This is a genomic window from Candidatus Accumulibacter propinquus (assembly GCF_056856495.1).
This window is the reverse complement of sequence record NZ_JBSEHC010000007.1, coordinates 170865-271344: the sequence shown is the minus strand read 5'-3', so window position 1 is coordinate 271344 and position 100480 is coordinate 170865. Positions and strand designations below refer to the sequence as shown.

Sequence of the window (100480 nt, the reverse complement as noted above, 5' to 3'; positions counted from 1 at the left end):
GGCATCGGCCAGGGTCTGGCCACCTCGTCGACGGAATACAGCACCTCGGCGCTGGGCACGGTCGCCAGCGCCACCGGCGCCGAAGCCTACCGCGCGGGCCTGGGGTCGGGTGTCGGCAAAGCCCTCGACCGACTCGCCCAGTACTACATCAAGCTCGCCGAGAACACCTTCCCGGTCATCGAGGTGGATGCCGGCCGCGAAGTCGACGTGGTGATCACCAAGGGCGTGCGCATCGACGTCCCCATGACGGCGGGCGACCCGTCTTCTGCGCGCCTCGCCCACTCCCCCAACTCCCCCGAAACCCGCTATCTGGAGACCTCCGACGATGGCAACTACTGAATCCCTGTGCGGGCCCCGGCGCGTGCTCGTCGCGGCCTTGAGCGCGACACTGCTCGGTGCGTGCGTCTGCGCCAAGGCCGCCACGCCCGAGGAGAAGCGCCTGCTGAGTGCCCTGCAGAAAGCACATCCGGGCACGTACTTCACCGAAGTCACCCGCTCGCCCATCGGCGGCCTCTATGAAGTCTGGATGAACGGCAACGTGGCCTACGTCTCGGCCAGCAACCCGCGCTACTTCCTCTTCGGCCGCCTGTTCGACACCGAGACCCTGCGCGACCTCACCGGCCCGAAACTGGCCCGGGCCGACAGTGTGAATGGCCCCCGAGGATCGGCCCCGGAACCCGCGCGCACGGCAGCGGCCCCGGTCCGCTTCGATCGACTGCCGCTCAGTGATGCGATCAAGACGGTCCGCGGCGATGGCCAGCGCAAGGTGGCCGTCTTCAGCGATCCCAACTGCCCCTACTGCAAGCAACTCGAGTCCGAGTTGGCCGGCCTCGACAACGTCACCCTCTATACCTTCCTCGTCCCCTTCCAGGGCGAGGCCAAGCCGATCGCCATCTGGTGCGCGGGGGATCGCGCAGAAGCCTGGCAGCGCCTGATGCTCCACGGCGACGACAGTGCGCTCAAGACCGATGCCGCCTGCGACCACCCGATCGCCCGCAACCGGGCACTGGCCCACCAACTCGGCGTCCAGGGCACGCCCACCCTGATCTGGGCGGACGGCAGCCGCACCGAGGGCTTCGTGGGACGTGCGGTGCTGGAAGCACGCCTCGCGCAGATCGCTTCACCAACGACGCCGCAAGCCACCGCGGAGCAGCAGCCATGAAGACGCTCGTGCTGCGCATTGGCGCCCTCTGCCTGCTGCTCCCCTTGGGTGCCTGCATGAACATGTCCGGATTGGGCGGCGACTCGAAGTACGCCTGCAAGGCTCCGGAGGGTGTCGCCTGCGACTCGGTGTCGGGTACCTACGCCAACGCGATCCACAACAACCTGCCCGGCCAACGGGCCAAACGCTCGGCCGCCCTGCGGAAAGAAGCCTCCGAAGCGAATCCGCCCGAATCGCCCCGGCCCGCCCCATCGTCCGTCGCCACCGGCGATGCCGACACGGTTGTCACGCCCAGCCCCTTGCGCTCCCAGGCCCGCCTGCTGCGCTTGTGGATCAAGCCCTGGGAAGACGCCGACGGCGATCTCTATGACCAAGGCTACGTCTATGTCCAGGTGGACAACGGCCAGTGGCTGATCGACCACGTCCAGCGCCAGATCCGCGACGCCTATGCGCCACTCAAGGCGCCACCCAGGTCAGGAACGGAAACCCCGGCCGAGCCGAACGCCGGCGCCAACGCGCCGGCCGCGCCGATGTTGCCGCAACGGCCCCCGTTCCCCGGGCCCAATGCCAACCATCCGCAGTGAGGTCGCCATGAACGCCCCCCACAGCAATCCCCCGATCGGCCCCCATCCCGGCCACCGGCAACCGCAGCGCTTCCCCTTCGCCCAGCCCGTCGATACGCCGGCCGAGCAGTTCGCCAACTGGCTGCCCTACTCCGCTTATCTCGCCCCCGAAAAAATCTTCGTCAACCGCGACAGCATGGGCGTCATGCTCGAGCTCATGCCCCAGTCGGGCGCCGACGAGCGCATGGCGGAAGTCCTGGTCTCGCTCTATGCCAACTGCCCGCCCGGCACCGGCATCCAGTTCCACCTGTTCGGCTCACCCCAGGTGCGCACCCAGTTGCGCCACTACGCCAACCTGCGGGTCGAGGACGAGGATCAGGCGGAGCAGGCCAAGCAGTGGGGCCGCCCGGCCCGCAACGGGAACCTGTTCAGGAAACTCGCCCGCCAGCGCGTCGGCCACCTGCTGCAGGGCGCGCAGAAGTCGCTCACCGCCGGCTTCCACTACACGATCCGGGACTTCCGGCTGATGCTCTCCGTCGCTTTTCCCGGCGACCCCGAGGATCTCAACAAGCGCGACGAGTTGATGGCGCTGCGCGATTCCATGTCGTCCACCCTGCGCTCTGCCTCGCTCCCCAACCGCGTTTGCGATGCCGCCGACCTGATCAACTGGTGCGCCCTCTTCACCAACCCCGACCGCATCTCCCAGACCGATGCGCCGGACCTGCACTACGACGATGGCCGCGAGTTGCGCGACCAGATCGTGGACTTCGACACCATCCAGGACCCGCACCCCAGCGGCCTCACCCTGTGGAAGGAAGCCAGCCCCGAGGTACTGGAAGCGCGCTTCTTCTCGATCAAGAGTTTCCCGGAACGCTTCGCGCTGTGGCAGATGGGCTCCCTCATCGGCGACCTGATGCAGCCGGCCTTGCAGTACAGCGCGCCCTTTCTGCTCACCCTGGGCGTGCAGGTGCTGGACCCCAACGTCACCAAGTCGGTGGTCACCGCCAACCATGTGCGGGCCACCCAGAACGCCAAGTCGAAAATGGCCGACGTGATGCCGGACGTGAATAAAAAGCTCCAGGACTGGACGGCGGCGGCGGATGCCATCGACACCGGCGGCAGCCTGGTGAGCCTGTATCACCAGTTGGCGCTGTTCACTGCCCCGAACAAGGCGGTCGCCGCCCACGAAGCGGCCAATGCCATCTGGCGCGGCCGCGGTTTCCAGTTGAACGCCGATGCCTACATGCATCGCCAGGCCTTGCTCGCCAGCCTCCCCATGATGCTGACCGAGAAGTTCCACCGGGACCTGGTCAAGATGCGGCGCGTCACGCGCAAGACCATGGCCAACGCCATCCACATGGCGCCGCTGATCGCCGAGTGGCGCGGTACCCGCACCCCGGCCCTGGTTTTCGGCGGCCGGCGCGGGCAGCTGATGACCCTGGACATCTTCGACAACGATCTCGGCAACTACAACTTCGCCATCATCGGCGCGCCAGGCTCGGGCAAGTCGGTGCTGATGAACGAGATGGCCTGGTCCTATCGGGCGATCGGCGCCAAGGTCTGGATGCTCGACCTCGGCCGCAGTTTCGAGAAGCTGTGCCGCAAGGCCCAGGGCACCTACATCGAATTCCGTCCCGACGTGGACATCTGCCTCAATCCCTTCACCCACATCGTCGACATCAACGAGGACATCGACATGCTGGTGCCGGGCATCGCCAAGATGTGCTCGATGCAGCACACCCTGGAGGAAGTCCAGTACAAGGCCATCTCGGCCATGGTCCTCAAGCTCTGGCGGGAGTACGGCAACGAGTTGCGCATCACGGGGCTGCGCGACGCCTTCAAAGGCGGAACCATCGAGGAACTGGGCGTAGTCAATGACCAGCGCATCAGGGATCTGGCCATCATGCTCAACCCCTACGCCAAGGGCGGGCAGTACGAGCGCTTCTTCGAGGGCAAGAACAACGTCGATTTTTCCAACGACTTCATCGTCATCGAGAACGAAGAGTTGAAGCGCCGCCCGGACCTGCACGCGGTGGTCAACATCCTGCTGCTGCACCGGATCACCGGCGAGATGTACCTGACGCGCAACCGGCGCAAGGTGCTGTTCGTCGACGAGCTGAAGCAACAACTGGGCGACATCGGCGCCGACGATCCGGTCAAGGCCGCCGTGATCGAGGAAGCCGCCCGGCGCGCCCGCAAGTACGGCGGCGCACTCGGCACCGCGACCCAGAGCGCCGATGACTACTACGGCTCGGCGCAGATGGAAGCGGCCTTCAACTGCTCGGACTGGGTCTTCCTGCTGCGGCAGAAACCGGAATCCATCGAGATGCTCGACCGCAAGGGCCGGCTCACCATGGACGAACCGAAGAAGCGGCTGTTGAACTCGCTACGCACCGAGGCCGGCGTCTTCTCCGAGGTGTACATCTCTTCCCCCGTGGGCGAGGGCGTCGCCCGCAACATCCTCGATCCGGCCACCCATCTGCTCTTCTCCAACAAGTTGGAAGACAACGCGCCGATCGACGAATTGCGCGCCCAGGGCCTGTCCATCGACGAGGCGATCGGCCAGCTGCTGCGCCGCCGGGGGCACGCGGTATGAAGACCTCCGTTCCCCAATGGCTGGCCCAGGGCCTGGTCACCCTGGTCGTGGTCGCCGCCGCGCTCGCGGCCTACGACCGCTCGGTGCTACGGCCGGCTCTGGTCATCGGCGTGGTCGATGTGGCCGAGGTGTACCGCGCCAAGGAAGCCGAGTTCACCCAGATCCTCACCAAGAGCAGTTCGGAGGAAGACCGCCAGAAGGCGCTCGTCATGGCCCGGGCCTTCGCCCAGCGCCTGCCGCTCGCCCTCGATGAGTTGCCGCGGGAATGCAACTGCCTGGTGATTCTCAGGACCGCCGTGGCCGGACCGACGCCGAATACCGTCGACCTGACGGCACAGTTGCGCAGAAAGGTGGCCGCGCCATGAATTCCGAACCGGTCCAACAGGCGAGTCCAAGTAGCGTGCGTGCCGCGTCGAGACCCCGGCAGCGGGCGGCGAGTCGTCAAACATTTTGCGGACTTCCTGCGCCATGTGCGCCGGCGCTGGTATCTCTACCTGCCGATCTTGGCGATCTGGGGCTTGGCCTATGCTCCGGCTCTTCGTCGATGCGACGCCGCGGCTGCCCGTGCTCTTCAACTGGACGCCGAGCCTGCCGTATCGCATCGCCTGGCTGGTGCACGGACCCCACCCCCTGCGGCGCGGCGACTTCATCGTCTTCTCGTTCGACGGTGAGGCGCAGACGCGTTATCCAGGGCTGCGCGGCCAGCCCTTCTTCAAGATCGTGCGGGGCTTGCCGGGCGATGCCGTGACCGTCGCCGGTCGGCACGTGGCGATCAACGGCGAGGAGGTCGGCGTGGCCAAGCTGCAGGCCTACGACCATCGTCCGCTGGTACCTATTACGCCGACCGTCATCCCGCCCGGACACTACTACGTGCAGGGCACCAGCCCCGACTCCTTCGACTCGCGCTACCAGGACAGCGGCCTGGTACGGGCCGAGCAGGTGGTCGGTGTCGTGGTTCCGCTGTATTGAAAGGCGCGCCATGACCAAGGCCCTTCTGCTCCTCGCGCTGCTCGGCCTCTTGACCCAGCCGGCCGCCCGGGGCCAGTCCAGTCCGGCCCGCGGGCCGATCCACGCGACGCCGACGACGCCAGGGATCGATGACATGCCGCTGGCCGACTATCTCGGCCTCCTGCGGCAAATCGCCCCCGCCGCTGAAGCCGGCGCCAAGGACTATCTCGCCGCTTTCGAGCGGCGTTGCGGCCGGGCACTCACCGCGACCGAGTTGCGCCAAGCGATGTCGGACGGTGACGGCGATCCGGTGCTGATGGGACTGATCCGTGCCAGCCACCTGCGCGATACCGCCGCCCGCGAACAACTCGCCGGACAGATCCGTTGCCCGGCCAGGGGGGCGCGATGAAACGCTGCATCGTGTCCGCTCCCCTGGTGCTCGGCCTGATGCTGGGCGCGGCAGGCGGCGCGCGGGCCATGGATCTGGGCGTCATCGGGCCGACCTACGAGATCAGCGAACCCCATCTGCTCCAGATGATCGAGCAGCGCCTGCGCGAGAAGGAACGTAGCGGCGAACTCGGGCGCCTTGAAGCAGCAAGCCCGGGAACGGGGCATCGCGACCGTGAAGAATCCGCCGCCGGTCACCGGCCTGCGTGCGACCGATACGGTGCGGACCTTCTACTTCGATCCGAGCTTCAGTCTGGATCGCAACATCCTCGGCCCCCAGGGCGAATTGCTGTTTGCCGCCGGCACGCGCAAGAACCCGCTGGAAGTGGTGTCGCTGTCCCGGCACCTGCTGTTCTTCGATGCCCGCGACCCGCGTCAGGTCGGCCGCGCCCGGCAGCTGATCGCCCTCTACCAGGGCCGCGTCAAGCCGATCCTGGTCGGCGGCTCCTACCTGGACCTGATGCAGTCCTGGCACGTCCCGGTCTACTACGACCAGCAGGGCCTGCTCACCCGCCGCCTGGGCATCACCCAGGTGCCGGCGCTGGTGTCGCAGGAAGGGCTGCGGCTGCGTATCGACGAATTGGCGGTGTCCCCATGAATGCCCATCGCGGCCTCGTTCCTTTCCTGCTCGCCGCCGTGCTCGCCTTCGCGGCCGGCCCCAGCCTCGCCGCCGGTGCGGCCACCTGCACCGGCAAGTTTCCCAATCCGATCACCGATATCTGCTGGTCCTGCATCCTGCCGATCAGCATCGGCAGTGCGCGCATCGCCAACTTCGGCGACCAGGAGGACACCGGCAACCCCTCGAGCCCGGTCTGCAGTTGTGGCGTCAATCCGGTCATCGGACTCTCCATCGGCTTCTGGGAGCCGGCACGGCATGTCGAGGCGGTGCGCAAACCGTTCTGCCTGGTATCGCTCGGCGGCATCGATCTCGACCCGGGCATTCCGGCGCCGGAAGCGGCGCGCTTCACGCGGCCCGGAAGGCGATGGCGACGGCGGCAGCTTCTACCAGGCGCACTTCTACGTGAACCCGGTGATGTATTGGCTGGACGTGGTGACCGACTTCCCCTGCCTGGAAAAGGGCTCCTTCGATCTCGCCTACCTCACCGAGGTTGATCCCCTGTGGGCCGACGACGAACTCGCCCTGATCCTCAATCCGGACGCCGTGCTCTTCGCCAATCCGGTCGCCATTGCCGCCTGCGCTGCCGACTGCGTCGCCGCCTCGGTGGGCTTCGGCCTCAAGGAGCTCTTCTGGTGCGCCGGATGCCAGGGGGGCATTTACCCCCTCGACGGCCACGTCCCCTACCACCTGGGCGGCGTGCGCACGGCCGCGCTGATGGCCCAGCGCCTGACCGCCAAGATGCACCGCGAACTGATCGCCTGGGGCTGGCACGGCACCCCCGGCCTGTGCGGGCCGTACTTCGAGCCGGTCATGGACAAGACTGCCTACAAGACCCAGCTCACCTATCCGATCCCCAACACCGACAAGGAGGCCGGTCGCTGCTGCCAGCCCTTCGGCCGCACCACGGTGCTCTGGGGCGCCGGCAAGGAATATCCGGTACGCGGCGAGGATTTCGCCTTCATGTTATTTCGCAAGAGGAACTGCTGTGTGGGCTTCTGATCTCCGTCTATCTGCCCGGGCCCTCGGCCTCGTTGCCGCCCTCGCGGCGAGCGCGCCGGCCGTGGCGCAAAACCCGCCGGTCATCACCGACGCGGACATCGAACGGGTCCGCCGCGAAATGCCGACCGTCACCGATCAGGACATCGACGCGGCACGGCGGAAGTACCGCATGCCCAGCGATGCCGAACTGCAGGCCGCGCCGGTGCCGACCCGCCCGAACGTCGAGGCGCTGCCACAGCCCCTCAGCCACACCCCGATCGACCTCGAAGCGCTGGCGCGGGGCTATGCATCGCAATCCGAGGCGATGACTCAGGCGCAGGGGCTAGCGATGGGGCCCGGGCTGTTGGTGTTCGTCAGCCTGTCCATGCCCCGGCCCACGCTGCAACGCCTGGTCGACCAGGCCGCGCGGGCCAAGGCCTCGATCGTCCTCCGGGGTTTCGCCAACGGCTCGTTGCGCGACACCGTCGCCCAGGTGCAGGGCCTGATCGGTTCCCGCCAGGTGGCCGTGCAGATCGATCCCCAGGCGTTCGACCGCTACGCCGTCACCCGGGTACCGACCTTCGTGCTGGTGCGCGACGTCACCCGCCCGGTTGCCTGCGCCAGCGGCAGTTGCGCGCCGGCCGACAGTTTCCTGCGGACCTCCGGCGACGTGAGCCTGGACTACGCGCTGGAACACATGCGGCGCTCGGCACCCGGGTTCGGCCCGCCCGCCGACATCTTCCTGAAACGGATCAAGGGATAGGAGGCCACGATGCGCCGCTGGGTCACCTGGATCACGCTCGTCTGCTTCGTCACGACGCAGACCGCCGCCGTCGCCGGTCCATTCGAGGAAGGCACCGCCGCCGGGCAGGCGGCCAATCCCGTCATCCGGGGGACGGTGAACACGCCGAGTGCATCGAGTGCCGTGCCGGGCTACACCACGACGCCACCGGAAACCACATACTACGGCCAGCCCAGCCTGTCGGGGGCGGCCAACGCCCGCCTGGCCGCCTGCGCCACCAGCACCGACGATCCCGTCTGTCAGGCGCAGCGCGGTGCCGTGACCTCAGCCAATACGCCGCGCCCCCCGGTCTCGGCCTACGACCCCGCCGTCGCCGCCGCCCGCGATATCGCCGGCAATCCGTCGAACGTGCTGGGCAGTCTCGCCGACTATTACTCGGGTTGCACCACCGCCGAGGTCACCACGCCCGCGGGCACGACCAGCAAGGTCTGCAACCGTTACAGCGGCGTCGGCAACTACACCACCCGGCGCGACCTCACGGTCCAGGTGGAATTGCTGCCCAGTTGCGCCGAAGGCACTTGGTTCGCCCACGGCCAGGTCAACCGTAACGGCGCCGACTACATGGTGGCCGAAGCGCAATGCCGCATCCGCGCCGACGGCAAGCAGCGTTTCCGCTTCTACGCCGCCGGTGGCATGGGCGCCTGCATCGGCTGGCAGGCCCTCGACCTGCCGACAGCGCCCGCCACCCAGGCCACCTATGTCACCGACCTGTCGCCGCATTGGCAGGGCTACTGCTGGAGCCCCTTCAAGGTCATCATGATGCCGGGCTCGGGCTGCACCGCCGGGACTTGCAGCTACACCTTCCAGTTCGGCACGCCGGTCTATGCCTGCCCCGCCGGGACGGTGCGCGGCGATACGCTGAGCGGCTACTGGGCCGGCGAATTCCTCTCCGGTGGTGCGGCCGACCAGTGCTACACGCTCACTGCCCCCGACGCCGAGGCCGGTTGCCCGGGCGGCAGCATGACGATCTACGACGACGCCGGAATGCACTGCGCCCTACCGGCGGGGCCCGCGACCCTGGTCGGCGCCTCCGGCTGGAGCCTGCCCTTGTCGTTCGTGCAGCCGACCATGGAGCAGCACGAGACCGACGTCTGGGTCGACAGGAGCGCCGCGCTGACGGAGGGCGGCCGCTGCACCGTGACCACCGCCGACCGTTGCGTCGACGGCCCCGCCACCAAGACCATCGACGGCCGCGCCGTCACGCGCGCCTGCTGGTCCTATGAGCGCACCCTGACCTGCACCGCGGGCGCACCGGTGGATGAGTGCGCCCCACTGGCGAGCAGCGGTTGCACCCCGGCGACCAGCACCTGCAAGCAGATGAATGCGGCGACGGGTTTATGTGAAATCTATCAGGACACCTACATCTGCCCGGTCGCCGCGCAAACCGCCACCACCGCCTCGAACTGCCCCGCCAACGTCTATTGCCTGGGCTCGAACTGCTTCAACACCAGCTACACCAACGACGCCGACTTCGCCCGTTCGATGTCGCTGATGGAAGCCGCACGCGAAGCCGGCGTGTACCTCGACACCGACAACATGCAGGTCTTCAAGGGCGAATCAAACAAATGCCGGGACCGGCTCTTCAAGAACTGCTGCTATTCCGACTCGGCCGGCGCCGGCATGACCAACCAGAGCCTGTTCGGTACGGGCTCGCGACTGGTCTATGACGTACTGATGAACGCCGACAACCGCCAGTTCCTGTACCAGGGCATGCAGGCGCTGCTGATGAGCGGCGGCTTTTCCGGCAGCTTCACGACCTATGGCGTCACCGTCGCCATCAACGGCACCGCGCTGCCGGCCAGTTCGGTCGTTCTCTACTCCGGCGACGGCCTGGTGGTCGCCTTCGATCCCTGGTCGCTCGCCATTGCGGTGGTGATCTACATCGTCATGTCGATGTCGTCCTGCAACGAGGAGGAAGGCAAGGTCGCGATGAAGGAAGGGGCCGGCCTGTGCCATAGCGTCGGGACCTATTGTTCTTCGTGCATCCGCATCCTCGGCGCCTGTGTCGCCTGCATCGAGCACACCACCGGCAAGTGCTGCTTCAACAGCAAGCTCGCGCGCATCGTCAACGAGCAGGGCCGCGTCCAGGTGGGCAAGGGCTGGGGCTCCGGCGAGAACCCCGATTGCTCGGGTTTCAGCATCGCGCAACTGCAGAGCCTGGACTTTGCGGCGATGGACCTCTCCGAGTTCTATGCGTCCATCGTCCCGAAGCTGCCCAGTGTCGGAACGATCCAGGGCAGCAACGCCTCGCGCCTCACCACCTGCTACTACGGACAGGGGAAATGCCAATGAAGCTCACCTATGCCGCAGTGCTGCTGGCCGCATACGCGTTGCCCGTCTTCGCCGACGACGTGCGCCGCACGCCGGTGCCCGACGCGCGCCCGGTGATGCTGGCCGCCCTGCAGGCGACCGATGGGCAAGCCCACGGCGTCCTCACCGGCGAGATGGCCGATGCGATCACGAGGCGCTTCGGTGCCACATCGCCGATCTTCATCGACGTGACGACCGAGAAGCGCTACGCCCAACCGGGTTGCAGCCGGCTGAAGGTCACGTTCCGGCAAGACGGCGTTCTCCTGCCCGGTGCATTGAGCCCCCGCCGGCAGACGATGGACTTCGGCATCAACTACTGCCTCGACGGCCGGCCGCCACAATCCCTGAAGTAGCCCATATGAAGCGCTTCGCATTCCCCATACCCATCCGCTTGGTGCTGGCGCTGGCCTCGATGCTGGCCGCCAGCGCCGCGTCGGCCCAGGATGCTGCTGCGCGCTATTGGTCCGACCGTTGGCGCGGCTGGCATTTCTATGAAGACCCCGCGCCCGGTGAGCGTGAACGCCCGATGCTGCCGGACAAAACCGCACCCACTGCGCCACCCGCTCAGCCATTGCGAGCGCCGGAGCTGGTCGAGTTCGAACGCCTGCAGAAGACCCTGGAGGACACCCGCAACATCGCCATCATGCGGCCGACCGAGGCGAACGTGCGCCGCTACATGGAACTCGAGTCCCAGATCGTCGCCCGTGCCTCCTATTTCGCCGACGTGGCGCAGCGGGTCGCCTGGTCCACGCCAGCGCTCGATCCGACGCTGCAAGGTCGGCCGGTCAACGCCAAAGCGTTGGAGGTGTTCGAGCAGACCGAGTTGGTGGATCGCTCCCATTCCATTGCCGAACTGGGCAAGGACCACGTGCTGTTCTTCTTCTACCGCTCGGACTGCCCGTACTGCCACGCCTTCGCACCGACCCTGGCGGCCTTCCAGGCGCGCCATGGCATCCAGGTGGTGGCCATCAGCGTCGATGGCGGCCCGATGCTGGGTTTCCCCAACGCGCGTGCGGACAACGGCATTGCCACCACCCTCAAGGTCACGCAGGTGCCCGCCGTCTTCCTGGCCCAGCCCTTCACCGGAAAAATCACGCCCATCGGTTTCGGCGTGCTCTCCGAATCCCAGTTGCTGGAACGCATCGCCGTCGTGTCCGGCCCGCAGGCCGAAGCGATGCTGCCCGGAACGACGCAACGTCTTGCCCTGCCGCAGGAGGCACCATGAACCACCCCGACCATCCCCCGTTGCGGCGACCCTCCGCCGCGCTGCTGGCGTTGCTGCTCGTGATCTCGCCGCTGCCGCTGCGTGCCGGCGACCTGAACACGGAGGTGAATGACATGTTTAACAACCTGGGCGCCATCGGCAACTACACGGCCCCTGGGGCCTTCCGCGGCCAGACCTTCAATACCTACACCGGCGGCAACCTGATGATGCGCTCGCCCAACAAGGTCTATCAGCTCGCGGCCATCCAGTTCCCCAGCGCCAAGGCCGGTTGCGGTGGCATCGACGTCTTCGGCGGCAGCTTCAGCCACATCTCTGCGACCGAGTTCAAGAACATGCTGAAGAACATCACGGCCGCCCTACCCGGTATCGCTTTCCAGTTGGCGCTCGAAGCGGTCTCACCCCTATTGGGAGGACTCACCAAGTGGGCCAAGGGGCTGGAGACCTGGATCAACAATGCGCGCATCAACTCGTGCGAGACCGCCAAAGCCATCGTCAGCACGGCCGCCGAATCCGTCGGCTACAGCTCGCAGGAAACCTGCGCCGACCTCGCCGTCGAGATGGGCCTGGAGAGCGACCGGGATGCGGCGCGCCGGCGTTGTGGCTCCGACCGGCCCAGCATCCTGGCATCGGCGCGTTCCTCCACCGATCCGAATGTGAAGAACAAGGCCCCCTTCGTCGGCAACCTGACCTGGAAAGCGCTTCAGTACACGGGTTCCTACCTCGACGATCAGGAGCGCGAGCTGATCATGAGCCTGGTCGGCACCATCATCTACTACCCGGAGGAATCGACGCGTGACCCCGAGCCGATCGCGCCCACGCTCACGTCGATCAGCCAGTTGCTGTATGGCCAGAGCGCGGCGGGCGGCACGGATGTCATCCAGCACATGCTCAAATGCAATGACTACACCAACTGCGACGTCGTGACGCTGAACACCGGTTACACCCACACCCCCTTCACTGCCAAGGTGGAGGCCATGATGCGTTCCATCGCGGACAAGATCGCTACGCGCACCGCCATTCCCAACAACTCGTCCGAGGTCGGCTTCGTGAACCAGACCACCGAGCCGGTCTACAAGATGCTGTCCATCGGCACCAGCATCCCGGGCTCCGGCCTCTCCGACAGCCTGATCGCCCAGTACCGCGACGTCATCGCCGCCGACTACGCCTACGTCTTCCTCGAACGCAACCTGCGTCTGGGCATGGCCGCCCTGGACAAGAACTACACGTTGCAGCAGACGCAACGTGACCAGGCCAACCAGATCCGCCAGCGCGCGCAGGCCATGCTCCTGCAACTGTCGCAGGAAAAGAACCTGCTCTACCAGAAGGTGGGTTCCTTCCGGGCGGTGGCTAGCCACCTGGAACAGCTCGAGCGCCAACTGCGCTCCAGCATGCCGCAGCACGTGATGGACATGCTCGGCCAGCAGGCCGCCTATCTGTCGCAGTAGCGCAAACGCAATCGCGCGAGGAGACGGAGCGCCATGTGGGAAATCTACGCTTACCAGAATGCCGACAGCCTGTTCGGCGTCTTCAATGCAGCGGCGGCCATCCATGCGTCGGGCGACTATGCGGCGGCGGTCGCCGCTGTCGCCTTCTGCGGCTTCGTCGCGGCGCTCATCGCCTACGCCTTCGCCCCCGAGAAATTGCAGGGCTGGAAGTGGTTGGGCACGGTGGTGCTGGTGTTCTCGGTGCTGATCGTACCCAAGGTCACCGTCGGCATCGTCGACAAGACGGGCGGCTCCGCGGTCAAGGTGGTCGACAACGTCCCCTTCGGCGTGGCCGTCCTGGGCAGCCTTACCAGCACCATCGGCAACACGCTGACCGGGCTTTTCGAGACGGCGTTCCAGGTCATTCCGGGGATCGGCGCCCTGCCCACCGAGCTGTCCTACCAGCAGAACGGCCTGATGTTCGGCAACCGCCTGATCCGCGAAACCGGCAACGTGGTATTCCAGGACCCGGCCTTCCGCACCGATCTCATCAACTTCATCCATAACTGCACGACCTACGACCTGATCGACGGCACCCTCGACCCGGCGACGTTTTCCGCCTCGGATGATGTCTGGCCGCTGATGGCCTCGCCCAATCCGGCGCGCTTCAGCACACTGACGGCTGCAGGCGGCAGCGTCGGCGTCGATACCTGCCCGAACGTGTACCAGAGCCTCAATGGGCGAATTCCGGCGCAGATCACCCGCATCCAGGGGCGGCTCGCCTTCCAGCTCAACCCGACGCTGCCTGGAACTGCTGCGGCAGCCGTCATCGCCGGGCAAATCCAGCAGGCCTATCTCAAGAACAGTATCGCTACTGCCGCGGCCACCGCTGCCGACCTCATCCGGCAGAACGCGGTGCTCAACGCGATCGAGGACACCAGCAAGATCGTCGGCCAGAAGGTCAATGACCCAGCGGCCATGGTGCTGGCGGTCGGCCGGGCCCAGGCAGTGGCCCAGCAGAACGCGACCTGGCTCAACTACGGCAAAGTGGCCGAGCAGGCCCTGCCGGTGTTCCGCAACGTGGTTGAGGCGGTGACCTATGCGATGTTCCCGCTGTTCGTCCTGCTGCTCCTGCTCACCAGCGGCCGCGAGACGATGCTGGCCTTCAAGGGCTACGCGGCGGTGCTGATCTGGATCCAGCTCTGGCCGCCGCTTTACGCCATCTTGAACTATATGGCCTCGATCTATGCAGCCTACGACCTGGCAGCCGCCGCGGACCTGGGCACGGGCACCAAGGCGCTCGCCCTGCAGACCGCCTCGACGATCTATTCGCGGGCGATCTCGGGCGAGGCCGTCGTCGGGTACCTTGCGATCAGCATCCCCTTCATCGCCTGGGCGGCCTTGAAGCGCATGGAGAATTTCGGGACGGCCCTGGTCGGTGGCCTGTCGGGCCTGCAGGCGATGATCTCAGGAGGAACGTCCGCCTCTACCGTCGGCAACGTTTCCATGGGGAACGTGGGGATGGACCAGATGCAACTGGCGCCCAACCGCACCTCCGCCTTCATGGGTAGTTGGCAAAACGACCTGAGCGGGAACACCTTCTCGTCGAATGTGCTGACCGGGCGAACCGCCGTCAGCCTGCTGCGCAACCAGGGATTTGCATCCCGAATGGTCTCGATGCGCGTGTCCGAGCAGGACGTGACCCAGGCCAGTCGGCAAGCCGACGCCGCGCGTGGTGAGGCGATTGCTGCGAATACCGAGCGATCAGCGGCGCTCGCCGAGACATTTACGCGAGGCTTGGCAAAGCTACGGTCATCTCGACACAGCAGCGGTACGGCTTCCAGCAGTTTTGAGCAGATGGGCGAGACGCTGAACCGGCTGGATCAGATTTCGAAGAACGTCGCCGACAGCACCGGATTGACGCAGAGCCAAGTCGCCCAGATCGCCTTTGGCGCAGCCGGACGTCTTGGTTTCAATTCACCTGTGGCCGGTCTTGAACTCCAGACCCGCGGCGGGAAGAGTTACTCGACTGGGCTATCTGCGAATGAACAGAAGGTATTGAGCAACCTCACCCAGGATCAGATAGCCGAGTTTAAGCAGTTTGGTGACCGCGTCTCGCGCGACACCAGTGTCATGACGAGCATCTCCAATGACGTGAGGGAGGCGCAGGAGCTGTCGGCGCGGCTCTCCAGTGCTGTCGCCCGATCAGAGCGCGCCGATGCGAGTCTTGCGACCAGAACGGCTTTCGCGGAGCGACTCTCGGTGGCCAAGGACAAGGGTGAGGCGATCTCGATCGACATTGCCCAGGATCCCCATAACATGGACATGTTCCTGCGGTATGCGGAACAGTACGGAGGCGACAGCGCGGCTGCGTTGACCATGTTCGATGCGGAACTGGCCCGGCAAGGCCTCAAGCCGAACCGGGTGTTCTCCGATGGAGCAGCGATGCCAAGCTCGTTCGACGATGTTCGAGATCTGCACCAGCGCCAGTCCAACGATCCTGCACTATCACCGGATCTGGCCTCCAACAACGCCGCGAACCGTGCAAAGGCAGCTCAAGCCCATCGCGCGGCCGCACATCAACCCTCCCCTGCCCCGTCATCGCCCATCCGCGACGAAGTACGAGAGCAAGGCGATAGCATCAAGCAACAGGCCGAGGCGGCTTCGCCGCAATTCGATGCCAAGGCGAGAATCGTCAAGACCGAGGACGGCACCTTGTCCACGGAAAAGTCCCTACTCGGGAGCGCCGCGAATCAAGTGAAGAATGATGCAGCCACGACTGCCACCGCCGTAAAGGATGCGGTCAAAGACCTCCTTCGCAAGGACCGCTAGTCATTCGAGCATGCCGCCTGTCCCCCCATGCGTCTTTATGTCGGGGGACGCTGGCTTCATGAAGGGTGGATGATCTTCATCACGCCAGTAGTTGTCCATTCGATCTTCATCCGCCGTGCCATGTCCGCGCAAGGCGTCGATCTCCGGCGAAGGCTTGCGCTTCGCTCGCCGCCCAATCCCCGATAGGGCGCCACCCACCGCACCTCCTGCAACCGCCCCAAAGAACATGAGCACCAAACGCGTGCCCCAGTCCTCCTTGATGCCAAACAGCAACGCTAGGGCCATCCCGGCGGCAACGAAGCCTATGAAAATCAGTTTTCTCATTTCGACCTCCTGGATTGAATCTACCTCTGATGACAAGAGTTTCAAATCCCAGACGCGAGCGATCGTGCATCACCATTACCAAGGCCCAGAAATTCGGGGCGCTTTAGTTATTCGCTCAAATACTCAATATTCACTGCGCAGCGAACATTACGTTTCAGTTGGCAATACACGTACCACCTGCGGCACCCCCAAACTTCAGCTCTCGTTCCTTCCCCCGACATTCCCTCCCAAGGTTCTGAGCACTATCGGCAGCGGCAAGCATGTGGAAACAGCGAGAGGCATGGAGGGCACCAGCGTATGAGGCCATACTCAGGCCTCAGGAGACAGAGCTCCCGGAAGGGCCCAGCAAGGCCATTTCACCAACCTACTCGATTTCAACGTTCGTTGAAAGTCGCTAATTGAGTGAAATACCACTTGACAATTTCACTGCCGATGATACTTTCAGCAAATGCTGAAAGCGCCAGATTCAATGAAACCTTTGGAAGACCGTGCTGCGGAAGCACTTCGCTTGTTGCTGCAGCAAGTGCCCTTGATCAAACTCGTGGACATCGAACAGGAGTCCCAAGGGCCTGATCGTGGAGTCGACCTCGTGGCGCATATCGAGGTATCCGGCCGGCGCCATGCGTTGGTCTGTGAGGTGAAGGCTAACGGCCAGCCGCGCCATGTTCGGATGGCCCTGCTCCAGTTGCGCCACTACGTGGTTCATCACGCGCAGGATGCCACGCCTGTCTTCATTGCTCCGTATCTTTCGCCCGAAGCCCAAGCACTATGTGGTGAGCAAGCGGTCGGCTTTCTTGACCTCGAAGGCAATGCCCGTTTGCTGTTCGACACGGTCTTCATCGAACGTCAAGTGGCGAGCAGACCGGTTGTCGAGCGGCGCGAACTCAGGTCGCTGTTCAAACCGAAATCCGCCCAGGTGCTGCGGGTGATGCTTCGAGAGCCCAGCCGGGCCTGGCGGGTTACCGAACTGGCGGAGATGGCCGATGTCAGCCTCGGCCACGTCAGCAACGTACGCGCCGGTTTGCTTGACCGGGAATGGGCGCAAGTGTCCGACGATGGCCTGTTTCTGTCTGAGCCTGAGGCATTGCTGGATGCCTGGCGAGATGATTACGAGCCACCAACCGGCAAGCGCATGAATTTCTATACGACGTTGCATGGCAGCGCTTTTGAAGAAGCTGCGCGCCGAGCGCTCCTCTCGGATCGCGAGCCAGCACATGCCGCCTTTGCGTCTTTCTCGGCGGCGCATTGGCTAGCACCGTATGGCCGAACCGGTACGCAATACTTCTATGCGGACGACGCCGGCCTCGAACGGCTCCACACGGCTTTGAAGTTGTCCTCGGTCTCCAAAGGGGAAAATGTGGTGGTCACCCAACTCAAGGATTCCGGTCTATTCCGCGACACTGTCGAGCCGGCGCCAGGCGCAATCTGCACCAGCCCGGTCCAGACCTATCTCGATCTGGCCGCCGCTGGCGAGCGGGGCCGAGAGGCGGCCGACCATCTGCGCCACGAAAGGCTGACATGGCCAAAATGACGCCTACACGAGCCGCAGTCCGCCGCGGACTACGACGATCGCACGACAGCAGCTGTGAAGACGGTGCTGGTCGAGATCGGCCAGATCCTGGGAAGCTTCAAAGGAAAATTCGCCATCGTCGGTGGCGCGGTCCCATGGTTGTTGCTCGGAAACGAGGACATGCCGCACGTCGGCACGCTTGATGTGGATCTCGGGTTGGACGCGGAAGCGTTGGGCGATGGCGAATACGCCACGCTAATCGACGCTCTACGGGGTCATGGTTATCAGCAACGTCGGGAGCTTCGGCGCTTTCAGCTCGTTCGCCAAGTCCCCACTGACGATGGCGGCGCTCCGATCGACATCATTGTCGATTTCCTGATGCCGCGGGATGCCGAGATCGTCAAGAATGTCCCGCCGCTGATCAGCGACTTCGCGGTGCAAAAAGCAGACGGCGCAGACTTGGCCGTTCGCTTCTATCAGTTGGTGGCGATCACCGGCCCGATGCCTGCCGGCGGCACGAACCGCGTCGAGATCGCGGTGTGCTCGATCCCTGCCCTTCTTGCCATGAAGGGGCATGCCATTGAAGGGCGCTACAAGCAGAAAGACGCCTACGACATCTACTACTGCATCCGGAACTATCCCGGAGGTCCCGAGACGCTCGCCGAGGAATGTCGGCCGCTCCTCGATCATGCCAGCGGTGCAGCGGGCTACGGCTTCATCGCTGGCAAGTTCGATACTGCCGATGGCTTTGGGCCGACATGCGTGCGTCGATTCGTGGAAGACACGAACATTCTGGGTGATCGTTCCCCCGATCAATGGCAGCAAGATGCCTTCGGCCAGGTAGATGCCTGGTTGCGCGCACTGGGATTGAGAGGATGAGCGCCATGTCTGCCACGGCGGCTATTCGCAAACTAACAATCCAGCGTTTTCGAGGCATCGAAAAATTCAGTTGGCGGCCCGACCCTGGAATGAATGTCATTCTTGGTGGCGGGGATGTCGGAAAGACGACGGTGCTGGAAGCGATCGCGCTGCTGCTCAGCCCATCCAACGCAAGCGTGTTGTCGGAGTCTGACTACTGGCAGCGTGACAGCACGCAGGAGTTCGTGATCGAGGCCGTCATGATCCTCCCGGAATCCTCGGGCATCAGCACGCAGCACAATTTTTCCTGGCCGTGGGCCTGGGACGGTCAAGACGCTGTAGCGCCGGCTGCGTCAGACGATGGCGATGACATGCCGGCTCCCGTCGATCCGGTCTACCGTGTGCGGGTCCGCGGAACGGCCGAACTGGAAGTGGTTTGGGAGATCGTTCAACCGCATGACGAGGCAGATCATTTTTCGGTCTCGGTGCGCCGGAAGATCGGACTGGTGCGCCTGAGTGCCGATGAACGCAACGACCGCGACCTGCGTCTAGTGTATGGGTCTGCGCTAGACCGCCTGCTTTCCGATAGCGCTTTGCGGGCGCGTATCGGCCAACGCGTATCCGAGTTGGATCTTCACGACTCGCTGAATCAACAGGGCAAGGAGGCTATCAAGAAGCTCGATGAACGCCTGGTCGAGGCTGCGCTGCCGCGCGATCTGAAGCTCGGTTTGACGACCAGTCAGGGGCTTTCGATCGGCGCCTTGATTGGCCTGCTCGCGCAGAAGGATGGCGTCAGCCTGCCGCTGACCAGTTGGGGTGCCGGCACTCGTCGGATGACTGCCTTGGAAATCGCATCGTCCACCGAGAAGGAGGCGAGCGTCACGATCATCGATGAAATTGAACGCGGACTTGAACCGTATCGCCTGCGCAAGCTCATCAACATCCTGCGAACCGGTCACAGTCAGACGTTCGTGACGACCCACAGTCCGGTCGCCATCGCCTGCGCCGAGCAGGCACACCTGTGGTACTTGGACAGAACAGGCGGTATCGGAGCCTTGCCCCACGCGAAAATCGCCCCTCAGCAGCGCCGTGATCCCGAAACGTTTCTGGCGAGAGTGGCAGTGATCGCCGAAGGTCCCACGGAAGTTGGCTTTCTGCGTTTCTTGCTTGAAAAGGCCTTTGCGACGGACCCACTCGATCATGGCGTTCGTGTTTGCGATGGACAGGGCAATGACGCCACACTGAATCTTCTGGAGACGCTGGCCATGGCTGGGCTACTCTTCGCCGGTTTTGTCGATTGCGAAGGGACCGCCCCGGGGCGCTGGAAAACCCTCAAGCAGAAGCTCGGAGATCGATTACATCAATGGCAGGAGGGCTGCACCGAACAGCATGTGATCGGAGTCATCCCGGAAGCAAAGTTGCTGGACCTGCTTAAGAACGGTGACGGTGACTTGAACGGCGAGCGCCTTCGGACACTGGCGGATCGGCTCGGCCTCCAAGACAAGCAACCAGCTGCCATCGAGCAGGCGCTTGCTGCGAAAGGGCAGACATGGCGGGCAGTCATCATCGCGGCGGCGACCGGTGACAAGGCGGGCGCGCCGGCGGGTGCAGAGAAGAAATGGAAGAGCCATTCCCAATACTGGTTCAAGTCCGAAAATGGCGGGCGCGAACTGGCGGAAAAGATGTTCGCTCTGGGCGCCTGGGAGGCCATCGGTCTCCAAGTGTTTCCGCTGATCAACGCGATCCTGGGCGCGGCGGGACGACCGATGCTTGACAAGCTAGACCTATGAGCGATGAGTCAGTCGCCAAGTTGCTGCGATCGAATGAGCCGTTCGTACTCATCGAAGCATCCGCCGGTTGTGGAAAGACTTTTCAAGGCGCGATCTATGCGAGGGACGTTGCCAACTCCATCGGGACAGGCCGCCTCCTGATCCTTACGCACACGCATGCAGCATGCGCGGTATTTGCAGAACGGACCAAAGGCGCTGGAGCCAGGGTTGAAATCAAAACCATCGATGCGCTGATTGCGCAGATCGCGACCGCCTACCACAAGCCTCTTGGGTTGCCACGCAACCTCTCTTCGTGGGCATGGCAAGACAACGGCCGGGGCTTCGACATCATGGCGACCAAGGTCGCCACGTTTCTCCGCTTGCAGCCCATGGTTGCCAAGACCTTAGCCAACAGATATCCCATAATCATTTGCGACGAGCATCAGGATTCCAGTGTCGATCAGCACAGTGTGGTGATGGCGCTGCGAGGTGGCGGTGCGATGCTGCGCATATTCGGCGATCCGCTTCAACGCATCTATGGTGCCAAGACTGACAAAGCCGCACGCATCGACCGCGAGCGCTGGGAAGCACTCAAGCGAGAAGCGGTCTACGGAAAGCTGGATGCCCCTCATCGCTGGAAAGATGGCTGCTTGGCGCTGGGCGAATGGATCCTTGCAGCGAGAGCGTGCTTGGAGAGTGGACAGCAGATTGACCTGACGGGCTCGTTGCCTGCATCGTTGCGCATACTCACGGGCAACAATACGGCGCAGACGCGCACGGGTTATCAACTGTCGAAAGCTCATCGGCCACCGATCGACAGTCTTGTCCGCAACGCCGATCAGCTCATGATCCTCGCGTCGCAGAATGATCTTGTCGCCGCGCTGTGCGCGTTCTGGGGGCGATCGATTCCGATCTGGGAAGGGCATACGCGCGAGGCGCTCGCTGCCTTGGCCGTTGTACTTCGAGATGGGGCGGGCGACGCGGAAGCACTTGCACACGGCCTGGTTGCGTTTGTCGGTAGTGTTGCGGTGGGTTTCAGCAACGCCAGCCATGGTGATCGTCTGCTCCAGGAAGTTCGGGAAGGCGCCACGCGTCCGACGACAGGAAAGCCGGCCAATATTCAGGCCATCGCACGTCGACTGATCGCCGATCCATCGCATACTGGCGTTGCCGTAGCGCTCGACCTGATTCGACTCTTCATTGAAGGAAAAGAAGCCGGCTTCGATACCGTGAAGATTGACCTTCGCACCGAGTTCAAAGATGCGATCCGAATTGGTCAGTTTGAAGGTCCTGATGAAGCCTTTTCTGAAATCGCGCGCAAGCGTTCATATTCGCGGCCTTCACCGCCGAAGCGCGTCTTGAGCAGTATTCACAAGGCAAAAGGCCTCGAGTGCGACAACGTGCTGATCATGTCCTGCGACAAAACGCAGTTCACCTCAACATCCTATGCCAAGTGCAAAATGTATGTAGCACTCAGTCGGGCAAAGAATTCTCTGACCTTGGTCATATCCGATACGAATCCCAGTCCACTATTCAAGATTGCATGAGCCTGAGGCGCGGGATGAACGGAGTTGGAACAACACGCGAGCATCACACTAGCAGGAGTGCTGTATCAGCGCGCATTACAGTAGTAAGTAACGAGACCTGATGGGAAAATATGGGCAACTACTGGAATCACCACCGGTTCGAGGAGACTCACCGCCCCAAATATGGGTAGCTAGATGGGTAGCCAAACTGCAAATAGCGAGAGTAAACATGAATAACACTCTTATAATCAATTGGCTACAAACATCGTGAAAATTGCAACCTGGAACGTCAACTCCCTCAAGGTTCGGCTTCCGCAACTGCTTGCCTGGGTCGCGGCAGAGCAACCGGACATCGTTTGCCTGCAGGAAACGAAGCTCGATGATCCGCATTTTCCGAGGCAGGAAATCGAGGCCGCGGGCTATCATGTCGTATTTTCCGGACAGAAGACCTACAACGGCGTTGCCCTGCTGGCGAAGGAATGCCCAACCGATATCGTCTACGGCAACCCGCTGTACCCGGACCAACAGAGGCGCCTTCTTGCCGCCACAGTCCGCGGCGTCTGCGTCGTCTGCGCGTACGTCCCCAACGGGCAGGCGATCGGCAGCGACAAATATGCTTACAAGCTCGAATGGCTGGATGGACTCACCCGGTGGATCGCGGATGCACGCGCGGTCAATCCGCGGGTGGTCCTGGCCGGCGATTTCAACATCGCACCAGAGGATCGGGACGTCCACGATCCGCTCGCCTGGGCAGGACAAATCCTGTGTTCGGCGCCAGAGCGTGCAGCTTTCCAGCGCTTGCTGGCTCTCGGCCTGAAAGACAGCTTCCGCCTTTTCGAGCAGCCCGCGAAGAGCTTTTCGTGGTGGGACTACCGCATGCTCGGTTTCCAGAAGAACCAGGGGCTGCGGATCGACCACATCCTGCTTTCCGAAGTGCTCGCCGAGCGCTGCACGGCGGCCGGGATCAGCCGCGAATTGCGCAAGCTGGAGCGGCCCTCCGACCACGCGCCGGTGACTGCAGAAATCGCCGATTGATGGACACGCCTCAGGACGAACTCCCGCAAACGCTGCTGGCGCTGTACCCGCCGTTGCACTCCCTGTCCGCTGAGCAACTGGCAGCCGTCTGCCGGGCGACGGCCTTGCTCAAGCTGCCAGCCGGCGCCCAGGTATTCGCCGAGCGGCAGAACTGCTTCGGATTCCCGCTGATTCTCGAAGGCACGATCAAGGTGGTGAAGAGCACGGCCACCGGCCGCGAATTGCTGCTCTACCGCGTTGAGCCTGGCGAGTCGTGCATCATCACGTCGAGTTGCCTGCTCGCACGCAGCCCCTACTCGGCACGAGGGATAGCCGAAACGCCACTCTCGCTATTGCTGCTGCCGACCGCGATGTTCGACAGACTGATCGACGACAATCGTGCCTTTCGCGACTTCGTTTTCCACCTTTTTGGCGAACGTATCGCCGAGTTGATGGAACTGGTCGAGGAGGTCGCTTTTCAGCGTCTCGACCAGCGCCTGGCCAAACTGCTGCTGGCCAAGGCTGGGGTCATCCATGCCACCCACCAGCATCTGGCCGAAGAACTCGGCAGCGTGCGGGAGATTGTCAGCCGCTTGCTCAAGGGCTTCGCAGCGCAGGGACTGGTCATGCTCGCTCGTGAACAGATTACCGTGATCGACCGGACGGGATTGCAGCAAGTGGCGGAAATCAATCGCTGAGGCGACTGGAGTCTGTGTGACCTGAGTTACATACTCGGCGGCGACAGGTGCGTAGTCTGGCACCGTCACTCACAAACTCTAATGGAGCTCATCATGAAAACAAACGTCGGTGGTATCGACAAGATCCTGCGGGTCGTCGTCGGCATTGCGCTCATCGCCATGGCCGCCCTTGGCGTCGTTGGCGCCTGGGGCTGGATCGGTGTGGTGCCACTGCTGACCGGCCTGTTCGGCGTCTGCCCGGCTTACTCGCTGCTCGGCATGAACACCTGCCCGATCAGGAAGGAGGGCTAGGTTCCACGGCGGCCAGCCAACTGCGTGCCGCTGCGGGAAGCCGTTTTTTATTTCAGGCCATTGCATTGACCAGGCGGATATAGTCCTCGACCGACAGGTCCTCGGCACGACAGGTCGGCGAAACGCCGAGCGCTTCCAGACGAGCGTCGTTGAGCAAGCCCCGCAAGCTGTTGCGCAGCATCTTGCGCCGCTGCGCGAAGGCTGCCGAAACCAGCGCAGCGAACTGCTTTTCGTCGTGCGCTGACAATTCCGCTGCTGGCCGGGGAAGCAGGCGAACCACTGCCGAGTGCACCCTGGGGACAGGATTGAACGCCTCCGGTGGCACATCGAGCAGCCGGTCCATGACGAAGCGGTATTGCAGCATCACCGACAGGCGCCCGAACTCGCGGCCCCCTGGTCGCGCAACCATCCGCTCGACGACTTCCTTCTGCAGCATGAAATGCATGTCGCGTACGCAGTGGGCAAAACCTGCCAAGTGAAAAAGCAGCGGCGTCGAGATGTTGTACGGAAGATTGCCGACAACTCGCAGGCCGGATCCGGCGTCTCTGGCCAACTGGCCAAAATCGAAGACCAGGGCATCACCCGCGTGCACGGTCAGTTTCTCTGGCGAAAACCCATGCCGGAGCCGAGCGATGATGTCACGGTCAATCTCGACGACCTGCAGGTGGTCGAGGCGCCTCAACAGCGGAGTGGTCAAGGCGCCCAGACCAGGACCAATTTCGACCAGCAGGTCGTCCCGTCGCACAGCGAGCAAATCGACGATATCGGCAATGATCTTTTGATCGACCAGGAAGTGCTGGCCAAAGCGCTTGCGCGCGAGGTGCGGTGGCATGCGCTCAGCCTTGAAGGCTGCGACCTCGCCCGGCCATGGCGATGGCCTGCTCGATGGCCACGAACAGGCTGCCTGGATCGGCCAGCCCGCTGCCCGCCAGTTCAAGCGCGGTGCCGTGGTCAACCGAGGTACGAATGATCGGCAGGCCCAGCGTGACGTTGATGCCGTGCCCAAAACTAGCGTATTTGAGGGCAGTCAGGCCCTGATCATGGTACATCGCGAGCACACAATCGCCGCGTGCGAGGACTGGCGGCGAGAACATGGTGTCGGCCGGTAGCGGCCCGAGCAGGGTCATCCCCAGTTCACTCCGCAGATGGTCAAGCACCGGGGTAATCACTTCGATTTCCTCTCGCCCCAGGTAGCCGCCCTCACCAGCGTGTGGATTGAGCCCGGCCACCAGGATGCGTGGCCGCGGGATGCCGTATTTTTGCCCCATCTCACGATGCAGGATGCGCAAGGTCTGGTCGACCGCGGTGCGCGTCACCGCAGCCGGCACGTCCTTCAGCGGCAGATGCGTGGTCACCAGGGCCACCCGCAGGCCACCGCCGGCCAGCATCATCACCACCCGACGCGTGCCCGTCCGCTCGGCCAGGTATTCGGTATGGCCGGAGAAGGGAATACCGGCATCGTTGATCACCCCCTTGTGCACCGGCGCAGTGACCATCGCGGCAAATTCTCCACTTTGGCAACCGGCCAGGGCTCGGTCGAGCAGGGCCAGCACGTACGGCGCATTGGCGGGGTCAAGGCAGCCTGGCCGGGCCGCGGCAGACAATGGCAGGTGCAGCACGTCGAGAGTGCCTGGCTGCGCCGGCAACGACGGATTCCAGTCGCGCAGACTGACGGTCAGGTTCAACGCCGCGGACCGTTCCGCAAGTAGCGAACGGTCCGCCAACACCACGATGCGTGCGCCAAAGCGCGGCGCACGCGCGTCATCGAGGAGACGCAGGCAGATATCGGGGCCGATACCGGCTGGATCACCGGTCGTGACGGCAATCGTCGGAGACAAGCCGCTCAACGTTCCTCCAGCCGAAGCTCGACGTAGGCCCGATCGCGGGCCTGGCGCAGCCAGTCCTGGTAGGCCTCGTCGCGTTTGCGTTCACGCAGGGCCTGACGCGCCGCGGCGCGTTGACGCTCGCTCGATACGTCCTGGACACGACGTTCAAGGACCTCGATCAAATGGAAACCGAACGGCGACTGGACCGGTTGACTGAGTTCTCCTGGAGCCAGGAGGTTCATCGCTCGTTCGAACTCCGGAACGGTGTCGCCGGGATAAATCCAGCCGAGATCCCCGCCTTTTGATGCCGAACCGTCCTGCGAGAAAAGTTTGGCCAGTTCGGCGAAGCTTTCACCGTGCTTGACCCGTTCGCGCAGACCCTCCAGTTTGTGCCGGGCCTCGGACTCCGACACCACTTCGTTGACCTTGATGAGGATATGCCGCGCATGCGTTTGCTCGACGGCCTGTGCAGCGGCGCCGCCTCGTTTGGCCAGCAGCTTGATCAGATGGAAACCGTTCGAACTGCGCAGAACCGGTGATACCTCGCCGACCTTCAGCGTCACCCCTACCTCGGCGAACATGGCCGGCAACCGGTCCAGCGAACGCCATCCAAGATTGCCGCCCTTCAGACCGTCCGGAGCATCGGAATAGGCCGCCGCGAGCTGCGCAAAATCCTCTCCTTTGCTCAACCGCTCAAGGACCTGGTCGGCCTTGGCACGCAGCTTCTGGATCTGTTCCGGACTCGCCGACTCGGGCGCACGCAACAGAATATGCGCAAGCTGGTACTCTTCCCCCGCGCTGCCCAGGCCGGATGCACTGGCCAGGTAGTTGTCGATCTCGCCGTCGGAAATGAAGATCTTGCTCTCCACCTCACGCTCGCGCACCCGGGCAATCGTCATTTCGGAACGAATCTCCTCGCGAAAGCTTGCAAAGGTGATGCCGTCCTTTTCCAGCGCTGCCCGAAACTGACTGAGCGACAGGTTGTTGCCCGCGGCAATGCGTTGCAGTGCCTGCTCAAGTTGTCCGTCGTCGACGCGCAAACCCATGTCGCGTGCCTGCTGCAACTGCACCTTGTCGATCACCAGGCGTTCGAGCATCTGTTTTTCCAGCACATCGCGCGGCGGTAGCGGCATCCCCTGTCGCTGCAATTGCCCCAGCGCCGAGTCGAGACGCGAACGCAATTCGTAGAGGGTGATCACCTCGTCGTTGACCACGGCGACGATACGGTCAACGGGAATCGGCTGCGCCGGCGTCCGCGTTTGTGCCGACGCCAGTCCGACCAGGCAGGCGCAGAAAAGTATCGAGCGAAGTAGAAACGTCATGTCCTTTAACCTACCGTTCGGCCAGGGCCGGGTCGCTCAAAGCCGGACCCACCGCGTAGCCCGGGATCCTGCGATGGAGAATACTCAGCGGATTCGAGCCAATGCTCGCGAAGCCATTCAATTCCAGTTGCACGAAGAACTGTGTCGTCGAGTTGGCCTGGGTGGTCTGAATCCGGTGGGCTACCGTACGTACCACCCAGCACCCCGCGTTGTACTCCAGCCCGCCGATGATCTCGACCGGCAGGGAATTGGTAAACGAGTAGTTGTAACGGCCGACCGCCTGCCAGCGGGAATTGATCGGCCACTGACCGGAAAGGTCGACCTGATTGATCGGAATCGCCGCCTCGCTGTTGTAACTGTAGGTCGCATTGAGCACCTTGCCCGCTTCGGGCACGTAACGTGCCCCGATCGCGTAGCGTTGAAACTGCTGGTCGCTGGGGTCGTACTGCAGAGCGGCGTCCGCGTACAGCCGGGGTAACAACTGGCCGCTGAAAGCGGCCAGGAAATCGGATCGGTCACCTTTTTGCGGGGGCACGCTGCCTGGCAGCGCCACCTTTTCGTCAGTGAAGTTGAACCGCTGCCCGACCATTGCGCGCATGATTTCGCTCCCGTTGGACGGGTCGATCAGCCGGGAACTTACGGCTGCGGTCAACTGGTTGGCATTGTTGATGCGATCCCAGCCGGAAAACTGGTTGTCGGCAAAGATCTGCGCGAAATTGAAGTCCGCCAGACCGGTATCGAAGATCGGGATCTGGTTCTGGTTCTTGTATGGGATATTCAGATAGAACAGGCGTGGCTCGAGAGTCTGCGTATAGTCCCGACCAAACCAGTTGCTCGGCCGCTCGAAGGTCATTCCCGAATCGACGCTGAAAATCGGCAGCGTGCGGCTGATCGAAGTATCGCCGACACTGCCCGAGTTCGGGTACGACAGGGCGTAACGGGTAAGATTGGCGGCCACCCGCGGAATCACGTACCACCCGGGAGTGACGTACGGCAAGGACACCTGCGGCTGCAGCACCATCCTCTGCCCTTCAACCATGCTGCCGTCGGGATGGGCAAAATAGGTGTATTGCCCGAAGAGTGCCGTGTCCGTGGAGTACAGATCGGGTTGACGCGCGTTCAGGGTGATCTGGGGCAACAAACGATACGGCTTGCTGACCGGATTCTTGGGATCGGGTTGCAGCGTCTGGAAGGACTGTACGTTGGTCGTCACGTCCCACCATCCGCCACCACTGTAAGACAGCAAACCCTGCTGCAGGAGTTGCGTCTTCGCGGTGCTGGTGATCTGGCTCGACAAATCGGTAAAGTAGTAGTTGTCCGACACCCGGCTGTAATTGATGGCGCCGGAAAATCCACTCGACGAATTCTGGCTGTGCGTCAGCCCAAGACCCCAGCGATCGATATCCCTCAAACGATCGTGGGGCAAGTATTCAACGGCAGCGTTGCTATTGTAGATCCCCCCATAGGCCGTGTTCAGGTAGCGAAATTCGGTCCCGAGCTGCAAACCTCGCTTGCTGAGAATACGCGTGTCGATGGTCGCATCCATGTTCGGCGCAATATTCCAGTAGTACGGCAGGACAAACTCGACCCCGTTGTCGCTGCTGGAACCGTAACTCGGCGTCAGGAAACCCGACTTGCGTTCGTTGTTGAGCGAAAATGACACCCACGGAGAATGGAGAATCGGCACCCCCATGAAGCGAACCGTACCGTCGGTACCACTGGCAACGTCGTTATCGTAGTCCAGTTGCAGATCGCCGACACTGAGATACCAATCGTCGTTGCCGGGCTTGCACGTCGTGTAGGTGGCAGCAGTCAGACGCCGCTGATTTTCCCCTTCGAAATCGATGCGCTCCGCCTCACCCCGCCCCTCGGTCAACTCGTTTGCCGGTTTTTTTGCGGTCTTGACCTTGGTCTGTCCCGGCTTGATGTTCAGTGCGCGCGGGGCTGCAAAACCGGTTGCCGACTCATTATCCGGTGTGTTAGCAGTCCAGCGCGCAGCCGCGGTGTCGTCCGTCGGAGTACGGGTCGGAGCCGACTGCCGTTTAACGTAGTACGAGGCCTGGTCGAAGAAGCCGACCTGGTCTTCGAGCTTCAGGCGCGCCTTCGGGCCGGAAATCACGTCGTCATCCTGCTGCAGGCGGACGCTGCCGACGGCCTCGACCTCGTCATCCACCGGCCAGTAAGTCAGGCGATCAGCAGTCAACACCGTGCCTACCTTGCGTAACTCCGCCTCATCCTCGGCAAGCACCTCGCGGTCGACGACGCCGGAGATCCGCTGCGCGTTCAGGAATACCGGGCGCGGCACCTTGCTCTCGGCCTGGGGCGGCAGCATCGCCCTCGCCACACGCAAGGGCAACCCATCATCAGGCGTGTTCGCCTCTTCGATCTCAAGGGGCGGCACCGACTGTGCGGCGCTCAATGAGATGGCAGCCTCCTGGGAACTCCGTGCAGGGGCAGCAGCGGCCGACGCCCTCTGGCGACCTGTTGCCAGCGACTCGCTGCGGGCACTTGCCGCCGCTGGCGGCGCTGCCGGCGACGGCGACAGGCCGAGCGGTTCCACAACCTGGCGCAGCGGCGGACCCATCGACGGCGAAACGCTTTCCTGCGCAGCAGGGACAGGCGCCTTCGCCTGGCTCGGCATGATCCTGCTCGGATCGGAGTCAGTCGCAGACTTGGCGCTGTCGGCTCCCGGTGATTGCCTCTCGGTCGCCGGCGTCGCCAACGGGGTGGCTTCTACAGGCGACGCGGCCGGAGCCACCTGTGGCGGTAGCCCGGCCGAGCCTGGCGGCATGCCTGCGGAGACAGCCCCCCCCTCTGCCGGAGTTTGCAGGACCGCCGCCGCGTCGTCCGCCGAAACCTTGGCTGCCACAGAACCAGGCTCCTGCGCGGAGTTTCCGGGGACCGGCAGTGGTCTCGTCTCGACGACCGGTGCCGCCACTGGACGGGCCTCTACAGCAGGCTTTTCGGCAGCTACCGCAGCCGGCGCCGGCTTCATTGGAGGCAAGCCAAGCAACACCGGGTCGACCCGGAAGGGAGCTGCACGCTGCCCCTGCGCCTGTACAGCGAAGCTGGCGGCAAAGGTGCCGGCAACACTGCAGCAGAAGATCAGGGTCAGCGGCCTGCGCCGAGAAGGAAACGTCATTCCGGAGTGGTCAGTGAAAGATGCGGCAGTTTGTGGTCTCTGAGCGCGCGTTGCGGCGGCGGTCGGATGCTAGAATCCGGCCATTTTAGCATCATCGTCCAAGGAGAAGCGGCATGCCGCGTACCGCCCTGCTAAGCGACTGGATCCAGCAGATGTTTCGGCCGCAGTTCGCTGAGGAGGAGCTGCGCATCGAACCCGCCTCGGCCGATGCCAGCTTTCGGCGTTATTTTCGTGTCCATTTGCCGGACGAAACGACCAGAATCATTATGGATGCCCCGCCCGACAAGGAAGACTGTCGGCCCTTCGTCGACATTGCGGCGCTTTTCCGGCAAGCGGGAGTAAATGTTCCCGAAGTCCTGGCGCAGGACCTTGAGCAGGGCTTTCTGCTGCTGTCGGATCTCGGCAGCACGACCTACCTGCAGGCGATGGCCGACAGGCGAGCGGCGCCACAGCTTTACCGCGACGCCAACAGCGCACTGCTGGCCCTGCAACTCGCCAGTCGTCCCGGGCTCCTTCCCGACTATGACCAAGCCTTGCTGCAGCGCGAACTCGCACTCTTCCCCGACTGGTATCTTGCGCGCCACCTCGGTCTGGTGCTCGACGATCGCATCCAGACTACGCTGCACGCCGTGTTTGCCGCAATCCTGGAAAACAATCTGGCGCAAGCGCGGGTCTTCGTGCATCGCGATTACCACTCCCGCAACCTGATGGTCATCGGTGACCGTTCTGCGCAATTCCCGACCAACCCCGGAGTCCTCGATTTTCAGGATGCGGTGTACGGTCCCTTGACCTACGACCTTGTTTCGCTCTATCGCGACGCCTATATCGAGTGGCCCGAGGACCAGGAACTGGACTATGTGATCCGATACTGGGAAGCTGCCCGCCAGGCTGGCTTGCCGGTGCACGCCGACTTTCACGATTTCTACCGCGATTACGAATGGATGGGCGCGCAGCGCCAGCTCAAGGTGCTCGGCATCTTTGCACGCCTTTGCCACCGCGACGGCAAAAGCGACTACCTCAAGGACATGCCGCGCGTGCTCGGCTACCTCTGCCGAACCTGCCAGCGCTACGCCGAGTTGCGACCGCTCGCGCGCCTGCTCGATACGCTCGGCGATCGACAGAATTCCGTCGGCTTCACCTTCTGATGAAGGCGATGATTCTCGCGGCCGGCCGTGGCGAACGCCTGCGACCACTGACCGACAGCACGCCAAAGCCGCTGCTGCATGCCGGGGGCAAGGCGCTGATCGTCTGGCACCTGGAGCGACTGGCGGCAGCAGGCTGGCGCGAAGTGGTGATCAACCATGCTTATCTCGGCGAGCAGATCGAAGCGGCACTGGGCAACGGCGGTTCGTTCGGCCTGCGCATCGCTTACTCGCCCGAGCCGCCGGGGGCTCTGGAGACCGCCGGCGGCATCGCTGCGGCGCTGCCCCTGCTGGGAGAGCACCCCTTCCTGACGGTCAACGGCGACATCTGGTGCGACTGGGATTTTTCGCGCGCGCGCGACGTGGCGCAGCTGCTCGACGAACGCCTCGCGCACCTGGTTCTGGTAAGCAACCCGCCACATCATCCCGGCGGCGATTTCCGCCTTGCCGGCAAAAATGTGCAGCTTGCTGTCGGGGGGAGCAGCGACGCCCTGACCTACGCCGGCATCGGCGTCTTCCGGCCGGAGTTCTTTGCCGGCATTGCCCGCGGCACGGCCATGAAACTGCGCCCATTGCTCGACACTGGCATTGGCCTCGGAATGATCAGCGGTGAACGGCACGCCGGTCGCTGGGTCGACGTGGGGACGCCCGAACGTCTCGCCGCACTGGACAGGGAGCTTGCTCGCGCCGCATGAATCACCAACCCTATTCTGACCGTCGCCAGCGCGTGCTGGCCCGCCTCGGCGACGGCATTGCCGTCATCCCGACCGCAGCCGAGCGCCTGCGCAACCGCGACTCGCACTATCCCTATCGATTCGACAGCTATTTCTGGTACCTGAGCGGCTTCCCGGAACCCGAAGCGGTGATCGTACTGGTCGGCGGCAAGGAACCGAAGACGATTCTGTTCTGCCGCGAAAAGAGCGAAGAACGCGAAACCTGGGATGGTTTCCGCTATGGGCCCGAAACAGCGGGAAACGCCTTCGGCTTTTGCGAAGCGCATCCGATTGCCAGCCTCGAACAGAAGCTGCCCGAGTTGATCGCCAACCGCAGCATACTCTGGCACTCGCTGGGCCACGATGCCGAATGGGACGGCCGGATCACCCGCGCCTTGAACGCGGTGCGCGCCGAGAGCCGCAGCGGCACCCGGGCGCCAGGCGAGATGCGTGACCTGCGCGGCCTGCTCGATCAGATGCGACTGACCAAGGATGCGCACGAAATCGAACTCATGCGCCGCGCCGCAGAGATCGCCTCGGCCGGTCACGCCCGCGCCATGCGCGCCTGTCGGCCGGGCATGGCGGAGTACGAACTCGAAGCGGAACTCAGCTACGAGTTCCGTCGCCGAGGCGCCGACGGCCATGCGTACACCCCGATCGTCGCCGGCGGTATCAATGCCTGCATCCTGCACTATGTCGAAAACAACCGCCTGCTGGCCGGTCATTCGCTGGTATTGATCGACGCCGGCTGCGAACTCGCCGGCTACGCCTCGGACATCACCCGTACGTTCCCGGTCGGCGGCCGCTTCAGTCCGGAACAACGCGAGGTCTATGAGATCGTCCTCGCCGCGCAGGCGGCGGCGATTGCCGCAGTGCGTCCAGGCGCCTCGTTCATGGCGTATCACCAGGCGGCCCTGCGCGTCCTTACGCAAGGATTGATCGACCTCAAAGTAATCTCCGGCACTGTCGACGGCGCCATTGAAAGCGAGGCGTACAAACCCTGGTACATGCACCGCACCGGTCACTGGCTGGGTCTCGACGTCCACGACGTTGGCGATTACCGCGCCGGCACTGCCGACGACGACTGGGTCAGGCTGGAGCCCGGGATGGTGTTGACCGTCGAACCCGGCCTTTACTTCCGTCCGGCAGCGCCGGTGCCGATGCATCTGCACGGCATTGGCGTGCGCATCGAGGACGATGTGCTGGTCACCGCCGAGGGCTGCACGGTGTACTCCAACGCGCCCAGGACCGTTGTCGAAATCGAAGAGGTGATGCGCCATGGCTGAGTCCGTCGACCGGGTCGACATCGCCATCATCGGTGCCGGACCGGTAGGCATGACCCTCGCCCTGGCGCTGGCCGGCGGCCCTTACAAGGTGCTGCTGATCGACAGCCGCCGACGCGGTGCCTGGGCTGCTGACCCACGCGCTCTGGCTCTCTCGCATGGCACCCGACAGATTCTCGAGCATCTCGGCGCCTGGAACGCCGAGGCGGCCACGGCGATCGAGACCATTCACGTCTCGCAGCGCGGCGGTTTTGGCCGCACACTCCTCATGGCCCGTGACTACGACATTCCCGCCCTGGGCTACGTGATGCGTTACCGTGAGCTTGCGGCCGCTCTCGATGCCCAGCTTGACACGTCACGGCTGTTGAACGACTCGCCGCTGATCGACCTCCGCAGCAGCCGCGAAGGAACCGCGATCAGGCTCGCCAGCGGTGCCGACACACGCCGTTTCGCTGCCCGCCTCGTCGTCCATGCCGAAGGCACACCCGGCAACGACGCCGAGATCACAGTGCGTGATTACCGGCAGCACGCCGTGGTCGCAGAAGTCCGTCCTGCCGGGGGACATGCTCATCGCGCATGGGAGCGCTTTACGCCCAACGGCCCGCTGGCCTTGCTGCCGTTGGCGCAGGACTATTCGGTGGTGTTCTCGGTACCGCCGGATCAGGCAACGCAACTGCTGCAGATCGACGACGATGGCTTCCTGGCCGCGCTGCACGCCCGCTTCGGCGGCCGCGTCAGGTTCACCGCCGCCGGTCCACGCGTCCGCTTCCCGCTGGCACTGCGTATTCGCCAACAACTCACGGCAACCCGCCAGGTATGGATCGGGAACGCCGCGCAAAGCCTGCATCCCGTGTCCGGTCAGGGCTTCAACCTCGGTCTGCGTGACGCCTGGGAACTCGCCCAGACCTTGCTCGCATCTGCCGGCGAGGACCCTGGCGACGATGCCATCCTGGCAACCTACGCCCGCGGCCGCCAGTTCGACCGAGGCGGCAGCATGGCGTTTACCGATGGCCTGGTACGTATCTTTTCCAACGACCTGGCGCCACTGCGGTTTGCGCGCGGCCTGGGTCTGCTGACCCTGGACCTGTTGCCACCTTTACGCCACTTCGTCGCCCGACGCATGATCTGGGGAGCCAGGGCTTGGCCTTGATGTGAAATTCGCACTGGCGACTCACGAATTTCCTCTCGCCCGCTTGCGGGAGAGGGGTTGGAGGTGAGGGTGAGGCTAACGGTCATGGCCGACATCGGGGGTGACTGGATCCACCATGACCGTTGGCTTGACCGCCCTGGACAAACCGATGATCATAGCCATCGTCGTCGCCCTCGCCCGCCTGCCCTGACGCCCGCGTGCTGCGGCGATTGAATTTTGCGGGTCGCAGTCGCGACTTGCCCCCCTTGACAGACGTGACCACACCATGCCGCAAACGCACAAGACTACTACCCAGTTGATCGAATTCAAGGGCACGACGCTTCCGGTCGTCGTCGTTACACTGCGCTCCCTGCAACCGGACGCACTGGCCGAGGCAGCGAATACGCTGTTTGGCGACGATGAGTTTTTCGACGGTGATGCTGCCCTGCTGGAACTGTCTCACCTCGTCGACGTACCGGAAGCGGACTGGCGACGGGTAAAACAGGTATTGAGAGCACACGGTCTCAACGTCATGGGCGTACGCGGCGGCAGTGATGAGTTGCGTCAAACCGCAGCCTTTGCCGGCTTGCCGACCTACGCTGCCAGTGAGCGCCCGCTACATGCCGCAGCCCCTTGCGAAACGGCTGCGCCACCGGCAACCCCTGCTCCTGCCCGCAAGGCAGATCCCGAGCCGCCACCGACGGTGACTGCCGCCCCCGAAGCAGCGCCGACATTGTTCATCGACCGACCACTACGCTCTGGGCAACAGGTATACGCCCGCGGTGGCGACTTGGTCGTCCTGGCAGCAGTCAATGCCGGCGCCGAAGTCATCGCCGATGGCAGTATTCACATCTACGCCCCATTGCGGGGGCGCGCACTGGCCGGTGCCAGCGGGGCTGCCGACGCACGCATCTTCTGTACCCGCTTCGATGCCGAACTGGTTTCGGTCGCCGGTCTGTACCGGACCTTCGACAACGGCGTGCCCCGCGAGTTGAAGGGCGAGCCAGTACAGATCCGGCGCTCTGAGCAACCCGGCGACGAAGGGAGCAAACTGATTGTCGAATCGCTGCACACCGACTGATGACGGGGCGGAATTGCATTCCGACCAACAAGCATCGCTGCCGCTCAACAGAAAGCCCATTCTGCAGGTAGAATCTCGACTTTTATCTGCGGGGAAAGATCCGTGACACGTATTGTCGTCGTAACTTCCGGCAAGGGTGGCGTTGGCAAGACCACCACCAGCGCCAGTTTCGCCTCGGGCCTCGCCCTGCGGGGTTACAAGACTGCCGTCATCGATTTTGACGTCGGCCTGCGCAACCTCGACCTGATCATGGGCTGTGAACGCCGCGTCGTCTATGATCTGGTCAATGTCCTCAATGGAGAAGCGACACTCACCCAGGCACTGATCAAGGACAAGCACTGCGCGAACGGCAATCTCTTTGTTTTGCCCGCTTCGCAGACCCGCGACAAGGACGCGCTGACCGAAGAAGGTGTCGAGAAGGTGCTCAAGGAACTCGAACACATGGGCTTCGACTACGTCGTCTGCGATTCGCCGGCAGGCATCGAGCGGGGCGCCGTGATGGCACTGACTTTTGCCGATGAAGCGCTGGTGGTCAGCAACCCGGAGGTTTCCTCGGTGCGCGACTCGGACCGCATTCTCGGCATCATCCAGGCCAAGTCGCGGCGCGCGCTACTCGGCGGCGAGCCGGTCAAGGAGCACCTGCTGATCAGCCGCTATTCGCCGAAACGCGTCAGTGAGGGTGAGATGCTGTCTTATCAGGATGTGCAGGAGATCCTGCGCGTGCCGATCATCGGCGTCATTCCCGAGTCCGAAGCGGTGCTGCAATCATCGAATGCGGGCACACCGGCGATCCATCTCGCCGGTTCCGATGTCGCCGGTGCGTACCTTGACGTCGTTGCCCGCTTTCTCGGTGAAAGCGTGCCCTTGCGTTTCGTGGACTACGAAAAACCCGGTCTCTTCAAGCGGCTGTTCGGGGGTAAATGAGGATGTCCCTGTTCTCCCTGATCTTCGGCAACAAGCCCAAAACGGCTGCGATTGCCAAGGAGCGACTGCAACTGATCATTGCCCACGAACGCAGTGGCAGCGCCAGTACGCCGGATTTTCTGCCGGCCCTGCAGCGGGAGTTGATGGCCGTGATCTCGAAGTATGTGTCGGTGAACCCCGAAGACATCAAGGTGTCGCTCGAGAAGCAGGGGAACTTCGAGGTGCTGGAGGTCAACATCGTCATGCCGGAAGCGACCAGCAAACCCTGAACATCGCAGTTTCCCGATCCCCCATTCATTCGCCTTGCGGATCAACGACGTGACCGAAGCCCTTTTTGAATCGACGATCTCCAGCTTGCCTTTGCTCGGCCGCGGCAAGGTGCGGGACATCTACGCGATTGACGATGACAAGCTGCTGATCGTCACCAGCGATCGTATTTCGGCCTTCGATGTCGTCCTGCCCGACCCCGTTCCCGGCAAGGGCAGGCTGCTGACGCGCCTGGCCAGCTTCTGGTTTGAAAGGCTCGCCGGGATCATCCCGAACCAACTGACCGGGATCGATCCGGAAACCGTGGTGGCTGCCGACGAACGACAGCAGGTGCGAGGTCGGGCGTTGGTTGTCAAACGGTTGCGACCGCTGCCGATCGAAGCGGTGGTACGTGGCTATCTGATCGGTTCGGGATGGCAGGACTACCAGGCCACGGGCAGTGTTTGCGGCATCCTTCTGCCCAAAGGGCTACGGCTCGCGAGCAGGTTGCCGCAGCCGGTCTTCACCCCGGCGACCAAGGCAGCAATCGGCAATCACGACGAAAACATTTCCTTCGAACGTGCGCAGGCCGAATGCGCCACGGCACTCGCCGACCTGCTCGCGGCTACCGGCAAGAGTGCCGAAGTCGTCGCTGGACAGGCCCGCGACGCCGCCGTCGCGCTGTATGCTACGGCGGCACAGCACGCCGCAGCACGCGGCATCATCATCGCCGACAGCAAATTCGAATTCGGCCTCGATGAGTCCGGCACGCTGCACCTGATCGACGAAGTTCTGACCCCGGACTCGTCTCGCTTCTGGCCCGCCGACGCTTATTGCGAAGGCAGCAACCCTCCGTCATTCGACAAGCAGTATGTTCGCGACTATCTTGAAACGCTGGACTGGAACAAGCGAGCGCCTGGCCCGCGCCTGCCCGCGTCGGTACTCGCCGGCACGTACGCCAAGTACGCCGAGGCCTGCGAACGCCTGACCGGCGAACGGGTACCTGCTTGACCGAGCCGGCAGCACCGGCGGCCCGAGATCCACGTTGCACGCCCGTGGACAGGTTCCGGGACGCCCGATGGTGACCGAGAAGACTGCCTTTCGCGGCACTCGTGCCCTTTCCAGTGTGTCTGCCGCAGAAAGCGCGAGTCGCTGACGCGAACTGCACACCCACCCCCTCAGCAAGGAGAACGCATGCGTCTGGAGCCAACTCCCCCTGCCCGCGGCAAGACAGCACCCAAAGTCCACAGCGTATCCGCCAACCGCCCATTCGTGTGGCTGGTGGCAGGCTGGCGGGATCTGCGCGCCAACCCGATTGCCAGCCTCGCGTTTGGCCTGTTGTTCGCGATCGCCGGCGACCTGATCACGATCTTTGCCTGGCGCAATGGACAGGTGTTCATCGTCGCCACTTCCGGCTTTTTCCTGGTCGCCCCACTGCTCGCCGGTGGACTCTACGAAATCAGCCGGCGACTTGAAACCGGGCAGTCGTCGACCTTCTTCGTGTCGTTGGCCGGCGGCCGACGCAACGCCATCGAACTGAGCAAGCTTGGCCTGCTGCTGGCAGCCATCGGACTCGCCTGGGAACGCATCTCGACCTTGCTGTTCGCCTTTCTGGCACCCGACATCACCCCCGATCTGCTCGCCCTGCTGGCCGAGATCCACCTTTCCACAGACCACCGCGACCTGTTGTTGATCTGGATTCTGATCGGTGGCACCCTGGCGTTGATCGTCTTCGCGATCACGGTGATCTCGGTACCGCTGCTGCTTGACCGCCACACCGACTTCCGGACGGCCATGCTGACCAGCCTGCGCGCAGTAGACGCCAACCTGCTGGTGATGACCTTCTGGGCGTTCCTGGTCGTCGCGCTGACCGCGCTGGGTTTCGTCACCCTGTTCTTCGGACTGATCGTTCTGATGCCACTGATCGGCCACGCTTCCTGGCATGCTTATCGAGACCTTGTAGAATTCCCAGCCGACCTTCTGCCACCACGGATCTCCTGATGACACCCAATGCCCTGCCAGACAACCCGCTCCTCGACTTCTCCGGACTGCCCCGTTTCGACACGCTGATGCCGGGCGATGTGCAACCGGCGATCACCACGCTGCTCGCGCAAGATCGCGCCCTCATCGAGCGCCTGACGGCCGACGATGTGGCCGCGACCTGGGAAAATTTCGCTGCACCACTCACCGACGCCTTTGAGCAACTGTCACGCGCCTGGGGGATGGTCACGCATGTACACTCGGTCAATGATGTGCCTGAGTGGCGCGACGCCTACAACAGCATGCTCCCCGAAGTCTCCAGCTTCTATGCCGAAGTCGGCCAGAACCTGAAGCTGTTCGCCGGCTACAAGGCGATCGCCGAAGGCAGTGAATACGCGCAGTTGTCCACTGCCCAGCGCCGGGTGCTCGACAACGAGATTCGCGACTTCCGGCTGAGTGGTGCCGAGTTGCCCGCCGAGAACAAGCCGCGCTTTCAGGCCATTGCCGAGGAACTTGCACAACTCTCGGCAAAGTTCTCGGAGAACCTGCTCGACGCAACCAACGCCTTTACCGAAACGATCAGCGACGAGAGCGAACTCGCCGGCCTGCCTGAAGACGCCCGCCAAGCGGCGCGTGAAGCGGCGGAACGAGACGGCAGAACAGGCTGGAAGTTCACTCTGCACATGCCATCCTACCTGCCGGTGATGCAATACGCCGACAGCCGCCGCCTGCGCGCGGCGATGTACCGCGCCTACGCCACACGCGCCTCCGAATTCGGCCCCGAAGAACTCGACAACAGCCCGCTGATTCGCCGCATCCTGGAACTGCGCCGCGAACAGGCGCAGCTTCTCGGCTACGACAATTATGCAGAAGTTTCGCTGGTACCGAAGATGGCCGAATCGGTGCCGCAGGTCATCGACTTCCTGCAGGATCTGGCATGCAAGGCCAGGCCCTTTGCCGAGAAGGATATCGCCGACCTGCGTACCTTCGCATTCGCCGAACTGAACCTCGCAACGCTGGAAGCCTGGGATGTCGCCTATGTGTCGGAGAAGCTTCTGCAGGCGCGCTATGCTTTCTCGGAACAGGAGGTAAAGCAGTATTTCACCGAAGAGCGCGTGCTGACGGGCCTGTTCAAGGTCATTGAAAGGCTGTTCAACGTTCGTCTCAAGCCCGACGCTGCGCCGACATGGCATGCGGACGTACGGTTTTTCCGCATCGAGAGCGCAGACGGCGAGTTGATCGGCCAGTTCTATCTCGACCTCTACGCCCGCGAGACGAAGCGCAGCGGCGCCTGGATGGACGAAGCCATCGGTCGCCGCTGCGTGCGGCAAACCGCGGCGGCTACAGCCGCCCCTGGCGGCATCCAGAAGCCGGTCGCCTACCTCAACTGCAACTTTTCTCGACCGGTACGCGACGCGGATGGAATAGCACGGCCGGCAACCTTCACGCATGACGAGGTGACCACGCTGTTCCACGAGACCGGGCACGGTCTGCATCACCTGCTGACGCATGTCGATGAGCTTGGCGTCGCCGGCATTCATGGCGTCGAATGGGACGCTGTCGAGCTGCCCTCGCAGTTCATGGAAAACTATTGCTGGGAGTGGAGCGTGCTGCAGGACATGACTGCACACATCGACACCGGGGAGCCGCTTCCACGCGCCCTGTTCGACAAGATGCTGGCCGCGCGCAACTTCCTGAGCGGCATGCAGACCCTCCGACAGGTCGAGTTTTCGCTGTTCGACCTGCGGCTGCACAGCGATTTCGACCCGGCGGGGGAGCGCAGCGTACTCGATCTTCTGGCGGAAGTGCGACGGCAAGTCGCGGTGCTCGTACCTCCGGCCTGGCACCGCTTCCCGAACAGCTTCGCGCATATCTTTGCCGGCGGCTACGCTGCCGGTTACTATAGCTACAAATGGGCCGAGGTGCTTTCTGCGGACTGCTACGGTGCTTTTGAAGAGGCCGGCGACCCTTTCGACTCACCCACCGGGCAACGCTTCCAGAGTGAAATCCTGGCGGTTGGCGGCAGCCGGACGGCGATCGACAACTTCCGGGCTTTCCGCGGCCGCGACCCACAGGTTGACGCGCTGCTTCGGCACAGTGGCATGATCACTAACGATTGAGGTTTCGCCGCATGCTCGCTTCAGCTACCTTGCGCTTCGCCCAACTCGCCGTTCTGCTGCTGATCGCCTCCGCAGCAAGCGCACAAACCACCTACCGCTGGATCGACCCGAGCACTGGCGGCACGGTAGTTTCGGACCGACCACCGCCGCCGGGGGCCAGACAGGTCGTCAAGTCTGCGCTGGTAGGCGCTGACGGGCCACAGATCCCTTACGCTGTCCGCCAGGCCAGCGAGAAGTTTCCGGTGGTCCTGTACACCAGCGTCGGCTGCGTCACCTGCAAGGAAGCTCGCGCCCTGCTCGAGGGGCGTGGCGTTCCTTTCTCCGAGAAGGTGCTTCAGAACGAGGAAGAAGTTGTCGAACTCGGTCGGCAACTCGGTGGTGAGGCGCTGCTGCCCAGCGTGAGCGTCGGACGGCAAAGCGCCAGGGGCTTTTCACCGAGCGTCTGGAACGCATTGCTCGACGCCGCCACTTATCCCAGCAGCGCCCCCTACCGGGCAAGGCCCGTCAACGCCGCGTCCGAGTGAACCTGGAAACCGGCCGGCGTGTTGAAAACCGCTGCCAGCACTCAAGAGCCACTTCACTGCCAGGCAGACCAGGGAGCAGACGACCTATGGCGGGCCCATTGTGGCCCCGAACTCCCTCTACTGATCCACCGCTTCCCAGGCACCGAACAAGACGGGCGGTGAAACCGTAGATGACCGCGTCTTCTACGAACCATATGAACGCCGCCAGCATTGTCCGATTGTTCTTGCTCGCCGCCATCTGGGGAGCCTCTTTTCTGTTCATGCGCGTCAGCGTCCAGGCCTTTGGCCCGGTAGCGCTGATCATGTTCCGCGTCGCCATCGCGGCGGTGTTTCTCTGGCTGGCCAGTCGGTGGCTGAAGCGCGACCTCAAACTGGGCATGCAGTGGCGGTATTTCCTGACCCTCGGCTGTTTGAACTCGGCCTTCCCGTTCATCCTTTTCGCCTATGCCGCACAGTCCCTGCCGGCATCGTTGCTTTCGATTCTCAACGCCACATCGCCTCTCTTCGGCGCGGCGATAGGAGCGCTGTGGCTGCGCATCCCCCTGACCTTGCCCGTTGGTCTGGGTCTGGCATTCGGCCTGGCCGGCGTCACCGTGCTGGTCGGCCAGACCGCATTGCTGGTCGGTGATCGCGATTGGCTGGCCCTGGCCGCAGGCCTTGTGGCGCCGGCTTCGTACAGCGTGGCGAGCCTATACACCAAGGCCCACCCCGGTCGGGCGACACCCTTCGACAACGCGCATGGCAGTATGTGGATGGCCGTGCTGGCAGTACTGCCGCTGGTTTTTCTTGCTCCGATACGTGCAGCGCCGAACGCCGGTGACTGGGCTGCCGTCGCGTTGCTCGGGACAGTCTGTACCGGCACCGCTTATCTGCTCTACTTCCGCCTGATCGACGAGGTCGGTTCGACGCGGGCGTTGTCGGTTACCTTCTTGATCCCGGTGTTCGGCGTCCTGTGGGGAGCCCTGTTTCTTGACGAAGCAGTGGGCTGGCATACCCTGCTTGGCGGCGCCCTCGTTCTGATGGGAATCGCCATGACTGCCGGCGTGTTGAGACTGCCTGCGTTGCGAATGTGAAGCAGGCGTATTGTCCATTACTCCCTCGCCGGGCGATGGAATGGTGTTATCCTAAATTCCTCTGTTAACCCGCGGCAAGTGCGAGACTTGGGGGAGCCACAGGCGTAGGAGGAGATGCTTTCGGTCTAGCGTTGATGATTTTGTCGACGATGTAGCGGACAAGCGCCGGCCAGCGGCCAGCTTTTGGCAACTGAGGCGCACTTGCCAGAACATGGTCAAGACCCTTGCGGACATTGACGATCATCGCCTTGATTTGGTCCCCCGCCGCATGGGAGAGCGTGAGCAGCAAGCGAGACTGGCCGGCGTGCTCGGTCAGGCGGCCCACCCCGGCGAGCAACATCGGGCGACTGGTGATCGCTTCCAGGCGTGTCTTCGGATGCGCCAGGCGAACATACCAACTCCACCAGTTGTAGATCAGCGCCACCGCTCGCGCCGAGAGGTTGCAGCGCTCCAGGTCCTGCGTGGTGTAGCCGCCCCAGCCCCATTGATTTTTCAGTTCGTCGAAGCCATTTTCACAATCGGCCCGATCCCGATACAACTGGCCCATGGCTTCTGTCGAGTAGTCCGCGTTCGTGACCAGGACGGCGTATTCCCAGAGTTTGGCCCTCTCCGAATGGTCGAGGAACTGCAACTCGGGCTGGGTGCTCTCGTTGCTCGCTTCGGCGACCAGGCTGGACTTGACGCGTCGCCGTAGCACCACAACACGCCGCGCGCGAGTCCAGCCCGCCAATTGGAGTTCGGCTTCCACCGCGTCAAAACCCTGGCCGACACCCTGCCAGTCGCTGCGCCGCCAGAGCCGCTCGATCAGGCGCTTGACCCCAGCCGTTTGCTTGAGCTTGAAGAGATAGCGCTGCCCTATCTCTTCCATCTCGGCCATCATGCCTTCATTGCCGAAGGCGATGTCGCCGCGCACCAGGACGGGACGTTCCTCAACAGCGAGTCGTTCGAGCAGCAGGCGTAGCCGGGGCCGGCTATATTTCCCGGCAATGGCTTTGCCGCCTTGCACTTCCACATCAAGCACCAAACGCAGATTGCCGATCCAGTAGGTGTGCAGTGTATGACTGGGCCGTCCCGGTTTCGTGGGGTTGTATCCGACCTCGGCGCCCGCCTGGTGGCCGTAGAGCAATTTGATGGTCGTGTCGACGTCGAGAATCCAGGGCGTACGGAGCGCTTCGCGGCTGCTCTCCGAAAGCGCCGTGTCCATCCATGCCGTACTCTTTGCCAGTTGCGCCGCCCGGGCAGCACGCGCTTCGCCGCGGCACGGCTTGGCTTGGTTCGGCGCCAGATGCGCCAGGGCGCGGCGCAGACTTTCATCGCTGATGATCTTGTTCATGCCGAGAATCTGCGGCGCGACCTCGTCGCCGCGTAGCCCGGTCACATGCGCATAGCGCCGCTGGCCATCCAGTATCGACAACATCCAGGTGCCGAGAACGTCGACCGACTCGGGTGCGTTGGAGCTGGTGTAGGCCATCGGACACCCCCCCAGCCAACGGGTGAATAGGCCCGAGACTTCGAGGAATTCGGCAAAGAACGGCAACTGCCCCAGGGCCGTGGCACTTCCCCCTTCGTCCCAGCGAACGTGGAATCGCCCACCAAGCGTCGCCACACGCATCTCCAGCGCCGTCTGCTCGATCTCTTGCAAGGCACCATCCACCGCCTTGACCAGCTCTTTTCGCTCGAAATCCAACTCACCCATTGGGTGACCCTCCCGATTCGCCGGAAACCCTCACCAGCACTCAGTTTGCAGCAATTCTTGCTCTTTCAACTGAGGAAAATAGGGTTATCGAACCGGCGCTCGCTGGCGAAAACAACGGGCAGCAAATGGAACGGCCCGGGAGCTTGCGCTTCCCGGGCCGCTGGCCGACTAGGTCTCGGTCACAAACCAAACTACACCTAGTGACCCGATGCCGAAGACGAGCCCACGCCCGTTTCCGAACGAACCTTCTGGGCCGGGTATAGCGAACGCTCGAGTTGTGCCTGCTTGCTGTTGTCCATCTTGGAAACCAGATAGATCACCAGGAAGGCTGCCGTCATCGAGAACAGTGCCGGTGAAGAGTACGGGAACAACGCGCTGCCTTTCGGATTCTTCAGTACGGCTTCCCATACCGAGGCCGACAAGATGGTCAGCACCACCGACGCCACCAGTCCAACGATGCCCCCGGCGACTGCCCCCTTGGTGGTGCAATCCTTCCACAACACCGACATGAACAGCACCGGGAAGTTGGCCGAGCAGGCGATGGCGAAGGCCAGCATCACCATGTAGGCGACGTTCTCCTTCTCGAACGCGATTCCAAGGAACACCGCGACGATACCCAGGCACACCGTGGTCATCTTCGAAACACGCAGTTCCGAAGCGGAGTCGGCGTTGCCGTGCTTGAACACGGTCGCATAGAGGTCATGCGACACCGCCGAAGCGCCGGACAGCGTGAGGCCGGCAACCACCGCGAGAATCGTCGCGAAAGCCACCGCCGAGATGAAGCCCAGGAAGATGTTGCCGCCAACCGCGTTCGCCAGGTGGATGGCCGCCATGTTGCCGCCGCCCTTGAGACCATCCCAAACCAGTTTCCCGTCAGCGCCGACGGCTTGAACGCCGTCAACCATCTTCGGCACGTAGTACACCTCCGGGCTCTGCGTCAGCATGACGATGGCGCCGAAACCGATGATGAAGGTCAGAATGTAGAAATAGCCAATCCAGGTCGTCGCCCAACCGACCGACTTGCGTGCTTCCTTGGCGCTCGGCACGGTGAAGAAACGCATCAGGATGTGCGGCAGACCGGCGGTACCAAACATCAGCGCCATGCCGACCGAGATCGCAGAGACCGGATCCTTGATCAGCGCTCCCGGGGACATGATGGCCAGATGCTTGGGATGGATCTCGACAGCCTTGGCAAACAGGGCCTCGGGGTTGAAGTTGAACTGCCAGAGCACGGCCAGGGCCATGAAGGTGGCACCGGTCAGCAGCATGATGGCCTTGATGATCTGCACCCAGGTGGTGGCCGTCATTCCGCCGAAGAGCACATAGCACATCATCAGCACACCAACGATGACCACCGCGTAGATGTATTCCATGCCGAACAGCACTTTGATCAACTGGCCAGCGCCAACCATCTGGGCGATCATGTAGAAAGCCACGACGACCAGTGAACCGGTGGCAGCGAAGCTGCGCATCGGCGTTTGCGCGAAGCGATAGGCAGCCACGTCGGCAAAGGTGAACTTGCCCAGGTTGCGCAGACGCTCGGCCATCAGGAAGGTGATCACCGGCCAGCCGACCAGCCAGCCGATCGAGAAGATCAGGCCGTCGAAGCCATTGGCGAACACCAGACCCGAGATCCCCAGGAAGGACGCCGCGGACATGTAGTCACCGGCAATCGCCAGACCGTTCTGAAAGCCGGTAATGCCACCACCGGCGGTGTAGAAGTCGGCAGCCGACTTCGTCTTCGCCGCGGCCCACTTGGTGATGCCCAAGGTAATCGCGACAAAGATGGCGAACATCGCAATCGCCACCCAGTTGGTCGCCTGTTTCGTGGTGTTGCCGAGGTCGGCACCGGCGGCGAGAACCCCGCCGGTGGCCAGCAGGCCGAGGGTCAGGCCAAGGATGTTGCGAGTGGATTTGCTGATCATTTCTTGCTGGCCTCCCTGATGACTTCGGCATTCATGTCGTCGAACTCGGTATTGGCCTTGCGGACATAGACGTTGGTGATGGCGATGGTGAAGATGATCACACCAACCCCCAGCGGAATGCCGATCGTCGTCACCATGCCCGGCGCCAGAGGCGTGCCCAGCCATTCCTTGTTGAAGGCAATCAACAGGATGTAGCCGTAATAGGCGATGATCATCAGGATGGACATGATGGTGCTGTAACTGGAGCGCTTGCGGACCAATTGGTGGTACTTGGGATTGGCTTCAATCCGTGCAACGATGTCGTCGTTCACTTTTTGTCTCCTCCTCTAGGATATACAAATATCGAGTCACGTATCATGACTAGCGACGAATCATAGTGACCATTACTTACTTGCCGCTTACGCCGCAAGCAGAACGCCCAAGGCAACAATGCCTTGCCGTGCCTGCTTCATACCTTGCCTTAGGTGGCCCGCGGAAAGGCGCTGCGAGGTGTTTGCTGCACCACGGTCGATCATTGAATGGTCCCCTCACTGCCTGCCGGCGATATAGCCCCCCTCGCCTCGAATAGGCAAGCGCGCTTTGGCAAAAGACAGCCCAACCTGGCCGTACCGGAGAGCGGCAACGGCATGCGTTGCGTCTCGGCGGGCAATAAATCACAGCCGGGATACGTCTTCTGGTTAAAATTGCTTTCTGCCATACTGACCGGTCGCTGCCAAGAATATGACTGATGCAATCCTGCTCCCCGAATTGATCAGCCGCTCTGCCACTCGCGAGCCGGACGCCATCGCGCTGACCCACGGCCAGCGGTCGATCAGCTATGGCCTCTTGCAACAATCGCTCTCCCGCTTTGCAGGCGGCTTGATAAACCTGGGAATGCAGCGGGGTGAGCGAATCGGCATCTACCTGGAGAAGCGGCTGGAAACGGTCGTTGCCAGCTTTGGCAGCGCCGCTGCCGGCTGCGTTTTCGTGCCGCTGAACCCCTTGCTGAAGGCCGACCAGGTCGCCCACATCATGCGCGACTGCAACGTGCGCGCTTTGGTGACCTCCAGCGAACGCCTGTCCCTGCTGGCGCCGATTCTCGCTTCCTGCCACGATCTGCGACAGGTGATTCTGGTCAACACCGACCATCTACCCAGCGGCGATGGTCCATTGGCCTACCTGCACTGGGACGATCTCCTGCAGGCGGGTATCTGCAGCGGCCACCGGGTGATCGACACCGACATGGCGGCGATTCTTTATACCTCCGGCAGTACCGGCAAACCGAAAGGGGTCGTGCTCTCGCATCGCAACATCGTCGCCGGCGCCATCAGCGTCGCCAGCTATCTCGAGAACAGCGCCGAGGATACGCTGCTGGCGGCCCTGCCATTGTCTTTCGATGCCGGCTTCAGCCAACTCACGACGGCCTTCCATGCCGGCGCGCGCGTGGTACTACTCAACTACCTCTTGCCGCAAGACGTTCTCAAGGCCCTCGCTGCCGAGAAAGTCACCGGGCTGACGGCGGTTCCTCCGCTATACATCCAGCTCTCGCAGCTGGAATGGCCGCTGGCCATCGGCCAACATCTGCGCTATTTCGCCAACACCGGGGGACGCATGCCGCGTGACACGCTGGCTGCCTTGCGCGCACGTTTGCCGAACAGCCGGCCGTATCTGATGTATGGTCTGACCGAAGCCTTCCGCTCGACCTACCTGCCACCGGAGGAGGTGGACCGCCGGCCGGATTCGATCGGCAAGGCCATCCCCAATGCCGAAATCCTCGTATTGCGCGAAGACGGTTCGCCCTGTGCTGCCAACGAGCCGGGCGAACTCGTCCATCGTGGCGCTCTGGTGGGTATGGGCTACTGGAACGACCACGAAAAAACCGCGGAACGCTACAAGCCGCTCCCGGCCAACACGCCCGGCCGCGGCCCCGGCCTGGTACTACCCGAGATCGCGGTGTTTTCGGGCGACAGCGTGCGTATCGATGAGGAAGGGTTCCTCTACTTCATCGGTCGCCGTGACGAAATGATGAAAACCTCCGGCTATCGGGTCAGCCCGACCGAGGTCGAGGAAATTCTCTACGCTACCAGGCTGGTCGGTGAATGCGCCGCTTTCGGCGTCGAGCACCCCTCGCTCGGCCAGGCGATCCAGGTGATCGCCACACCAGCCGCCGGAGGCAGTCTTGATACCGCCGCCCTGCTGGCTGAATGCCGTAGCCGAATGCCCGCCTACATGGTTCCGGCGAACATCTTCGTACGCCAGGACCCCTTGCCGCGCAATCCTAATGGGAAGATAGACCGCAAGGCGCTGGCCAGCGAATTCAGGGCGCATGCGAGCCCATCAGGTGGGCCGGACCAGCCCGGGGAATAGCCGATGTTTCAGGAAATGGCCCACGCCGCAAGCGACGGTACTGCCGCGCTCCGCGATGCGCTCGGGCAGCCGCCCTGCCCGACGGCCACTGCCGCTACGGCGTCCCGAAGCACGGAGCAAGACCCCGGCCTGGATGACGACCGTCGCAAACGCGATTCCCTGCAGGATTGCCCACGGACTTCGGCAACGGGATGGGAGATCCTCGCAGCAAAAACCGCCTTCCCAGCTTTTGCCGACGCCTGGGATCACCTGAACGCCAGGTTGTACGACGCACACCCGTTTTTCGACAGCCGCTTCATCGCACCCCTGCTGGACCATTTCGGCAACGGGAGCGAGAAGCTGTGCATTCACCGAACACCTGACGGCATTTCCGGTGCCCTGATCCTGTGTTCGATCGGGCTCGGTCGGTGGTCGTGCTTTCGCCCGTCGCAAGCACAAGCAACAGCGGTGATGCTCGACGACGTTCGCCTGCTCGAAACCCTGCTGAACGCGCTGCCGGGTTGGGCGTGGACCATCGAACTGCACGCGGTCGACCCGCGTTATGCGCCGGAGTTCTCACGCCTGACCTTGCCGCAGATCGTCGATGCGCAAGCGCGGACGATCGGAATTCGGCCGCAAGGGGAGTTCGGCGATTACTGGAAGCAACGCCCGAAGAAACTCGCGTCGAACATCGCCCGGTACTTCCGGCGAGCGGAAACAGAATTCGGCGCCCCTCGCCTGTCACGACACGTCGACGCTGGCGAAATGGACGCCGGGATCAGCCGTTTCGGTGCTCTTGAAACTGCCGGCTGGAAAGGACAGGCCGGGACTGCGGTATCCGGCGACAACCCGCAAGGCGCATTTTATAGTGAAGTTCTGCGCCGCTTCGCACTCAGCAAGCAGGCGGCGGTGTACGAATTCCATATCGGCAGTCACCTGGCTTCGTCCCGGTTGGTGATCAGCAACGAGCACATGCTGATCTGCCTGAAAACGGCTTACGACGAATCCCTGGCGCGCTTCGCCCCGGGTCGGCTGCTGCTGTATCGCGTCATCGAAGAACAATTCTCGCAACCGACACGGAAAACGATCGAGTTTTACACCAACGCCACCAGCGATCAGAAGGAATGGGCGACATTTGGCTGCACCATGCAAAACATCCAGATTTTCCGAAGCCCGCTCTACGCCGCGGCGTTCTCCGTGTTGCGGGCGGTACGACAGAATCTGCGCGGCCCCCGCGACGGACAACAGGACAGCGCTGCAGCGATAGACCCGGTCGAATACCGCAAGAGCATCGCCGACCTGCGCGCGGAACAGTACGACCTTGGCGAATTCTCGGCACAGGATCATCTGGAAGCATCCGCCGACTGGCTGGAGCTTCTGGAATCGAACGTGTACGCGGACGATCCGGGTGTGCGCCATTATTTCCGCGCCGAAAAGAAATCCCCACAGGTGATCCTGCCCGTAAGACTGACCACCAATGGACCAGTCAGGAGCGTTGACGCCCTAAGCAACTACTACACCTCGCTATATGCGCCACTGGTCAGCCATGATGCCGACCTGCTGAGTCTGCGGGATCTGCTTGCCGCCGCTGCGCGAGACCATGGCGACGCGCACGCGATGCACTTTGCCCCGATGGATCCCGAGTCATCGACATTCCATGCGCTGCTCACCGGCCTGCGTGCGAATGACTGGATTCCGTTTCGGTTTTTCTGCTTCGGCAACTGGTTTCTCCGCGTCGAGGGGAATTGGGAGGATTATCTCAGGAGGCGCAGTGCCAACCTGCGCAGTGCGATCAGGCGAAGGTACAAGCGGTTTGCTGCCGACGGTGGCACCTTGCACATCGTCACGAACCCGGAACATGTCGAGAACTCGATCGCCGAATTCCAGGCAATCTACTCGGCAAGCTGGAAAAAACCCGAACCTTATCCTGATTTCGTACCCGCACTGATCCGCCGACTGGCCAGCATGGGGATGCTCCGCCTCGGATTTGCACGGCTCGGGGAGCGTACCATTGCGGCGCAACTGTGGATCGTCGACCGCCAGAAGGCCAGCATCTACAAGGTGGCGTACCACGAGCAGTTTGCGTCCTACTCTCCGGGAACGGTACTCACCGCGCACCTGCTGCAGCACGTCATCGATAAGGATCGCGTCCGGGAGGTAGACTTCCTGATCGGCGACGACCAATACAAGCGGATGTGGATGAGTGACCGCCGCGAACGCTGGGGAATCGTTGCCTATAATCCCCGTACCCTGATCGGCTGCGCCTTGTTGCTCAAGGAGATCGCGGGGCGTACGGTCAGGGCGGCCGCGGCAGTATTGCGCCGGGTCTGCTTGCCCGCCAGGAGACTCTTCTCCAGAAATAATTCAACGAAAACAGCCAACTGCGACACGCCACACAAAGGAAGCCGCTGGTGAATAAACCGGAACGAAAAGCCCCCGCACACGCGCCAATGCATCAGTTCCCGGTAAGGGACGGTGCGCTGGTCGTCGGCGGAATACCCCTCCCGCAACTCGCCGCCCGCGTCGGACAGACACCGTTTTACGCCTACGACCGTCAACTGTTGTCACAACGGGTCGCCGAATTGCGGACGGCCCTGCCCCCGGGTTTGAAGCTGCACTACGCGATGAAGGCAAACCCGATGCCGGCCCTGGTCGCTCACCTGAGCGGGCTGGTCGATGGGATTGACGTGGCGTCGAGCGGCGAACTGAAGGTCGCCCTCGATGCCGGCGCAGATGCTCGGGAAATCAGCTTTGCCGGGCCTGGCAAACGACGTGAGGAACTGCAACAGGCGGTCGCCGCCGGCATCCTGATCAATATTGAATCCTTTCGCGAAGTCTCCGAACTGGCGGCGATCATTGACCAGACCGGCTATCCAGCGCGTGTTGCCGTCCGAGTGAACCCGGATTTCGAACTGAAGAGTTCAGGGATGAAGATGGGCGGTGGTGCCAGACAGTTCGGCGTAGACGCCGAGCGAGTACCCGAGTTGCTGGCCGAGATTGGCCGTTCGGGAATAGGCTTTGAAGGTTTCCACCTCTTTGCCGGGTCGCAGAACCTCAAGCCCGACGCCATCGTGGAGGCCCAGGACAAGAGCTTTGAACTCGCGCTGCGGCTCGCACAGTCGGCGCCATCACCGGTGCGCTTCCTCAACCTCGGGGGGGGGTTCGGCATCCCCTACTTCCCTGGGGAGCAGCACCTCGACCTGGCGCCCATCGGCGCCAGGTTGGCGACCCTTGTCGAGCGTGCCGCGCACGCGATGCCCGAAGCCGAACTGGTGATTGAACTGGGGCGCTATCTGGTAGGAGAAGCAGGCGTCTACGTGACACGCATCATCGACCGCAAGGTTTCGCGCGGCCACGTCTTCCTGGTCAGCGATGGTGGCTTGCACCACCACCTATCTGCATCCGGCAACTTTGGGCAGGTGATCCGCAAGAACTACCCCGTCGCGATCGGCAACCGGATGACGCCGGGCAAGTGTGAAACGGTATCGGTAGTCGGCCCACTATGTACACCACTCGATCTGCTCGCCGACCATATGGAACTGGCCGAAGCTCAACCTGGAGACCTGGTGGTCATTTTCCAGTCGGGCGCTTATGGTTTCACCGCCAGCCCGCAGGCATTTCTCGGCCATCCTCGGTGTGTGGAGGTTCTGGTTTGAGCAGGCAGGGAGCAATCCCGGACAGACAACCATGACCTCGGAGACAACACCAGCGGGAGCAGAACGCGCGCCCCTGCCGCTCAAGCCGGTACTCGGCTGGTCCAGTTTCTCGCGTATGGAAGAGTCCTTGCGACTACCCAGCATTGACGACATCAAGTACACGGTGATCACCACCAGTGGCCGTGCCGCCATCTATCAGGCCCTGCTGCAACTGCGGCTCGCGCCGGGAAGCGTGGTCCTGGTCCCCACCTACCACTGCCCGACAATAATCGCCCCGGTCATCCTGGCCAATCTCGAGGTGGCGTATTTCGGCCTGCGACCTGACGGCCTGCCAAACCTGGACACCATTGATGCAGCCACCGCAGGGCAAGCCCGGGCGATGATCGTATCGCATTATTTCGGACTGGCGCGTTCGCTGGCCGAAGTACGCCAGTGGTGCGACGAGCATCAGGTTGCATTGATCGAGGACTGTGCCCACTGCTATTTTGGCAATGCCGGTGAGCGGCCGGTCGGCACTTGGGGGGACCTGGCGGCGGCCAGTCTGTCCAAGTTCTTTCCGGTCCCGGAAGGCGGCATCCTGGCATCGGCCACGCGGCCAATTTCGGCGCTGCACCTTTCACCGCAGGGTTTCAAGGCTCAGGTCAAGGCCTGGGTTGATGTGCTGGAACTGGCGACCCAGTATGGACGCCTTGCCGGGATCAACTGGGCATTGACGGGCCTCTTCGGAATCAAGAATGCCTTCCGTCGCGCCAGCGTGAATGTCGGCAGTTCCGACCTTGCCGTCGCCGACATGATGAAGTCCTGTGATATGGAACGCAGATCTCGGGCTCCGCTGACAGCAGCGACGACCCTGGCCAGTTCCCTGCCGCGCGGACAGATCATCGCCAGGCGCCGACGGAACTTTGCGATCTATGCCCGGCATTTTGCGAACCTGGGTGATACACCAGAGCTACTGCGCGGCTCTGGCGAAGAGGCCATCCCTTATGTCTTTCCACTGTGGGTGGAGGATCCCGATCGCGTGTATCACGCCCTGCGCGCGCAGGGCCTGGCGGTGTTCCGCTGGGACCGGCTCTGGCCCGGCACGCCACAACTGGCGGGTGACGTGGGGCTATCCTGGAGCCGGCATGTCCTGCAATTACTCTGCCATCAGGACCTGAGCGCGGCCGACATCAACCGCACCGCACTCGCCACGCTGAACCTGCTGTCGAATCCATCAGCGCCGGCGCCGGCAGTCGCTCGGCAGCATCTCGGCGCATAAGCGCGCGCGTTATAGAGAGTCCAGCAGCCTGACCAGCTCGCCGGTTCTCTCCCGGCGCGACGCGCGGCGGACCGCTTCGGCATGTGGCAGCTGGATTTCACAGCGCTTTAGTGCGTCAACGAATCTCGCCAGCAGGGCCGCGATGGCTGTCGCCGAGTCGAGAGGGGCAATATCCTTCACCCCTGCCCCGACGAGTGTCGTAGCCGTATCGCCCGCAGGATCGGTAAGGGCGATGATCGGCCGTTGCGCCCGCAGGTACTCGTATATCTTTGCCGGAATCTGCTCGTTGCAGCCCGCAGCCTGCATGACCAGCAAGCCATCGGCCCGCAACATCTCGGAGAGGGCTTCGCGGTAGGCCACTGGCGGGCAGCATTCGATGCAATCCGCAACGCCGTGCGTCTGTGCAAGTTGCCTGAGCAACTGGTCATGCCCGGCGGCCCGAAAACGGATCCGCAGTCCTCCGGCGGCTGGTCCGCTGCTTTCCTTCAAGAGCCGCAAGGCTACCATGAGTTCGGTCGGATCGCGCTCTTCGGGGTAGATCAACCCACTGTGAAGCAATGTCAGCGTACCGGGATTGATCGGTTCAGACCGTAGCTCGTCAGAGTTGAGCATCGAAAAACTCTCTTCATCGTAACCGTTCTCCAGCACGACGATACGTTCGCTGGCCTCCGGATAGCGCTGACGATAGACTCGGGCTGCCCCCGGGGTAGTGAACACGCTGAATCGCGCCTGGCCTACCGCTTCCTTCTCGATGTCCGTGAAACACTGCCAGGTGAGTGGGTCGGCCGGGTAACCCTCCTGCGCCATGGGGTCACGAAAGTCCGCCAGCCATGGAATGCCCGTGCGCCGATGCAGCTCGGCGCCGATCAGGTGCGCGGTGGCGATGGGGTAGGTGGACCAGATGGCATCCGGACGATAGGTCTTGATCATGCGCAGACCCGCTCGAACGGCATCGATTTTCCAGCTGATCCAGCGGTCAGGCCGCGCCATCGACGCGATATATCGTCCGCCAAGCGCCAGATGACGCGCCGTATCCAGCGCAAAGGCACGATGCACGACGGTGCCCGCCGGAACATCGGCAAGCAGGTCGGTACTGGTTCGCTCGTAGGCGCGCGCATTGGCCGTGAGCACCAGCGGCTGCCAGCCGAAGTGCGGCAGGTGCCTTACGAACCGCAATGTACGCTGAATGCCGCTACTACCCGCCAATGGCGGGAAATGATAGGCGATCATCAGGATGCGTTTCATGCCGGGCTCCGGAGGCTGTGTAGTCAGACGACGGCGAGTTCTGGGGTTCTCCACACTTGTCGAGGCGGGAGAATGCTTGGGGGTTGCAGGGCGATCCTGACCCGACGCGAGATTGCTTGAAGCCTGTAGAAAAGGCAAGCGGCTAACGGGCCTCCTCGGGAAATTTCCCCGTATGGCCGCCGCAGAAACGCCGTGCTGACCCGATGGTGATCCTGCTCTGCATTTAAGGCCGGGCGTTACCTGACACCATGCCCGTAACCGGTAACACCACTCCCTGCGAACGTCTCAGCCGCTCGCTGCGCATGCCGACGGCCGACACGGCCAGGGCATGCCGAAGGCATCGTTTCGGGCGATTCAGCTGTTGCCCGAAAGCGCCAGGCCAATGCAAACACGTCGCTTGACCGGCTTCGACTCTACGGGCATGATGCACGCGCAAGGGGGAAACCATTGTCGATGAATGCTTCGACGGATCAATGAATCATAGCGGCACACTTCCAGGAAGAGCACACGGAACGCCGAGCGTTTCCCTGCGGGGCTGCTTCGGCGAGTTGCTCTCCGGCGAGTTCGCCGCCGCAATGCTGCTCGCGGCCATGGCGCTGGCGGTTGGCTGGGTCGGATTCATCGCCAGCGACGATCAGTACTACTACTCGGCAGCCTTGAAGTGGTTGGAACAGGGTTGGTATTTGCCGGACCACTTCGGGCGCGTTCGCAACTCGGTATCCTTGCCAATCGCCGGCTCGATTCGGTTGTTCGGCGAACATGAGTTGGCCATCATCATACCCAGTGTCGTGTACTATCTGGCGACACTGGTACTGACGTTCCTTGGCCTCAGCCGTGTCACCGACCGCAAGATCGCTTTCCTGGCGTGCGCGCTGTTCGCCACTTTCCCGGTGGTCGTAACGGCAGCGACTACAGCCTCTGGGGACATCTGGCGAATTTCGCGAGACGCGTGCTTTACACCTACTTCGTGCGCGGATTCTCCCTGGCCTCGATCGAATTGATCATCGGCATGCTGTTGATCCTGTTCAGCATCGTCTTCGGAGTGAGCGAGTGGATCACGTCAACGCAGAGCGGTGCTCCGGCAACGGCCGGAACGGTAATGCTCGCCGCGCTACCGGCTATCCTGGGCACCCAACTCACGCTATCCTGGCTGCACTTTGATATCCATAGTGAGCCACGCATTCCGATTACACTGCAAGCCACGAAAGTGCGAGCAGCGGAATAAGAGCCAGAACACCGGACTGCAACACGCAAAGCTGCCTGGCGTTGGTCCGACCAACGGCCCGCCGTACGAATTGCTCCGTCAAGAGTGGCGTCGAGCGGCTCGACTTCAATAGCTGGAAGGCTCAACGAGATGCTGGATGTCTTTTTCACGGTGGACGTCGAAGTCTGGTGCGATGGTTGGGAGAACCTCGACGAGCGTTTTCCGAACGCCTTTCGGCGCTACGTCTACGGCCCCACTACCAGGGGTAACTACGGTCTGCCGTATCAAGTAGAGGTGTTGAATGCGCACGGGTTGACCGGCGTGTTCTTCGTCGAACCCCTATTCTCGACGCGCTTCGGACCTGGTCCTCTGGCGGAGATCGTCGGACTCCTGCGCGAAGGCGCCCAGGATGTCGAACTTCATCTGCACACCGAATGGGTGGACGAAGCGCGGGAGCCCCTACTGCCTGACTCCCATGGCAAGAGGCAACACCTGCGCTACTTCACGCTGGACGAGCAACTGGTGCTGATCAGCCTTGGCGCCAAGCTGATCGAACAATCGGGAGGGGGCGAGGTCACAGCCTTCCGCGCCGGCAGTTTCGCGTTCAACAGAGATACGCTGCGGGCGCTGTCACTGAGCGGCATTTCCTTCGACAGCAGCTACAACGCCAGCCAGTTTGGCGCAGACAGCGGCGTCATGACCGGCCTGACGGTCGTCGAACCCATTGAATGCGAAGGCGTACATGAGTACCCGATGACGGTGTTCGACGACGGCAGCGGCTCCCTGCGGCACGCCCAACTCACCGCCTGCTCTTACGGCGAACTGGAGAGCCTGCTATGGAAGGCTCTGGAGACCGATAGAAGCGCCTTTGTCATCCTTTCCCACAACTTCGAGTTACTCAACGAGGCGAAGAATCGGCCGGACGAGGTGGTCGTCAAGCGCTTTCGCAAGCTGTGCTCGTTTCTCGACCGCAACCGGGACAGCTTTCGCGTGCGTCCCTTCCACGGCCTGCAAGCCCGGACCGCACTACAGCAACAGCCCTCCCCTCTCCGGTCGCCGATCTGGAGGACCGGCGCAAGAATACTGGAACAGGCCTACCGCAGGAGGTACGGATGAATCATTGGCAATTTCGTCCGCAGCCTTTCAAGTTTCAACTCAGCGACTGGACGCTCTTCAGCATACCGCTTCGGCTGCAGATCCTGGCAATACGGCTGATCGACGAAACGCCCCCGGTAGCGCTGCCGGCTCTGCCGCCCGAACCGCTCGCCACAGGCAGCCAGGGATATTTGATCCGGGGACTGCCAGTGGCTGCTGAACTGCCCGTCATCAGCCAAGTCGAAGGCTACCTCTGCTACGTCCCTCTTCAGTATCAACACTGCTACATCGATCTGGGAATGTCTTTCGAGAGCTATCAGAAGAAATTCTCCTCGAAAACCCGGTCCACGATCAGTCGCAAGGTCAGGAAGTACGCCGAGCACTGCGGCGGTACGGTCGCCTGGAAAACCTACGCCATGCCCGACGAGATGCACGAGTTCTTCCTGCTCGCCCGCGCGGTTTCCCAGAAGACCTATCAGGAACGATTGCTGGATGCCGGGATTCCCGATACCGAGGATTTTATCGCGCACGCCGAGTCGCTCGCCGCCGAGCAACGGGTACGCGCCTATCTCCTGTTCGACGGCGAACGACCGGTTTCGTATCTTTACTGTCCGGTGCACGATGGCGTTCTCACCTATGCTTACCTCGGCTACGATCCAGACTATATGAACATGTCAGTGGGCACGGTCCTGCAGTGGTTGGCGGTGGAGCAACTGTTCAGGGAAGGACGCTTTCGCTACTTCGACTTCACCGAAGGCCAGTCGGAACACAAACGCCTCTTCGCGACCCACCAACGGCAATGTGCCAACGTCTTCCTGGTGCGGCGCACCCTCGGAAACACCATGCTCGTATACAGTCATCTGGGCATGGAAAGGTTTTCGAAGTGGCTCGGTGCAACGCTGGAACGTTTCGGGATAAAAGCCAAGATCAAACAGTTCCTGCGCTTCGGAAAATGACCCACTCGGCACTCGACAGAGCCCCTGCCCGCGCGGCAACAGGGCGACAGCGCAGGCACCGGCCCGAACCATTCTAGGCGGACGCCGGTCAGAACCAGCGGTCATGCACTGTTACGCTGGCGGTTCGACGCTTGCGCTATACTTCGGCGCAAATGACGATATCCGGATGCCACAGGAAAACCACAGAGCATGAGCGAACGCGAAATTGACCACCTGCTGGTCGAACGCGCACAGGCGGGCGATAAACATGCGTTCGAGTTGCTGGTAGCGAAATACCAACGCAAGGTCGCACGTTTGTTGTCGCGCTTCATACGCGACCAGTCCGAGGTCGAGGACGTTGCGCAGGAAGCGTTCATCAAGGCTTATCGGGCGCTGCCCGCGTTTCGTGGGGACAGTGCGTTCTATACCTGGCTGTACCGGATTGCGATCAACACCGCCAAGAACTATCTCGTCGCCCAGGGACGCCGCGCGCCGACATCGACCGAATTCGACGCCGAAGAAGCCGAAGGTTTTGAGGATGCCGGCCGCCTACGCGACATCAACACCCCGGAAAGCCTGCTGCAGTCCAAGCAGACCGGGGAAACGATCAATGCGGCCATGGCTGCCCTGCCGGAGGAGTTGCGTAGCGCCATCGTGCTGCGTGAGATCGAAGGTTTGAGTTACGAGGAAATTGCTGAGGCGATGCGTTGTCCGATCGGCACGGTGCGTTCGCGAATCTTCCGCGCTCGCGAGGCCGTCGCCGAGAAGCTGCGGCCGCTACTCGACACCTCTGCCGATCGCAGGTGGTAGCCATGACTGAACAACTGTCGGCACTGATGGATGGCGAACTGGACCTTTATAGCGGCGGCGAGCAAGGACATGTCGTGAGCGTACCCTGTTGATGACCGAGGCGTGGGGAACGATTACTGCTGTTGACGGCGATCATGCGACGATACGCATGGACGAAGCCGGTTGCGGTCGCTGCGGGGAACCGGGCGGCTGTGGCGGCAACATCCACGGCAAATTGTTCTGCAGCACACCGCGCACTTTCCGGGTGCCCAATCCCGACCACTGCGCGGTCGGTCAACGTGTGCAGGTTGGCGTCTTCGCGGGCTCGCTTCGGCACAGCGCCGTACATGCCTACGCTCTTCCCCTGCTGATGCTCCTGGCTGGAGCGCTGACGGGCTCGGCTTGCGCCGGCGAAGCCGGCGCGATCGCCGGCGCGATTGCCGGCCTGTTCGTCGGCTGGCTGGGTTTGCGACGCGTGCAACGACAGAGCTTACGTGACCCTCACCTGCAGCCGACGATTCGGTCTTGATTTTGCGGCGTGTGTCCGCAGTTTCGTCTGGTTTGATGGTGGTTCGATATTCAAAGACATCAGGAGGCATTTGATGCCATGAAACAGTTGCTTGCGGCTTTCCTTTTGGCGACATTTTCCTTGCTGGCGCAGGCTCAGAACCGGGGGCTGCCCGATTTCACCGAACTCGTCGAAAAACAGGGACCGGCGGTGGTCAATATCAGCACCACCCAGACTGCCCGCAGCAGTGGGCGGGGTGGACAGCCTTTCCCTTTCGATGAAAACGATCCGATGAACGAGTTCTTCCGGCGCTTCATTCCCCGCCAGCCGGGGATGCCGGGATTTCCCGGCGCGCCGCGCGATTTCGAGAGTCGCTCTCTCGGCTCGGGGTTCGTGGTCAGTGCCGACGGCTATATTCTCACCAATGCGCACGTTGTCGATTCGGCAGACGAAATCCTCGTTCGTCTGACCGACAAGCGTGAACTCAAGGCGCGGGTCATCGGCACCGACAAGCGAACCGATGTGGCCCTGATAAAGATCGAAGCCACGGGTCTGCCGACTGTTCGTCTGGGCGATCCCGGGGCTCTCAAGGTCGGCGAATGGGTGGTCGCGATAGGTTCCCCCTTTGGTTTCGACAACAGTGTGACCGCGGGGATCGTCAGCGCCAAGGGACGCTCGTTGCCACAGGAGAACTACGTGCCCTTCATCCAGACCGATGCGGCGGTGAATCCGGGCAATTCGGGCGGGCCACTGTTCAACCTCAAGGGTGAGGTGGTGGGCATGAACTCTCAGATATATAGCCGCTCAGGTGGATTCATGGGGATTTCCTTTGCCATCCCGATCGATGTGGCGATGGAAGTGCAGGCGCAGTTACGAGCCAGCGGCAAGGTCAGCCGCGGTCGCATCGGGATCGTCATTCAGGAGGTCAACAAGGATCTGGCCGACTCTTTCGGTTTGAGCAAAGCCCAGGGCGCAGCCGTCAACGCCGTCGAAAAGGGCGGTCCCGCGGAGAAAGCGGGAATCGAGCCCGGCGATGTCATCCTGAAGTTCGACGGCAAGGTCATCGTCAATTCCAGCGACTTGCCACGCATCGTCGGCAGTACCAGGCCGGGAAGCCGGGTGATGATCCAGGTGTGGCGCAAGGGAAGCAGCCGCGACCTGCCGGTGGTAGTCGGTGAAATCACTGAAGAAAAGGTCGCAGCACGCAGCAACAGAGGGACCAGACCGGTCGAAAGGACAGCCAATCGCCTCGGACTGGTGGTGTCGGAACTCACCGCAGAGCAGAAACGCGAGCTCAAGGTCAATGGCGGTTTGCTCATCGAGGATGTGCGCAGCAACGCGGTGCGCGCCGACCTGCGGCCAGGCGACGTCATCCTGGCGCTGATTTCGCGCGGCGAGAGCACCGAAATCAAGAGCGCTGAACAGTTCAATCGCTTGCTCGCGCAATTCGACAAGACAGCCAATGTGACCCTGCTGGTGCGCCGTGGCGAGATGCAGACCTTCGTCACCATCAAGGGGTTGACCGAGAAACGGGAATGAGCGAGACGACCCGGCTGACGCTGGTTTCGCGTCATTACTGCCATCTCTGCCAGGAGATGGAACTCGCGCTCAGCGCCTTGCTGGCTGACTTCCCTTTCGACCTCGAAGTGCTTAACATCGACGCCGATCCGCTGCTCGAAGCCAGCTATGACGAACTCGTTCCCGTCCTCCTGCACGACGGCAAGGAGCTTTGCCACTACTTCCTCGATGTTGCCAAAGTCCGTGATTATTTGAGTGAAATCCGCTAGAATCCGGCCCTCTAGGCAGTTCGACCAAGGGTGCTCGCTGGCACCCTTTTTTTCAGGGACGGCTCGGTAGCAACGGAGCCCACACGATGTCCATGCAACACATCCGCAATTTTTCCATCATCGCGCATATCGATCACGGCAAGTCGACGCTTGCCGACCGTATCATCCATCTCTGCGGAGGGCTGTCCGATCGCGAGATGGAGGCGCAGGTGCTGGACTCGATGGATATCGAGCGCGAACGCGGCATCACCATCAAGGCACAGACCGCGGCGCTGCAATACCGCGCACGCAGCGGCGAGATCTACAACCTGAACCTGATCGACACCCCGGGACACGTCGATTTTTCCTACGAGGTGTCGCGCTCCCTGTCCGCCTGCGAGGGAGCCTTGCTGGTCGTCGATGCGTCGCAGGGGGTAGAAGCTCAGACCGTCGCCAACTGCTACACCGCAATCGAGCTTGGCGTCGACGTGCTGCCGGTGCTGAACAAGGTGGACCTGCCGTCGGCAACGCCGGAGAATGCCCGGCAGGAAATCGAGGATGTGATCGGCATCGACGCCTCCGAAGCCGTGCTCGCCTCGGCAAAGACCGGACTCGGCGTCGAGGACATCCTGGAAGCGATCATCGAACGTATCCCGCCGCCCACGGGTGATGCCGACGCGCCTCTCAAAGCCTTGCTGGTCGACGCCTGGTTCGACAACTACGTCGGAGTGGTCATGCTGGTCCGCGTCTTCGATGGCACGCTACGACCGAAGGACAGGATTCGCCTGATGGCCACCGGATCGACGCACCTTTGCGAACAGCTCGGCGTATTTACCCCAAAGGCGGTCGTTCGCGACGTCCTGCGCGCCGGCGAGGTCGGCTACATCATCTCCGGGATCAAGGAACTGCAGGCCGCCAAGGTCGGCGACACGGTCACCCTGCTTGACCGACCGGCAGAGCAGGCCTTGCCGGGATTCAAGGAAATCAAGTCACAGGTTTTCGCGGGACTTTACCCCGTCGAGTCCAATCAATACGATTCGCTGCGCGAGGCGCTGGAAAAGTTGAAGCTCAACGATGCCTCACTGCGCTACGAGCCCGAAGTTTCGCAAGCGCTGGGTTTCGGATTCCGCTGCGGCTTCCTCGGGTTGCTGCATATGGAGATCGTCCAGGAACGTCTCGAACGCGAGTTCGATCAGGACCTGATCACCACAGCGCCAACCGTAGTCTACGAAGTCCTGTTGCGTGACGGCAGCCTGGTCAGTGTCGAAAACCCCGCCAAGCTCCCGGAACTGTCGAAGATCGAGGAGATCCGTGAACCGATCATCGTCACCACGATATTCGTTCCACAGGATTATCTCGGCAACGTCATCACCTTGTGCAATCAAAAGCGCGGCAATCAGGTCGACATGACCTACCACGGTCGCCAGGTGCAACTCGTGTATGAGATGCCAATGGCCGAAGTGGTCATGGATTTCTTCGACCGCCTGAAGTCCGTCTCGCGCGGCTACGCTTCGCTCGATTACGACTTCAAGGAGTACCGCGCGGCCGACGTCGTCAAGCTTGACGTGCTGATCAACGGCGAGCGCGTCGATGCCCTTTCGGTCATCCTGCATCGCGCCAACTCGGTCTATCGCGGACGCGAACTGGCTGCCAAGATGCGTGAGCTGATTCCGCGTCAGATGTACGATGTCGCCATCCAGGCAGCGATCGGCGCCAACATCATCGCCCGCGAAAACGTCAAGGCCATGCGCAAGGATGTACTCGCCAAGTGTTACGGGGGCGACATCACGCGCAAGAAGAAACTGCTCGAAAAGCAGAAGGCAGGGAAGAAACGCATGAAGCAGGTCGGGTCTGTCGAGATTCCACAGGAGGCTTTCCTTGCTGTGTTGCGTGTCGGCAAGTAAAGGAGAGCGAGCCAGTGAATTTTGCATTGATCCTGTTGATCCTGCTGCTGGTCAGCGGCGCGATCTGGGCGGCAGACGCCCTTGTCCTGCGCCAGCGTCGTCCGGCCGGCGCCAAGGACCCGTGGTGGGTGGAATACGGGGCCAGTTTTTTCCCGGTCATTCTGGTCGTTTTCATGCTCCGTTCGTTTCTCGTCGAGCCGTTCAAGATTCCCTCGGGCTCGATGATTCCCACCTTGCAGGTCGGCGATTTCATTCTGGTCAACAAGTACACCTATGGCATCCGTTTGCCGGTGGTGAACTGGAAGCTTATCGACATCAACAGCCCGCAACGTGGCGACGTGATGGTCTTTCGCTATCCCGAGGATCCCTCCCTCGACTACATCAAGCGGGTCGTCGGTATCCCCGGTGACACCGTTGCCTACCAGAACAAGCGGCTGACCATCAACGGCCAGCCGGTACCGACCAAGCGCCTGGAAGACTACCTGCACCCCGAACGACTGTACTATTCGAGACAGTTCGCCGAGAAACTTGAGGATACCGAGTACCGGACGCTCAATGATGCCGAAGCACCAGCGTATGTCCCCGGTCCGGCGCAGTTCCCCAACCGCCAGGATTGTTCCTACAATGCACTCGGCGTGATCTGCAAGGTCCCCGCCGGACACTACTTCATGATGGGAGACAATCGCGACAACAGCCGCGACAGTCGCTTCTGGGGCTTCGTTCCGGAAGAGAACATCGTCGGGAAGGCTTTCTTCATCTGGTTGAATTTCGGGGACTTCAAACGGATTGGTTCGTTCAAGTAAGGAGCGGAAGCTATGAATCGTCAGCGCGGTCTGGCACTTTCGGCCCTGCTGGTCTGGGGCGTGGTGATTACCCTGGTGGCCATTCTCGTGATCAGGGTCCTGCCCGAGGTCATGGATTACTACAAGATCAGACAGGCGGTCAAGGCAGTGGCCGCAGAGTCCGGTGGCAAGACGGTGGCGGAACTTCGGCAGGCGTTTGGCAAATATGCCGAGGTCGAACACATCAAGACCCTCGCGCCAGCGGAACTGGACATTTTCAAGGAAGAGAATCAGGTGGTCATTGCTTTTGCCTACGAGAAGCGCATTCCCCTGGCCGGAAATGTCAGCCTGCTGATCGACTTTCGCGGCTCGTCGTCGGGGCGAAACTACGGCCAATGACCCCTTCCCGACTTGAACAGTCGCTCGGTTATACGTTCCACGATCGTGCGCTGCTGCTCACGGCGCTGACGCACCGCAGCTATAGCTCCCCCCACAACGAGCGACTCGAATTCCTCGGTGACGCGATTCTCAATGCGGTCATCGCGCGCTGCCTGTTCGAACGCTATCCGATGCTTCCCGAAGGCGACCTGTCGCGACTGCGGGCCAACCTGGTGCGCCAGGACAGTCTGCATCAACAGGCTTTGGCCCTGGCCCTGGGCGACTGTCTTCGCCTTGGCGAGGGAGAGCAAAAAAGCGGCGGACAGCAACGGCCGTCGATTCTCGCCGACGCCCTCGAGGCGTTGTTCGGCGCGTTGTGGCTGGACGCGGGTTTCGACGCCGCCGCCGCAGTCGTCATGCGGGTATACGAAAGTGTCCTTGACCAACTCACTCCCGACCAGGGTATCAAGGACGCCAAGACGCGTTTGCAGGAGCATCTCCAGGGCATGCGACTGGCCCTGCCAAAATACACGCTGGCCGCCACCGAGGGCGAGGCGCATGCGCAGCAGTTCAAAGTCGTCTGTGTGATCGAAGCCTTCAAGATCCATACCGAAGGCCGCGGGGCGAACCGGCGTGCTGCCGAGCAAATGGCCGCCGAACGAGCACTGGTAGCCCTGGAGAAGCGATGAGCGAGCTACGATCAGGACAAATCGCCATCGTCGGCCGCCCGAACGTCGGCAAGTCGACGCTATTGAACCAACTGGTAGGCGAGAAAGTCAGCATTGTCTCGCAACGCGCGCAGACGACCCGGCACCGCATCATGGGCATCCTCACCAAGCCGGATGCCCAGTACGTCTTCGTCGATACGCCCGGATTTCAGACCCGCCATGGCAACGCACTGAATCGGGTGATGAACCGTGGCGTCAGGCAAGCGCTCGCCGAGGTGGATGTCGTCCTGTTCGTGGTCGAGGCCGGCCGCTTTGACGATCGCGACCGGGCCGTGCGTCAACTCGTTCCTGTCGACTCTCCAGTGATCATCGTGGTCAACAAGATCGACCAGGTAAAGGACAAGACCCAACTGCTGCCATTTCTCGCTCGACTTGGTGCCGAGGGTGATTTTGCGGCGATCGTGCCGGTCAGCGCCATGCGCGGCGCGCAACTCGACGCCTTGCTCGCAGAGACGCGCAAGCACCTGCCGAATCAGGAATTCCTCTTTGCGGAGGACGAGATCACCGATCGCAGCGAGAGATTCCTGGCCGCCGAATACATTCGCGAGAAGCTGTTTCGCCTGATCGGCGACGAGTTGCCCTATGGGGCGGCTGTCGAGGTCGAGAAGTTCGTCGTCGACGGGGCTCTGCGGCGCATCAGCGCCGCGATCCTCGTCGACCGCGAGGGACACAAGTCGATCATCATCGGCAAGGGTGGAGAGATGGTCAAACGAATTGCCTCCGAGGCCAGGCAGGACATGGAGCGGATGTTCGACGGTGCGGTTTTTCTCGAAGTCTTTGTCAAGGTCAAGTCAGGCTGGGCCGACGATGAGCGCATGCTCAAGACGCTTGGCTACGATTAGAGCGTGGACTCGCTGATGGCTGGCGAACGAGTCGGGCAGTGAATCAGCGGCACAAGGTCGACGGTCAACCGGCTTTCGTTCTGCACGCCTACCCCTACAGCGAGACCAGCCTGATCGTCGACGTCTTCTCGCGCGACCATGGTCGTCTCGCGCTGCTGGCACGGGGTGCCCGGCGACCACGCTCGGTCATGCGCGGCGTATTGCTTGCCTTTCAGCCGCTCGAACTGGGCTGGGCAGGCCGCGGTGAGGTACACACACTGATGAAAGCCGAGTGGCAGGGAGGGCAGCCGCTGCTGACGGGCAAGTCCCTGTTCTGCGGCTACTATCTCAACGAGTTGCTGATGCACCTGCTGCCTCGTGAAGACGCGCACACACGACTGTTCTCGGTCTACGCCGACACCCTGCGTCGTATTGTCGATGGCGCGCAGGAATCGGCCTTGCGCTGCTTCGAGCGAGCGCTGTTGCAGGAACTTGGCTACGGTCTGACGCTGGAAAGCGACGCCACCGGAACCGCCGTCGACGCTGACGCACACTACGCGTACGAGATCGAACGCGGTCCGGTGCGACTGTCCAGCCCCGGCAGTTCAACACTCGCGGTCAGCGGCAGAACGCTGATCGATCTCGCGCGTGAGGATTTCTCCGATCCCCGCACGCTGGCCGAAGCCAAGCAACTGATGCGCACGCTGATCGGCCACTACACAGGCGGCAAGACACTCGCCAGCCGCAGGATTTTCAGGGAGCTACAGGAGCTATGATCGAACTTGGCGTCAATATTGACCATGTCGCGACGATCCGCCAGGCGCGCTGCACCTACGAGCCGGATCCGGTCTGGGCCGCAGTCGAAGCGCACCTCGGCGGTGCCGATGGCATCACCATCCACCTGCGCGAGGACCGGCGGCATATCCAGGATGGCGACGTTGAAAGGCTGCGCGATCTGGCACAGATCAAGCTGAATCTCGAAATGGCGGCCACCGACGAGATGATCGCCATAGCCTGCCGTATCAAGCCGCAGATGGCCATGCTGGTGCCCGAAGGCCGCCACGAGGTGACGACCGAAGGGGGGCTCGACATCGTGGCCCAGGAAACTCGCCTGCGCCAGTCCGTCGACCGCCTCGCCGACGCCGGCATCATCAGCAGCGTATTCATCAACGCCGAGCCCGCCCAGGTGGAAGCTGCGGCGCGCATCGGCGCACGGGTGTGCGAAATCCACACCGGTCCCTATGCTCATGCGTTTTACACCCAGGGAAGGGATGCCGAAAGCCGGGCCGTGCTCGCCGAACTCGACAAGGTTCGCGGCGCTGGCAAGCTGGTGCGTGATCTGGGTATGCGTTTCAATGCCGGGCACGCACTTAACTACTTCAACGTGCAGCCGATCGCCCAACTGACGGGCATCCGCGAACTGCACATCGGGCACGCGATCATCAGCCGGGCGATCTTTGTCGGCCTGCGCGAGTCCGTGCGCGAAATGAAGCGCCTGCTGCGCGAGGCGCAGGCGCGCGCCATGCGGTCATGAACTTGCCGGCCCGCAAATGATCCGCGTCATGCGCGTCGCCATGCACCGCCGTCCGGCTTCCGCATACGGGCGCCTGGCGTTGGGCGAGTCGTCGGCGCGACGGTCACGGCCATGATTGCCGGTATCGGCACCGACATCGTCGCCGTCGCCCGCCTCGACAGCTTCTACCAGCGGCACGGACAACGTGCGCTGGAAAAGCTTCTGTCGCCCAGGGAGCGTACCGAGTTTGTTGGCGTCAGGGATCCGGCGCGCTTCCTGGCCAAGCGTTTTGCGGCCAAGGAAGCGTTCGGCAAGGCGCTTGGCATCGGCCTCGTCGCACCAGCCACCTTGCCGAGCATCGGTATCAACCACGATGCGCTGGGCCGGCCGTTGTTCGAATACGCGACCGCGCTCGCCGCACACCTCGCGCAGCGTCGGCTCATCGCCCACCTGTCGATCAGCGACGAGCGCGACTATGCGATCGCTTTTGTCATCTTGGAACAGTCATGAACCTTCCTCTCGGCCCGCTGATGATCGATCTGGCAGGGCCCCAACTGTCCGACCTCGAACGCGAACGCTTATGCCACCCGCTGGTGGGTGGCCTGATTCTGTTCTCGCGAAACTACGAATCGCCGCAGCAGCTTGCGCACCTGACGACCGCAGTGCATGCCTTGCGCACCCCGGCCCTGCCAATTGGCATCGACCACGAGGGCGGCAGGGTGCAACGCTGCCGGACCGGCTTCACCCGCCTGCCGGCGATGCGCCGTCTCGGAGAACTGTGGGACCAGGATCGGCAGGCGGCGCTGCTCGCGGCGCGCAGGGTTGCCTATGTGCTCGCCGCCGAACTACGCGCGTGTGGCGTCGACCTGTCGTTTACGCCGGTACTCGACCTTGATTGGGGCCGCAGCAGCGTCATCGGTGATCGTTCGTTTCACTCTGATCCGGCCGCGGTCGTCGAACTGGCAGGCGCGCTGATTGAGGGCCTGCACCGCGCCGGCATGATCGCCTGCGGCAAGCATTTCCCCGGCCATGGCTGGGTCGAGGCGGATTCGCATGTCGCTCTGCCGATCGACGAGCGCCGGCTGGACGACATGACGCCTGACCTCGAGCCCTACCGCCACCTCGGACTCGACGCCGTCATGCCGGCGCACGTCATCTATCGGCAGGTGGACCACCGACCGGCCGGCTTCTCTCCGATCTGGATACGCCTGCTGCGCGACGAACTGGGCTTCGACGGCGTCATCTTCAGCGACGATCTGTCGATGGCCGGTGCGAGTGTCGCCGGTGGCATCGTCGAGCGATGCACGGCGGCATGCAACGCCGGCTGCGACCTGCTGCTGGTATGCAACTCACCGGACGCGGTCGGCGAACTCCTGGCCAACTGGCAGCCACGCCTCGATCCGCTGCGCGCACAACGTGTCCAACGCCTGCTGCCGAGCACGCCGGCACTCGACTGGGCAGGCCTGCAGCAGGACTCGGCCTACCTGGCCGGCGTGGCTGAGGCCACGCAGCTATCGACTTGATGTGGCGATGTCCTCGACGGCGGCCTGGAGGATGGCCACATCGTCAAGCGTGGTCAGCCAGTTGTCGAAGGCGGCACGAATCGCGGCGCGGCCATTCCAGACGGTTCCGGTGACGAATGCGCGGCCATCGCGCTGGATGGCGTCAACCGCCGCACGGTTGAGTGCATCGGTCGACGCGTCGTCCAGACCCGCGCGCACGATGCGAAAACAGACGATGTTGAGCGGTGCTGAGTTCATCAGTTCAAGGCCGGGCTGCGCCTCGATCCAGCGTGCGAAAACCGCGGCGTTGTCCACGCAGCGCTCGACGATCGCGCGATAGCCTTCGCGGCCAAAGGCCTTGAGCGTGCACCAGGCAGCCAGCGCACGGAAGCGACGCGACATCTCCGGCACGTGCGTGTACGGATCCCAGCCCGCACTGCCGACGACATAGGCGCCGCCTGCCAGGAACGCTTCGCGGAGGATGCCGGCATCGCGAACGAAGGCAAAGCCGCTGTCGTAGGGCACGTTCAGCCACTTGTGTGCGTCCGCGGCCACCGAGTCAGCCCGCTCGATCCCACGCGTCAGGTGCGCAAGCCGTGGCAACAAACGGGCGAAGAGTCCGAAGGCGCCGTCCACATGCAACCAGGCGCCGGCCGGATGGGCATCGCGCAGGTCGGCGAGCGCGGCAATGTCGTCGAAGTGGCCGCTGTTCACCTCGCCGGCGTTGCCGATCAGGATCACCGGTGCATCGATCCCGCGCAGCAGTGCCGCCATTGCCGCGATATCGACGGAGCCGCCCGGAGCGGCGACCTGGCGCACCTGATTGCGTCCCAGGCCCAGGGTACCCAGACATTTCAGGGCGCTGAGGTGAATCTCCGTGCTCGAGACGACGATGAGCGGCGGATGCCCTGCCAGCCCATCCGCCGCCGCGTCGAAGCCGAGTCGCCGCCCGGCCCATTGTCGCGCGGCGATCAGGCCGACAAGGTTGGCCATCGTGGCCCCGCTGGTCAGGGCACCGGACCATGCTGGCGGCAGTCCGAACAGCGCTTTAAGCCAGCGCAGGACGACGAGCTCGGTCTGCGCTGCCGCGGGACTGCTCGCCCACAGACCCGCGTTCTGGTCGATCGCCGAGGCGAGCCAATCGCCAGCGAGAGCGGCCGGCGTCACGCCGCCGGTCACGAAACCAAAGAAGCGTGGGCCCGGCGAAGCGGTAATACCGCGCTCGGCGCGCGTGACCCACTCCTCGAGCACGGCGGCCGGATCGCTCCCGGTTTCGGGCAGCGCTTCGTCGAGCGCAGTCGCCATTTCGTCCGCAGAGGGAACAAGACTGACCGGGCGTTCCGGCAGCGAGGCCAGAAAGGCGCACGCCAGTTCGTGTGCCTTGGCAAGGGCGCGTTGAGTCGTAGTCGCAACGGTGAAATCAGTACCGGTGGTCATGCGCCGAACTCCTCGGAGGGTGATCGAAGGACAGACCTCAAGGTCGTCAACGAATCAGCGGACGCGCGTACGATACTCGTTGCTGCGTGTGTCGATTTCGATCCTGTCACCGATTTCAATGAACGCCGGAACGGGCAACTCGAAACCGGTGGACACCCGTGCCGCTTTCATCACCTTGCCCGAGGTGTCGCCCTTCACGGCAGGTTCGGTGTAAACCACCTCGCGAACCACACTCGGCGGCAACTCGACCGAGATCGGTTTGCCATTGTAAAACACGGCTTCGCAGGGCATGCCATCCTCCAGGTAGTTGAGGACTTCACCCATGCAGTCGGCTTCAATCTCGTACGGGTTGTAATCAGCATCCATGAACACATAGAGGGGATCAGCGAAGTAGGAATAGCTGACCTCCTTGCGTTCGAGCTGAACGACATCAAACTTGTCGTCGGCGCGGAAGACTACTTCACTTGGCGATTCGCTCAGCAGGCTTTTCAGCTTCATCTTCACCACCGAGGCGTTGCGCCCGGATTTGACGTATTCCGACTTGAGAACCACCATCGGGTTGTTGCCGACCAGGAAAACATTACCCGGGCGCAGTTCTTGTGCGGTCTTCATCATGCGCTCCAGTAGACGGGTGGTGGTAAGCGTTTGATTATAACCTGGAACAACTGAAGCGTACCAGCCGGCCGAGGAGATCCTCCTGCAAGGACAGCTCGGCATCCCAGCGCAGCGCGTGCTCGCGCAACTGCGGCAAGGCTGCTACGAGCTTGCCCCAGGCCATGGCCTCGATTCGTCCAGCATTCCATGCGTGCCAGAAATCACGCAGCACCACGCTGCTGGCCTGCGGTAGCTGGGCGCAATATATCGCCAGGAAGGCGTCGAGCTTGGTCAGATGGGCCGCAGCCTGCTGCGGGTAGATATGCCAGACCAGTGGCCGGGCTGCCCACTGGGCGCGCACAAAGGAATCCTCGCCGCGAACGAAATTGAGGTCGCAGAGCCATAGCAGGCAGTCGTAACGGTCCTGTTCGACGAACGGCAGAACACGGACCTCTAAACTCCCGCGCCGGATGATGTCGCCCGACCCGAGCGAACGTCCCGCGAAGGCATCGAGCACCGGCAGCGGGCGCGATAAGGGCATCAGACAGCAGATGGGCCGCTCCGAAATTTCCCAAGCGCGCAACAGATCGCCGAGCGCCGGATTGTCGTAGCCGAACACGGAAACCAGCAGCGCGCTGGCGGGCGGCGCGGTGCTGCCCAGTTCACGCCACCACGCGGACCGCAGTTCGGCACTGCCGGTAAATTGCAGGCGCCGCGCACGCAAGGTGCTCTCGCGCAACAGGCCGCCGGTATCAACCGCGAAACCGGGGAAAAAGAAATACTTGATCAGCGGCAGGCGCGGGTGCGGCGAAGGCAGCAGATGGCAGCCGGACACCCATTCCTCCGCGCTCAGGTAGTCGAGATTGATCCAGACCGGGCGCGGCGACAGATGCGCCATGTGTTCGACGAAGGTTTCCGGAAGATGGCAGGCAAAGCCTTCCACGACAACCCGCGCGGGGACGACAGGGGTGAAACAGGTCTCCCAGCAGTGAATCTCGACCCCCTGAAGAACCTGGATCGACAGCCCTGGGTCCAATTCCGGGCACAGCAGCCGAAAGCTGTCGAAGTCATCGACCCAGAGGCGAACATGCAGCGCAAAATCGCCCGCCAGTTGTCGCGCCAGGCGCCAGCAGACGCCGATATCGCCGAAGTTGTCGATGACCCTGCAGAACACATCCCAGTCGGGACGGGCGGCAAAGGTGGATACGGACGGCACGGGCGGGCGTGATAACATCTAAGGTGATATCCCCAATTCTTCATACCGTTGTGTGCGATACTTTTAGCCGATTCTGCGATTGGAGGTCTTGCGAATGGGAGTCGCCACGGTAGCGGAAAGGAAGGTTTCTCTTGAAGCCGAGCACCTGGAAGATATCCGGCTTGCTGCGAGCAAGATGACGGGTGCGAGGCGCAGGGCGTTTCAGGCGGAGATGGCGTTGAAATATTGTAGTGGCAGTGCTCGGCGTGCCGAGGAGGTGTTCGGCTGGAGTCGGCAGGCCGTGCAGCTCGGTCTGCATGAGAAACGTACGGGTATCATCTGTCTGGGGCTGCACGCGTTCTGCTGCGGTGCGAAATTGTGGGAGAAGAAACACCCCGAGGTGGCGCAAGCCCTGTGGGAACTGGCGGAAAGTCATGCGCAACAAGACCCGACTTTTCGCACGACCTTGTCGTTCACCCGCCTGACCGCGGAGGAAGCCATCAAGCAGTTGCGAGCGCAGGGATTTGCGGACGATGTCCTGCCTTCCCGAAGCGGTATGTCGAGAGTGTTGAACCGCAACGGGTACCGGTTGCGCCCGGTGCTCAAGGCCAAACCCCAAAAAAAGTCCCTGAAACCGACGCCATTTTCGCCAACATCCGGGAACGTGACCGCGATAGCCAAGACGAAGCCGTCATGCGCCTGAGCATGGACTGCAAGGCGACGGTGAAGATTGGCGACTACTCGCGTGGCGGCAAGACGCGGGGTGACCACCGGGCTGCTGACCACGACATGGGGTGCGAGGAAAAACACACGCCGTTTGGTGTCGTCAATGAAGACAGTGGTTCCCTCCATCTGTCCTTCGGAAGCTCGGCGAAGACCAGCGATTTCATCATTGACAGTCTCTACGCCTGGTGGGAGCGTCAAGCACCCGAGGAGCGTGCTCGCGTCACACACCTCCAGATCAAGGCCGATAACGGACCGGAGAGCAATGGCCGGCGTACGCAATTCCTCAAGCGCATGGTCCAGTTCGCCGATCACATCGGCAGGTCCATCCGCCTCCTCTACTATCCGCCATACCACAGCAAATACAATCCGGTGGAGCGTTGCTGGGGAATCCTGGAAAAGCACTGGAACGGTGCCAAGCTGACCGATACCCAAACGATGCTGGAGTGGGCCAAGACCATGACCTGGAAAGGCGTTCATCCCGTCGTCGAACTGAGCCGCACGGTCTACGAGAAAGGAGTCACGGTGGCCAAGGAGGCTATGCAAGCGGTCGAGTCCCGTCTGGAACGTCACCCGCTCCTACCCAAGTGGGACATCTTGATCCGACCAGTCAGCACGGTATGAACTATCGTAGAAATCACCTAAGTCGCTATCCTACGTCAGCCTTGGGTTGACGCGAATGATCATGATCGAAACTTTCGACGCCAAATCGCTGCTTGCCACCCTGACCGAGTTGCCAGGCGTGTATCGGATGCTCGATGGCGCAGGCAATGTGCTCTACGTCGGGAAGGCGAAAAACCTCAGAAAGCGGCTGGCCTCTTATTTTCGTGACCATCATCCCAGCCCGCGAATCGCGCTGATGGTTGCGCAGATCGCCAGAGTCGAAACAACAGTGACGCGCTCCGAGGCCGAGGCACTGCTGCTCGAAAACAATCTGATCAAGAGTCTGTCACCACGCTACAACATCCTGTTTCGCGATGACAAGTCCTACCCCTACATCGTCCTGACGCACGACAGCTATCCACGGCTGGGTTTCTTTCGCGGCTCCACGGACAAGCGCGCCGACTACTTCGGCCCTTTTCCCTCGTCACCGGCGGTGCGCGCGAGTATCCATCTGCTACAGAAGATGTTTCGTCTGCGCACTTGCGAGAATCCGGTGTTCAACAACCGCACGCGGCCGTGTCTGCTCTACCAGATCAAACGCTGCTCGGCACCCTGCGTCGGTCTGATCGACCCTGTGCGTTATGCCCAGGACTTGCAGATGGCGACGCTGTTCCTGCAGGGTCGCCAACAGGACGTGATCGGCAGTCTTTCGGCGGCAATGGATCAGGCTGCAGCGAAACTCGCCTTTGAACAGGCGGCAGTCTATCGAGACCAAATCCAGTCCTTGCGACAGGTACAGGAAAAGCAGTACGTCGAGAGCGGCAAGGATGGAGACGTGGATATCGTCGCCGCAGTTGACGACCGCGGCGTGTCCTGTGTGAATCTGGCCATGGTTCGCGGTGGCCGACATCTCGGCGACAGACCGCAGTTTCCTGCCCATGCCGCCGATTCGACGGCGCTCGAAGCACTTACCGCGTTCCTCTACCAGCATTATCTTGCGCACCCGATTCCGGGGCGCATTCTTGTCAACCTGGCTCTGAGCGATGGTGAGGTCACCGACTGGCTCAGCGCAACGGCCGCACAGACAGTCAGGGTTGGCGAGGCAAGGACTACCGTGCAGCGCATCTGGGTGGAGATGGCCGAACAGAATGCGCGCCTGGCGATAACCGCCCGACGCAGTGTGTTGTCGCGTCAGGAGGCGCGACTCGAAGCGCTCTGCACGACCTTGGGTCTTGATCTCGAAGATGGCAAGGAGGCACGCATCGAGTGTTTCGACGTCAGCCACACGCAAGGCGAGTTGACCGTCGCCGCCTGTGTGGTCTATCAGGGTAGCGGCATGCGCAAGTCCGAGTACCGGCGCTTCAACATCCAGGACATCCAGCCTGGTGACGACTACGCTGCGATACAACAGGTGGTCCAGCGACGCTACGAGAAGCTGCCTGGTGGCGAGGGCGTGGCGCCGACGCTGATCCTGATCGACGGCGGGAGCGGCCAGGTCGGCATTGCGGCCGCGGCGCTCGAGGAACTTGGTCTCGCTGAACTGCCGCTCGTCGGCGTCGCCAAGGGCGAAGCACGCAAGCCAGGCCTGGAAACCTTGATTTTCGCGGACGGCCGCGAGCCGTTACAATTGCCTCCTGAACATCCGGCACTGCACCTGATTCAGGAAGTCCGTGACGAGGCGCATCGCTTTGCGGTTTCCGGGCATCGCGCCAGGCGCAACAAGGCTGGGCGGAGTTCAAGCCTGGAAGAGATCAGCGGCATCGGACCCAAGCGGCGCAAGGCACTGATTTCACGTTTTGGCGGCCTGCAAGGAATTTTGGATGCCGGCGTTGACCAACTGACTGCGGTTCCTGGAATCAGTCGGGAACTCGCCGAAAAAATTTACGCGGCTATGCACTGATGCCATTGAACATTCCCATCCTGCTGACCTGGCTGCGGATCATCCTGATTCCGCTGCTGATCGCCGTGTTCTACGTTCCGGAGACATGGGTCCAGACGGTCGGCCGCGACCTGGCGGCGACATTGATTTTTGTAGTGGCGGCGGTCACGGACTGGCTGGACGGCTATCTCGCACGCCGTTGGCGGCAGACTTCGGCTTTTGGAGCCTTCCTGGACCCGGTCGCGGACAAACTGATGGTCGCTGCTGCACTGATCGTCCTCGTTCAACTCGGAAGGCTCGACGCCATCCTGGCCATGATCATCATTGGCCGGGAGATCACGATTTCCGCCTTGCGCGAATGGATGGCGCGGATTGGCGCGCACAAGAGCGTTGCCGTATCGATGATCGGCAAGATCAAGACGACAGCGCAGATGATTGCCATCCCGATGCTGCTCTATTTTTCGCCGCTACGGGGGATCGATGTGTTTCAGGTCGGAACCTGGCTGATCTACGTCGCCGCCGTGCTGACCCTCTGGTCCATGGGCTACTACATGCGCATGGCGTGGCCACACCTGATTGAAGAAGACCGTAAGCGGTAGCCGACGCTCCGCCTGAGCAACCGAAAAAAATCGCGAAGCGGGGAAGAATCCGTTGACAGCAAGAGGCAGGCCTTTATAATGCGCACTCGCTTGACGCGGGAGTAGCTCAGTTGGTAGAGCGATACCTTGCCAAGGTATAGGTCGAGAGTTCGAGACTCTTCTCCCGCTCCAGAATTTCTGGCAAGCAGTCTGTGCGGCTCACAGCAAATTGAAATACCTACCCTCCCCAGGTGGGCGCGGCGCGATAGCAAAGCGGTTATGCACCGGATTGCAAATCCGTGTAGGTGGGTTCGACTCCCGCTCGCGCCTCCAAACAAAACAAGCACTTAGCGCGGTCATCCGGTTATGCTTTTCAGATACCGGCCTTCATGTAGCCACCATGTAGCCATTCTATGGCAATCCGCTTCAACGTCACCTACGAAAAAACCCGGCGCGGTGCTGGGTCGGCGAGCGAGGTGTCGAAGGTTGCCGACGAGAACGGCGAGCCGCTGGCGTACCCGTTAGCGCATCGGTCGACAAACTCTTCACCGAGATGCGGCGGATCACCGTCACGCATCCGCCAAGAAATATTGCCGTGCCTGTGGCGCCTGTCACATCGCCATGTCGCTGCCCGGATCGACCTACTCCTCTACCTCTTCGGGGTGCGCCACCGGCCCCCAAACTTTTCCCCCGAGCGTTTTGAAGACGTCGTCCAGCATGCTCTTGTTGCCCTGCTTGGAAGGAAGCATTGACGCCTCGACAAGTCGGGCCTCAAGATCGCTGGCGTAGTACGTTACGCCGTTCACGTTGTGGGGCCTGTCGCCTTGCCTGACCGCCGACGACACGACGGCGACGAAATCACCCCGCGCCTTCGCCTCTTCGATCTGCTGCCGGTGCTCGCCCCATGCTTCGGATCTCGCATCGGTCAATGGCTCCTCCAGCAGGCAAAAAGGCCGCACGGGTTGCGGCTGCAATGCCTCTTCGAGCTTGGCCAAGCGGCGTTCAATTGGCGTGGTCATTACAGCATCTCTCAGATCGAAGAAACAACAGGCAGGGTCGCTGGGGGGTAGCGGCAAGTGCTTCGGCCGTTGCCCGTTCAATGAAATCGTCTTCGGCCTCGTCTGCACGGCGGTCGACAACCTGGTCGCCAAAGGAGGCGCGGACAGGCTTATTGACGCCTGTCGACATGCCGCTGACGATGATGGCCTCGAGGAGTTCCGCGCCCCCGATCTCTGCCCGCTCCAGTTTGTTCATGCGCCGTTCGAGTGTGCTCATTGCAGCGCCTCTTGAGGTTGGAAAATCATGCAGCAGGGGCGCCGTTTTGTGCCGGCCAGGGCTTCGGCCTTCGACCGAGCCATAAAGATGTTTTCAGCCTCGTCGGCGCGGCGGTCGACAACAATGTCGCCGATGACGGCGCGGACAACTTCACTGCCGACGATGCGACGGACGATGATGTCGACTTGGTCCTCGTTGGGGTGCGCGGCCTGTTCCAGTTTGGCCGTGCGTCGTTCAAGTGCTGCGCTCATTTCCTCGTCTCCAGTGCGCTGATGCGCTGCTCAAGTTCGAGAGTCTCTACTGCCTTCCTGCGAGCCTCCACGATACCGGCCAGTGTCGTACCTTCACCCGGCAGCAGATCGCCGGCAGCAACAGCCTGCAAGATGGCTTGCTGAGCGGCGGCGATGCCAGAGGCGGTACTCGTCTCCGGCAGCGTCAGAAAGATCGGGCGCTCCTTCGCTGGCGGAACCAGTCTTTCGATCACCAGCCGCGCGGCGCTCATGTCGCCAGCTTTGGCCATGTCCACCACCTTGCGTGCGATCGCGTCGGCGCCTTCCTCCATCGCCGCCAGCGCAACAATAGTTACCCGGTTGCGGCTTCCCCTCGGTCTGCCCTTCGGATTGCCGGATTGCCCAGGCTGCCAGCCGGGGCGCAGGCCGCCAGATTTGTTGCTATCGCTCATTTCCTGTTCCTCGACGGTGCTGATTCAATGCTATGTTGTTTTGTGACACTCACGAAACCATACCGCCGGCCGATTTCTGCCCAAGCGCGCCATGCGCAGAGCCGGGCGGAGTCCGACGCATCAACGCGCCCCAGGATCGCCAGCAGCGCCCTTAGCGGCGCGTTTTGTTCATCGCCCATGGCGTCGGTGACTGCCAGGCTATCACGCTGGCGTTGCGCGCGTTTGCGCTCGGCAGCAGTCATCGGTTGGTCGCCTTTGGGCGGTCGCCCTGGATGTTTTGTGACAGTCACAAAACTGTCGGCCATCGCTTCCTCTTCTATTGCGTGACAATCACAATATTATCACCTAGGCCCACTTTCGGCACTGTCCATCGCAAGGTGCCCTTCGCGGCTGTCGATAAACAGAAAGGCTGAACACCGTGATGCTGGCGTCGAGAAGGCGCGCACCTCGGACGCATAGAGCAACGACCAGAGCGCGTTCAATGGGAGAGACGTGGCGCGGCTACCCGCCATCACAAGACGATGGCTACTTTTCTGCAAAGCCCACGCAGGGCTGGGGAGATCAACCTTAACTGGTCATTCGGCTGGGCTGGTCAATTTCGTCGCCTGACCGACCGTTGCGCTCCGGAAAGCAGTCAGTGGGTGTAGCATGGCGTCGGTCGGGAACCGGCCAGGATCTCCCGCACGAAGCTTCCGCGAACCGGCCCCCTGTGCGACCGCTGCTCCTCGTAGCCTGCCCTTGGACAAAGGCCAGCACCTTGGCCGAAGCCCATTCCCATTGCGTCTTTGTCCATTTTTTGCGAACGTTGCGTGCTAAGCCAACCCGCCACCAAGAGATGTGAATAATAGAGGGCTACTCCCCGCATTGCGGCCTTTTGTTACGCAGTAATCACTGCCGACCTGACCTGTAGGATTCTTATCATGACTGCCAGTGGTGATCTTGAAGAGATCAAAGTCAATGAAATAAAGAGACAACTCGCCCAATTTGTCGCAGATGGGCGAGTAGACGAGGGCGTGCTATCTCTCGTTATGCGAGGCAAATCTTGCATACCCTTGGAATGTGAATTGCTAGACTACAAGCAGCTGCTTCAAGATGACAAGCTGTCTTATGCAAAGGCAATGATCCGTATTCTCAGCCTCTATAATACGTACGGTGGCTACTTGTTATTTGGGGTTGAAGAACGCCAATCAGAAGTTGAGTTCTGGGCCGTTGGCATGCCACGAAACTCTATTGACCTTGAGCGCATCAAGGCCATGTTAAAGGAGTATACGGGGGAACGTATATCGCTGACGATGAGCTATTTTCCCCTACCGCCGGATCAATCTCAAACGCCTAGCGACTTGGTCTTGGCGCTGCTGTATGTGCCAAAGCGAACACACGCAGAGCCGCTTTGTTTCGGCAAAACAGGTCCAGAGGATAATAAACGGCCAATTTTCACGAAGGACGACTCTTTCTATAGGAAAGGAGATGAGTGCCTTCTGGTGAAAGGGAAATCCATATTGTTTTTGGCTGGTCCGAGGGACTGTCCATACGGATGTCTCGAAGGGCACTTCGATACTTTTGTCGGGAAGCGCGTAAAACTTGTACATAATCTTCCGGATAGAAATTTCATTTGTCCGAGATTCGTCGGTCGACGAGGAATCATCGAACAGCTGTGGGACTGGTTTGCCGATGAGTTCTCTCATGTACGAGTACTTGCAGGGGAAGGAGGGCTGGGTAAGACGTCGATTGCATATCAGTTCGCAGAAGAAATCTGCGCGGAAGCCGACTCAGGCTTAGAAAGAGTTCTTTGGTTAACAGCAAAGAAATTGCAATTTTCAGGTATCCAAAACCAACTAGTTGAAGTGCCAGAAACGCATTTCTCATCATATGATGAACTATTGCGGCTTCTTGCAGCTGAACTCGGTTTTATGGAATCGGAAATCGAGGGCGCGTCTGAAAAGCTTCTTAAACGCTATATCCAAGAAGGAGCCAGGTTAACGCCGTCGTTAATAATTGTTGATGACGTTGACTCTCTCGACCCGGAGCAGCAGAAGAAAGTCTTAGAGATAGGTTTTCTTTTCGGGGGCACAGAAAGTCGCCTGCTGCTTACAACTCGCGTAAACCAAAGCTACTCGACAGATATCGCCATCCAGATAAAAGGCTTTGGATTCGACGACTACATTCCATATGTCGAATCTCTTCAAGCCAGATATCCATATGTATGCCTATCCGAATCACAAGTGAGAGTAATGCATGATGCTACGAATGGCAGCCCGATGTTTACAGAATCGCTTTATCGGATTATGCGTTGGTTGAATCCAGGCAATGCCATTCAAGAATGGCGTGGAAAGCTTGGAGAAGAGGCTCGGGCAGCAGCCATCTGTCGTGAGGTAGATCAGCTTTCTCCTGAGGCCAAGCGGATTCTTTTGACTGCAGCGTTTTTTAGGGAATGTTCTTTTTCAGAAATCTCTGATGTCACCGGATACCCGGATCAAGTATTGGGAGATCGCATTAATGAATTGCGGTCGCTATATTTGCTGTCTGCGCCGCAAGTTACATCAGAAGCACGATTTAAGATAAACTCTAATACGCAGCAGTATGCGTTACGCAACAGAAATTGTTTGGCGATCGATTACCAAAAAATTGAGCACCGCGTCAAAGAGCTTCGATCGCAAACAAAAGCTATACGAGTTACTGCAACTGGAAACCATGTCGTCGGTGCGGCAATTGGCCAAGCGCTGGCCCAACTGAAACGTGGGTTAACTACTGATGCGATTGAGACAATAGTAGCGGCCGAGAAGCGATGCAAGGGGCACCCCGATCTGTTGACTATGCATGCGCGATGCCTGCTGAAAAGCGGGAAGGCAGATGACGCACGTCGAGTCGCCAGAAAAGCCTATGAGGCTAGCGCACGCAAGGAGATCCTTTTCGATGTTTGGTATGAGGCCGAGTGGGATTCGAAGCACTACACTGGTGCTTTAGAGGCCGCGGAATGCTGGACAAAATACGAGGATAACCCAGCCGCGTACTGGTGGCTAAGGAAGGCGTTAGCTCTATGGCATATTGCTACCGAATTGGGACGAGGCTCTCATATAGATCGGGCAATTTCGGAATACTGGTCCTGTGACGAACAGTTAGAAAAATATCAATCCCTCATTTCCAGCGAAGAGAGAAGAGAAGTACGTAAGCGCCGCTTTGAGGTTCATGACGCGGTCTGGAATCTTCTTCAAAAGCGAGAGAGTCGAGCTGTGGACACAGCCGTCCAAGCAATTGACAGCATTCGACGTATGATTAAAACAGGCGATTACCGAGTGACAAATTATCTCCACTTGGTGGATGCATTAGAGTGGCTAAATGCAGAGCTGGAGCGAAATAGCCGTAAGAAGGCGACAACGAAGGCTTTTGTTAACCTAATTGAGCAACGTTATAGAGAGGTGTTGTTGGAAATCAATTTATATTCAAAAAATAATCCTGACGACTCTCGGTTTGACCATGTACGAAGAAAATATGAGATTGTGAATCGCACTTTCAGTTCATGCTTGGAATAATCTCAAAATGGTTTTGTACATTGAAGTAATGCCTCTCGCTGTTGGGTTATAGGGCGCATAAATGGTCAGCAGTATTCTGCGGTATGTTATCCTAGATAAAAATCTGGACAGGGACATGCCTCGCAAGAGGGAAAAGTTGAAAGTTTAGAGATTTTGTTTACTAACGTCCGTTTAACATTAGCCGACGCGTTTTCATCTCAGAGTCAAGGGACTCTTTGGCCGAGTAGTTTTCGGTAATCCGCCACGTTGTAAGGCTGCTCCGCTCTGAGACCTGCCTCAGGGCCACCGGGACGATGAAAGCCTCCTGAGGGTTCGGCAGCAGTCATCGGTCGGTCGCCTTTTGGGCGGTTGGCCTCGTTGTTGCGTGACAGTCACCATTTACCCCATTGGACTCCCTTTCGTGTTGCGTGACAGTCACTATAAGACCAGACGAAGCCCTATCCGGAACCTGTGTTCTTGCTCGGTAGCCATCGCGCCAAGGCGCTCCTCAAAGTAGAGTGCGCAGCGCAACAACTTGGTCGCTCGAACCTTCCGCTCGCACCTCCAGCGTCGGGCTGTTGGACATCAGATAGGCGAGAGGCTGATCAAGTATGAACGGATAGATCACTGCCAAGGACTGCAGACTTGCCAGTGGCATCGGCTTCTGCTGGTAGTGCAGGGCGGCCTCTACCAGCCACGCGACCATCCCGTCGTTCGTGAGGCTTCTCGCCGGCAAACGGACGAGCCGTCTGCCTTTCTCGACCCGCTTGATCACGCCCCAGTTCCCTTGCGTCTGAATCACAGCCTGTGTAGCGCGCTTTGTCACCTCGCGGTCGCCATACACCTCACTTATGCGGCGGTGGATCTCTGACACCGCGCAATCTCCCTGGATCGAAGTTAGCCGCCCAGTGAACTCGGCCACTTTTCCAAAGTAGGGGTATGTGGCGATTGCCGCACCCCATGCGAAAACAGCAAGCTCGCCAGCATCTTCCGTGCCTTTGAAGATTTGCACGCCACGGTCGATGAGGGCAGCCAGCTCGGGCCTTGGCTCAAGCGCAAGCGCGTTCAATTTCGTGCGGGTTTTTGCTTTGGCCTCTTTCCCAAGGCCGGCGGCATCCAGCAGTTCATTCAGCTCATCGAGACTGGCCATGCCTGCGCGTACCTTCAGCGCTGCAGCCACCCAATCCAGCTGGATGAACCGGTCGAAGCCAATTTGTGGGGCTGTCGGAATCATTCAGTTGGACTCACATAATTAATCTTGACGAAAGGCACCAACAGCTCTTCGACTGAGATGCCGCCGTGGACGACGGCTGGTTCACCTTGCTGCATGAAGGCAGCGCGTCCGCCAGCGAATAAGGTCATGAAATTCACTGGCAGTCCAGCGACATCAAGACGGTAGGTGTTTGGATTCGCGGCAGCCGACTCAGCCACCAAACTCTCACTGCGGTAAGTTCGAACACGCTCACCGCGCAGCTCTGGGGCCACCCCTTGGTTGGGTCGCCCCTGGCCAACCGCTTCCACATTTCCGTGGTCGGCAGTCAGGTAGACGTGGAAGCCCTTGTCGAGCAACAGCGAGAACAGCTGATCGACGAAGCCGCTCTCACACCAGTTCTCGATTTGCGTGGCGATTCCTCGCTTGCCCAATACGGCACCGTGCACAATCTCATCGACCATGTCCACCACAATGCCCGCAACCCTGATCGATGGTCCTGAAATGGCAGTGCCAAGTTCCGCCAACTGATCCGTTCGCTTGATGCCCTTGCGGTACATGACCTCGTTGGCGCGCAGCCCCTGGTCTTGCCAAAACCGCGACCACTGCGTCGGCTCTGGCGCTGTGGACTGGATCGTGTCGGCGAACTCTCGCGGCTTGAGTCCGGAGAACAGCGCCTGCCGGGATACCGACGTCAGGGTTGGGAGCCAGGCAAAGCACGCGCCTTCCTCGTACCCGAGCTTGGGCACTCGCTTGGCCAGGGCCTCCCGGATCTGAACCCACTGATCGACGGCAAGACCATCGAACACCAGCAGGGCAATCTTGGCCTCGCCGGCACCACGCCGCATCGAAAGAAAACGCGGCACGTGGTGCACCATGACCGGCCCTTTGGCGACAGGCAACGAAAGCAGGTCGGCATAGTGCTTGGTTACCCATTGCCGCAGACGCTCGTCGGTGGTGGCTTGCAGCTCGGCAATGGCGTCTTTCAGCCCTTCAGCGCGCACCGTGTCCAAGGCATGAAACCGGGCAAGTACCTCGCCGAACCGGCGGGACAGGTTGACCCAGTCGCGGTAGGACGATTCAAGCGTTGGCAGCGACTGAAGAATGCCTTTGATGCCTTCGGCGACGAGGTTCCTCAGTGCCAGCGGATCTTGGACGATGCCCACCTTCGCCCACTCAGGAATGCTGACAGCAGCGCCCTGAACAGCGAGCGGGTGAAGCAGGCCGTCCAGGAACATCGAGTCGACAAGCACCCGAACATCCGGGTGCTCGAACGGCACGTCGGCCTTGGCAATGAAGTCTGCTGGTGTCGGCTCACCAGTGCGTATTCCCGTCAAACCAAGACGTGACAGGTAGCGGTACCAAGCGTCCTGCACGACGCGAAGCAACGCGCTCTTCGATGCGAACAGCTCGCTGATCGGCAGATCCTTGAACGCCGTGTGATCGCCAAGCACATGCGCAACGTGGTCTGCGAGAATCAGCGGTAGACCGGCGTCGCGGTAGTGCAACCGCAGCAACTCTCGCCAGAGGTCTTCAGGCCTCGAAATCAGGTGCGGGCTGATCTTGAAGATGTGGGTCAGGACGAACTCTTTGGTCGCGGATTCGCCCAGGGTCTGGGATGCATGCTTCACCTGTGCTGCGAACAACGCCTCATGGTGCTCTGCGCCGATCTGGCGAACCACGGGATAGCTGAGCCTTGGGAATAGGTTGGCAAGGCTCAGGCTCACACGGCGTGCCTGCCTCAGGTAGTCCCAGGGCAGATCACTGATGCTGGTGCCACGCAGGTGCAACACCAGGGCCTTGGCCGGCGCTGCTTCACCACGGTCCCAAGCGTTCCGGTACCGATCCTCGTACTCGGCGCGGAACGCGACCGAGTCCTCGAACGGCAGCACCTCAAAGCCTCGTTCCCGCAGGCCTGACAGCACCTGCTCGTCCAGCAGCACATCGTCGGGGTCGGCGGCGATCCACAGGCGAGACAGGTCTGCCGGAAACTCCTTCAGGATGCGATCAATCCACGGGCTCATACCGGCCCCACCCGAAGCACCATCACTGCATTGAGATCCGGCACACTCGCCTCGGCGTCATCCAAAGCTGCCATCCGTGCCTGGTGCTCGGCGTTCAGCCGCTTGCGGCGATGCTCGCGAACAGCAGGCAAGCCAATCCTGCCGATGGCCTGATATCGGGCGTCGTAGGCGTACTTGGCCCGCTCCCGCTCTTCCTTCAGCCTTGAACGGTGCTCTCCGAGCAATTCAGAGAACAGGCGTTCGCCTTGGTTCTTGGCCACTGTCATGGATGCCTCGAACCACTGCACCGCCTGCTCGGTGGTGGTGGCGCCGGTGATCTCAACCGCCTCAGTCAACAGCAGGTCCCAGATGCGCTTGGCCGTGGGCACAAAGGTCCGCCCGTCGTCTGTTGCGAAGACCGGCAGGAAGCGCTTTCGGTTGAGACCTTCAGCGGACAGGCTGATTTCCCACAGTGACCAGACACCCTGCACAGCCTCAGGCAGGCCGGCGATCTTGACCACCGGCAAAGGCTGCCCAGCAACGCAACGTGACAGCTCGCTGATCACCGCTCTGGCGCGCGGTTCCTCCAACGTGACCCATTCCAGGTCCGGGTTCTGTTCCGCAGTCCTGGCGTCAAAGCAAACCTTGGTCGATTGGCTGCCGTCCACCCATTTCACGCGCCATGCATCACCCGTCTTTACGGCGCTGCCGCCACGTGCCGGCAATCCGGAGGTGATTGCGCGCTCCAGCCAAAACTGCGCCGGGTGGTCACGCCATTTGCGAGCCTCAATGGCATCCAGCGCGTGGGCATCCGCCAGCAGGTCGCTGTTCTTGCGCGCGTCGGCGACCTTGTCGCGAACCTGATTGATCACGGCGTCGCACGCTTTGTCGATCGAGCCGGGGTCTTGCAGGCCCTGCACGAACACCTCGTCGAACATTGCTTCCGCCTCGACCGAGTCCATCACGTCCGAGGCCTTGTCCACGCCGAATTCCTGGGCGATGACTTCGAGCTTGGTCTTCAGCACCTGGCGGACGCGGTGCTCCACCGTGTCTTCGAGAACGAAGTTGATTGCCCGCACCACATGGCGTTGGCCGATACGGTCCACGCGGCCAATGCGCTGTTCGATGCGCATCGGGTTCCACGGCATGTCGAAGTTGACGATGACGTGGCAGAACTGAAGGTTCAGACCCTCGCCGCCAGCGTCGGTCGAGACCAGAATTCGAACGGCGCTTGAGAAGGCCTGTTGCGCTTTGGCGCGCGTGTCCAGATCCATGCTGCCGTTAAGCAGGGCCACCGAGAAACCACGGCTCTCCAGAAAACCCGCCAGCATGGCTTGTGTCGGCACGAACTCCGTGAAGATCAAGACCTTCATGGTCGGATCGTTCTCTTCCTGCTGCAGCTTGTAGATCAACTCCAACAGGGCCTCGGCCTTTGCGTCGGTGCCCTGGGCCTCGGTTTCCCGGGCCAGGGTCAGCAGGAGGTCAACCTCGGCCTTCTCCTGCACCCAGCCCGAGGTCTGCACCGCGATGTCCACCTGGCTTTGACCGTCCAGCTCGGCCCACTCGTCCATCTCGGTCGAATCGAACAGCGATGCCTGCGGTTGGGGTTCATTGAGCAACGCCTGCCGCTTCTCCAGCGTGGTGCGAATCGCCGCCGTGCTGGACGTCACCAGCCGCTGCATCAGGATCATCAAGAACCCGATGTGCCGCTGCTTGGCCGCCAGTGCCTGGTTGTAGCCATGGCGCACGTAGTCGGTGACTGCCTCGTACAGTCGCTGCTGGGCGCCGTGCCGGTCTTGCCATGACACGGCCTGGAGACGGGTGACGCGAGGCTTGAACAGCGGCTGGCCCTCCGCATCGATCGCATTGCGCTTCTCGGTGCGAATGACGAAAGGTCGAACGCGATCGCGGCTGACGCTGCCTTCATCGGGAAAGGATTCGCGGTCGATCAACTGCATCAGGCGCAAAAACTGGTCAGTCTTGCCCTGGTGTGGCGTGGCCGACAGTAGCAGCAAGTAGGGCGCTGCTTCTGCCAGTGCAGCACCCAGCTTGTAACGGGCCACCTGGTCAGTGCTACCGCCCATGCGGTGCGACTCGTCGATGATTACCAGATCCCACGACGCCGAAATCAGATCCTCAAAGCGCTCGCGGTTGTAGTTGTTCAGTTGCTCCAGGCTCCAGCCTTTGCGGCCTTCGATTGGCTTGACCGAGTCGAGCGAGCAGATCACCTGGTCGTGGAGCCGCCAGAGGTTTTCTTCATCATTGCGCCATTGCCGGAAGGCTGCCAGTTCCGCTGGGTCAATGAATTGCAGTTTCTCTCCGAAGTGCAGGCGCATCTCGGCCTGCCACTGCCGCACCAGTCCCTTGGGTGCCACCACCAGCACGCGCTTGACCATGCCGCGCAACTTCAGTTCGCGCAGAATCAGCCCTGCCTCAATGGTCTTACCCAGGCCCACCTCATCTGCCAGCAGGTAGCGAATGCGGTGCTGGCTCATGGCTCGGTTGAGTGCATAGAGCTGGTGCGGCAACGGCACCACGCTAGATTGGATAGGCGCCAGCAGCAGGTTGTCCTCCAAGGCGTCCAGCAGTTTGGCCGCCGCTGCGGTATGGAGAATGTGCGCAACCGTTGGCGGAACGCTGTCGAGTGTGGCCAAGTCCCGCGAACGCGCACGCACGACCGCATCCTTGCTGGGCAGCCACACGCGGTAGGCGGTTTCGCCCCACATGTCTTGCCTTTCGACCACGCGGCAAGGCGCGGCAAGGCGTGCATGCCAGCACCAAACGCCGAAGGAATGACCAACCAAGGTTTGGCCGATCTCCGGCATCAGGTGCCAGACTCCATGCGGGTGAGCGCCTGGTCATACCAAAGCAATAGCTTTTCGTCTTCTTGCAAAGCTTCCTCCGGCACCTTCTGGGCGACGGCGATGATGGTCGCGTAGTCCCGGTTCGCCCACGCGGTCTTGAAACCGGTACGCATCGCTTCGAGCCGGAAGGTTTTCAGGCGGCGGCCGGCAAACGAACGGTAGGCATCGAACTCCTTGAGCAGCGCCCTATCCCGGACCATTTCCAGGTCCCGTGCCTTGCTCGGATCGGGCACAAACCAGCGGTCAGTCGCCTTGGTTTTCAGGCGTGGGTCTGACTTCTCCAGATTGCGGAACTCCTGCCAATTCGTCGACAGATAGCTGTGAATCTGCGAAGGGACTTCAACACCGTCCTTGTCTTTGGGGTCATAGCAGAGGAAGTTGCTTTCCAGCAAATACGAGAGTTCCGGCTTGGCCTCGTGCTTCTTCCAGCCAGCCCCCAGTTGCATGATGAACTCGGGGTGGATTTCCTGATAGGTCGAAGGTTTTTTCTTTAGAAAATCGGACAACCAGTCGATAGCCGAACGCTCATCGGCAATAAACATTTCCATCTGCGGCGCTTTGGCAGTTTCCATCCGCTTCTTGTCGTATTCACTGACTTGCTCGGGCAGGAAGACCATGCCATCCCGTTCAGCGAAGCGCTGCGACAGCCCCGCCTGAAATTCCTGGCTGGAGAGTGGTACCGGAAAACTGTGCCGGACAAACCAGGCCACTAGCCGGTCGAAAATGATGCGCGGATCGCGCTCAGCGACGAACTCAATCTGCCCATCCCTAAGCTTCACGGTTGGGAGGTATTTAAGGTGAGTGCGGACAAAATCCCAAGCGGAGTCCTCACTGCCGCCCGCCTTGGCGAAACGTTCTTCGAGACCGCCATTGGGCTTGTAGGTGGAGATGACCAAATCTTGCTTAACCGCAGTAGTTGTTGTGACAGCCTTGAAACTTCCCTGTTTTTTGTCGAGTACAGAAACATTCGCGACAACGAATCCAGCCTCTTGGAGCGCAGTTTGTATGGCATTCCACACCGTGGCCTGAGTATTTGAGAATTCCACAGTCATCCATCTTCCTGGCTTTAGGATGCGATTTGCCTCCTTAAAGCATGAGGTCATGAGGTGTCTGTAGTCGTCGATGCTTTTCCCTTGCGAGCTGTTTTCGATAGCCTCAAATTTATTCTCGGTCTTGACCTTTAACCAAGCTTCCCAAAGAAAACTAAGTTCCGAATACATCAAATTGGAACCAAACGGTGGGTCCAAAAATATGTAATCAATCGAATTGCTTGGGATGCTGAGCCTTCCACTATCCTGATTTGAAAGGATGTTCATTGTGTCGCCGACAACCCCAGACAAATGCTTTATCTTCGCCCTCAGTTGATTGAATGCGCTATTTTCTTGAGGCGTTGCGCAAATGTAATAGGTTCCTGAAGTGGTCCCACCTTTCCCATTTGCGCGCCAACGGTACATCCAGCTTAGGTTCAGCAGTGTTGCCGTTACGGCCAACTTGAGTCTTGGGTTTTTACATTTCGAGAGGTAAGACCCAAGCACCCAATTTGCCCTCTTTGGGACGATATGGTGAACTCGCGTCACTCCGATGGAGCGAAGCCTTCCGATCTCCTTCCCATCAATAACATTTTCTGTGGGAACCCAATAAGGCACAGGTATCGATTCAATTTTTTCAATTAGCCTCCGATCAAGCTCGTCGGGATTCTTTTCGAACCTCTTGCCGCTTATCGTGTAGTTAATCAGGACTGGGACACGTTTGGGCTGACGCTCTGTAGAATGTGAGTCAGGGTCAACCCTGTTAACCCACGCACGCTCCATATTTCTCTTGGACAAGCTTACGGAACAGTGCGGACATGGAAATTCGTCGCTAACTTCGCCAGCAGAGCGATCAACCGCCGCATCCCAAAAAATAACCTCGCTAGTGCACTCTGGACAAACATACACATCCGACCACACCGTATAGTTAATCTTCGCGGTGCGCCCATCAGTGTGCTTTGTTTCATAAAGCCATCCACATTCGGCCTCCACTTGGCCCAATATGTCATTAGCTTCTTTCTCAAAGTCGTTCGCATCGTCCGGTGTGTTGTAGTTGTGCGCAATGAACGCTGCCGCGGGCGATAGATCATTAAGAATTGCGCGCCGCACACCGAGCCTTGAGAACGGCTTCCAAATCGCACGACCATCTTCTCTATTGGGCGACAATACTTCACCGTTGGCCTCAACCTTATAGCCAAGTGACTGAACGACCGCACGGTCTCCGCAAAGATGCGCGGCCACTCCGGTCATGCCAGTCCCGCAAAACCCATCAAAAACCAGGTCGCCAGGCTGGGTGTAATGGAGGATGTAACGCATGATGGCCTTATGCGGCACTTTGGTGTGGTAGCTGTGAGCTAGATAAATTGGATCGTTCTTGCCCTCGCTCACATCCGTCGCAAACGGCTCTTTGTTACACGGGATCGCTTCGTCATAGGGCGTGCCGTAACGATTGATGAAATCTCCGATGAAGGGATTCGGGCAAGCGGTGTAATAGGGAGGGTCAGACAGCGCAAGGATGTCTTCGTCCGTGCCGGTGGGGAATCCTCCAATCTTGCGGAAGGCTGGGTCGTTCAGCTTTTCGCGAAGAATTGCCAGGTAGTGCTCGCGCCGAGCTTCGTCGTTTGGGAATGGCAGGCCGAGACACTCAACCGGTCCTGATGGCTTAGGCACGTCGGCGACTAGGGAGTGGGAGGTTGTCATTGTTCTGGTTCCTGTTCGGTTGCGACACCGGCTTGCCCGTGCATCGTCTTGAGTTTTACCCCGACATCGGTGAGCACGTATTGCTGGTTGGGGGAGCGTGGCTTGTCAGGGAGGGTCAGGCGCAGCACGCCGCCCGCCAACAGCGGCGCCAGATGAGTCATTACAAAGTGCGGGCGATGGTTGAAGCCCGTGTGGGTCATCAATTCCGCCATCGAACGAGGCACGTCGGCAAAACCGATGAGCCGCCACTGCACGTCGGACAAGCGATCAAGTGACCGATCAAGCTCGCCTGCACCTGCGCCAGCTTGATCGGTAGCTTGATCGGTGCTCTTTTCACCGCCAAGTTCCGCTGCAACGTGTGGATTTTCTGGTTGAACGCTGGACGTTCCGGCCAAGAAGCGAGGTCGCAAATGCTCGGTCAGACCGAATACGTTGCCGGTTTCGCCTTGCGCCACCAGCAAAGCTTGTACGGTAAGCCGCTGCACAAGCTGTCGGGCGTCCGTACCAGAAAGGCCGGTGAGCGCCTTCACATCGGCAATGTCAATCTGGCCCTTGCGGGTCAGGTAAGCGAAGACATCGGCTTCCTGCCCGGAGAGGCTCACGCCCAGGCGTGCCTGTGCCAGAAGCTGGGCTTCGCTAATGAGCTTTTCCTTGCGCAGCCGCAGGCGGAAGCTCTTTTCGGCCTTGTGGTTCTCGATTTCCGGCGGTAGGTAGCCCAGCCTGCGCCAGCCATCGAAGATGGCGCGCACGCCGGTGCCGCCCTGGTCGGATAAGCCGATACGGCGGAATGCGTTGACAATACTGGGGTTGCGAACCTCCTTGTCGCCGGGGTCAAGCAGTTGCTCGCGCGAGCCGAAGGCGTCACCAGGATTGAAGAACTCGGTCTGGTCTCGGAAGAAGCGAATGACCGGCACGCGGGTGGTGTCGCCGAAGTCCTGATGGATTAGCAGATTGATGGCGGCTTCGCGGAAGGAGATGTAGTCCGGTGGATCGTCGTCGCGGCGCAAAGTGCTGGCATCCACGGCAAAGGGGCGCTCGCTGTGGCGGAAGTAGAACTCGACGATGGACTGCCACGCCTTGATGAGGTTGTCTTCCACGGTGAGGCGGTCGGCCCAGCGCACGGCGGAGTCGTAGTCGGCACTAGTGTTGCGGTAGAGCTGCACATCCGTCACCATGCGCGGCAGCACCTGGCGGACGTATTCGCCACTGCCCAGCACTAGGATGGCGGCGCGGGTGGGGCGCAGCACGCCGCCTTCCTCAACCAGAAAGCCCCAGTTGCGCAGGAAGGCGGTGTCGTCAGCCGCCGTATCCTTGCCGGGGTTGCTGGCGGCGAAACGGGTACGATACCAGCGCACGGAGGTTTCGTCGAAGCAACGGCTGGTATCGACATCCAGCGGCTCGGCGTCGTAGCGAATGTTCGATGCGTCGCGGATGAAGCGCAGCAGTTCGTCGCGCGTGCAGGTGTCGTCGCGCCCACCACGGCGGATGTATGCCTTGTGCGGTGAGCGATCAATGAACACGGGTTTTTCGTTGCGTTTGGCTTCGGGCACATAGAAGGCCAGAACCGTGCCTTCAGCCAAGGAATGAACTGATCCATTGATCGGCAAGAATACGCTGATCTTGTTCTGATCGCGTACCCAGCCGAGAAATGTGTTCTGCATTTCGTCGGCATTGGTGACACCGGCAATGGTGAAGGTGCCGTTGGCTTGCTTGACGCCGAATACCAAGTGCCCGCCCGCCGTGTTGGCGAAGGCGCTGACGGTTTCCAGCGAATCCTTGGGCGCGGCCCAAGTCGCTTCCTTGAATTCGATGTCGTTCCACTCAATCGACTGGAGGCGTGCCTGCAATTCTTTTCTATCCATGATCAGCTTGGCCCGTAGTGCTAAGGCGCCGTCCCGCCAGCGCCGACTTCCCAGTTTGGATGGTGCAAATGGCTCTGCGACCGAGGTTTTGTGGCTGACTCATCTACTCCACCACGAACCGTAGCTTGCTGGCGTCCTTGCCCTTGCAGCGGTCATTCAGAAAGGTTTCGAATCGCTTGCGGAGGTCATCTGGCGTCGCCGGTGAACCGCCCTGTAGCAAGGCCTTCTTGATTTCGTCGCCGCTGACGCCGATCTTCTCCAGTCCTGACAGGGCTTCCTGCACGGCGCTGACAAAGTCCGGGGTCACGGGCTCGGCAAGTTTTTTCGACGCGACGAACTTCGTGATCAGCTCGCGGGCGGATGCCTTCAGCAGATCAAGGTTGACCTGAATGATCGGGTCGTCCAGGTTGTCGAGCAGCGTTTGCTGCCAGCCGTCGAGCAGACGGTCCAGTTCCTCATCCAGTTGCTTGAGCACGTTGGCTGCCGGCAGGAAGTCGCCTTGCTCGTTGGCGGGGCGGAAGCTGCAGTGAGGGCAATAGGGGCTGGCAGACAGCTCCGATTCCACCAGCGACGCGCAACTCTTGAGCTTGTCGAGCTTGTCGTCGAAGTTGGTGAGTTGGCTGGTGGGCATCAGTGCGATGCCCGCCAGGGCCCGCATCGCGACCAGACGGGAGTCTTTGCGCAATGCAGATTTGGTCTTGTCCTCGGCCACTCCTAGGCGTGCCTTGCTGTGCTGGGCGATGTAGGCGTTGAGGTAGTCCTTCTTGAGCTGACCCAGGGTCTGCCGGTACTCGGCGGCATGCTGTGCGTTGCGGTCCAGCGCGAGCTTGTCGAGGATGTCCTTGCGTGCGCTTTGCGCTTGCTTGACCCAGGCGTGATCGCTGGACAGCACCATCTCGGCCTGCGACAGGTAGGCGGCTGTGCTGCCCAACTCCGTCACCAGCTCCAGCAGCTTTTCAACAGCGGCCAGAACCTCGAGGTTCTTCTTCTGGGCTTCGATGTCGTCGGAGCCGATGCGCAGGTTCTTCAGCTTGCCGACCGTGTTGTACGGCGTCAGCCCCTCAGTGAAGGTCTTGAGCGCTTCCAGACGGGTGCGCCAGTCTCGGATTTCGTCGTCCGTGAGCAGCGGCCTGCCCCAGAAGGTGAGCTTGCCTTGCAGATCGGTGCCCGCCGTCAGGACACGGCCGACCAGCTTGGAGACGGCTTCGAGAAGCTGCTTGACGGGTTCTTCCGAACCTTGCGTGGCCAGTTGCGCCAAGCCGGGCGACAGGCCGAGCAGTTCGAACAACGACCGCAGAACGGCGACGTTGATTTCCTTCGGCGCTTCGACATGCTTGAACTGCTTGAGATCTTCGAGGCCGCGCTCGGCCAGCAGCGTGATCTTGCCGGAGTCGATCTTGTCGCCGGTGATCGCCAGGACGATGTCGCCGGAGTAGACGAGACCGCCCAGCACGACCACCAGCAGGTCAGGCTCCAAGCGGAATTTCACCGGGTGGAAGTACTCCACGTCGGTCTGTCCGTTCAGCAATTCGCTGCGGTTCAGCACCTGGCCATGTCCCTTGGCCTTCAGTCGGCTCAGCACTGCTTGCGAGTACCGTGAGCGCCCCGGCTCGATGCGGTCGCCATCCAGCATCTCCAACGCGTCGAGGATGGCATTGGCGTCCTTAGTGCGGGTGCCGCCGGCCAGCGCCTTCAACGCATTGCCCACCAGTTGCTTGCGGTTGGATTCAGTCACCAGCACCGGAAATGTCGGGTACTCGGGCGAGACTTCGACAAACTGCTGGTTGAGTGCCAGGCCGGAGACGACGTTGACGATGTCGCGGAAGTTGGCACGCTCATCAGATCCCAGGCGCAACTTGTCGCGGATGGAGACGCCTTTGGCCCAGTCCTGCAGGGTCTTGGTTTTGCCTTGGTACGTGACCTCGAAGGCAGTCATCTGCTTTTCCTGCAGCCACTTGCTCATGTCGCGCAGCGCGGTCTTGGCTTTGTCCAGGTAGACGGCCTTCGCGCCGCCGCTGGCAGTGGAGGCAAGGTCCTGCGCCGCCGCGTAGAAAGCCAGATGGCGCTTGATCGCGTCGTCCAGCCCCTTGAGCCTGATGAAGACCTCATCCGACTTGTTCTCGTCTCGGAAGCGTGGCGGCTCGAAGGGCTGGATGAAGTAGACGTAGAAGTCGCGCTCTGGCTGGGCGGTGGGCCGGTCGTTCGGGGCGCCGAAGAATAGGTAGCCATTGCGGTCGACGCGGCGGTCTTGCCACTCGATCTGGTACTGCCAGATCTGATGGCCCGTGACGTAGGTGCTCTCGTCGGTGCGTTCCATCAGCTGCTTGATGGCGCCGTAGTAGGCGCGGTCCAGCGCGTCATCTGACAGGGCCTCGGCACGCTTTTCGATCTGCGCGTCGTAGTCGACGTCCTTCTTGAGGTCGAGGTAGTACTGCTCGGTGTCCGGCGCCTTGGAGATGAACTGGCCGTTGACCGTCTTGACGATCTCCCGCAGGGTGGTCTGCACGGCGGTGAGTAGGTCGTCGGCCGGGTCGCCACCCATGTCCTCGATACCGGGCTGGTACAGGCACAGCGTGTCCCGCAGCTCGGTAGCGGTTGGCCCGACCGGTACGTAGATGTCGCCGCCGGTGGTGAGCCGATGCACCGACAGGCCAGCGATCAGGCGCTGCGCCATCGGCTTGTAGGCCGGGCGGGTGAAGGCCTTCAGCACACGCTCCGCCAGAACCTCCGACACTTTCAGGACGGGGCCGATACTGGGGTCGGATCGCAGCACCGAGTTGGACGTCACCGTTTCCCAAAACTTTTCGTACCCGATGAGTCCAGGGCGGTCGTTGGGAACTTCGTCATTCAGGACGGCCTGGATCTGGTCGCGCAAGGTAACCAGGGCGCCGCGCTTCTCGGTGAAGATCAGCCGCTCGAAGGTGCCGATGTACTCGGGGTGAACGGGGAACAGCCGCACGTACTCGTCCATGCGCTCGTTCATGGAGCTGTAGAACTTGGCGAACTTGGTGAGGTAGGTCCGGATCTTGTTCTGCTGATCCGCCGTCTTCTTCAGCAGGCGCTCGGCAACCACAAAGCTGACGTCCTGCCGGGCCAGCAGAACTTGCGTGAAGCGGTCCTTCACGCGGCGCAGGCTGTCGGCGACGTGCTGGAAACGGTTGCTGTCGAAGATGGCTTCCTGCACGCCAGCCACGAAGCGGAAACGCAGGTGCTTGGTGACTTCACCGATCTCACGCAGGAACGACAGGTCCAGCACCAGATCGTGATCCTTGCGGGAGCGCAGGTAGTCGAGAAACTCGTCCACCACCAGGAGCACGCCCTGATTGGGGTGAACCTCGGCAAACGCGGCCATCATTTCCTCGAACGCCGCCTTGTTGTTGACCACCTTGTCGGCTGCCGGGAACGAGAAGCTGACACCGTTCCTTTCAAGGAAGAGTTCAAGCTCTTGGGTGATGATGTTCCGCAGCGACATCTGGCTGGAGATCTCGATGCGGTGGACCTTGAACTTGCCCGCGATCTTCCCCGCTGCTTCCGCAACTTTGGGATGGCGAATCATGGGCTGGTAGGCCACGTCCTCAGCTACAAGGGACAGCACAGACATCAAGTGCGACTTACCGGTGCCGTAGTTGCCGACCACCAGCACGCCCATGTGGTCGACGGACTCGTCGAAGGAAAGCTGCGGAATCATCTGCTTGGCGATCCGCTCGGCCATGTCGTCGGACATGACGTACGTCGCGACGAGCTTCTTGGCCTCGTCCGGACGATTGGCGTCGAGCAGTTGGATGACCGATTCGATCGGTTCGAATTGAATGAGATCGCCGTAGCGCATGTCTTTCCTCTCTTCCCTATTACTGAATCTCGAAGGGGACCACGCCAGCAAGGCTGTAGTCCTGGTGTTCTGGATGCCCTATGTCGGCGTAGGTCAGCCGGCCCGTTCTCGCATCGCCCTGCAACTCGCCCGGCCAAACCGCCACGACGCGTTTCGCGTGTGCGTGGCGCTTCAGCAGATCGAGTGGATCGAGCTGAAGGGACCGGTCGAATAACAGTTCGATGTTGTCCAGCAGCAGCAGGTCGCCAGGGGCATGTTGATCGGCCAGCTCACGCAGGATCGTCGTGGTCTGCAGGTGACGCTGTCTTTGTGGAATTGCCGCCAGCCTGCGACCCAGCTCCGCTCCGACATTCAGTGGCGTGACGCCCTTGCTTCTTGCGAGGGTGTGCAGCAATGCGGTCTTCCCCGAATGGGGCGGCCCGATGAGCAGGACGAGCTTGCTCTGCAGTGCTCCGACTTCATCGACCAAGCGATCCAGTTTTTCCATCACTTGCTGGCCCTGCCTATCGATGTGCGGAGTAGGGGCAAGGGGTGTTCATTGCGTCGTAGAGCGCCAGGTGGTCCTTGCTTCCAGCAGCTCGGTCTGAGCCACTGGGCTCTGACCACGGTCCCCAGGGCTTCGGGAATGATGTCCCGGGTGGCGGCGATAGGCTGGCGGTGCTCGAGTTTCATGGCCGATCGTAACTTGGAATTGTTGTTCTCTACCGTGCTCGTCCGACATTGCTCACAGCATCTGAGACCGGCTCAACATTCTGAAGGATTCAGTGCTTGCACGCACATCTTTTCGTTGGCGGCGAACTTGCCAAATGGATCATTATCGGATGGGAAAGGCGCATAGGATGAGCCTGCCTAAAGGCCGAGCAATGGATGAACACCGCCCCAGCAGCCCTTGGCCAAGACCCACATCACACGGACAACCACCCTCACCAGTACGCACACGCGCCGCTAGCGAGTTATGATCCAGTGGTCGATTGGCACCACCTGTTGGTTTCGATGAACCAAGGGTAAATTGCTCACTATGCCTGCATTCGACTGGCCCATCGGTACCGTGTCCACAGGAGTCGCGTGCAGGTGAGTGGCCGCCTTGCTCAGGGATAGCTCCATCGTCGCCGCGACATCTTCTAGACGAGACACCGGTGTTCCGTCGGCGACGCATCCAATCGGGTCGGGGATCAAGTCTCTTCGCGCGCCTTGGCTTCGATCGCGACCTTGATCTCGCCGGGTGCCAGATGGAGCACACGGATCATCATCGGCTGGGTGTCAGTATGTTCCAGTCCAAGCGCATCCATGCAGGAGGCCCGGCACTGGCCGGTCGCCGGCTGCGGCGCTTTTTCCACGCACATGTGATGGCATGCCGAGTGGCTTCCTGGAAGCAAGCAGGGCGCTCATCATCGATTTGCCTCGCGTTGCGCTAGTAGCCATTGCGTTGCCGTGGTGCTTGCCTCGCTACCGCTGTGCTTGTCCGGATGGCAGAGCCGAATCAGGCGCGCGAGCATGTCGGGCGGAATCGCGAGGGCGGGGGTGGCCGTGACCGCCTGCAGCCGGCGCCGAAGGGCGGCTACCTCTGCGCGCAACTCCAGCAACTCGTCATGCTCGGCGCGCTTCGATTCCTTCCAGCAGGGCATGCAGGTTCTTTTCCACGACGCGTCTTTCTCGAAACGGTCGCCGCATGCGGGGCATATGGATATGCTCATGGGCTTACCCCGAAATTCCCCGAAATCCCCGAAAACGGGGTTTTCCGGCTTCCCGAAACCCCGAAATTCCCCGCCGCGTATATAAATACGCGGGGGAAAACGGGGGAACCGGGCGGGGAGGTCAAGCAACCCATATCCAACCCTCCCGAAGAACCAGCAGCCCACGAGTAACCAGCCCGGTGATTGCCTGTCTGGTGCGCTCTGTCTGGCGGTCGCTTTCCACTGCCAGGCGAGAACGAACCTTGGCAATGGCATCGTCGATCAGTAGCACGGGGCGGCCTTTCGGTAGCTCTTCGGGAACGCCATCCGGACGGCGCTCGCCGGCAGCTTTGAACATCTCATGCAATCCGTCCCACACGATGCGCTGATTACCGCCACTCGGCAGCTTCACTCGGCGCACGGCATCCCCTGCGCACTGCTCCGGCACGACGATGCAGCTTGTAACCGGCTCGCCGTCGTCCTCGTCCTCGCCGATCTGCACCACGTCAAGCCGGACCACGTCAAGCCGGAACAGATGCGCCTCGCCGTCGTCGCCGTCTTTGCTCTTGGCGATCTTCCACTCGCGGCGGTCGTCGGTGCGGGTCACTTCAATGGCGGCGTCAAGTGCAGCGTGCAGCGAACTGTGCCCGCGCATGCCCTTGGACGTGTTCTTGCCTGTGTGATGGACCAGCAGCACAACGCCACCGACGGCGGCCTGTATCGCTTTCGCCGCGGCGATGACTTCGCCCATGCTCTTGCTGTCGTTCTCATCCATGCCCGGCGCGGCGCGGTTCAGTGTGTCGAGACACAACACGCCATCGCTCCAGCCAGCGGCCTGAACGGCGGTCACGAGGTCGGCGCGGTCGGTGGCGTTGCGAATGTCCAGCGATTGCAGCAGGAAGCGGAAGCCAGCGGACAGCCGGCCATGCTTCGCCTGGTACGCCTGAACCCGCTGTGCAATACCCGCCTCGCCTTCGAGTGCGATGTACAGCACTGGCGCGGCCTTCGTCCGGCATCCGAACCACTCGCCACCACTGGCCACGCTCGCCAGCAGATCGAGCACCAGAAACGACTTTCCAGAACCGGACGGGCCGAAGGCAGCGGCGATGCCCTCCATCGGCAGCACGCCACGGACGCGCCACCGTGCCGGCGGTCGCTTGGCGAGGTCGGCGGGTGTCAGCAGTTGGAAGCGCTGCGGGATCTCCTTGGCGCCCTCCAGCAGACTGCGCACGGCGGGAAGCCCTGCGGCCTGGTGATAGTCGTTTAAGTCGTAGTTGCTCGCGTTTCCCGCAGGCATTTCAACCCAGGCGCCAGATACCTCCTTGGAGATGGCGGCACACTGGTTTTCCTTGCTGGTGTCCGCCACCAGCACCAGACGGGCAGACGGGTATCGCTCGTGCAGGGCCTTGGCGACTCCTGCCATGCGTCCGACTCCGAAGCAGCAGACAGCCGGCGCCCTCGTTGCCTGGTGCGCAGACCACGCCTGACCAATGCCCTCAACAACGTAGACGGTGCCGCCGTCCTTGATATGGCCACCGATGACCAAACAGGCGTCGGGCGTCGCCGATACCTTGATGCCCGGCAAAAACAGCTTGTCCTTGCCGCCCTCGGGGATCTGCTCGTTGAGCACTACGAACTGGAGATTGACCAACTCGCCGGCCAGCGTGCGGACTGGCAGCACCAAGGCGCCATCGCAGGCTTGCCGATAGATCGTCATCTGGCCACGATAAACGCGAAGCCCGTCCGGCAGCCCCATCTTGCGGACGATGTACTCCTGCTCGATGGCTGCCGGCTCACAGGCGCCCCACAAGGAGATCGGGTCGAACGGCGGGACCTTGGCTGTCTCGTGTTGCAGGGACTTGTCCTGGCGCGATGGCGGGCGCTTGGCGGGCGGCTCTCCGTCGTCGGTCCAACCTGCTGCGCGGGCGGCGTGAAACAACGAACCCTCGCCGACGGGTCCGGGCCGGATGCTCTGCCAGACCGAGCGACAGTCCTGCTCGTTGTGGTAATTGGGCGCCGACGAGCACCACTCGTGCCAGGTGTCGAAGTCCAGCCCGGCAGCTTTCGCGGCCATCGCGTTCTTCACCCAGGTATCGCGGTCGGTGCCGGCGTCCAAGAACCAGAGCGCAGAGCGGGCGCGCTCGATTTCTGCGAAAGCGTCACGCATCACAGCGCACCTCCAGCGAGCAACACGACACACGTCGCGGCCAAGGCGAGAAGTCCGGCCAGCGTGGCGTCAATGACTCCTTTTTGGCGCGGGAAGATACGGAACATCTTCTGCCGAGTCCGAACGCCATCAACGTGGTGCTCGGCGATCGTGCGCCAGGTCTGGCGGACGCACGGCAGGTCGTCGAGAACCATGGCGATGGATGCCCAAAATGTCGGCCTGTCTGCTTCGGGATAATCTAGCGCTCCGACAAACTCGCCGGCCAGGATGCGGGCCTTGATCGCGTCGACCAATGTGGCGATAATGTCGGTGTCGTTTCTGTTTTCCTGAGCCCCGCTGCGCGCCATCGCTGACGGGGCTTCTCCGTTCTTGGGGGCGGTCATTTGGCAACCTCCAGCATTGCCGGAGTCCTGCCCGGTACCGACTGCCCAATCAGCGCAGCGAACTGGCGGACGCGCTCGGCGGCGGTGCGGTAGGCGTCTTTGTAGAAGGTCTTCGCCGTCATCGACTCCAGCAGCGAGCGTTCAACGATTTTTTCGGCCATCGCCACCGATGCCAACTGCTGCGCCGACAGTCCTTGCCTGAAATCCTTGCCGACCGCGGACTGGACGAAGAACAGCGCGCGGTTCGTTTCCTTGGTGATGCAGAGGTAGTAGCGGCTGGCGCTCTTGCTGCCTTGCTGGATCGCGTACTGAACGAAGGTGGCTATCACGTCTGTTTCGGCGATCCGCGCGGCCCTGCTCTCGATGCGAGCCTGTTGCCAGTCGGGCGAGGCGCGCATCTGGCGCAGGCGATTGATTTCGTCGCGGGCGGCGAGGAAGGCATCGACCAAGACACGCTGGCCTTCGCGTGATCTCTTTCCGCCAATGAACGGCATGGAAATCAGCGCGGCGCGCTCGCTCAACTGATATGCACGCTGCTCGCGGTTCATCTCGTCGAAGTAGGAGATCGGCTTGAAATCTAGCCGATCTATCGTGCCATCCACGATCAGTCCATCGAGCGATTGCAGGACGTTCTTGTGTGGTCTGCCGAAAAGATCGGCGATGAGAACGGATGTGGTGGTGGGGGCGCCGTGGGCGACAGCAACGATATTGGAATCGGCGGTCATCAAGCCACCTCACCAGATACAAGCGCGTCAATCTTGTCCGCGTCCCATAAGAGACGACCGCCTACCAGCTTGACGGGGCGAATGCCTTTGAAGTGACCAACAAGGCACAAGTCGCGGCGCAGGGTTTGG

At 61.6% G+C, this 100480-nt stretch carries 85 protein-coding genes, 2 tRNA genes and 4 pseudogenes (1 of these 91 running past the window's edge); 61 read left to right on the top strand and 30 right to left on the bottom strand.

Annotated features, from left to right (window positions below):
- The 15 genes and pseudogenes from AC15MQ_RS22030 to AC15MQ_RS21960 form a co-directional block, all read left to right on the top strand.
- The coding region (locus AC15MQ_RS22030; RefSeq protein ID WP_483081347.1) for a TrbI/VirB10 family protein at positions 1-339 on the top strand (339 nt) is incomplete at its 5' end.
- Positions 326-1162, top strand: coding sequence for a DsbC family protein (locus AC15MQ_RS22025; protein WP_483081346.1), 837 nt, complete (start codon positions 326-328; stop codon positions 1160-1162). The genes AC15MQ_RS22030 and AC15MQ_RS22025, both read left to right, overlap by 14 nt.
- The gene (locus tag AC15MQ_RS22020) at positions 1159-1746 is read left to right on the top strand and encodes a TraV family lipoprotein (protein WP_483081345.1); all 588 of its coding nucleotides are present in this window, start codon (positions 1159-1161) and stop codon (positions 1744-1746) included. Before AC15MQ_RS22025 ends, AC15MQ_RS22020 begins: the two co-directional genes overlap by 4 nt.
- Positions 1747-1753: 7 nt before the next feature.
- Positions 1754-4321 (top strand): type IV secretion system protein TraC, encoded by a 2568-nt coding sequence (gene traC / locus AC15MQ_RS22015; RefSeq protein ID WP_483081356.1) that lies wholly within the window; start codon positions 1754-1756, stop codon positions 4319-4321.
- Positions 4318-4686, top strand: coding sequence for a hypothetical protein (locus AC15MQ_RS22010; RefSeq protein ID WP_483081344.1), 369 nt, complete (start codon positions 4318-4320; stop codon positions 4684-4686). The genes traC and AC15MQ_RS22010 overlap by 4 nt, the downstream gene beginning before the upstream one ends.
- Before the next feature lie 39 nt (positions 4687-4725).
- Positions 4726-5290 (top strand): annotated as a pseudogene (traF, locus tag AC15MQ_RS22005) (conjugative transfer signal peptidase TraF).
- A gap of 10 nt (positions 5291-5300) precedes the next feature.
- Complete coding sequence (locus tag AC15MQ_RS22000) at positions 5301-5678, top strand: hypothetical protein (RefSeq protein ID WP_483081343.1); 378 nt, start codon at positions 5301-5303, stop codon at positions 5676-5678.
- A pseudogene (gene traW, locus AC15MQ_RS21995) lies at positions 5675-6314 on the top strand (type-F conjugative transfer system protein TraW). Before AC15MQ_RS22000 ends, traW begins: the two are co-directional and overlap by 4 nt.
- A pseudogene (gene traU / locus AC15MQ_RS21990) lies at positions 6311-7334 on the top strand (conjugal transfer pilus assembly protein TraU). Before traW ends, traU begins: the two co-directional pseudogenes overlap by 4 nt.
- Positions 7321-8076, top strand: a complete 756-nt coding sequence (gene trbC / locus AC15MQ_RS21985; protein ID WP_483081342.1) for a type-F conjugative transfer system pilin assembly protein TrbC — start codon at positions 7321-7323, stop codon at positions 8074-8076. The pseudogene traU and the gene trbC overlap by 14 nt, the downstream one beginning before the upstream one ends.
- A 9-nt stretch (positions 8077-8085) precedes the next feature.
- The gene (traN, locus tag AC15MQ_RS21980) at positions 8086-10407 is read left to right on the top strand and encodes a type-F conjugative transfer system mating-pair stabilization protein TraN (RefSeq protein ID WP_483081341.1); all 2322 of its coding nucleotides are present in this window, start codon (positions 8086-8088) and stop codon (positions 10405-10407) included.
- Positions 10404-10778: a hypothetical protein gene (locus AC15MQ_RS21975; RefSeq protein ID WP_483081340.1), complete on the top strand. Its 375-nt coding sequence runs from the start codon at positions 10404-10406 to the stop codon at positions 10776-10778. Before traN ends, AC15MQ_RS21975 begins: the two co-directional genes overlap by 4 nt.
- A 5-nt stretch (positions 10779-10783) precedes the next feature.
- The gene (gene traF / locus AC15MQ_RS21970; protein ID WP_483081339.1) at positions 10784-11650 is read left to right on the top strand and encodes a conjugal transfer protein TraF; all 867 of its coding nucleotides are present in this window, start codon (positions 10784-10786) and stop codon (positions 11648-11650) included.
- Positions 11647-13095 (top strand): conjugal transfer protein TraH, encoded by a 1449-nt coding sequence (locus AC15MQ_RS21965; protein WP_483081338.1) that lies wholly within the window; start codon positions 11647-11649, stop codon positions 13093-13095. Before traF (AC15MQ_RS21970) ends, AC15MQ_RS21965 begins: the two co-directional genes overlap by 4 nt.
- 33 nt (positions 13096-13128) lie before the next feature.
- Complete coding sequence (locus AC15MQ_RS21960) at positions 13129-15906, top strand: conjugal transfer protein TraG N-terminal domain-containing protein (RefSeq protein WP_483081337.1); 2778 nt, start codon at positions 13129-13131, stop codon at positions 15904-15906.
- Here AC15MQ_RS21960 and AC15MQ_RS21955 read toward each other — a convergent pair whose 3' ends face one another.
- Positions 15907-16230, bottom strand: a complete 324-nt coding sequence (locus AC15MQ_RS21955; protein WP_483081336.1) for a hypothetical protein — start codon at positions 16228-16230, stop codon at positions 15907-15909.
- A gap of 448 nt (positions 16231-16678) precedes the next feature.
- On the opposite strand from AC15MQ_RS21955, the gene AC15MQ_RS21950 reads away from it, so the two are divergent.
- The 7 genes from AC15MQ_RS21950 (at position 16679) to AC15MQ_RS21920 (ending at position 23896) form a co-directional block, all read left to right on the top strand.
- On the top strand, positions 16679-17761 hold the full coding sequence (locus tag AC15MQ_RS21950) for a type IV toxin-antitoxin system AbiEi family antitoxin (protein WP_483081335.1): 1083 nt from the start codon (positions 16679-16681) through the stop codon (positions 17759-17761).
- A 54-nt stretch (positions 17762-17815) separates the two neighbouring features.
- Positions 17816-18619 carry a nucleotidyl transferase AbiEii/AbiGii toxin family protein gene (locus tag AC15MQ_RS21945; RefSeq protein WP_483081334.1) on the top strand — a complete coding sequence of 268 codons (804 nt, stop codon included), beginning with the start codon at positions 17816-17818 and terminating at the stop codon, positions 18617-18619.
- Positions 18616-20388 (top strand): ATP-dependent nuclease, encoded by a 1773-nt coding sequence (locus tag AC15MQ_RS21940; protein WP_483081333.1) that lies wholly within the window; start codon positions 18616-18618, stop codon positions 20386-20388. The genes AC15MQ_RS21945 and AC15MQ_RS21940 overlap by 4 nt, the downstream gene beginning before the upstream one ends.
- The gene (locus AC15MQ_RS21935; RefSeq protein WP_483081332.1) at positions 20385-21914 is read left to right on the top strand and encodes a UvrD-helicase domain-containing protein; all 1530 of its coding nucleotides are present in this window, start codon (positions 20385-20387) and stop codon (positions 21912-21914) included. Before AC15MQ_RS21940 ends, AC15MQ_RS21935 begins: the two co-directional genes overlap by 4 nt.
- 246 nt (positions 21915-22160) lie before the next feature.
- On the top strand, positions 22161-22928 hold the full coding sequence (xth, locus tag AC15MQ_RS21930; RefSeq protein ID WP_483081331.1) for an exodeoxyribonuclease III: 768 nt from the start codon (positions 22161-22163) through the stop codon (positions 22926-22928).
- Positions 22928-23605, top strand: a complete 678-nt coding sequence (locus tag AC15MQ_RS21925) for a Crp/Fnr family transcriptional regulator (protein WP_287652406.1) — start codon at positions 22928-22930, stop codon at positions 23603-23605. The genes xth and AC15MQ_RS21925 overlap by 1 nt, the downstream gene beginning before the upstream one ends.
- A gap of 93 nt (positions 23606-23698) precedes the next feature.
- Positions 23699-23896, top strand: coding sequence for a YgaP family membrane protein (locus AC15MQ_RS21920; protein ID WP_287652407.1), 198 nt, complete (start codon positions 23699-23701; stop codon positions 23894-23896).
- Between the two features lie 52 nt (positions 23897-23948).
- Here AC15MQ_RS21920 and rsmA read toward each other — a convergent pair whose 3' ends face one another.
- From rsmA to AC15MQ_RS21900, 4 genes are read right to left on the bottom strand one after another with little or no spacing between them, the layout of a single operon-like run.
- Positions 23949-24728 carry a 16S rRNA (adenine(1518)-N(6)/adenine(1519)-N(6))-dimethyltransferase RsmA gene (gene rsmA / locus AC15MQ_RS21915; protein WP_483081330.1) on the bottom strand — a complete coding sequence of 260 codons (780 nt, stop codon included), beginning with the start codon at positions 24726-24728 and terminating at the stop codon, positions 23949-23951.
- A 4-nt stretch (positions 24729-24732) separates the two neighbouring features.
- Positions 24733-25734 (bottom strand): 4-hydroxythreonine-4-phosphate dehydrogenase PdxA, encoded by a 1002-nt coding sequence (pdxA, locus tag AC15MQ_RS21910; protein WP_483081355.1) that lies wholly within the window; start codon positions 25732-25734, stop codon positions 24733-24735.
- Between the two features lie 5 nt (positions 25735-25739).
- Complete coding sequence (locus AC15MQ_RS21905) at positions 25740-27044, bottom strand: peptidylprolyl isomerase (RefSeq protein WP_287652410.1); 1305 nt, start codon at positions 27042-27044, stop codon at positions 25740-25742.
- Between the two features lie 10 nt (positions 27045-27054).
- Entirely contained in the window at positions 27055-30186 is a 3132-nt protein-coding gene (locus AC15MQ_RS21900) for an LPS-assembly protein LptD (protein WP_483081329.1), read from the bottom strand.
- Between the two features lie 113 nt (positions 30187-30299).
- Here AC15MQ_RS21900 and AC15MQ_RS21895 point away from each other — a divergent pair, with 113 nt between their 5' ends.
- From AC15MQ_RS21895 to AC15MQ_RS21840, 12 genes are all read left to right on the top strand, one after another.
- Entirely contained in the window at positions 30300-31331 is a 1032-nt protein-coding gene (locus AC15MQ_RS21895; protein ID WP_483081328.1) for an aminoglycoside phosphotransferase family protein, read from the top strand.
- Positions 31331-32023 (top strand): N-acetylmuramate alpha-1-phosphate uridylyltransferase MurU, encoded by a 693-nt coding sequence (murU, locus tag AC15MQ_RS21890; protein WP_483081327.1) that lies wholly within the window; start codon positions 31331-31333, stop codon positions 32021-32023. The genes AC15MQ_RS21895 and murU overlap by 1 nt, the downstream gene beginning before the upstream one ends.
- Positions 32020-33327, top strand: coding sequence for an aminopeptidase P N-terminal domain-containing protein (locus AC15MQ_RS21885; RefSeq protein ID WP_483081326.1), 1308 nt, complete (start codon positions 32020-32022; stop codon positions 33325-33327). Before murU ends, AC15MQ_RS21885 begins: the two co-directional genes overlap by 4 nt.
- Positions 33320-34474 (top strand): FAD-dependent monooxygenase, encoded by a 1155-nt coding sequence (locus AC15MQ_RS21880; RefSeq protein WP_483081325.1) that lies wholly within the window; start codon positions 33320-33322, stop codon positions 34472-34474. The genes AC15MQ_RS21885 and AC15MQ_RS21880 overlap by 8 nt, the downstream gene beginning before the upstream one ends.
- A 265-nt stretch (positions 34475-34739) precedes the next feature.
- On the top strand, positions 34740-35534 hold the full coding sequence (gene minC / locus AC15MQ_RS21875; RefSeq protein ID WP_287652416.1) for a septum site-determining protein MinC: 795 nt from the start codon (positions 34740-34742) through the stop codon (positions 35532-35534).
- Positions 35535-35636: 102 nt separating this feature from the next.
- On the top strand, positions 35637-36458 hold the full coding sequence (gene minD, locus AC15MQ_RS21870) for a septum site-determining protein MinD (RefSeq protein ID WP_287652417.1): 822 nt from the start codon (positions 35637-35639) through the stop codon (positions 36456-36458).
- A gap of 2 nt (positions 36459-36460) precedes the next feature.
- Positions 36461-36727: a cell division topological specificity factor MinE gene (gene minE, locus AC15MQ_RS21865; protein ID WP_287652418.1), complete on the top strand. Its 267-nt coding sequence runs from the start codon at positions 36461-36463 to the stop codon at positions 36725-36727.
- A gap of 49 nt (positions 36728-36776) precedes the next feature.
- Positions 36777-37715, top strand: a complete 939-nt coding sequence (locus tag AC15MQ_RS21860; RefSeq protein WP_483081324.1) for a phosphoribosylaminoimidazolesuccinocarboxamide synthase — start codon at positions 36777-36779, stop codon at positions 37713-37715.
- 183 nt (positions 37716-37898) lie between these two features.
- Positions 37899-38705: a DUF2189 domain-containing protein gene (locus AC15MQ_RS21855; RefSeq protein WP_287652420.1), complete on the top strand. Its 807-nt coding sequence runs from the start codon at positions 37899-37901 to the stop codon at positions 38703-38705.
- Positions 38705-40804, top strand: coding sequence for a M3 family metallopeptidase (locus AC15MQ_RS21850; RefSeq protein ID WP_483081323.1), 2100 nt, complete (start codon positions 38705-38707; stop codon positions 40802-40804). Before AC15MQ_RS21855 ends, AC15MQ_RS21850 begins: the two co-directional genes overlap by 1 nt.
- A gap of 11 nt (positions 40805-40815) precedes the next feature.
- On the top strand, positions 40816-41328 hold the full coding sequence (locus AC15MQ_RS21845) for a glutaredoxin family protein (RefSeq protein WP_287652422.1): 513 nt from the start codon (positions 40816-40818) through the stop codon (positions 41326-41328).
- Between the two features lie 194 nt (positions 41329-41522).
- The gene (locus AC15MQ_RS21840; protein ID WP_287652423.1) at positions 41523-42401 is read left to right on the top strand and encodes a DMT family transporter; all 879 of its coding nucleotides are present in this window, start codon (positions 41523-41525) and stop codon (positions 42399-42401) included.
- Between the two features lie 64 nt (positions 42402-42465).
- Here AC15MQ_RS21840 and AC15MQ_RS21835 read toward each other — a convergent pair whose 3' ends face one another.
- From AC15MQ_RS21835 to AC15MQ_RS21825, 3 genes are all read right to left on the bottom strand, one after another.
- A complete protein-coding gene (locus AC15MQ_RS21835; RefSeq protein ID WP_287664039.1) occupies positions 42466-44097 on the bottom strand; it encodes a transposase in 1632 nt (543 codons plus the stop codon).
- Positions 44098-44294: 197 nt separating this feature from the next.
- A complete protein-coding gene (locus tag AC15MQ_RS21830; protein WP_287652424.1) occupies positions 44295-46022 on the bottom strand; it encodes a cation acetate symporter in 1728 nt (575 codons plus the stop codon).
- On the bottom strand, positions 46019-46333 hold the full coding sequence (locus AC15MQ_RS21825; RefSeq protein ID WP_287652425.1) for a DUF485 domain-containing protein: 315 nt from the start codon (positions 46331-46333) through the stop codon (positions 46019-46021). The genes AC15MQ_RS21830 and AC15MQ_RS21825 overlap by 4 nt, the downstream gene beginning before the upstream one ends.
- A gap of 409 nt (positions 46334-46742) precedes the next feature.
- Here AC15MQ_RS21825 and AC15MQ_RS21820 point away from each other — a divergent pair, with 409 nt between their 5' ends.
- The 4 genes from AC15MQ_RS21820 to AC15MQ_RS21805 are packed head-to-tail and all read left to right on the top strand — an operon-like array spanning position 46743 to position 53261.
- The gene (locus AC15MQ_RS21820) at positions 46743-48368 is read left to right on the top strand and encodes an acyl-CoA ligase (AMP-forming), exosortase A system-associated (RefSeq protein ID WP_483081322.1); all 1626 of its coding nucleotides are present in this window, start codon (positions 46743-46745) and stop codon (positions 48366-48368) included.
- Positions 48369-48371: 3 nt separating this feature from the next.
- Complete coding sequence (locus AC15MQ_RS21815) at positions 48372-50762, top strand: GNAT family N-acetyltransferase (protein ID WP_483081321.1); 2391 nt, start codon at positions 48372-48374, stop codon at positions 50760-50762.
- 35 nt (positions 50763-50797) lie between these two features.
- Positions 50798-52003 carry a pyridoxal-dependent decarboxylase, exosortase A system-associated gene (locus tag AC15MQ_RS21810; protein ID WP_483081354.1) on the top strand — a complete coding sequence of 402 codons (1206 nt, stop codon included), beginning with the start codon at positions 50798-50800 and terminating at the stop codon, positions 52001-52003.
- 31 nt (positions 52004-52034) lie between these two features.
- Positions 52035-53261 (top strand): DegT/DnrJ/EryC1/StrS family aminotransferase, encoded by a 1227-nt coding sequence (locus tag AC15MQ_RS21805; protein WP_483081320.1) that lies wholly within the window; start codon positions 52035-52037, stop codon positions 53259-53261.
- A 9-nt stretch (positions 53262-53270) separates the two neighbouring features.
- Here the strand turns inward: AC15MQ_RS21805 and AC15MQ_RS21800 are convergent, their stop codons facing one another.
- Complete coding sequence (locus AC15MQ_RS21800) at positions 53271-54506, bottom strand: glycosyltransferase (protein WP_483081319.1); 1236 nt, start codon at positions 54504-54506, stop codon at positions 53271-53273.
- Between the two features lie 473 nt (positions 54507-54979).
- On the opposite strand from AC15MQ_RS21800, the gene AC15MQ_RS21795 reads away from it, so the two are divergent.
- The 17 genes from AC15MQ_RS21795 (at position 54980) to nagZ (ending at position 68452) form a co-directional block, all read left to right on the top strand.
- Complete coding sequence (locus AC15MQ_RS21795) at positions 54980-55507, top strand: ArnT family glycosyltransferase (RefSeq protein WP_483081318.1); 528 nt, start codon at positions 54980-54982, stop codon at positions 55505-55507.
- Positions 55456-55731 carry a hypothetical protein gene (locus tag AC15MQ_RS21790; RefSeq protein WP_483081317.1) on the top strand — a complete coding sequence of 92 codons (276 nt, stop codon included), beginning with the start codon at positions 55456-55458 and terminating at the stop codon, positions 55729-55731. The genes AC15MQ_RS21795 and AC15MQ_RS21790 overlap by 52 nt, the downstream gene beginning before the upstream one ends.
- Before the next feature lie 129 nt (positions 55732-55860).
- Positions 55861-56826: a polysaccharide deacetylase family protein gene (locus tag AC15MQ_RS21785; RefSeq protein WP_483081316.1), complete on the top strand. Its 966-nt coding sequence runs from the start codon at positions 55861-55863 to the stop codon at positions 56824-56826.
- A complete protein-coding gene (locus AC15MQ_RS21780; protein ID WP_287652435.1) occupies positions 56823-57761 on the top strand; it encodes a GNAT family N-acetyltransferase in 939 nt (312 codons plus the stop codon). The genes AC15MQ_RS21785 and AC15MQ_RS21780 overlap by 4 nt, the downstream gene beginning before the upstream one ends.
- Positions 57762-57950: 189 nt before the next feature.
- Positions 57951-58550 carry an RNA polymerase sigma factor RpoE gene (gene rpoE / locus AC15MQ_RS21775; protein WP_287652436.1) on the top strand — a complete coding sequence of 200 codons (600 nt, stop codon included), beginning with the start codon at positions 57951-57953 and terminating at the stop codon, positions 58548-58550.
- 91 nt (positions 58551-58641) lie between these two features.
- Complete coding sequence (locus AC15MQ_RS21770) at positions 58642-59058, top strand: SoxR reducing system RseC family protein (RefSeq protein ID WP_287652468.1); 417 nt, start codon at positions 58642-58644, stop codon at positions 59056-59058.
- A 78-nt stretch (positions 59059-59136) separates the two neighbouring features.
- The gene (locus AC15MQ_RS21765; RefSeq protein WP_483081315.1) at positions 59137-60576 is read left to right on the top strand and encodes a DegQ family serine endoprotease; all 1440 of its coding nucleotides are present in this window, start codon (positions 59137-59139) and stop codon (positions 60574-60576) included.
- The gene (locus AC15MQ_RS21760; protein WP_483081314.1) at positions 60573-60824 is read left to right on the top strand and encodes a glutaredoxin family protein; all 252 of its coding nucleotides are present in this window, start codon (positions 60573-60575) and stop codon (positions 60822-60824) included. The genes AC15MQ_RS21765 and AC15MQ_RS21760 overlap by 4 nt, the downstream gene beginning before the upstream one ends.
- A 92-nt stretch (positions 60825-60916) precedes the next feature.
- Positions 60917-62707 carry a translation elongation factor 4 gene (gene lepA, locus AC15MQ_RS21755; RefSeq protein ID WP_287652469.1) on the top strand — a complete coding sequence of 597 codons (1791 nt, stop codon included), beginning with the start codon at positions 60917-60919 and terminating at the stop codon, positions 62705-62707.
- A gap of 14 nt (positions 62708-62721) precedes the next feature.
- The gene (gene lepB / locus AC15MQ_RS21750) at positions 62722-63510 is read left to right on the top strand and encodes a signal peptidase I (protein ID WP_483081313.1); all 789 of its coding nucleotides are present in this window, start codon (positions 62722-62724) and stop codon (positions 63508-63510) included.
- Positions 63511-63522: 12 nt separating this feature from the next.
- A complete protein-coding gene (locus tag AC15MQ_RS21745; protein ID WP_287652440.1) occupies positions 63523-63888 on the top strand; it encodes a DUF4845 domain-containing protein in 366 nt (121 codons plus the stop codon).
- Positions 63885-64556 carry a ribonuclease III gene (gene rnc / locus AC15MQ_RS21740; protein ID WP_483081312.1) on the top strand — a complete coding sequence of 224 codons (672 nt, stop codon included), beginning with the start codon at positions 63885-63887 and terminating at the stop codon, positions 64554-64556. The genes AC15MQ_RS21745 and rnc overlap by 4 nt, the downstream gene beginning before the upstream one ends.
- Entirely contained in the window at positions 64553-65437 is an 885-nt protein-coding gene (gene era / locus AC15MQ_RS21735; RefSeq protein WP_287652442.1) for a GTPase Era, read from the top strand. Before rnc ends, era begins: the two co-directional genes overlap by 4 nt.
- Before the next feature lie 38 nt (positions 65438-65475).
- Positions 65476-66192, top strand: coding sequence for a DNA repair protein RecO (gene recO / locus AC15MQ_RS21730; protein ID WP_483081311.1), 717 nt, complete (start codon positions 65476-65478; stop codon positions 66190-66192).
- Positions 66189-66950: a pyridoxine 5'-phosphate synthase gene (locus tag AC15MQ_RS21725; protein ID WP_287652444.1), complete on the top strand. Its 762-nt coding sequence runs from the start codon at positions 66189-66191 to the stop codon at positions 66948-66950. The genes recO and AC15MQ_RS21725 overlap by 4 nt, the downstream gene beginning before the upstream one ends.
- Before the next feature lie 111 nt (positions 66951-67061).
- Positions 67062-67439 carry a holo-ACP synthase gene (gene acpS / locus AC15MQ_RS21720; RefSeq protein ID WP_287652445.1) on the top strand — a complete coding sequence of 126 codons (378 nt, stop codon included), beginning with the start codon at positions 67062-67064 and terminating at the stop codon, positions 67437-67439.
- Positions 67436-68452 carry a beta-N-acetylhexosaminidase gene (gene nagZ, locus AC15MQ_RS21715; RefSeq protein ID WP_332336897.1) on the top strand — a complete coding sequence of 339 codons (1017 nt, stop codon included), beginning with the start codon at positions 67436-67438 and terminating at the stop codon, positions 68450-68452. The genes acpS and nagZ overlap by 4 nt, the downstream gene beginning before the upstream one ends.
- Here nagZ and AC15MQ_RS21710 read toward each other — a convergent pair.
- The 3 genes from AC15MQ_RS21710 to earP are packed head-to-tail and all read right to left on the bottom strand — an operon-like array spanning position 68441 to position 71696.
- Positions 68441-69868, bottom strand: a complete 1428-nt coding sequence (locus AC15MQ_RS21710; RefSeq protein WP_287652447.1) for a pyridoxal phosphate-dependent decarboxylase family protein — start codon at positions 69866-69868, stop codon at positions 68441-68443. The two genes, nagZ and AC15MQ_RS21710, sit on opposite strands and share 12 nt — an antisense overlap.
- A gap of 54 nt (positions 69869-69922) precedes the next feature.
- The gene (gene efp, locus AC15MQ_RS21705) at positions 69923-70480 is read right to left on the bottom strand and encodes an elongation factor P (RefSeq protein WP_332336899.1); all 558 of its coding nucleotides are present in this window, start codon (positions 70478-70480) and stop codon (positions 69923-69925) included.
- A gap of 37 nt (positions 70481-70517) precedes the next feature.
- A complete protein-coding gene (earP, locus tag AC15MQ_RS21700; RefSeq protein ID WP_483081310.1) occupies positions 70518-71696 on the bottom strand; it encodes an elongation factor P maturation arginine rhamnosyltransferase EarP in 1179 nt (392 codons plus the stop codon).
- A gap of 76 nt (positions 71697-71772) precedes the next feature.
- On the opposite strand from earP, the pseudogene AC15MQ_RS21695 reads away from it, so the two are divergent.
- From AC15MQ_RS21695 to AC15MQ_RS21675, 5 genes and pseudogenes are all read left to right on the top strand, one after another.
- A pseudogene (locus tag AC15MQ_RS21695) lies at positions 71773-73004 on the top strand (ISAzo13 family transposase).
- A 61-nt stretch (positions 73005-73065) separates the two neighbouring features.
- Positions 73066-74883, top strand: coding sequence for an excinuclease ABC subunit UvrC (gene uvrC / locus AC15MQ_RS21690; RefSeq protein ID WP_332336901.1), 1818 nt, complete (start codon positions 73066-73068; stop codon positions 74881-74883).
- On the top strand, positions 74883-75461 hold the full coding sequence (gene pgsA, locus AC15MQ_RS21685; RefSeq protein WP_287652450.1) for a CDP-diacylglycerol--glycerol-3-phosphate 3-phosphatidyltransferase: 579 nt from the start codon (positions 74883-74885) through the stop codon (positions 75459-75461). Before uvrC ends, pgsA begins: the two co-directional genes overlap by 1 nt.
- Positions 75462-75556: 95 nt before the next feature.
- Positions 75557-75632: transfer RNA gene (locus AC15MQ_RS21680), tRNA-Gly, on the top strand.
- 67 nt (positions 75633-75699) lie between these two features.
- Positions 75700-75773: transfer RNA gene (locus AC15MQ_RS21675), tRNA-Cys, on the top strand.
- 308 nt (positions 75774-76081) lie between these two features.
- On the opposite strand, the gene AC15MQ_RS21670 is transcribed toward AC15MQ_RS21675, so the two are convergent.
- From AC15MQ_RS21670 to AC15MQ_RS21650, 5 genes are read right to left on the bottom strand one after another with little or no spacing between them, the layout of a single operon-like run.
- On the bottom strand, positions 76082-76459 hold the full coding sequence (locus AC15MQ_RS21670) for a hypothetical protein (RefSeq protein WP_483081309.1): 378 nt from the start codon (positions 76457-76459) through the stop codon (positions 76082-76084).
- On the bottom strand, positions 76443-76715 hold the full coding sequence (locus tag AC15MQ_RS21665) for a hypothetical protein (protein ID WP_483081308.1): 273 nt from the start codon (positions 76713-76715) through the stop codon (positions 76443-76445). The genes AC15MQ_RS21670 and AC15MQ_RS21665 overlap by 17 nt, the downstream gene beginning before the upstream one ends.
- Entirely contained in the window at positions 76712-76966 is a 255-nt protein-coding gene (locus AC15MQ_RS21660; protein ID WP_483081307.1) for a hypothetical protein, read from the bottom strand. Before AC15MQ_RS21660 ends, AC15MQ_RS21665 begins: the two co-directional genes overlap by 4 nt.
- Positions 76963-77397 carry a DUF5681 domain-containing protein gene (locus AC15MQ_RS21655; RefSeq protein ID WP_483081306.1) on the bottom strand — a complete coding sequence of 145 codons (435 nt, stop codon included), beginning with the start codon at positions 77395-77397 and terminating at the stop codon, positions 76963-76965. The genes AC15MQ_RS21660 and AC15MQ_RS21655 overlap by 4 nt, the downstream gene beginning before the upstream one ends.
- Entirely contained in the window at positions 77394-77639 is a 246-nt protein-coding gene (locus tag AC15MQ_RS21650; protein WP_483081305.1) for a hypothetical protein, read from the bottom strand. The genes AC15MQ_RS21655 and AC15MQ_RS21650 overlap by 4 nt, the downstream gene beginning before the upstream one ends.
- Before the next feature lie 678 nt (positions 77640-78317).
- Between AC15MQ_RS21650 and AC15MQ_RS21645 the strand changes: the two genes are divergently transcribed.
- Positions 78318-80927 carry an AAA family ATPase gene (locus AC15MQ_RS21645; protein ID WP_483081304.1) on the top strand — a complete coding sequence of 870 codons (2610 nt, stop codon included), beginning with the start codon at positions 78318-78320 and terminating at the stop codon, positions 80925-80927.
- Positions 80928-81414: 487 nt separating this feature from the next.
- On the opposite strand, the gene AC15MQ_RS21640 is transcribed toward AC15MQ_RS21645, so the two are convergent.
- The 13 genes from AC15MQ_RS21640 to AC15MQ_RS21580 all read right to left on the bottom strand — a co-directional run.
- The gene (locus AC15MQ_RS21640) at positions 81415-82140 is read right to left on the bottom strand and encodes a hypothetical protein (RefSeq protein ID WP_483081303.1); all 726 of its coding nucleotides are present in this window, start codon (positions 82138-82140) and stop codon (positions 81415-81417) included.
- Positions 82137-84140, bottom strand: coding sequence for a BREX-3 system phosphatase PglZ (gene pglZ, locus AC15MQ_RS21635; protein ID WP_483081302.1), 2004 nt, complete (start codon positions 84138-84140; stop codon positions 82137-82139). Before pglZ ends, AC15MQ_RS21640 begins: the two co-directional genes overlap by 4 nt.
- Positions 84137-86944, bottom strand: coding sequence for a DEAD/DEAH box helicase (locus AC15MQ_RS21630; RefSeq protein ID WP_483081301.1), 2808 nt, complete (start codon positions 86942-86944; stop codon positions 84137-84139). Before AC15MQ_RS21630 ends, pglZ begins: the two co-directional genes overlap by 4 nt.
- Positions 86944-89712 (bottom strand): DNA methyltransferase, encoded by a 2769-nt coding sequence (locus AC15MQ_RS21625; RefSeq protein WP_483081300.1) that lies wholly within the window; start codon positions 89710-89712, stop codon positions 86944-86946. The genes AC15MQ_RS21630 and AC15MQ_RS21625 overlap by 1 nt, the downstream gene beginning before the upstream one ends.
- Positions 89709-91574, bottom strand: a complete 1866-nt coding sequence (locus tag AC15MQ_RS21620) for an RNA-binding domain-containing protein (RefSeq protein WP_483081299.1) — start codon at positions 91572-91574, stop codon at positions 89709-89711. Before AC15MQ_RS21620 ends, AC15MQ_RS21625 begins: the two co-directional genes overlap by 4 nt.
- A 103-nt stretch (positions 91575-91677) precedes the next feature.
- Positions 91678-95403, bottom strand: coding sequence for a DUF6079 family protein (locus AC15MQ_RS21615; protein WP_483081298.1), 3726 nt, complete (start codon positions 95401-95403; stop codon positions 91678-91680).
- 19 nt (positions 95404-95422) lie between these two features.
- Positions 95423-95893 carry a BREX-3 system P-loop-containing protein BrxF gene (gene brxF / locus AC15MQ_RS21610; protein ID WP_483081297.1) on the bottom strand — a complete coding sequence of 157 codons (471 nt, stop codon included), beginning with the start codon at positions 95891-95893 and terminating at the stop codon, positions 95423-95425.
- Between the two features lie 682 nt (positions 95894-96575).
- Entirely contained in the window at positions 96576-96740 is a 165-nt protein-coding gene (locus AC15MQ_RS21605) for a hypothetical protein (RefSeq protein WP_483081296.1), read from the bottom strand.
- Between the two features lie 51 nt (positions 96741-96791).
- Positions 96792-97028 carry a hypothetical protein gene (locus AC15MQ_RS21600; RefSeq protein ID WP_483081295.1) on the bottom strand — a complete coding sequence of 79 codons (237 nt, stop codon included), beginning with the start codon at positions 97026-97028 and terminating at the stop codon, positions 96792-96794.
- A gap of 190 nt (positions 97029-97218) precedes the next feature.
- Positions 97219-99243: an AAA family ATPase gene (locus tag AC15MQ_RS21595; protein ID WP_483081294.1), complete on the bottom strand. Its 2025-nt coding sequence runs from the start codon at positions 99241-99243 to the stop codon at positions 97219-97221.
- Positions 99243-99626 (bottom strand): hypothetical protein, encoded by a 384-nt coding sequence (locus tag AC15MQ_RS21590; RefSeq protein WP_483081293.1) that lies wholly within the window; start codon positions 99624-99626, stop codon positions 99243-99245. Before AC15MQ_RS21590 ends, AC15MQ_RS21595 begins: the two co-directional genes overlap by 1 nt.
- Positions 99623-100351 (bottom strand): Rha family transcriptional regulator, encoded by a 729-nt coding sequence (locus tag AC15MQ_RS21585; RefSeq protein ID WP_483081292.1) that lies wholly within the window; start codon positions 100349-100351, stop codon positions 99623-99625. Before AC15MQ_RS21585 ends, AC15MQ_RS21590 begins: the two co-directional genes overlap by 4 nt.
- On the bottom strand, positions 100351-100480 hold the 3' portion of the coding sequence (locus tag AC15MQ_RS21580) for a hypothetical protein (protein WP_483081291.1). Its footprint extends 65 nt past the window's final position; 130 of the gene's 195 nt are visible here — the last part of the coding sequence; the start codon falls outside the window, past its right edge; its stop codon occupies positions 100351-100353. The genes AC15MQ_RS21585 and AC15MQ_RS21580 overlap by 1 nt, the downstream gene beginning before the upstream one ends.

Bases quoted from the DNA above. Each gene is read 5' to 3' on its own strand.
- AC15MQ_RS22025 (WP_483081346.1), top strand. From the start codon at position 326: ATGGCAACTACTGAATCCCTGTGCGGGCCCCGGCGCGTGCTCGTCGCG.
- AC15MQ_RS22020 (WP_483081345.1), top strand. From the start codon at position 1,159: ATGAAGACGCTCGTGCTGCGCATTGGCGCCCTCTGCCTGCTGCTCCCC.
- traC (WP_483081356.1), top strand. From the start codon at position 1,754: ATGAACGCCCCCCACAGCAATCCCCCGATCGGCCCCCATCCCGGCCAC.
- AC15MQ_RS22010 (WP_483081344.1), top strand. From the start codon at position 4,318: ATGAAGACCTCCGTTCCCCAATGGCTGGCCCAGGGCCTGGTCACCCTG.
- AC15MQ_RS22000 (WP_483081343.1), top strand. From the start codon at position 5,301: ATGACCAAGGCCCTTCTGCTCCTCGCGCTGCTCGGCCTCTTGACCCAG.
- traN (WP_483081341.1), top strand. From the start codon at position 8,086: ATGCGCCGCTGGGTCACCTGGATCACGCTCGTCTGCTTCGTCACGACG.
- AC15MQ_RS21975 (WP_483081340.1), top strand. From the start codon at position 10,404: ATGAAGCTCACCTATGCCGCAGTGCTGCTGGCCGCATACGCGTTGCCC.
- traF (WP_483081339.1), top strand. From the start codon at position 10,784: ATGAAGCGCTTCGCATTCCCCATACCCATCCGCTTGGTGCTGGCGCTG.
- AC15MQ_RS21965 (WP_483081338.1), top strand. From the start codon at position 11,647: ATGAACCACCCCGACCATCCCCCGTTGCGGCGACCCTCCGCCGCGCTG.
- AC15MQ_RS21960 (WP_483081337.1), top strand. From the start codon at position 13,129: ATGTGGGAAATCTACGCTTACCAGAATGCCGACAGCCTGTTCGGCGTC.
- AC15MQ_RS21955 (WP_483081336.1), bottom strand. From the start codon at position 16,230: ATGAGAAAACTGATTTTCATAGGCTTCGTTGCCGCCGGGATGGCCCTA.
- AC15MQ_RS21950 (WP_483081335.1), top strand. From the start codon at position 16,679: ATGCTGAAAGCGCCAGATTCAATGAAACCTTTGGAAGACCGTGCTGCG.
- AC15MQ_RS21940 (WP_483081333.1), top strand. From the start codon at position 18,616: ATGAGCGCCATGTCTGCCACGGCGGCTATTCGCAAACTAACAATCCAG.
- AC15MQ_RS21935 (WP_483081332.1), top strand. From the start codon at position 20,385: ATGAGCGATGAGTCAGTCGCCAAGTTGCTGCGATCGAATGAGCCGTTC.
- AC15MQ_RS21925 (WP_287652406.1), top strand. From the start codon at position 22,928: ATGGACACGCCTCAGGACGAACTCCCGCAAACGCTGCTGGCGCTGTAC.
- AC15MQ_RS21920 (WP_287652407.1), top strand. From the start codon at position 23,699: ATGAAAACAAACGTCGGTGGTATCGACAAGATCCTGCGGGTCGTCGTC.
- rsmA (WP_483081330.1), bottom strand. From the start codon at position 24,728: ATGCCACCGCACCTCGCGCGCAAGCGCTTTGGCCAGCACTTCCTGGTC.
- AC15MQ_RS21905 (WP_287652410.1), bottom strand. From the start codon at position 27,044: ATGACGTTTCTACTTCGCTCGATACTTTTCTGCGCCTGCCTGGTCGGA.
- AC15MQ_RS21900 (WP_483081329.1), bottom strand. From the start codon at position 30,186: ATGACGTTTCCTTCTCGGCGCAGGCCGCTGACCCTGATCTTCTGCTGC.
- AC15MQ_RS21895 (WP_483081328.1), top strand. From the start codon at position 30,300: ATGCCGCGTACCGCCCTGCTAAGCGACTGGATCCAGCAGATGTTTCGG.
- murU (WP_483081327.1), top strand. From the start codon at position 31,331: ATGAAGGCGATGATTCTCGCGGCCGGCCGTGGCGAACGCCTGCGACCA.
- AC15MQ_RS21885 (WP_483081326.1), top strand. From the start codon at position 32,020: ATGAATCACCAACCCTATTCTGACCGTCGCCAGCGCGTGCTGGCCCGC.
- AC15MQ_RS21880 (WP_483081325.1), top strand. From the start codon at position 33,320: ATGGCTGAGTCCGTCGACCGGGTCGACATCGCCATCATCGGTGCCGGA.
- minC (WP_287652416.1), top strand. From the start codon at position 34,740: ATGCCGCAAACGCACAAGACTACTACCCAGTTGATCGAATTCAAGGGC.
- minE (WP_287652418.1), top strand. From the start codon at position 36,461: ATGTCCCTGTTCTCCCTGATCTTCGGCAACAAGCCCAAAACGGCTGCG.
- AC15MQ_RS21855 (WP_287652420.1), top strand. From the start codon at position 37,899: ATGCGTCTGGAGCCAACTCCCCCTGCCCGCGGCAAGACAGCACCCAAA.
- AC15MQ_RS21850 (WP_483081323.1), top strand. From the start codon at position 38,705: ATGACACCCAATGCCCTGCCAGACAACCCGCTCCTCGACTTCTCCGGA.
- AC15MQ_RS21845 (WP_287652422.1), top strand. From the start codon at position 40,816: ATGCTCGCTTCAGCTACCTTGCGCTTCGCCCAACTCGCCGTTCTGCTG.
- AC15MQ_RS21840 (WP_287652423.1), top strand. From the start codon at position 41,523: ATGAACGCCGCCAGCATTGTCCGATTGTTCTTGCTCGCCGCCATCTGG.
- AC15MQ_RS21835 (WP_287664039.1), bottom strand. From the start codon at position 44,097: ATGGGTGAGTTGGATTTCGAGCGAAAAGAGCTGGTCAAGGCGGTGGAT.
- AC15MQ_RS21830 (WP_287652424.1), bottom strand. From the start codon at position 46,022: ATGATCAGCAAATCCACTCGCAACATCCTTGGCCTGACCCTCGGCCTG.
- AC15MQ_RS21820 (WP_483081322.1), top strand. From the start codon at position 46,743: ATGACTGATGCAATCCTGCTCCCCGAATTGATCAGCCGCTCTGCCACT.
- AC15MQ_RS21815 (WP_483081321.1), top strand. From the start codon at position 48,372: ATGTTTCAGGAAATGGCCCACGCCGCAAGCGACGGTACTGCCGCGCTC.
- AC15MQ_RS21810 (WP_483081354.1), top strand. From the start codon at position 50,798: ATGCATCAGTTCCCGGTAAGGGACGGTGCGCTGGTCGTCGGCGGAATA.
- AC15MQ_RS21805 (WP_483081320.1), top strand. From the start codon at position 52,035: ATGACCTCGGAGACAACACCAGCGGGAGCAGAACGCGCGCCCCTGCCG.
- AC15MQ_RS21800 (WP_483081319.1), bottom strand. From the start codon at position 54,506: ATGAAACGCATCCTGATGATCGCCTATCATTTCCCGCCATTGGCGGGT.
- AC15MQ_RS21795 (WP_483081318.1), top strand. From the start codon at position 54,980: ATGAATCATAGCGGCACACTTCCAGGAAGAGCACACGGAACGCCGAGC.
- AC15MQ_RS21785 (WP_483081316.1), top strand. From the start codon at position 55,861: ATGCTGGATGTCTTTTTCACGGTGGACGTCGAAGTCTGGTGCGATGGT.
- AC15MQ_RS21780 (WP_287652435.1), top strand. From the start codon at position 56,823: ATGAATCATTGGCAATTTCGTCCGCAGCCTTTCAAGTTTCAACTCAGC.
- rpoE (WP_287652436.1), top strand. From the start codon at position 57,951: ATGAGCGAACGCGAAATTGACCACCTGCTGGTCGAACGCGCACAGGCG.
- AC15MQ_RS21770 (WP_287652468.1), top strand. From the start codon at position 58,642: ATGACCGAGGCGTGGGGAACGATTACTGCTGTTGACGGCGATCATGCG.
- AC15MQ_RS21765 (WP_483081315.1), top strand. From the start codon at position 59,137: ATGAAACAGTTGCTTGCGGCTTTCCTTTTGGCGACATTTTCCTTGCTG.
- AC15MQ_RS21760 (WP_483081314.1), top strand. From the start codon at position 60,573: ATGAGCGAGACGACCCGGCTGACGCTGGTTTCGCGTCATTACTGCCAT.
- lepA (WP_287652469.1), top strand. From the start codon at position 60,917: ATGCAACACATCCGCAATTTTTCCATCATCGCGCATATCGATCACGGC.
- AC15MQ_RS21745 (WP_287652440.1), top strand. From the start codon at position 63,523: ATGAATCGTCAGCGCGGTCTGGCACTTTCGGCCCTGCTGGTCTGGGGC.
- rnc (WP_483081312.1), top strand. From the start codon at position 63,885: ATGACCCCTTCCCGACTTGAACAGTCGCTCGGTTATACGTTCCACGAT.
- era (WP_287652442.1), top strand. From the start codon at position 64,553: ATGAGCGAGCTACGATCAGGACAAATCGCCATCGTCGGCCGCCCGAAC.
- AC15MQ_RS21725 (WP_287652444.1), top strand. From the start codon at position 66,189: ATGATCGAACTTGGCGTCAATATTGACCATGTCGCGACGATCCGCCAG.
- acpS (WP_287652445.1), top strand. From the start codon at position 67,062: ATGATTGCCGGTATCGGCACCGACATCGTCGCCGTCGCCCGCCTCGAC.
- nagZ (WP_332336897.1), top strand. From the start codon at position 67,436: ATGAACCTTCCTCTCGGCCCGCTGATGATCGATCTGGCAGGGCCCCAA.
- AC15MQ_RS21710 (WP_287652447.1), bottom strand. From the start codon at position 69,868: ATGACCACCGGTACTGATTTCACCGTTGCGACTACGACTCAACGCGCC.
- efp (WP_332336899.1), bottom strand. From the start codon at position 70,480: ATGAAGACCGCACAAGAACTGCGCCCGGGTAATGTTTTCCTGGTCGGC.
- earP (WP_483081310.1), bottom strand. From the start codon at position 71,696: ATGTTATCACGCCCGCCCGTGCCGTCCGTATCCACCTTTGCCGCCCGT.
- uvrC (WP_332336901.1), top strand. From the start codon at position 73,066: ATGATCGAAACTTTCGACGCCAAATCGCTGCTTGCCACCCTGACCGAG.
- pgsA (WP_287652450.1), top strand. From the start codon at position 74,883: ATGCCATTGAACATTCCCATCCTGCTGACCTGGCTGCGGATCATCCTG.
- AC15MQ_RS21670 (WP_483081309.1), bottom strand. From the start codon at position 76,459: ATGACCACGCCAATTGAACGCCGCTTGGCCAAGCTCGAAGAGGCATTG.
- AC15MQ_RS21665 (WP_483081308.1), bottom strand. From the start codon at position 76,715: ATGAGCACACTCGAACGGCGCATGAACAAACTGGAGCGGGCAGAGATC.
- AC15MQ_RS21660 (WP_483081307.1), bottom strand. From the start codon at position 76,966: ATGAGCGCAGCACTTGAACGACGCACGGCCAAACTGGAACAGGCCGCG.
- AC15MQ_RS21655 (WP_483081306.1), bottom strand. From the start codon at position 77,397: ATGAGCGATAGCAACAAATCTGGCGGCCTGCGCCCCGGCTGGCAGCCT.
- AC15MQ_RS21650 (WP_483081305.1), bottom strand. From the start codon at position 77,639: ATGACTGCTGCCGAGCGCAAACGCGCGCAACGCCAGCGTGATAGCCTG.
- AC15MQ_RS21645 (WP_483081304.1), top strand. From the start codon at position 78,318: ATGACTGCCAGTGGTGATCTTGAAGAGATCAAAGTCAATGAAATAAAG.
- AC15MQ_RS21640 (WP_483081303.1), bottom strand. From the start codon at position 82,140: ATGATTCCGACAGCCCCACAAATTGGCTTCGACCGGTTCATCCAGCTG.
- pglZ (WP_483081302.1), bottom strand. From the start codon at position 84,140: ATGAGCCCGTGGATTGATCGCATCCTGAAGGAGTTTCCGGCAGACCTG.
- AC15MQ_RS21630 (WP_483081301.1), bottom strand. From the start codon at position 86,944: ATGCCGGAGATCGGCCAAACCTTGGTTGGTCATTCCTTCGGCGTTTGG.
- AC15MQ_RS21625 (WP_483081300.1), bottom strand. From the start codon at position 89,712: ATGACAACCTCCCACTCCCTAGTCGCCGACGTGCCTAAGCCATCAGGA.
- AC15MQ_RS21620 (WP_483081299.1), bottom strand. From the start codon at position 91,574: ATGGATAGAAAAGAATTGCAGGCACGCCTCCAGTCGATTGAGTGGAAC.
- AC15MQ_RS21615 (WP_483081298.1), bottom strand. From the start codon at position 95,403: ATGCGCTACGGCGATCTCATTCAATTCGAACCGATCGAATCGGTCATC.
- AC15MQ_RS21600 (WP_483081295.1), bottom strand. From the start codon at position 97,028: ATGCCCTGCTGGAAGGAATCGAAGCGCGCCGAGCATGACGAGTTGCTG.
- AC15MQ_RS21595 (WP_483081294.1), bottom strand. From the start codon at position 99,243: ATGCGTGACGCTTTCGCAGAAATCGAGCGCGCCCGCTCTGCGCTCTGG.
- AC15MQ_RS21590 (WP_483081293.1), bottom strand. From the start codon at position 99,626: ATGACCGCCCCCAAGAACGGAGAAGCCCCGTCAGCGATGGCGCGCAGC.
- AC15MQ_RS21585 (WP_483081292.1), bottom strand. From the start codon at position 100,351: ATGACCGCCGATTCCAATATCGTTGCTGTCGCCCACGGCGCCCCCACC.